This window comes from Pedobacter sp. FW305-3-2-15-E-R2A2, assembly GCF_038446955.1.
Lineage (GTDB): Bacteria > Bacteroidota > Bacteroidia > Sphingobacteriales > Sphingobacteriaceae > Pedobacter.
This window is the reverse complement of the sequence record NZ_CP151803.1, coordinates 288,358-403,700: the sequence shown is the minus strand read 5'-3', so window position 1 is coordinate 403,700 and position 115,343 is coordinate 288,358. Positions and strand designations below refer to the sequence as shown.

103 protein-coding genes, 3 tRNA genes and 2 rRNA genes (2 of these 108 only partly in view) are annotated in these 115,343 nt (G+C 41.5%); 63 read left to right on the top strand and 45 right to left on the bottom strand.

Going from position 1 to position 115,343, the window contains the following annotated elements:
- The 7 genes from AAFF35_RS01625 to AAFF35_RS01595 all read right to left on the bottom strand — a co-directional run.
- Window positions 1–1,184 (bottom strand): 23S ribosomal RNA (locus tag AAFF35_RS01625) (it extends 1,694 nt beyond the left edge of the window).
- 214 nt (window positions 1,185–1,398) lie between these two features.
- Window positions 1,399–1,475, bottom strand: a tRNA-Ala gene (locus tag AAFF35_RS01620).
- Between the two features lie 14 nt (window positions 1,476–1,489).
- Window positions 1,490–1,564: transfer RNA gene (locus tag AAFF35_RS01615), tRNA-Ile, on the bottom strand.
- A 183-nt stretch (window positions 1,565–1,747) separates the two neighbouring features.
- Window positions 1,748–3,269, bottom strand: a 16S ribosomal RNA gene (locus AAFF35_RS01610).
- The 16S and 23S rRNA genes sit together here with 2 tRNA genes alongside, the layout of an rRNA operon.
- A gap of 1,124 nt (window positions 3,270–4,393) precedes the next feature.
- Window positions 4,394–4,753, bottom strand: coding sequence for a CoA-binding protein (locus tag AAFF35_RS01605; RefSeq protein ID WP_342330585.1), 360 nt, complete (start codon window positions 4,751–4,753; stop codon window positions 4,394–4,396).
- 4 nt (window positions 4,754–4,757) lie between these two features.
- Window positions 4,758–5,219, bottom strand: a complete 462-nt coding sequence (locus AAFF35_RS01600) for a DinB family protein (RefSeq protein ID WP_342330584.1) — start codon at window positions 5,217–5,219, stop codon at window positions 4,758–4,760.
- A 38-nt stretch (window positions 5,220–5,257) separates the two neighbouring features.
- Window positions 5,258–6,799 (bottom strand): FAD-dependent protein, encoded by a 1,542-nt coding sequence (locus AAFF35_RS01595; protein ID WP_342330583.1) that lies wholly within the window; start codon window positions 6,797–6,799, stop codon window positions 5,258–5,260.
- 512 nt (window positions 6,800–7,311) lie between these two features.
- On the opposite strand from AAFF35_RS01595, the gene AAFF35_RS01590 reads away from it, so the two are divergent.
- The 6 genes from AAFF35_RS01590 (at window position 7,312) to AAFF35_RS01565 (ending at window position 11,004) form a co-directional block, all read left to right on the top strand.
- Entirely contained in the window at window positions 7,312–7,878 is a 567-nt protein-coding gene (locus tag AAFF35_RS01590; RefSeq protein ID WP_342330582.1) for a hypothetical protein, read from the top strand.
- A 284-nt stretch (window positions 7,879–8,162) separates the two neighbouring features.
- Window positions 8,163–8,744: a LemA family protein gene (locus tag AAFF35_RS01585; RefSeq protein WP_342330581.1), complete on the top strand. Its 582-nt coding sequence runs from the start codon at window positions 8,163–8,165 to the stop codon at window positions 8,742–8,744.
- 80 nt (window positions 8,745–8,824) lie between these two features.
- Entirely contained in the window at window positions 8,825–9,274 is a 450-nt protein-coding gene (locus AAFF35_RS01580; RefSeq protein WP_342330580.1) for a TPM domain-containing protein, read from the top strand.
- Complete coding sequence (locus AAFF35_RS01575) at window positions 9,271–10,047, top strand: TPM domain-containing protein (protein WP_342330579.1); 777 nt, start codon at window positions 9,271–9,273, stop codon at window positions 10,045–10,047. Before AAFF35_RS01580 ends, AAFF35_RS01575 begins: the two co-directional genes overlap by 4 nt.
- Before the next feature lie 5 nt (window positions 10,048–10,052).
- The gene (locus AAFF35_RS01570; RefSeq protein ID WP_342330578.1) at window positions 10,053–10,451 is read left to right on the top strand and encodes a hypothetical protein; all 399 of its coding nucleotides are present in this window, start codon (window positions 10,053–10,055) and stop codon (window positions 10,449–10,451) included.
- A gap of 1 nt (window position 10,452) precedes the next feature.
- On the top strand, window positions 10,453–11,004 hold the full coding sequence (locus AAFF35_RS01565) for an NUDIX hydrolase (RefSeq protein ID WP_342330577.1): 552 nt from the start codon (window positions 10,453–10,455) through the stop codon (window positions 11,002–11,004).
- A 72-nt stretch (window positions 11,005–11,076) separates the two neighbouring features.
- On the opposite strand, the gene dnaA is transcribed toward AAFF35_RS01565, so the two are convergent.
- The 3 genes from dnaA to AAFF35_RS01550 all read right to left on the bottom strand — a co-directional run bounded on the left by dnaA (window position 11,077) and on the right by AAFF35_RS01550 (window position 14,782).
- Window positions 11,077–12,507: a chromosomal replication initiator protein DnaA gene (gene dnaA, locus AAFF35_RS01560; protein ID WP_342330576.1), complete on the bottom strand. Its 1,431-nt coding sequence runs from the start codon at window positions 12,505–12,507 to the stop codon at window positions 11,077–11,079.
- 194 nt (window positions 12,508–12,701) lie between these two features.
- Window positions 12,702–14,249, bottom strand: coding sequence for a methylmalonyl-CoA mutase family protein (locus tag AAFF35_RS01555; protein ID WP_342330575.1), 1,548 nt, complete (start codon window positions 14,247–14,249; stop codon window positions 12,702–12,704).
- A gap of 2 nt (window positions 14,250–14,251) precedes the next feature.
- Entirely contained in the window at window positions 14,252–14,782 is a 531-nt protein-coding gene (locus AAFF35_RS01550; RefSeq protein ID WP_342330574.1) for a hypothetical protein, read from the bottom strand.
- A gap of 89 nt (window positions 14,783–14,871) precedes the next feature.
- Here AAFF35_RS01550 and AAFF35_RS01545 point away from each other — a divergent pair, with 89 nt between their 5' ends.
- Both AAFF35_RS01545 and AAFF35_RS01540 read left to right on the top strand, forming a co-directional pair.
- Entirely contained in the window at window positions 14,872–15,225 is a 354-nt protein-coding gene (locus AAFF35_RS01545) for an iron-sulfur cluster assembly accessory protein (protein WP_074608891.1), read from the top strand.
- Between the two features lie 118 nt (window positions 15,226–15,343).
- Complete coding sequence (locus AAFF35_RS01540) at window positions 15,344–16,576, top strand: ABC transporter permease (RefSeq protein ID WP_342330573.1); 1,233 nt, start codon at window positions 15,344–15,346, stop codon at window positions 16,574–16,576.
- A gap of 54 nt (window positions 16,577–16,630) precedes the next feature.
- Here the strand turns inward: AAFF35_RS01540 and rfbB are convergent, their stop codons facing one another.
- From rfbB to AAFF35_RS01515, 5 genes are all read right to left on the bottom strand, one after another.
- On the bottom strand, window positions 16,631–17,686 hold the full coding sequence (gene rfbB, locus AAFF35_RS01535; RefSeq protein ID WP_342330572.1) for a dTDP-glucose 4,6-dehydratase: 1,056 nt from the start codon (window positions 17,684–17,686) through the stop codon (window positions 16,631–16,633).
- A 97-nt stretch (window positions 17,687–17,783) separates the two neighbouring features.
- Window positions 17,784–18,350 carry a hypothetical protein gene (locus AAFF35_RS01530; RefSeq protein WP_342330571.1) on the bottom strand — a complete coding sequence of 189 codons (567 nt, stop codon included), beginning with the start codon at window positions 18,348–18,350 and terminating at the stop codon, window positions 17,784–17,786.
- Complete coding sequence (gene galE, locus AAFF35_RS01525) at window positions 18,351–19,373, bottom strand: UDP-glucose 4-epimerase GalE (protein WP_342330570.1); 1,023 nt, start codon at window positions 19,371–19,373, stop codon at window positions 18,351–18,353.
- A 6-nt stretch (window positions 19,374–19,379) separates the two neighbouring features.
- Window positions 19,380–20,369, bottom strand: coding sequence for a UDP-glucuronic acid decarboxylase family protein (locus tag AAFF35_RS01520; RefSeq protein ID WP_342330569.1), 990 nt, complete (start codon window positions 20,367–20,369; stop codon window positions 19,380–19,382).
- Window positions 20,369–21,679, bottom strand: coding sequence for a UDP-glucose/GDP-mannose dehydrogenase family protein (locus AAFF35_RS01515; RefSeq protein ID WP_342330568.1), 1,311 nt, complete (start codon window positions 21,677–21,679; stop codon window positions 20,369–20,371). The genes AAFF35_RS01520 and AAFF35_RS01515 overlap by 1 nt, the downstream gene beginning before the upstream one ends.
- A 63-nt stretch (window positions 21,680–21,742) precedes the next feature.
- Here AAFF35_RS01515 and AAFF35_RS01510 point away from each other — a divergent pair, with 63 nt between their 5' ends.
- A complete protein-coding gene (locus AAFF35_RS01510; RefSeq protein ID WP_342330567.1) occupies window positions 21,743–22,960 on the top strand; it encodes a glycosyltransferase N-terminal domain-containing protein in 1,218 nt (405 codons plus the stop codon).
- Here AAFF35_RS01510 and hemH read toward each other — a convergent pair.
- The 5 genes from hemH to AAFF35_RS01485 all read right to left on the bottom strand — a co-directional run bounded on the left by hemH (window position 22,957) and on the right by AAFF35_RS01485 (window position 27,101).
- Window positions 22,957–23,970: a ferrochelatase gene (hemH, locus tag AAFF35_RS01505; RefSeq protein WP_342330566.1), complete on the bottom strand. Its 1,014-nt coding sequence runs from the start codon at window positions 23,968–23,970 to the stop codon at window positions 22,957–22,959. The genes AAFF35_RS01510 and hemH overlap by 4 nt on opposite strands.
- Window positions 23,971–24,060: 90 nt before the next feature.
- Window positions 24,061–24,909 carry a 4-hydroxy-3-methylbut-2-enyl diphosphate reductase gene (locus AAFF35_RS01500; RefSeq protein WP_342330565.1) on the bottom strand — a complete coding sequence of 283 codons (849 nt, stop codon included), beginning with the start codon at window positions 24,907–24,909 and terminating at the stop codon, window positions 24,061–24,063.
- 58 nt (window positions 24,910–24,967) lie between these two features.
- Window positions 24,968–25,933, bottom strand: coding sequence for a hypothetical protein (locus AAFF35_RS01495; protein ID WP_342330564.1), 966 nt, complete (start codon window positions 25,931–25,933; stop codon window positions 24,968–24,970).
- Window positions 25,930–26,553: a 1-acyl-sn-glycerol-3-phosphate acyltransferase gene (locus AAFF35_RS01490; RefSeq protein ID WP_342330563.1), complete on the bottom strand. Its 624-nt coding sequence runs from the start codon at window positions 26,551–26,553 to the stop codon at window positions 25,930–25,932. The genes AAFF35_RS01495 and AAFF35_RS01490 overlap by 4 nt, the downstream gene beginning before the upstream one ends.
- A 38-nt stretch (window positions 26,554–26,591) precedes the next feature.
- The gene (locus AAFF35_RS01485; RefSeq protein ID WP_124585048.1) at window positions 26,592–27,101 is read right to left on the bottom strand and encodes a phosphoribosyltransferase family protein; all 510 of its coding nucleotides are present in this window, start codon (window positions 27,099–27,101) and stop codon (window positions 26,592–26,594) included.
- 137 nt (window positions 27,102–27,238) lie between these two features.
- Between AAFF35_RS01485 and AAFF35_RS01480 the strand changes: the two genes are divergently transcribed.
- Window positions 27,239–27,955: a head GIN domain-containing protein gene (locus tag AAFF35_RS01480; RefSeq protein WP_342330562.1), complete on the top strand. Its 717-nt coding sequence runs from the start codon at window positions 27,239–27,241 to the stop codon at window positions 27,953–27,955.
- Window positions 27,956–28,023: 68 nt separating this feature from the next.
- Window positions 28,024–29,685, top strand: coding sequence for a serine hydrolase domain-containing protein (locus AAFF35_RS01475; protein WP_342330561.1), 1,662 nt, complete (start codon window positions 28,024–28,026; stop codon window positions 29,683–29,685).
- A gap of 7 nt (window positions 29,686–29,692) precedes the next feature.
- Here the strand turns inward: AAFF35_RS01475 and AAFF35_RS01470 are convergent, their stop codons facing one another.
- The 3 genes from AAFF35_RS01470 to AAFF35_RS01460 all read right to left on the bottom strand — a co-directional run bounded on the left by AAFF35_RS01470 (window position 29,693) and on the right by AAFF35_RS01460 (window position 31,957).
- Window positions 29,693–30,094 (bottom strand): hypothetical protein, encoded by a 402-nt coding sequence (locus AAFF35_RS01470; protein ID WP_342330560.1) that lies wholly within the window; start codon window positions 30,092–30,094, stop codon window positions 29,693–29,695.
- Window positions 30,095–30,113: 19 nt separating this feature from the next.
- Window positions 30,114–31,595 carry a 23S rRNA (uracil(1939)-C(5))-methyltransferase RlmD gene (gene rlmD, locus AAFF35_RS01465; RefSeq protein ID WP_342330559.1) on the bottom strand — a complete coding sequence of 494 codons (1,482 nt, stop codon included), beginning with the start codon at window positions 31,593–31,595 and terminating at the stop codon, window positions 30,114–30,116.
- A 239-nt stretch (window positions 31,596–31,834) separates the two neighbouring features.
- The gene (locus tag AAFF35_RS01460; RefSeq protein ID WP_342330558.1) at window positions 31,835–31,957 is read right to left on the bottom strand and encodes a phenylalanyl-tRNA synthetase subunit alpha; all 123 of its coding nucleotides are present in this window, start codon (window positions 31,955–31,957) and stop codon (window positions 31,835–31,837) included.
- Between the two features lie 107 nt (window positions 31,958–32,064).
- Here AAFF35_RS01460 and AAFF35_RS01455 point away from each other — a divergent pair, with 107 nt between their 5' ends.
- Complete coding sequence (locus AAFF35_RS01455) at window positions 32,065–32,628, top strand: hypothetical protein (protein WP_342330557.1); 564 nt, start codon at window positions 32,065–32,067, stop codon at window positions 32,626–32,628.
- Window positions 32,629–32,631: 3 nt separating this feature from the next.
- On the opposite strand, the gene AAFF35_RS01450 is transcribed toward AAFF35_RS01455, so the two are convergent.
- From AAFF35_RS01450 to kbl, 4 genes are all read right to left on the bottom strand, one after another.
- Window positions 32,632–33,207 (bottom strand): helix-turn-helix domain-containing protein, encoded by a 576-nt coding sequence (locus AAFF35_RS01450; protein ID WP_073237758.1) that lies wholly within the window; start codon window positions 33,205–33,207, stop codon window positions 32,632–32,634.
- Window positions 33,207–33,626 (bottom strand): hypothetical protein, encoded by a 420-nt coding sequence (locus AAFF35_RS01445; protein WP_342330556.1) that lies wholly within the window; start codon window positions 33,624–33,626, stop codon window positions 33,207–33,209. Before AAFF35_RS01445 ends, AAFF35_RS01450 begins: the two co-directional genes overlap by 1 nt.
- The gene (gene pheS, locus AAFF35_RS01440) at window positions 33,626–34,663 is read right to left on the bottom strand and encodes a phenylalanine--tRNA ligase subunit alpha (RefSeq protein WP_342330555.1); all 1,038 of its coding nucleotides are present in this window, start codon (window positions 34,661–34,663) and stop codon (window positions 33,626–33,628) included. The genes AAFF35_RS01445 and pheS overlap by 1 nt, the downstream gene beginning before the upstream one ends.
- Before the next feature lie 102 nt (window positions 34,664–34,765).
- Window positions 34,766–35,953: a glycine C-acetyltransferase gene (kbl, locus tag AAFF35_RS01435; protein WP_073237767.1), complete on the bottom strand. Its 1,188-nt coding sequence runs from the start codon at window positions 35,951–35,953 to the stop codon at window positions 34,766–34,768.
- Between the two features lie 142 nt (window positions 35,954–36,095).
- Between kbl and AAFF35_RS01430 the strand changes: the two genes are divergently transcribed.
- Window positions 36,096–38,546 (top strand): DUF5686 and carboxypeptidase regulatory-like domain-containing protein, encoded by a 2,451-nt coding sequence (locus tag AAFF35_RS01430; protein ID WP_342330554.1) that lies wholly within the window; start codon window positions 36,096–36,098, stop codon window positions 38,544–38,546.
- Window positions 38,547–38,594: 48 nt separating this feature from the next.
- On the opposite strand, the gene AAFF35_RS01425 is transcribed toward AAFF35_RS01430, so the two are convergent.
- A complete protein-coding gene (locus tag AAFF35_RS01425) occupies window positions 38,595–39,329 on the bottom strand; it encodes a hypothetical protein (RefSeq protein ID WP_342330553.1) in 735 nt (244 codons plus the stop codon).
- A gap of 123 nt (window positions 39,330–39,452) precedes the next feature.
- Here AAFF35_RS01425 and AAFF35_RS01420 point away from each other — a divergent pair, with 123 nt between their 5' ends.
- On the top strand, window positions 39,453–40,139 hold the full coding sequence (locus AAFF35_RS01420) for a S24 family peptidase (protein WP_342330552.1): 687 nt from the start codon (window positions 39,453–39,455) through the stop codon (window positions 40,137–40,139).
- Here the strand turns inward: AAFF35_RS01420 and AAFF35_RS01415 are convergent.
- A complete protein-coding gene (locus AAFF35_RS01415; protein WP_342330551.1) occupies window positions 40,130–41,101 on the bottom strand; it encodes a D-glycerate dehydrogenase in 972 nt (323 codons plus the stop codon). The genes AAFF35_RS01420 and AAFF35_RS01415 overlap by 10 nt on opposite strands.
- Window positions 41,102–41,210: 109 nt before the next feature.
- Window positions 41,211–42,407, bottom strand: a complete 1,197-nt coding sequence (locus AAFF35_RS01410; RefSeq protein WP_342330550.1) for a C1 family peptidase — start codon at window positions 42,405–42,407, stop codon at window positions 41,211–41,213.
- A 160-nt stretch (window positions 42,408–42,567) separates the two neighbouring features.
- Here AAFF35_RS01410 and AAFF35_RS01405 point away from each other — a divergent pair, with 160 nt between their 5' ends.
- From AAFF35_RS01405 to AAFF35_RS01345, 13 genes are all read left to right on the top strand, one after another.
- Window positions 42,568–43,353, top strand: a complete 786-nt coding sequence (locus AAFF35_RS01405) for an SDR family oxidoreductase (protein WP_342330549.1) — start codon at window positions 42,568–42,570, stop codon at window positions 43,351–43,353.
- A gap of 74 nt (window positions 43,354–43,427) precedes the next feature.
- Complete coding sequence (locus AAFF35_RS01400; protein WP_342330548.1) at window positions 43,428–44,366, top strand: rhodanese-related sulfurtransferase; 939 nt, start codon at window positions 43,428–43,430, stop codon at window positions 44,364–44,366.
- A 15-nt stretch (window positions 44,367–44,381) separates the two neighbouring features.
- Window positions 44,382–47,282, top strand: coding sequence for a two-component regulator propeller domain-containing protein (locus tag AAFF35_RS01395; RefSeq protein WP_342330547.1), 2,901 nt, complete (start codon window positions 44,382–44,384; stop codon window positions 47,280–47,282).
- A gap of 250 nt (window positions 47,283–47,532) precedes the next feature.
- On the top strand, window positions 47,533–50,565 hold the full coding sequence (locus tag AAFF35_RS01390; protein WP_342330546.1) for a TonB-dependent receptor: 3,033 nt from the start codon (window positions 47,533–47,535) through the stop codon (window positions 50,563–50,565).
- An 11-nt stretch (window positions 50,566–50,576) separates the two neighbouring features.
- Complete coding sequence (locus tag AAFF35_RS01385; RefSeq protein ID WP_342330545.1) at window positions 50,577–52,064, top strand: RagB/SusD family nutrient uptake outer membrane protein; 1,488 nt, start codon at window positions 50,577–50,579, stop codon at window positions 52,062–52,064.
- Between the two features lie 20 nt (window positions 52,065–52,084).
- Complete coding sequence (locus AAFF35_RS01380; protein ID WP_342330544.1) at window positions 52,085–52,915, top strand: LamG domain-containing protein; 831 nt, start codon at window positions 52,085–52,087, stop codon at window positions 52,913–52,915.
- An 83-nt stretch (window positions 52,916–52,998) separates the two neighbouring features.
- On the top strand, window positions 52,999–54,672 hold the full coding sequence (locus AAFF35_RS01375; protein ID WP_342330543.1) for a glucoamylase family protein: 1,674 nt from the start codon (window positions 52,999–53,001) through the stop codon (window positions 54,670–54,672).
- Window positions 54,673–54,683: 11 nt separating this feature from the next.
- Complete coding sequence (locus AAFF35_RS01370; protein WP_342330542.1) at window positions 54,684–56,033, top strand: glucoamylase family protein; 1,350 nt, start codon at window positions 54,684–54,686, stop codon at window positions 56,031–56,033.
- A 69-nt stretch (window positions 56,034–56,102) separates the two neighbouring features.
- Window positions 56,103–56,543 carry a hypothetical protein gene (locus AAFF35_RS01365; protein WP_342330541.1) on the top strand — a complete coding sequence of 147 codons (441 nt, stop codon included), beginning with the start codon at window positions 56,103–56,105 and terminating at the stop codon, window positions 56,541–56,543.
- Between the two features lie 31 nt (window positions 56,544–56,574).
- A complete protein-coding gene (locus AAFF35_RS01360; RefSeq protein ID WP_342330540.1) occupies window positions 56,575–58,326 on the top strand; it encodes a family 43 glycosylhydrolase in 1,752 nt (583 codons plus the stop codon).
- Between the two features lie 10 nt (window positions 58,327–58,336).
- Window positions 58,337–58,993, top strand: coding sequence for a GDSL-type esterase/lipase family protein (locus tag AAFF35_RS01355; RefSeq protein WP_342330539.1), 657 nt, complete (start codon window positions 58,337–58,339; stop codon window positions 58,991–58,993).
- 25 nt (window positions 58,994–59,018) lie between these two features.
- Window positions 59,019–61,322 (top strand): beta-glucosidase BglX, encoded by a 2,304-nt coding sequence (bglX, locus tag AAFF35_RS01350; protein ID WP_342330538.1) that lies wholly within the window; start codon window positions 59,019–59,021, stop codon window positions 61,320–61,322.
- Window positions 61,323–61,411: 89 nt separating this feature from the next.
- Complete coding sequence (locus tag AAFF35_RS01345) at window positions 61,412–62,203, top strand: prolyl oligopeptidase family serine peptidase (protein ID WP_342330537.1); 792 nt, start codon at window positions 61,412–61,414, stop codon at window positions 62,201–62,203.
- Here AAFF35_RS01345 and AAFF35_RS01340 read toward each other — a convergent pair whose 3' ends face one another.
- Window positions 62,204–62,929: a YebC/PmpR family DNA-binding transcriptional regulator gene (locus AAFF35_RS01340; RefSeq protein ID WP_342330536.1), complete on the bottom strand. Its 726-nt coding sequence runs from the start codon at window positions 62,927–62,929 to the stop codon at window positions 62,204–62,206.
- A gap of 28 nt (window positions 62,930–62,957) precedes the next feature.
- Window positions 62,958–63,908: an NAD-dependent epimerase/dehydratase family protein gene (locus tag AAFF35_RS01335; RefSeq protein WP_342330535.1), complete on the bottom strand. Its 951-nt coding sequence runs from the start codon at window positions 63,906–63,908 to the stop codon at window positions 62,958–62,960.
- A gap of 258 nt (window positions 63,909–64,166) precedes the next feature.
- On the opposite strand from AAFF35_RS01335, the gene AAFF35_RS01330 reads away from it, so the two are divergent.
- From AAFF35_RS01330 to AAFF35_RS01265, 14 genes are all read left to right on the top strand, one after another.
- Window positions 64,167–64,826: a gluconate 2-dehydrogenase subunit 3 family protein gene (locus AAFF35_RS01330; RefSeq protein ID WP_342330534.1), complete on the top strand. Its 660-nt coding sequence runs from the start codon at window positions 64,167–64,169 to the stop codon at window positions 64,824–64,826.
- Between the two features lie 20 nt (window positions 64,827–64,846).
- Window positions 64,847–66,550: a GMC family oxidoreductase gene (locus AAFF35_RS01325; RefSeq protein WP_342330533.1), complete on the top strand. Its 1,704-nt coding sequence runs from the start codon at window positions 64,847–64,849 to the stop codon at window positions 66,548–66,550.
- Between the two features lie 103 nt (window positions 66,551–66,653).
- On the top strand, window positions 66,654–67,814 hold the full coding sequence (locus tag AAFF35_RS01320) for a Gfo/Idh/MocA family oxidoreductase (RefSeq protein WP_342330532.1): 1,161 nt from the start codon (window positions 66,654–66,656) through the stop codon (window positions 67,812–67,814).
- A 5-nt stretch (window positions 67,815–67,819) separates the two neighbouring features.
- A complete protein-coding gene (locus AAFF35_RS01315) occupies window positions 67,820–68,872 on the top strand; it encodes a sugar phosphate isomerase/epimerase (protein WP_342330531.1) in 1,053 nt (350 codons plus the stop codon).
- A gap of 17 nt (window positions 68,873–68,889) precedes the next feature.
- Entirely contained in the window at window positions 68,890–69,279 is a 390-nt protein-coding gene (locus AAFF35_RS01310; RefSeq protein ID WP_342330530.1) for a c-type cytochrome, read from the top strand.
- A 49-nt stretch (window positions 69,280–69,328) separates the two neighbouring features.
- The gene (locus AAFF35_RS01305) at window positions 69,329–70,774 is read left to right on the top strand and encodes a Gfo/Idh/MocA family oxidoreductase (RefSeq protein WP_342330529.1); all 1,446 of its coding nucleotides are present in this window, start codon (window positions 69,329–69,331) and stop codon (window positions 70,772–70,774) included.
- 80 nt (window positions 70,775–70,854) lie between these two features.
- Complete coding sequence (locus AAFF35_RS01300) at window positions 70,855–71,544, top strand: DUF1080 domain-containing protein (protein ID WP_342330528.1); 690 nt, start codon at window positions 70,855–70,857, stop codon at window positions 71,542–71,544.
- 32 nt (window positions 71,545–71,576) lie between these two features.
- Window positions 71,577–72,815: a nucleoside permease gene (locus tag AAFF35_RS01295; protein ID WP_342330527.1), complete on the top strand. Its 1,239-nt coding sequence runs from the start codon at window positions 71,577–71,579 to the stop codon at window positions 72,813–72,815.
- The gene (locus AAFF35_RS01290; RefSeq protein WP_074608782.1) at window positions 72,815–73,696 is read left to right on the top strand and encodes a TIM barrel protein; all 882 of its coding nucleotides are present in this window, start codon (window positions 72,815–72,817) and stop codon (window positions 73,694–73,696) included. The genes AAFF35_RS01295 and AAFF35_RS01290 overlap by 1 nt, the downstream gene beginning before the upstream one ends.
- Window positions 73,697–73,706: 10 nt before the next feature.
- The gene (locus AAFF35_RS01285) at window positions 73,707–74,579 is read left to right on the top strand and encodes a sugar phosphate isomerase/epimerase (RefSeq protein ID WP_342330526.1); all 873 of its coding nucleotides are present in this window, start codon (window positions 73,707–73,709) and stop codon (window positions 74,577–74,579) included.
- A 284-nt stretch (window positions 74,580–74,863) separates the two neighbouring features.
- Window positions 74,864–75,856 (top strand): aspartate-semialdehyde dehydrogenase, encoded by a 993-nt coding sequence (locus AAFF35_RS01280; RefSeq protein ID WP_342330525.1) that lies wholly within the window; start codon window positions 74,864–74,866, stop codon window positions 75,854–75,856.
- Between the two features lie 98 nt (window positions 75,857–75,954).
- The gene (gene dacB / locus AAFF35_RS01275) at window positions 75,955–77,376 is read left to right on the top strand and encodes a D-alanyl-D-alanine carboxypeptidase/D-alanyl-D-alanine-endopeptidase (RefSeq protein WP_342330524.1); all 1,422 of its coding nucleotides are present in this window, start codon (window positions 75,955–75,957) and stop codon (window positions 77,374–77,376) included.
- A gap of 69 nt (window positions 77,377–77,445) precedes the next feature.
- Window positions 77,446–79,410: a family 20 glycosylhydrolase gene (locus tag AAFF35_RS01270; protein ID WP_342330523.1), complete on the top strand. Its 1,965-nt coding sequence runs from the start codon at window positions 77,446–77,448 to the stop codon at window positions 79,408–79,410.
- Between the two features lie 4 nt (window positions 79,411–79,414).
- Window positions 79,415–80,215: a tRNA pseudouridine synthase A gene (locus AAFF35_RS01265; protein WP_342330522.1), complete on the top strand. Its 801-nt coding sequence runs from the start codon at window positions 79,415–79,417 to the stop codon at window positions 80,213–80,215.
- Here AAFF35_RS01265 and AAFF35_RS01260 read toward each other — a convergent pair.
- The gene (locus tag AAFF35_RS01260) at window positions 80,181–80,897 is read right to left on the bottom strand and encodes a TetR/AcrR family transcriptional regulator (RefSeq protein WP_342330521.1); all 717 of its coding nucleotides are present in this window, start codon (window positions 80,895–80,897) and stop codon (window positions 80,181–80,183) included. The genes AAFF35_RS01265 and AAFF35_RS01260 overlap by 35 nt on opposite strands.
- Window positions 80,898–81,397: 500 nt before the next feature.
- Here AAFF35_RS01260 and AAFF35_RS01255 point away from each other — a divergent pair, with 500 nt between their 5' ends.
- On the top strand, window positions 81,398–81,847 hold the full coding sequence (locus AAFF35_RS01255) for a DoxX family protein (RefSeq protein WP_342330520.1): 450 nt from the start codon (window positions 81,398–81,400) through the stop codon (window positions 81,845–81,847).
- Window positions 81,848–81,920: 73 nt separating this feature from the next.
- The gene (locus tag AAFF35_RS01250) at window positions 81,921–82,319 is read left to right on the top strand and encodes a hotdog domain-containing protein (protein WP_342330519.1); all 399 of its coding nucleotides are present in this window, start codon (window positions 81,921–81,923) and stop codon (window positions 82,317–82,319) included.
- Here the strand turns inward: AAFF35_RS01250 and AAFF35_RS01245 are convergent.
- Genes AAFF35_RS01245 through AAFF35_RS01230 form a run of 4 tightly spaced genes read right to left on the bottom strand, consistent with a single transcriptional unit; the run spans window position 82,316 to window position 85,618 of the window.
- Window positions 82,316–82,822 (bottom strand): shikimate kinase, encoded by a 507-nt coding sequence (locus AAFF35_RS01245; RefSeq protein WP_342330518.1) that lies wholly within the window; start codon window positions 82,820–82,822, stop codon window positions 82,316–82,318. The two genes, AAFF35_RS01250 and AAFF35_RS01245, sit on opposite strands and share 4 nt — an antisense overlap.
- A 4-nt stretch (window positions 82,823–82,826) precedes the next feature.
- A complete protein-coding gene (locus AAFF35_RS01240; protein WP_342330517.1) occupies window positions 82,827–83,882 on the bottom strand; it encodes an ABC transporter permease in 1,056 nt (351 codons plus the stop codon).
- A gap of 3 nt (window positions 83,883–83,885) precedes the next feature.
- A complete protein-coding gene (locus AAFF35_RS01235; protein ID WP_342330516.1) occupies window positions 83,886–85,076 on the bottom strand; it encodes a BT_3928 family protein in 1,191 nt (396 codons plus the stop codon).
- The gene (locus AAFF35_RS01230) at window positions 85,076–85,618 is read right to left on the bottom strand and encodes a DUF1599 domain-containing protein (RefSeq protein WP_342330515.1); all 543 of its coding nucleotides are present in this window, start codon (window positions 85,616–85,618) and stop codon (window positions 85,076–85,078) included. The genes AAFF35_RS01235 and AAFF35_RS01230 overlap by 1 nt, the downstream gene beginning before the upstream one ends.
- Before the next feature lie 56 nt (window positions 85,619–85,674).
- Here AAFF35_RS01230 and folP point away from each other — a divergent pair, with 56 nt between their 5' ends.
- Both folP and cdaA read left to right on the top strand, forming a co-directional pair.
- Window positions 85,675–86,532, top strand: coding sequence for a dihydropteroate synthase (gene folP, locus AAFF35_RS01225; RefSeq protein WP_342330514.1), 858 nt, complete (start codon window positions 85,675–85,677; stop codon window positions 86,530–86,532).
- Window positions 86,533–86,559: 27 nt separating this feature from the next.
- Window positions 86,560–87,351: a diadenylate cyclase CdaA gene (gene cdaA / locus AAFF35_RS01220; protein WP_073237882.1), complete on the top strand. Its 792-nt coding sequence runs from the start codon at window positions 86,560–86,562 to the stop codon at window positions 87,349–87,351.
- A 337-nt stretch (window positions 87,352–87,688) separates the two neighbouring features.
- On the opposite strand, the gene AAFF35_RS01215 is transcribed toward cdaA, so the two are convergent.
- The gene (locus tag AAFF35_RS01215; RefSeq protein ID WP_073237885.1) at window positions 87,689–88,099 is read right to left on the bottom strand and encodes a BrxA/BrxB family bacilliredoxin; all 411 of its coding nucleotides are present in this window, start codon (window positions 88,097–88,099) and stop codon (window positions 87,689–87,691) included.
- 319 nt (window positions 88,100–88,418) lie between these two features.
- Here AAFF35_RS01215 and AAFF35_RS01210 point away from each other — a divergent pair.
- Window positions 88,419–88,492 (top strand) — tRNA-Asn (locus AAFF35_RS01210).
- Between the two features lie 81 nt (window positions 88,493–88,573).
- Here AAFF35_RS01210 and AAFF35_RS01205 read toward each other — a convergent pair.
- Window positions 88,574–90,535, bottom strand: coding sequence for a TlpA disulfide reductase family protein (locus tag AAFF35_RS01205; protein WP_342330513.1), 1,962 nt, complete (start codon window positions 90,533–90,535; stop codon window positions 88,574–88,576).
- 495 nt (window positions 90,536–91,030) lie between these two features.
- Here AAFF35_RS01205 and AAFF35_RS01200 point away from each other — a divergent pair, with 495 nt between their 5' ends.
- Both AAFF35_RS01200 and AAFF35_RS01195 read left to right on the top strand, forming a co-directional pair.
- Window positions 91,031–91,801 carry a hypothetical protein gene (locus tag AAFF35_RS01200; protein WP_342330512.1) on the top strand — a complete coding sequence of 257 codons (771 nt, stop codon included), beginning with the start codon at window positions 91,031–91,033 and terminating at the stop codon, window positions 91,799–91,801.
- Window positions 91,802–91,846: 45 nt separating this feature from the next.
- Complete coding sequence (locus tag AAFF35_RS01195; RefSeq protein ID WP_342330511.1) at window positions 91,847–92,017, top strand: hypothetical protein; 171 nt, start codon at window positions 91,847–91,849, stop codon at window positions 92,015–92,017.
- 68 nt (window positions 92,018–92,085) lie between these two features.
- Here AAFF35_RS01195 and AAFF35_RS01190 read toward each other — a convergent pair whose 3' ends face one another.
- A complete protein-coding gene (locus AAFF35_RS01190; protein ID WP_342330510.1) occupies window positions 92,086–93,357 on the bottom strand; it encodes a hypothetical protein in 1,272 nt (423 codons plus the stop codon).
- 415 nt (window positions 93,358–93,772) lie between these two features.
- On the opposite strand from AAFF35_RS01190, the gene ahcY reads away from it, so the two are divergent.
- Window positions 93,773–95,089: an adenosylhomocysteinase gene (gene ahcY / locus AAFF35_RS01185; RefSeq protein WP_124585147.1), complete on the top strand. Its 1,317-nt coding sequence runs from the start codon at window positions 93,773–93,775 to the stop codon at window positions 95,087–95,089.
- Window positions 95,090–95,213: 124 nt separating this feature from the next.
- Here ahcY and AAFF35_RS01180 read toward each other — a convergent pair whose 3' ends face one another.
- Window positions 95,214–96,791: a mechanosensitive ion channel domain-containing protein gene (locus AAFF35_RS01180; protein ID WP_342330509.1), complete on the bottom strand. Its 1,578-nt coding sequence runs from the start codon at window positions 96,789–96,791 to the stop codon at window positions 95,214–95,216.
- A 64-nt stretch (window positions 96,792–96,855) separates the two neighbouring features.
- On the opposite strand from AAFF35_RS01180, the gene AAFF35_RS01175 reads away from it, so the two are divergent.
- The 5 genes from AAFF35_RS01175 (at window position 96,856) to AAFF35_RS01155 (ending at window position 102,434) form a co-directional block, all read left to right on the top strand.
- Entirely contained in the window at window positions 96,856–97,575 is a 720-nt protein-coding gene (locus AAFF35_RS01175) for a pyridoxine 5'-phosphate synthase (RefSeq protein ID WP_342330508.1), read from the top strand.
- A gap of 82 nt (window positions 97,576–97,657) precedes the next feature.
- On the top strand, window positions 97,658–98,230 hold the full coding sequence (locus AAFF35_RS01170; RefSeq protein ID WP_342330507.1) for a hypothetical protein: 573 nt from the start codon (window positions 97,658–97,660) through the stop codon (window positions 98,228–98,230).
- A 77-nt stretch (window positions 98,231–98,307) separates the two neighbouring features.
- Complete coding sequence (gene gcvP, locus AAFF35_RS01165) at window positions 98,308–101,187, top strand: aminomethyl-transferring glycine dehydrogenase (RefSeq protein ID WP_342330506.1); 2,880 nt, start codon at window positions 98,308–98,310, stop codon at window positions 101,185–101,187.
- A gap of 98 nt (window positions 101,188–101,285) precedes the next feature.
- On the top strand, window positions 101,286–101,876 hold the full coding sequence (locus tag AAFF35_RS01160) for a YceI family protein (protein ID WP_342330505.1): 591 nt from the start codon (window positions 101,286–101,288) through the stop codon (window positions 101,874–101,876).
- Window positions 101,877–102,017: 141 nt separating this feature from the next.
- Window positions 102,018–102,434 (top strand): response regulator, encoded by a 417-nt coding sequence (locus AAFF35_RS01155; protein ID WP_342330504.1) that lies wholly within the window; start codon window positions 102,018–102,020, stop codon window positions 102,432–102,434.
- Here AAFF35_RS01155 and AAFF35_RS01150 read toward each other — a convergent pair.
- Entirely contained in the window at window positions 102,421–103,185 is a 765-nt protein-coding gene (locus tag AAFF35_RS01150) for an MBL fold metallo-hydrolase (protein ID WP_342330503.1), read from the bottom strand. The genes AAFF35_RS01155 and AAFF35_RS01150 overlap by 14 nt on opposite strands.
- A gap of 61 nt (window positions 103,186–103,246) precedes the next feature.
- Between AAFF35_RS01150 and AAFF35_RS01145 the strand changes: the two genes are divergently transcribed.
- The 5 genes from AAFF35_RS01145 (at window position 103,247) to AAFF35_RS01125 (ending at window position 107,855) form a co-directional block, all read left to right on the top strand.
- A complete protein-coding gene (locus tag AAFF35_RS01145; protein ID WP_342330502.1) occupies window positions 103,247–103,387 on the top strand; it encodes a hypothetical protein in 141 nt (46 codons plus the stop codon).
- A complete protein-coding gene (gene recJ, locus AAFF35_RS01140; protein WP_342330501.1) occupies window positions 103,387–105,084 on the top strand; it encodes a single-stranded-DNA-specific exonuclease RecJ in 1,698 nt (565 codons plus the stop codon). Before AAFF35_RS01145 ends, recJ begins: the two co-directional genes overlap by 1 nt.
- Window positions 105,085–105,819: an LPS export ABC transporter ATP-binding protein gene (gene lptB, locus AAFF35_RS01135; RefSeq protein WP_342330500.1), complete on the top strand. Its 735-nt coding sequence runs from the start codon at window positions 105,085–105,087 to the stop codon at window positions 105,817–105,819. It begins immediately after the preceding gene.
- Between the two features lie 19 nt (window positions 105,820–105,838).
- On the top strand, window positions 105,839–107,350 hold the full coding sequence (locus AAFF35_RS01130; RefSeq protein ID WP_342330499.1) for a GH3 auxin-responsive promoter family protein: 1,512 nt from the start codon (window positions 105,839–105,841) through the stop codon (window positions 107,348–107,350).
- A gap of 76 nt (window positions 107,351–107,426) precedes the next feature.
- Window positions 107,427–107,855, top strand: a complete 429-nt coding sequence (locus AAFF35_RS01125) for a CBS domain-containing protein (protein ID WP_342330498.1) — start codon at window positions 107,427–107,429, stop codon at window positions 107,853–107,855.
- A 58-nt stretch (window positions 107,856–107,913) separates the two neighbouring features.
- Here the strand turns inward: AAFF35_RS01125 and AAFF35_RS01120 are convergent, their stop codons facing one another.
- From AAFF35_RS01120 to AAFF35_RS01110, 3 genes are all read right to left on the bottom strand, one after another.
- The gene (locus AAFF35_RS01120; RefSeq protein WP_342330497.1) at window positions 107,914–109,947 is read right to left on the bottom strand and encodes a M13 family metallopeptidase; all 2,034 of its coding nucleotides are present in this window, start codon (window positions 109,945–109,947) and stop codon (window positions 107,914–107,916) included.
- Window positions 109,948–110,021: 74 nt separating this feature from the next.
- Complete coding sequence (locus AAFF35_RS01115; RefSeq protein ID WP_342330496.1) at window positions 110,022–110,480, bottom strand: GyrI-like domain-containing protein; 459 nt, start codon at window positions 110,478–110,480, stop codon at window positions 110,022–110,024.
- Between the two features lie 53 nt (window positions 110,481–110,533).
- On the bottom strand, window positions 110,534–111,247 hold the full coding sequence (locus AAFF35_RS01110) for a YafY family protein (RefSeq protein ID WP_342330495.1): 714 nt from the start codon (window positions 111,245–111,247) through the stop codon (window positions 110,534–110,536).
- Between the two features lie 196 nt (window positions 111,248–111,443).
- On the opposite strand from AAFF35_RS01110, the gene AAFF35_RS01105 reads away from it, so the two are divergent.
- The 4 genes from AAFF35_RS01105 to AAFF35_RS01090 all read left to right on the top strand — a co-directional run.
- A complete protein-coding gene (locus tag AAFF35_RS01105; protein ID WP_342330494.1) occupies window positions 111,444–112,574 on the top strand; it encodes a metallophosphoesterase in 1,131 nt (376 codons plus the stop codon).
- 251 nt (window positions 112,575–112,825) lie between these two features.
- The gene (locus tag AAFF35_RS01100) at window positions 112,826–113,434 is read left to right on the top strand and encodes an RNA polymerase sigma-70 factor (protein ID WP_342330493.1); all 609 of its coding nucleotides are present in this window, start codon (window positions 112,826–112,828) and stop codon (window positions 113,432–113,434) included.
- A gap of 47 nt (window positions 113,435–113,481) precedes the next feature.
- Window positions 113,482–114,471: a FecR domain-containing protein gene (locus AAFF35_RS01095; protein ID WP_342330492.1), complete on the top strand. Its 990-nt coding sequence runs from the start codon at window positions 113,482–113,484 to the stop codon at window positions 114,469–114,471.
- 112 nt (window positions 114,472–114,583) lie between these two features.
- On the top strand, window positions 114,584–115,343 hold the 5' end (the start) of the coding sequence (locus tag AAFF35_RS01090) for a TonB-dependent receptor (RefSeq protein ID WP_342330491.1). The gene runs 1,886 nt beyond the window's last position; the window shows 760 of its 2,646 coding nt (coding positions 1–760); its start codon is at window positions 114,584–114,586; the stop codon falls past the right edge of the window.

Here is a 115,343-nt window from a genome sequence, read left to right as displayed (position 1 = left end):
TTCGGTGTATAGTTTAATGCCCGTTTATTATCCATGCCCGATCGCTCGACTAGTGAGCTGTTACGCACTCTTTAAATGAATGGCTGCTTCCAAGCCAACATCCTAGCTGTCTATGCAATCGGACCTCGTTAGTTCAACTTAACTATAACTTGGGGACCTTAGCTGATGGTCTGGGTTCTTTCCCTCTCGGCCCGTGACCTTAGCACCCCGGGCCTCACTGCAGTGTATATTATATAGCATTCGGAGTTTGTCTGGATTTGGTAGGATTTGACTCCCCCGCACCCAATCAGTAGCTCTACCTCTATATAACTTAACCACCACGCTGTTCCTAAAAACATTTCGGGGAGTACGAGCTATTTCCCAGTTTGATTAGCCTTTCACCCCTACCCACAGATCATCCGGAAACTTTTCAACGTTTATCGGTTCGGTCCTCCAGTACGTGTTACCGCACCTTCAACCTGTCCATGGGTAGATCACAAGGTTTCGCGTCTACCTCCCCTGACTATACGCCCTATTCAGACTCGCTTTCGCTTCGGCTGCGTGTCTTAAACACTTAACCTTGCCAGAGAAGAGTAACTCGTAGGCTCATTATGCAAAAGGCACGCCGTCACGCCACCTGGACGCTCCGACCGCTTGTAAGCACACAGTTTCAGGTTCTATTTCACTCCCCTGTTCGGGGTTCTTTTCACCTTTCCCTCACGGTACTGGTTCACTATCGGTCTCTCAGGAGTATTTAGCCTTACCGGATGGTGCCGGCAGATTCCCACAAGGCGTCTCCGACCTCGCGGTACTCAGGATACTACTAGGCTAATGTTACTTACGTGTACGCGGCTCTCACGCTATATTGCCAGGCTTCCCATCCTGTTCCACTTCATTTCATTAATACCATATCGTAGTCCTACAACCCCACATATGCCGTAACATAAGTGGTTTGGGCTCTTTCCCTTTCGCTCGCCACTACTTAGGAAATCATTATTATTTTCTCTTCCTCTGCTTACTTAGATGTTTCAGTTCGGCAGGTTTGCGTACATTGTACGACTAGTCTTCAACTAGCCAGGTTTCCCCATTCGGAAATCTCCGGATTAATTCATATTTGCTAATACCCGAAGCTTATCGCAGCTTATCACGTCCTTCATCGCCTCTGAGAGCCAAGGCATCCCCTGTGTGCTCTTATTTACTTTCTTCTCTCCATAGCCTTTTGCGCCTATGGAAATGCTTTTTTTGATTGTTGTTATCTCTACGGATTGAATAATTGCTTATTCCTTCCTTCAAGCTAACAACGTCTCTATTGTTGTTTGCTCTTCTTTTTTAACTTCTTCCAATATGTCAAAGAACTTTAGTTCCCCTGATCACAATCCGTAATCATATTTATCAGCCTTTTGTATTAGGCATGGGTAATGGTGGAGAATAACGGAGTCGAACCGTTGACCTCCTGCGTGCAAGGCAGGCGCTCTAGCCAGCTGAGCTAATCCCCCTTAGAATATATCTGTAGTCCCGAGCAGATTTGAACTGCTGACCCCTACATTATCAGTGTAGTGCTCTAACCAAACTGAGCTACGGGACTATTTGTTATTCGAGCAGATTGTATTTGAGTATTGATTTCTCAGTTCACAAATCCTTGTCTTACTCTGCAAATACCTTCTCTCAGTATGGAACACTATTATGATGTTTCATCCTATGGGTTTTTCTTTTTGAGATTTTTTGTCATTTATATCATTTACGTAGCGAGTAGTCTGAACTACTCCAGAAAGGAGGTATTCCAGCCGCACCTTCCGGTACGGCTACCTTGTTACGACTTAGCCCCAGTTATCGGTTTTACCCTAGGACGCTCCTTGCGGTTACATACTTTAGGTACCCCCAACTTCCATGGCTTGACGGGCGGTGTGTACAAGGCCCGGGAACGTATTCACCGCGTCATTGCTGATACGCGATTACTAGCGAATCCAACTTCAAGAGGTCGAGTTGCAGACCTCTATCCGAACTGTGAATGGCTTTTTGAGATTTGCTTGCTGTTGCCAGCTTGCTGCCCTCTGTACCATCCATTGTAGCACGTGTGTAGCCCCGGACGTAAGGGCCATGATGACTTGACGTCGTCCCCTCCTTCCTCTCTGTTTGCACAGGCAGTCTGTTTAGAGTCCCCACCTTAACGTGCTGGCAACTAAACATAGGGGTTGCGCTCGTTGCGGGACTTAACCCAACACCTCACGGCACGAGCTGACGACAGCCATGCAGCACCTAGTTTCGTGTGATTGCTCACTGACCTATCTCTAGATCATTCACTAACTTTCAAGCCCGGGTAAGGTTCCTCGCGTATCATCGAATTAAACCACATGCTCCTCCGCTTGTGCGGGCCCCCGTCAATTCCTTTGAGTTTCACCCTTGCGGGCGTACTCCCCAGGTGGAATACTTAACGCTTTCGCTTAGCCGCTAACTGTGTATCGCTAACAGCGAGTATTCATCGTTTAGGGCGTGGACTACCAGGGTATCTAATCCTGTTTGATCCCCACGCTTTCGTGCCTCAGCGTCAATAACACCATAGTAAGCTGCCTTCGCAATCGGTGTTCTGTGACATATCTATGCATTTCACCGCTACTTGTCACATTCCGCCTACCTCTAGTGTATTCAAGCTCATCAGTATCAAGGGCACTGCGATGGTTGAGCCACCGTCTTTCACCCCTGACTTAATAAGCCGCCTACGCACCCTTTAAACCCAATAAATCCGGATAACGCTTGGATCCTCCGTATTACCGCGGCTGCTGGCACGGAGTTAGCCGATCCTTATTCCTTCGGTACATTCAGCTACTTACACGTAAGTAGGTTTATTCCCGAATAAAAGCAGTTTACGACCCAGAGGGCTGTCTTCCTGCACGCGGCATGGCTGGTTCAGAGTTGCCTCCATTGACCAATATTCCTTACTGCTGCCTCCCGTAGGAGTCTGGTCCGTGTCTCAGTACCAGTGTGGGGGGTCATCCTCTCAGATCCCCTAGTCATCGTGGTCTTGGTGAGCCGTTACCTCGCCAACTAACTAATGACACGCATGCCCATCTTAATCCTATAAATATTTGATCATTGTACAATGCTGTACTGTGATTTTATGCGGTGTTAATCCGAATTTCTTCGGGCTATCCCCCTGATTAAGGTAGGTTGCATACGCGTTACGCACCCGTGCGCCACTTTCGTGAAGAGCAAGCCCTTCACTATCGTTCGACTTGCATGTATTAGGCCTGCCGCTAGCGTTCATCCTGAGCCAGGATCAAACTCTCCATTGTAAAATGTGTTGTTTGAACGCTGACCATTCTTAACTTGTTAATAATAGTCTTTATTCTTTTTTTTGTATTGTCTGTCAGATTCTGACTTGAAAAAATAGCTTTGGTTTTCATGTACTTTGAAACGGTACTATCTTACCTCGCTACGCTATAAATGACATCTCTTTAATGAACTTTTCGAATCTCCTCGCGGTTCTTCTTTTATGTTGCAATCTTTGTTTCTCTGTTTCCTCCAGGTCTTAATGTTCCTGGTGTCAGTTTCAAACTTCTGATCGTTTCAGTCTTTTTGTTTTTGTTATCAAACTCCGTTTGGTAACCCCCGTTTTTGTTGGGACTGCAAAGGTAGAAATCTTTTTGTTATTGTCAAGCTTTTTCTCAAACTTTTTTACTTTGTTTTATCTGGTTACTAAACCTGTCAAAACAACCTCTGACATCTCTCTACTGCAATCTTTCAAATCCTTCTCTCTTTTCACTTTCACTGTTTCTCTTCCTCCGAAGCGGGATGCAAAAGTAAGAAAATTTAACCGGTCTCAAAACAATTCAGCCATTATAATTGTATCGCAACCATAACTACATGATTTACAACAAGAAAAACATCAAACAGACTTAACGTAAGATACACACGAATCCACAATCAACCACAGAAAGCCAATAAAACGAAGGACAGGATATAAATTAACCTATATATACTATACAAAAAGGAACCTGTTAGGGAAAAACACTAAAAACATCCTATATATACTACCTATTCAAAAAAGGTCCTGCTAAACCAGCAAGCCCAAGAGCACTTAATCCGGGTGATCATAGGAAGTTTTTCAAAAGCACTAAAATATTATGAAAAACGAACGTCCGAACAGGCTCGAAACTACTTCGGATAAACCCCGGATAGAACAGGGATCAAACAGGGATAGAACACGGATAGAACAGGGACAAATTCCGAGTTTGATCCCTGTTCTATCCGAACTTGATTCCGCTCTGATTACTCCTTATTCCGAACCTGCCCCTACCCGGTTTCCAGGCAGACAAAATCATCCTCTAAAAGATCACAGCCACAGCTTTCCCAGCCTGTATACCAAGCCAGGAATACCCTGAAAAATAAAATGAAATCCTATCCCCGCAGTGGGGGTTTAATATTGCCCTGTAGCCAATAAAACTAAAGTGCAAGCCTCAACCGGCTCTATGCCATTGTTATTCAACAGCGTTTCCAGTTCCGGATTTTCTGTTCCCGGATTAAAGATGACCCTTCTGGGCTTTGTCTCAAGAATATAATCATAATACAAGTGCTGTATTTCCTCTCCTATATATAAGGTAATGGTATCTACATCATCATGTGGCAGTCCCGGCTTTTCTATAGCCACCCCTGCAACCTCTCCTTTCTTGATTCCTACATTTATAATATCGTGCCCTTTAGCTTTTAACATATGTGCAGCCTTATAAGCATAGCGCATTGGATTTGGGGAAGCCCCAATAATTAAGGTATTGGTCATAATTTTAAAATTTCGATAGCAAGGCGATCTGCCCTCCATGATAAGCATAATGCTGAATTAAACCGTTTAAAAGTTCAAAATGATTCAACGCGGCTGTCGGCATCCGCCCGGTAAATAATTTAGCAGACCATTGTTCTTCAGAAAATTGCGTTACTAAAATCAGTAAATTTTCATTTATCTGACTAAAATCAGCGAGAATAGCTTTCCATTGCGCTTCAGTTTTATGCAATGGGACTGGCCAATCCCCCTTTTGCGGCTCTTTAGGTAGATTTCCTGATAACCTTGAAATCACTTCTTCCGTCCAGGAACTCAGGTGCAGCACCAATTCAGCAATGGAATGCGCGCCAGGGATTGGATGTGCAAAGGCCTGCCCTGCTTTTACCGCGGCAATAACCATTGAAATGTTATTACCGTGCCAGGCATCACCAGAATAGGCCTTCCTTAATTCGTTAGCAAAATCAATCATTCTGCATTATAAACAACGCAATTTTAAATCTGTTTCTATTAAATGTATTTTAGAACAGCATTTGCACAGTTTACCCCGTCAATCGCCGCAGATACAATTCCACCCGCATATCCTGCTCCTTCCGCACAAGGGAATAAACCTGATACCTGGGGATGCTGAAAGGTCTCTTTGTCTCTTGGAATACGCACAGGCGATGAACTTCTGCTTTCCACACCGACGAGAATAGCCTCATTGGTATAATAACCCCTCATCTTTTTCCCAAACAGCGGCAATGCATTCCTTAGACTGGAAGCTACAAAATCCGGAAGGGTTTCTTTAAGCATGACACTTTTAGTTCCTGGCAAGTAAGAGTTCTTAGGCAAGTCAGCTGAAATTTTATTCTCGACAAAGTCCACCATCCTTTGTCCGGGCGCTACCAGATTTCCTCCCCCAAGCTGGAATGCAGTCTTTTCGATCTCCGCCTGAAAATGCATCATTCTTAAAGGATCATCTCCTTTTACATCGTCCAGCGTGATTTGTACAACAGTCCCCGAATTAGCAAACGGATTATTCCTTTTGGAAGGAGACCAACCATTCACTACAATCTCATTTTCATAAGTCGCACAAGGAGCAATAATCCCCCCGGGACACATACAAAAAGAAAACACGCCCCTGCTCCCTACCTGCTCCACCAAACTATAATAAGCAGGGGGCAGGAATTCACTTCTAATGTCGCAATGGTATTGTGCCGCATCAATAATTGCTTGCGGGTGTTCAATCCTTACTCCTAACGCGAAAGGTTTCGCTTCAACCAGAATATTCTTTTGATGTAATAATTCGTAAATATCTCTTGCAGAGTGGCCGGTGGCCAGAATCACCGCATCCGCTAATAGCTGATCGTGTCCGTTCACTACAACTCCCTTTATTTTCCCAAAGTCAACCAGAATATCCGTTACCTTTTGGTCGAAACGAACCTCACCACCTGCATTCAGGATCTGTTCCCTGATGGCAGTAATGATATGCGGAAGTTTATTCGTCCCAATATGGGGTCGCGCATCCACCAATATATCATCTGTGGCGCCATGCGCTACAAAGATCTGCAATACCTTATTGATATCCCCACGTTTATTAGAACGGGTATAAAGCTTACCGTCAGAATAAGTTCCTGCCCCGCCTTCACCATAGCAATAGTTGGATTCGGTATTTACGATACCTTCTTTGTTGATGGCTGCCAAATCGCGTCTCCTTTGCTTCACATCTTTACCACGCTCCAAAACAATCGGTTTCAGTCCGTTCTCAATACACTGCAATGCAGCAAATAAGCCTGCAGGTCCAGCGCCGACAATAATTACGTGTTTGTTGTTACTGACATTCGGATAATTTACCGCAAAAACTTCGGGCAATGGCTCCTCCTCAATAAAAACCCTGACCTGCAAACGATAAATCACCTTTCTGGAACGGGCGTCAATGGATCTTTTAAGGATTTTGTACCCCTTTATTTTGGAGATATCGACATGTAGAGCTGAAGAAAGACTGTTCTTGAGCTGAGCTTCCTCTCCGACATCTTCCGGAGCAAGCGTGATTTCTATTTCTTTTTGCATAAAATATGTCAGGTATTTATCCTGAACCGCAGCAAAGGTACAGAAATCTCCCAAGGATCCTAAAAGCCCGGGAACCTGAAAAACATAAATTTAAATGTGATCCGGGAGCAAAAAGTTCTCTATCATATTGGCATAAATACCTCTCATATTAGCCTGAAAATCGGCTGTTTCAAATTTTAAAAAACCAAATTTACCGAAGAAACATTTGAGGATGCTTCAAATCATCGGAGCCCGAATTGATTTCAAAAATCGGCCATCCCATTGTGTAACACCATTTTTACAAGCCATTTCCCCGGTTTACCCCTCAAAACAAGACCTCTAAATCCGACCTCATCTTTATTGAAAAAGTTTCATTTTAAGGAACGATAACCAAGCTGATTTAAAAGAACTTACCAAAACTACCGGGAGGCAAACAGGATTCATGAAACTGAATTATTGGTATATTTAAATATGTTTATTAAAAGTGCTAAATAAATAATAAGCATAGAATTAATCATCCCAAAACAAAATTTATGAAAACTTACAAAAACCAAATCTATGTAAAGGCAAAGATGCTTTTCATCGTCATGACAGCAATGTTTCTGGCAACATCATGTAAACAAAACACGGATCCTACAGGCCCTGAAACACCGGAAGCAGCCGCACAAAAGACCGCGAGCTCAAATGTGTCTGCCACAACGGAAGTATGGAACAAAGCGAATCTTACCAATTACGAATCTTATCCTGATCCAGGAAGCCCGGAATGTATAGAGTACAACGGTTGCCTTTGGGCCGGACAATTCGCCTTTGTATCCGGAGTTAAACCGGAAAGCTGGGTAAAAGCCAACAACATCATCTCTATCCACTCTAAAGATGCAGCCAAATACAAACTAAAAACACTTAGAATCAGACAAGGAAACAAGACGATTGATGCTAAAGTCTACGACAGGTGTTCTGATGACGACTGTGAAGACAACTGCTGTACAGTCAATGCCAGACAAAATGGACTTAATTTCCTTATTGATATTGAAAAATATACCATGTGGCGCTTCGGTTCCGGCGATGGTATCGTAGAATGGAGATGCCTCGATTGTAATTAGCACCAAACGAAGCATGGACAAAAAGGATTCAGACGTTGTCTGGATCCTTTTTTTGTTTGGACATCTGCTGCTCATCAGGTCCTTTGATAACTGACAAAAGGGCTGTTTATCACAAATAAGCTGCTTTTTTGTGCCTTTTTGCAAAAACCTGTCATGTTTTTATCGGTATTCGTAACAAAGGAACGGAAATTGAGTTCTAATGTGTAAATTAACACTTAGAAAAACAGAACTTAAAAACTGAAATAAGCGACGTGCGAACTTCAGTTCAATTAAAAACAGAAATTATGAAAAAAACAGTATTAGCAATAGTTGCCATCTTAGTCGTATTTGTAGCCATCAGTGGATGCGGATATAATGGTTTAGTGAAATTAGATGAAGATGTTAAAGCAAAATGGAATCAGGTGGAAACCCAATATCAAAGACGTGCAGATTTAATTCCTAATCTGGTAAATACAGTAAAAGGTGCTGCGAAATTCGAACAGTCTACTTTAACTCAGGTTACAGAAGCACGTGCTAAAGCAACACAGGTAACCATTGACCCTGATAAATTGACGCCTGAGAATATCGAAAAATATCAGGCTGCACAAGGACAGGTAAGTCAGGCATTGGGACGTTTGCTAATGGTGACTGAGAACTATCCTGAATTAAAAGCTACAGAGCAATTCAGAGATGTTTCTGCAGAACTTGCGGGAACAGAAAACAGAATTGGAGTGGCTCGTAAAGATTTCAACGAATCAGTACAGGTATACAACACTAAAGTGAGGTCTTTCCCGAATAACATCACTGCCGGTTTGTTTGGCTTTAGTCAAAAAGCAGGTTTCAAAGCTGAAGCTGGCTCAGAAAAGGCTCCAAAAGTAGAATTCTAGTAGACCATAACAACATTTAAGGGTAATGCGTGTTTAAATAACAACATGTATTACCCTTATCTTTATCAAGTAATCCTATCATGGGAATATTCACAGAACAAGAACAAGAATTAATCGCCAACGCAATTTCAGAAGCTGAAAAAGCAACTTCCGGCGAGATTAGAATTGCAGTAGACAAACACTGCGAAGGTGACGCATTTGAAAAAGCGACCTCCTATTTCTCAAAACTGGGAATGGAAAAAACAGTTAAGCATAACGGAGTGCTGATCTACCTCGCCTATATGGACCATAAGTTTGCCATCATTGGAGATAGTGGCATCAATAAAGTCGTCCCTGATGATTTCTGGGAAACAACAAAGGTGGCCATGAAAGCGCATTTTTCAGGTGGAAATCTCGTTCAGGGAATCATCGCAGGTATCGTCCTGGCTGGTGAAAAATTAGCATCATTCTTCCCTTTTCAAAGTGGCGACATCAATGAACTACCCAATGACATCATTTTTATGGACCAATATAAAGCGGCAAAGCCATGAAACAATCCATCATCGCTTTTCTCTTTATTTTAATTTCTACCATTGGATTTGCGCAGGACTTTCCTGAAAAACCCAACAAACTTGTAAATGATTATACCGGCACACTAAGCGCCAGTCAGCTTCAGCAATTAGAACAAAAACTGGTTGCTTTTGACGACTCCAGTTCTACACAGATCGCGATCGCCATCCTGAAATCAGTTGGCGATTACGACATCGGTGAATATGCACTTGAGTTGGGTAGAAAATGGGGCGTTGGAAGCAAGGGTAAAAATAATGGGGTATTGATTGTAGTTGCTTTAGGAGACAGAAAGATCTCTATTCAAACCGGATATGGTGTTGAAGGCGTTCTTCCTGATTTATACGCAAGAAGAATCATAGACAATGACATTAAACCTCATTTCAAAACCGGCGACTACTACGGAGGGCTTGAAGCAGGTACGGATGCCATCATTCGCTACACAAAAGGAGAATACAAGAATGACAAACCGAAAAATAGCGATTCCGGAGGCGGAGCTTCAGGAATATTAATTATTATCATCATTGTCGTTGTCGTCATCATTATCCTCAAAAGAGGTGGCGGCGGAGGAGGTGGTGGCCAGGTGATCGGCGGTCGCGGTGTTGCAGATGCACTTTTCTGGAGTATGCTACTTGGCGGAGGAAGAAGTTCCGGCGGGGGCAGTAGCTGGGGTGGTGGCAGCAGCAGTGGCGGCGGAGGCTTTGGTGGCTTCGGCGGCGGTAGTTTTGGTGGTGGTGGTAGTAGTGGTAGCTGGTAAATCATATGTATAGAAAAGACTTAATCACAGCAGAAATTCAAAAACTAGCTCAGGTACTGGCCCGTATTATGGGGCTAAAGCTGGAAGGAAAACTAGAGGAAGCAGAAGACTTATTCCGTGAATCTTTACTAAAAGAATTTGGAATCACAGAGGAGCAGCTATTTTCAAAACAGAATGATGGGTTTGAAGCATCACTTACAGATTTAGCATTTCCGGCAGAAAAGCTGGAAATGCTGAGTCAGTTCCTATATGCAGAATTTGATCCTTCCCAGCCTTCGGATAAAAACGAGGCTCTGGCAGAAAAACTTAACCTGATTTATCAAACGCTCGAAGTAAAACATCGCATCGTGAGCATGACCAATCTGGACCGTCAGAAAAAGGTTCAGCAATATCTTAACTCCTAACATGGAAATACTAAAATGGCAAAAACTTTCTTCCAGATACCTGGTGAAAGAACAATGGGCCACCTTACGCGTAGATACCTGTGACCTTCAAAATGGAATTGTAAAAGATGATTATTTTGTCCTGGAATATCCAAATTGGGTAAATGCAGTCGCGCTGACCGAAGACAATGAGATCATTATGGTGCGTCAATATCGCCATGCGGGAGACATCATTTCTCTTGAAATTCCAGGCGGAGTGATCGATGGTGATGAAAAACCTGAAGATGCAGTCCGAAGGGAACTATTAGAAGAAACAGGCTATTCTTTTCAAACGATAACACTTCTTGCCACGCTTTATCCCAATCCGGCAACAGCAAACAACGTCACATATACTTACCTGTTAACCGGCGGTATTAAAACACAGGAACAACATTTGGACGAACATGAAATTCTGAATGTAGAAAAATACAGCATTGCAGCAGTCAAACAACTGCTCCTGGAGAATAAAATTGACCAATCTTTACACGCTTCCGCTTTGTTCTACGGATTACTGAAGCTGGAAGCCATTCAATAAGTTTCTGTTCAAAACAAAAAGACCGGGTAAGCAATGCTTATCCGGTCTTTTTGTTTAATGATCCAAGGATTCCTAAGTCATTTTCAATTTCTTTTGAATGTCGTGAACGTAGCCTTTAAATTTTTTATCGGTATCAATCAGATCTTCCACCGTCTGGCAGGCATAGATAACGGTAGAGTGATCTCTTCCTCCAAAAAAGGCACCAATCGTTTTTAAGGATGATTTGGTATGGCTTTTTGAGAGGTACATCGAGATTTGCCGGGCCTGAACGATCTCACGTTTCCGTGTGGGTGATTTCACCATGTCTACAGGAACTTCGAAATACTCGCAAACCAGCTTTTGGATGTATTCCATTGAAATCTCTTTGGAGGTATTCTTGATGAAGTTTTTTAACATCTGTTTGGCCAGATTCAAATCTATATCTTTCTTGTTTAACGTAGATTGAGCCAATAGGGAAACCATCGCTCCTTCCAGTTCACGCACATTATTATCAATATTATGAGCTACATATTCAACCACCTCATTAGGCAGCTCAATCCCATCTGCATACATTTTCTTTCTCAGGATGGCAATTCTTGTTTCTAAATCCGGAATCTGCAGGTCTGCGGATAAACCCCATTTAAAACGGCTCAATAAGCGCTCCTCCAATCCAGCAAGGTCCTTTGGCGCTTTATCAGAAGATAAAATCACCTGTTTACCAGATTGGTGTAAATGGTTAAAAATATGGAAAAATATATCCTGAGTCTTTTCTTTACCTGCGAAATTATGAACATCATCCATGATGATCACATCCATTGCCTGATAAAAGTTAACAAAATCATTAATGGTATTATTTTTCAGGGAATCGACAAACTGCTGGCAGAATTTTTCGCAGGAAACATAGATGACCAGTTTATCAGGCATGTTTCTTTTGATCTCATTTCCAATCGCCTGTGCAAGATGCGTTTTACCTAAGCCTACGCCTCCGTAAATCATCAGCGGATTAAAGGATGTCCCACCGGGTTTAGCGGCAACAGCATAGCCCGCAGAGCGCGCAAGGCGGTTACAATCTCCTTCAATATAATTTTCAAAAGTATAGTTGGAATTCAGCTGAGGATCAACATTGAGTTTCTTTAATCCGGGAATGATGAAGGGGTTTTTAATGTCTTTATTTATGGACACCGGAATTGGCATGGACTGAAGTTTTGCCGCTGCCCCATTTCCGTTACTGGGAATATTGGTTGTATAAGGGGAACCGGTATTTGAAGACTTATCCACCACGATATTATATTCCAACCTTCCCTCATCCCCCAACTGCTTTTTTACCGTCTTTCGCAACAAACCAACATAGTGTTCTTCCAGCCATTCATAGAAAAATAAACTAGGCACCTGTATTGTTAAAACTTTGCCATCCAACTTGAGAGCGGATATTGGCTCGAACCAGGTTTTGAAACTTTGATTCGGTATATTATCCTTTATGATTTGGAGACAGTTTTTCCATACTTCGGTACAAGTTTTTTCCATTGTCATAATACAATTTGTTGGTTGATTGCGACGAGAACAACACAAAATGTGTGCTGTTTCGAGAGATCGAATATTCAAAAAATTATCAACAAAAAAAACTTAATTTTAATTTATTTGGCAAGTACTTAAACATCAGTAGCATACCATAGTTAACCTGAATTTATTATGTGGATAACTATTTTTTAACATTCTTTTTAATACTCTCCAAAAACGCTACGCATTACATCAGCAACCTCTCCAAGGCTGGCATAAGCCTCTACGGCGACCAGAATATAGGGCATCAGGTTTTCTGTCCCGGCGGCAGCAATTTTTAAATCGCTTAAAGCTTTTTCCACAGCCACATTATCCCGCTCTGATTTCAGCTTATTCAGCTTATCGGTTTGTATCGTCCGGATGGATTCATCAATGGTAAAAACATCATTGATTCCCTCCTGTTCCTGGGTAAATTTATTCACACCGACGATCACCCTTGTGCCCGCTTCGATCTCCACCTGATACTGGTAAGCAGCATCTCCAATCTCATTCTGAATATACCCGTTTTCAATCGCATTTACAGAACCACCCATCGCATCGATCTTATCAATATACACCTGCGCGGCAGCTTCAATTTCATCCGTCAGGTTTTCCACAAAATAAGATCCGGCAAGCGGATCAACCGTATCCGTTACCCCACTTTCAAAGGCGATCACCTGTTGTGTACGCAACGCTATTTTTGCCGCTGCTTCTGTAGGTAAGGACAATGCTTCATCATAACCGTTGGTATGTAAGGACTGGGTTCCCCCAAGCACAGCAGCCATCGCCTGATTACTTACACGGATCACATTGTTCAGCGGTTGTTGTGCCGTCAATGTTGATCCACCTGTCTGTGTATGAAAACGCAACATCTGCGCCTTCTCATCAGTAGCTCCTAAATCTTTAGTAATTTTCGCCCACATCCTTCTTGCTGCCCTGAATTTAGCAATCTCTTCAAAGAAATTATTATGACAATTAAAGAAGAACGACAGACGTTTTGCGAAAACATTGATGTCCAGCCCTTTTTCCAAGGCTGCATTTAAATAAGCCTTTCCATTTGCCAGCGTAAATGCCAGCTCCTGTACTGCTGTAGAACCTGCTTCCCGGATATGGTATCCGGAAATAGAAATCGTGTTCCATTTTGGAACCTCCTTACTGCAGTATTCAAAAATATCGGTGATGATCCTCATCGAGGCCTTTGGGGGATAGATATACGTTCCTCTTGCTGCATATTCCTTCAGGATATCATTTTGGATCGTACCGGAAATCTGCCTGATGTCTGCACCCTGCTTTCTGGCCAGCGCAATATACATTGCCAATAAGATGGATGCAGTCGCATTGATCGTCATCGATGTGGTGATCTTTTGAAGTTCTATGCCATCAAATAATATTTCGATGTCTTTTAAAGAATCGATCGCTACCCCAACTTTCCCGACCTCACCCTCGGACATTTCATGATCGGAGTCGTATCCGATCTGTGTTGGAAGGTCAAATGCAACCGATAAGCCCATTGTTCCCTGCTTCAGTAAATAATGGTAACGCTTATTGGATTCCTCTGCGGTAGAAAAACCCGCATACTGACGCATCGTCCATAAACGGCCTCTGTACATATCCTTTTGAATCCCCCTGGTATAGGGAAATTCACCTGGTAACTCTGTAATGGGTCTGGCACTCGTATATATTTCTTTAATTTCGATACCAGAGGTAGTCGTAAACTTTTTATCTTCCATAATTAAAATAACTGATGAATATCCTTTTTAATCAGATCAAGGGTTAATTCGTAAGGGTTATCGGCAATTCCGGCCATGTGCTGCAAAACCTTTTTACTCAGGTCTATCCCCGTAGCATGCGCCGGTAAGTCTCTTGCTGCATTGCTCACCATCGCCAAAGTATCGTCCTTTAGCTTTCGGATCACATTCCAGGTAGTGGTGCTCACATAAAGCTGCTGCGTTACATTGTGCTGATACTCTGCTCTGATTTCATTTAAGACCAAAGACTGTAAATCTTTAACGGCAATGCCCTGATGGTGCAGGCGAAGAAATAAATTCGATGGATTAATGCGTTCAATAAACACGATCAACCGCTCATGTGCCTGCAACCTTAGCGGCAACAACTGCTCCTTTCCGTCCCGGGGCTTGTCTGCAGATTTCAACCGGAAAAAGGTTTGAATATCATCTTTAATCAGGTAATAACCAACAGAAACGGTAAGTACTCCGGCGATTGTCAGTGCCGCAGTTTCGGTTAATAAAGATTCTATGTTCATTTCTTTGTTTGAATACCGTAATAATTAGCGAATAACACCGACAAAAATGTACATTTTATTTATATTTGTTCTTCCTAATTTTAAATAACATGAGTAATACAGTTGATACGGCATTTGCACCAGTTACCTTTACAGAAACTGCTGTTAAAGAACTTTTTAAGTTAAAAGACCAACAGGAAATCGCTGAAGACTTCGGCTTGCGCGTTGGCGTAGAAGGTGGAGGTTGCTCCGGAATGAGTTATGTTTTAGGTTTCGATCAGAAAAAAGAAGGAGATCAGGAATATATCATTGATGGCATTAAGGTATTTATGCACAAAGCCCATCAAATGTATTTAATGGGGATGCAGGTAGATTGGCAGGATGGCTTAAATTCGAGAGGATTTACATTTAACAATCCAAATGCAGCCAGTACCTGCGGTTGTGGAACCAGTTTCTCTGCATAGATAGTATTCGTTCCTATGAACTTTATTTAGAGTTCCTTTGTAACATTATAAGAGGTCTCGTTGTCTTAACAACGGGACTTTTTATTTTTACCCTATAAAGCATTATATTTCCTAAAGAATGACCTATACAGAGAACGTAAGAATTGCCATCCAGTCCATAAAGAGTAACAGATTACGTACGATGCTTACGGCATTGATCATTGCCATAGGTTTATCTGCTTTAGTAGGAATCTTAACCACGCTGGATGCGGTTAAAAAAAGTATGACCGAAGCTTTTTCAAGTATGGGCGCCAACTCTTTCACCATCAGAAACCGTGGGATCGGCATCCGAATAGGCGGAGGAGGAAAAAGACCTAAACCTTTTAAAACCATTCGCTATGAAGATGCAATTGCGTTTAAAGAGCGTTTAAATACCCCCGCTACCGTTGCAATCAGTGTAAGTGCCAGTTTTGGTTCCACCATCAAATACGGAACAGAAAAGACCAATCCAAACATCAACATTCAGGGAATCGATGAAAATGGCTTGAATTCTCAAGGTCTTCAGCTCGAACTGGGAAGAAATTTCAGTAAGACAGAAACCATTCAGGGCAGCAATGTCTGTATCATCGGAAGTGAGGTCAGCGAAAAATTATTTAAGAAAGAATCCCCTCTGGATAAAGTCATCAATGTGGGTAACAACCGGCTGAGGATTATTGGCTTGCTATCGTCCAAAGGTCAAAGCATGGGTTTCAGCGGAGATAGGGCCGTATACGTTCCATTATTGAAAGCTAAACTTATCAACTCCAACGCCAATCCTTCCTATACCATTACTGTAATGGTCCCGACGAATGACCTTCAGGAAACCATTATTGGAGAAGCGACAGCAGAGTTCAGAAATATCAGAAAGATCAAGATCACAGAACCCAATAATTTCGAGATCACAAAAAGTGATGCGATTGCACAGACTTTATTCGAAAATCTAAAATATGTAGTCTGGGGTGGAATTGCCATCGGGGGGATTACCCTCATCGGGGCTTCTATCGGTCTGATGAATATCATGCTCGTTTCTGTAACGGAACGTACCCGGGAAATCGGGATCAGGAAAGCGATTGGCGCAAATCCTGCAGTCATCAGAAAACAGTTTTTAATTGAGGCTGTAATTATCTGTCTGATGGGTGGTGCCTTTGGGATTTTCCTCGGCATTGCGATAGGTAACATTATTTCCCTCGCCATGGGAGGTGCTTTCATTATTCCATGGTTATGGATCTTCGGAGGTTTTGTGCTCTGTGTCCTGGTGGGCATCTTGTCCGGATATTACCCGGCGAAGAAAGCATCTAAACTGGATCCTGTTGAAGCATTGAGATATGAATAATAAAAAAGGGCTTCTTTTGTAGAAAAGAAGCCCTTTTTTATTATTTACAAAAGCTTATCTGCCTTCGTATTGATTTTCATAATAAGCCTGATAGTTTCCTGAAGTAACGTTCGAAAGCCATTCTTCATTCTCCAGATACCAATCTACCGTTTTTTCCAATCCTTCTTCAAACTGTAAGCTAGGCACCCAGTTTAATACCTTTTGCAATTTAGATGAATCAATCGCATAGCGTAAATCGTGCCCTGCCCTATCCGTCACAAAAGAGATCAGTTTTGCTGATTCACCCGCAATTCTACCCAGCTTTTGATCCATAATTTTACATAACAAATGAATCAGGTCAATATTCTTCCATTCGTTATGTCCTCCGATATTGTAGGTTTCTCCGGTCTTCGCCTGATGAAAGATCACATCTATTGCCCTTGCATGGTCTTCCACCCAAAGCCAGTCTCTTACATTTTCTCCTTTTCCATAAACCGGAACAGGTTGGTTATTCTTAATGTTATTGATGGCCAGAGGAATTAATTTCTCCGGGAAATGATGAGAACCGTAATTATTAGAACAGTTCGAGATCACCACATCCAATCCATAAGTATCATGATAAGCACGAACGAAATGATCTGAAGATGCTTTTGATGCTGAATATGGACTATGTGGATCATAGGCAGTAGATTCAGTAAACATGCCTGTTTCGCCTAAAGCACCATATACCTCATCCGTAGAGACATGATAGAATCTCTTCTGCTCATAGGCACCTTTCCAATGCTCTCTGGCAGCATTTAAAAGATTTACTGTACCAATTACATTCGTCATCACAAAGGCCGTAGGATCTGAGATCGACCTGTCCACATGTGATTCAGCAGCGAGGTGAATAACCGCATCAAAATTCTCCAGCTTAAACAATTCGCTCATCGCAACCGCATCAGTAATGTCTGCTTTAACGAAACGATAATTAGGTTTATGCTCTATATCCGTTAAATTGGCCAGATTTCCTGCATAAGTTAACTTGTCAAGATTCAGGATTTCATACTCCGGATAATTGTTCACAAAACGACGAACGACATGCGAACCAATAAATCCGGCGCCACCTGTAATCAATATTTTCTTCTTCATTGGAATAGATTTGTATTTTAATGGTTAGGAAACAATCTTCATTACCTTTTGCAGGCAAAATACTGATGATGATTTCCTAACCATAGATATCACATTATTAAATTTCCTTAGGCAAGCCTAATTCTGCCGCTACTGCAGCTGTTTTATATACATATAGCTTATTCAGCACTTCATTAAAATCCGCTTTCAGATCAAACTGAATATCTTCATGCATCTTCTCATATTTATTAAATACAGAAAGAACAGATTTAGCAAAATAGATCATGAGCTTTTCATTGAATTTATGCAACGGAGAAAATACCCCTTCGTTGAAATCAATGGGAACACGTTGAAAAAGGTGAATTCTAAGTTCGATCTCCGTATTCATGTCTTTTGTTACCTTAAAATGATGGGTAATGCTTCCATTCAGCTTTCTCATTTTTAGCAAAGCATCTTTGGAATTCATTTTCCGACCAGACAACAGTTCAGCGATTTCCAGATCAATCTGTGCTCTTAGTTTCTCCTGCCGCTCTACTAAGTCCTGTTCATTTTCCAGCAATTTAAAATGCAGGTGTTCTGTTAAGATCTTGTCTTTGGCGATCAACCTGAGCAAAAGCTTGTCCTTTTCCTTTTCAGGAAGGGATTTTATTTCCAGCTTAAGGTCTTTATGCTCGCTTAGTAACATCTAGAAAGGGTTATCTTTTAAATATTTCTCCCAGTTCCAGGCAGAAGACATCATCACATTGATATCCAGTTCAGCTTTCCATCCTAAATCCCGTGCTGATTTAGTTACATCTCCCCAAACTTTCTCAATATCGCCCTCTCTTCTGGCACCGATCGTATAACTTAATTTCTCTCCTGTTGCTTTTTCAAAGGCTTCGATCACCTGCAGTACTGTAGAACCTGTACCAGTCCCTAAATTAAAGACTTCATAATTAGATTCTGCTTTATCGCTTTCCATTCTTCTGATGGCAGCGACATGCGCTTTAGCCAAATCAACAACATGGATATAATCTCTGATCGCACTGCCGTCCGGAGTATCATAATCATTTCCATAAACCGTAATCGGACCACGTTTACCGATCGCAGATTGTGTAATAAAAGGGACCAGGTTTTGTGGAACGCCTATTGGTAACTCACCAATCAGCGCAGTATGATGTGCACCAACCGGATTAAAGTAACGCAAAGAAGTCACCCTTAGACCAGGAGTCACCGCACAGGTTTCCTGCAAAATCTCTTCTGCAATCTGTTTGGTATTTCCATAAGGAGATTCCGCTTTCTTTACCGGCGCACTTTCTGTTACCGGCAAAACATCCGGCTGACCATATACTGTACATGAAGAAGAGAAAACCAAATTCACTTTACTATCAAAACCATTGATAATATTGATCAATGAATAAAAGTTATTCCTGTAATATTTTAATGGCTGCTGTACAGATTCACCTACTGCTTTAAATGCGGCAAAATGAATCACTCCGCTAATGTCTGCATGCTTAGTCGCAAATTCTTTCACTTTCAGTTCATCACATAGATCAAGTTCTACAAATTCAGGTTTCTTTCCTGTGATGGCTTCTATCTGGTTAAGAATTTTGGGGTTAGAGTTCGAAAAATCATCAACAATCACCACTTCATATCCCGCATTGTAGAGCTCTACAACGGTATGTGATCCGATAAATCCCGTACCACCTGTTACTAGTATTTTAGACATTTTTAATTAACGATTATAGGTTGTAAAATCTTTGTGTTCTTTATTAATCAATGCATCAGCAGGTAAAGATTTAAAATATTCATAAGTAATCTTCAGCCCTTCTGCCCTGCTTACTTTAGGTTCCCAGCCAAGAATTTCTCTTGCTTTTGTAATATCCGGGCGTCTTTGCTTAGGATCATCAACAGGCAGATCCCTCAACACCAGCTTCTGACTTGTTCCGGTAAGTTTGATGATTTCTTCACCAAATTGCTTGATCGTGATTTCATCCGGGTTACCAATGTTAACAGGCATGGCATAATCACTCAACAACAATCTGTAAATCCCCTCTACCAGATCATCCACATAGCAGAATGAACGGGTTTGAGAGCCATCACCAAATACGGTCAGGTCTTCTCCACGTAATGCCTGTCCGATGAAAGCAGGCAACACACGTCCATCATTCAGACGCATTCTTGGGCCATAAGTATTGAAAATCCTAACAATTCTGGTTTCTAAACCATGGAAAGTATGGTAAGCCATGGTCATTGCTTCCTGAAAACGCTTTGCTTCATCGTATACGCCTCTCGGACCTACAGGGTTTACATTTCCCCAATATTCTTCCGGCTGAGGGTTTACATTTGGATCGCCATATACTTCAGAAGTAGACGCAATCAACATCCTCGCATTTTTACTCTTTGCCAGACCCAATAAATTATGTGTCCCCAGGGAGCCTACCTTTAAAGTTTGAATCGGGATCTTTAAATAATCAATAGGACTTGCCGGAGATGCAAAATGAAGGATATAATCCAATTCACCTGCAACATAGACAAACTTAGATACATCGTGATGGGCAAACTCAAAGTTCTCCAGTTTAAAAAGATGTTCAATATTTTTGAGATCACCTGTGATCAGGTTATCCATTGCGATAACATGGTAATCTTCTTTGATGAACCTATCGCATAGGTGTGATCCTAAGAACCCTGCGGCTCCCGTAATTAATACTCTTTTACGTCCCATTAATCTATAAGTTTACGGCCAACACTGTTATAATAATAGCCTAAGTCGATCATTTTCGACAAATCGTATAAGTTACGTCCATCAAAAATCACTTTATTACTCAGCACTTCTTCCATTTTCTCAAAATCAGGATTCCTGAAGACAGACCATTCCGTAGCAATCAATAAAGCATCTGCATGTTGCAATGCCTCATACTGATCCTCCACATAATTGATTTTATCTCCTAAAAGTCGCTTCACATTTGCCATTGCTTCCGGATCAAAAGCCGTCACCGTTGCGCCATGTTTAACCAGCTCATCGATGATATACAAGGCAGGAGCTTCACGGATATCATCCGTTTCCGGCTTAAATGCCAACCCCCATAAAGCAAAATGTTTGCCTTTCAGGTCACCTTTATAATATTTCAGCAGTTTATCTACCAATACTGTCTTTTGTTTCTCATTCACTTCCATAACCGCTTTCAGGATCTGGAAATCGTAATCATTCTCATCTGCAGATTTTGCCAATGCCTGAACATCTTTAGGGAAGCAGCTTCCGCCATACCCGATTCCAGGGAAAAGAAAGCGTTTACCAATCCTTGCATCCGATCCAATTCCTTTACGTACTGCATCTACATCTGCTCCAACAATCTCACAAAGATTGGCGATCTCGTTCATAAAAGTGATTTTTGTCGCCAGAAAGGAATTTGCTGCATATTTTGTCAGTTCTGAAGAACGTTCGTCCATAAACAAGACCGGATTTCCTTGTCTAACATACGGACCATACAATTCAGACATTAGTTTCTGAGCTCTTTCACTTCTGGTTCCGATTACGACACGGTCTGGCTTCATAAAATCTTCCACCGCTACACCTTCGCGTAAAAACTCCGGGTTAGAAACCACATCAATTTCGATGTCGGTATGTGCTTTAAAAACCGCCTGAACTTTATCTGCAGTCCCCACAGGAACCGTAGACTTATTCACAATGACTTTGTATTCAGTAACTAATTTAGAAATGTCTTTTGCTGCACCAAGAATATAAGAAAGATCTGCTGCCCCATCTCCTCCCGGAGGAGTTGGCAATGCCATAAAGATAATCTGCGCATCCTTAATTCCATGAGCCAGATCGGTGGTAAAAGTCAACCTCCCCTGTGCAATATTCCGGTGAAATAATACGTCAAGTCCTGGTTCATAGATCGGTACCTGACCTTCCTGCATTTTCTGTACTTTGGCCGCATCTATGTCTACACAGATTACTTTATTTCCTGTTTCTGCTAAACAAGTACCGGTAACCAAACCCACATATCCTGTCCCAATAACAGCTATTTTCATATATTAATTACGTTTTAATTTTAATGGAGTATCTTCGGCTAAGATAATAAATAAACACACAAAATGCTTTGGCTTTATAATATAGGAATCTCATTTTACGGATTAGTCGTTAGCGCATTTTCTATATTCAATTCCAAGGCCAAACTATTTAGTCAGGGTCGAAAAAACATTTTTGACCATATAGAAAAAACCGTTGACGGTACAAAGAAGCACATTTGGTTTCACTTTGCTTCTTTAGGAGAATTCGAACAGGGAAGACCCCTTCTGGAAAAGATAAAGGAATTACATCCCCAAAAAAGAATAGTTATTACATTTTTCTCCCCATCGGGATATGAGATCAGGAAAAACTATGCACTTGCTGCCGGCGTTTTTTACCTGCCGTTGGATACGGCCAGCAATGCCAAAAGATTCATTTCGCTGATCAATCCGGAGATGGCCATCTTTACCAAATATGAGTTTTGGTATCATTATTTCAAAACCCTGAATGACCAGCAAATCCCGCTTTACCTCATTTCAGGAATATTCCGGCCAAATCAGATTTTCTTTCGCTGGTATGGCTCATTTCATCGTCGGATCTTAGGTTTTGTAGACCATTTTTTTGTACAAAATACGGAGAGCGTTAATTTGTTAAAACAGCTTCAGCTGGAAAATGCAAGCCTGAGTGGCGACACCCGTTTTGACCGGGTAGCAGAAAATGCGTTATCCCCTAAAAAAGTCACACTTGTGGAAAACGGATGGATCAACAGCCCTGTATTCATCGCCGGATCAACATGGCCCGCAGATGAACGTTTAATCGCCGTTTTAATTCAGCAACAACCAGATTGGCAATTCATCATCGCCCCTCATGAAATTGACGAAGCCCATATCCTTGACATTGAAAAACTGATTCCGGGAGCTGTCCGCTATTCGAACTTACAGAATGGGGCAGCGAATACGGCCCAAATCTTAATTATAGACAATATCGGATTGCTTTCTTCGCTCTATCAATACGCTCAAATTTCTTACATCGGAGGAGGCTTTGGCGTAGGCATTCATAATACCTTAGAAGCAGCCGCATTTGGCATTCCAGTTATTTTTGGTCCTAAATATGATAAATTTCAGGAGGCAAAAGACCTGATCGCCCTTACTGCAGCCAGGAGCATTGAAACAGAAAGCGACCTTTCTGCAGCCTTTATCCATTTTAGAGAAAATAAAGAAGCTGGAAAGATCGCCCAAAAATATGTAAATGAAAAAACGGGATCAACCCGTCAGATTCTGGAATTTATAGAAAAGCAGTTTTAGTCTTTTACCATTGCAACCAATGCCTCGATGAATTTAGGATCATCATTCAGACTGGCAACCAGCTGGACTTCTTCTCCACCCAGTGCCCTAAACTCTTCGTGGTATTCCACACTTACTTCATATAAGGTCTCCAGACAATCCGCTACGAAAGCCGGACAGAATACCAATAGTCTCTTTTTACCCTTTTCAGCAAGCTCTTTTAAAACTTCACTGGTATAAGGTTGTACCCATGGTTCTTTTCCTAACCTGGACTGGAAACATACGGAATACTTTTCCGCTGGAATATTTAAACGTTTGGCAATCAGCCTTGCCGTATCATGGCATTGTGCAGAATAGCAAAACTTATTGACATCTGTTAAGGTAGCACAGCAATCATTTTTTTTCAGGCAATGCTGACCGCTATGGTCGCATTTTTTCAATTGCCTTTCCGGTAAGCCGTGAAAACTGAACAAAATCTGATCATAACTTTCCGGTTGATACTTTTCTGCATTTTGAGCAAAAGTATCAATCATCAATTCATTATCATGAAAGGAATTAATGAAACTTATCGGTGGAATCGTCTGCCATTTACCCACCAGCTCCATTACTTTCTGGATCACAGAGCCTGTACTGGCGGAAGCATATTGAGGGAACAATGGAATCACCTGTATACTTTCTACCATCGCCGCTTTTAGCTTATCTAAAGCGGAAGCAATAGAGGGATTTTGGTAGCGCATGGCTAACTCTACATGGTATTCGTCGCCAAGTTTCTCCTGAACCATAGCCACCTGAATCTTGCTGAAATACAACAATGGCGAGCCATTTTCATCCCATATCTCTTTATACAACTTAGAGGTCTTCGGACTGCGAAAAGGAACAATGATGCCCTTTACCAGTAATGTTCTTTTGAAAGCATTGATATCAATTACCCGCTCATCCATCAGAAACTCATCCAGATATGTCCGTACATCACTTACTTCCGGACTGTCCGGAGTTCCCAAATTCACTAGTAATACGCCCTTTTTTCCCATAATTTTAGCAAAAATAACTAATCAATTGATTATAACCCTGTATCTCTTAAGGGAAAACCAATAATTACTTTTTAATGATGTTTGATTATTTTAATAAGATTCCAGCTTAGCTTTAACCTGCTCCATCAGCCACATCGGCGTAGAGGTTGCCCCACAAATTCCAACTTTATCCTGAGCAGAGAACCAATTCAGGTCGATCTCCTCTATGTTAGAGATAAAGTAAGCGTTGGCATTGTATTTTTTGCACACATCATACAATACTTTTCCATTGGAGGATTTCTTGCCGGATACGAAGAGAATTTTATCGAAATTAACGACGAATTTCTCTAAATCACCGTATCTGTTGGAAACCTGTCTGCAAATGGTATCATTTGCTTTCACGTCATATCCCTTGCTGATCAGTTCTTCTTTGATGTGGTAAAATTTGTCGGTGCTCTTTGTGGTCTGGCTATACAGGGTAAACTTCGGAGGCAGTGCCACGTTATCCAGTTCCGCAAGGTCCTGAAAAACAATCGCTTTTCCATCGGTCTGCCCCTGCAACCCAATGACTTCAGCATGGCCATGTTTACCAAAAATCAGAATCTGTTCGTCCTCATCATGAGAATTTTTAATCCTGTTCTGCAGTTTTAGTACCACCGGACAAGAGGCATCAATTAAGATCAGTTCATTCTCTAAGGCGAGCTGATAGGTGGACGGTGCCTCTCCATGTGCACGGATCAGAACTTTCTCCTTTTTCAATTCACGCAATTGTTCATGATCGATGATTCTTAGTCCTTTCGCTGTTAAGCGCTTCACTTCCTCATCATTGTGTACAATATCGCCCAGGCAATACAAATATTCGTCTTCTTCGAGAATGTCTTCAGCCATGTCAATCGCATACACCACTCCGAAACAAAACCCTGATGCCTTATCTATAGTTACGGCTAAATCGTATTTCATAAATCAATTATATAGAAATCAATGAGGCTACAAAATTACACAAAAAGAGTTTGATATGCTACTTCTTATCACCAACACCTGAGAATACCTTATTCCAGATGTTACTGAACAACAGCAATACCAGGGCCAGCATTTGCAGCGGATGAAGCAAAATATTGGGAACAGGATGCTGGGCCGACAAAAATGAAGTCATGACCCTCGATAAAAAGATCAGACCGAAAGGCAAAACCAGTAACGCAGGTTCCAACTCAATGGCCATGACGATGGGGCCGGCGACGACAAGAATTAAATAGAGCACTGCGACTAAGACATTGTTGTTAAAGTTGAGCATCAGGCGCCCGGAGAAAGGAAGAAAATCAGGCTTTAATTGTCTTTCTCCTAAATAAATCAACCTATTACCTAGTAAAACATCTGCTTTCAGTCCCTCCTGCTTTACCATTTTACAAATTTCTACCGCCCTGGATGCATTTCTTTTAACCCTTTCGTTCCATTTAAACTGGCGATATGCTGTGGCATCGAAAAACAGGCAGGATTCACTCGCCGTTGCAAACACAGGGTGATTGATCAAGCGGACCAGCCTTAATGGAAACAAATTTAGCAAGACAAAGTCAGTTAAAGGATAAACGCAGTTTGCTAAAAGTCCTGTGTTTTTTTGGGTTGGGATTACACTGAGTAAAGCGAGATTAAACACTTTAACCCGATAAATCAGGCTATGAATAAAACCCTTCTTCAGCAGGGTATTGGCCTCTAAAAATAACAAATAATCGCCGGTTACTTCCTCTGCAGAAAAAGGGACTGCTCCGGATTGAATAATGATTTGCAAATGTTTATAATCCTGTGCAGCGATAGATGCCAATAATTCATCCGCTTCAGACTTTTCTTTTTCGACCCTAATGATCAGGGAAACCCGATCTGTAAACTTTCTTCCATAATTCCCCATTTTCGGGTTAGACAGGAAATTAAATAGGGTGACTGAAAAACGTAATACTAAGAAAACGAGGACGGTATAAATGAAAATGATCATGCCACCTCTTTACTTTGTTTACTGACGGCATTGTTATAATGTTTGTTGTATTCTCTTTTCAACAACTGCAGGCTCATATATTCCTCCGCTTCCCAACTTAAGAGGTGACTTTCGGCTTTTGGCTTTCTTTTATCAAAGTAATCGATGAGTGTTGCGGAGAATACGATCTGGAATTTCTTTTTGGAAGCATTGATCAGCTGCATTACCCCTCTTTCAAATGAAATGCTATTGATATAACTCGTATAAAGCTTTCCCTGAGGAAACAACAGCACCAGGTTTTGTGGCTGATCCAATAGTTGTCCGGCATAGATCAATGTTTCTACCACATCTTTGCCTTTGGTATCCGCAGCGAAAGCACCCAGATATTTCAGAAACCATTGCTTCCGGTAGTCTTCATCTGTCACGAGTACATGGAATTCTTTTTTAAATACCAATTTATTCAGCTGGAACATCAAAAAACCATCCCACCAGCTAAAATGGTTAGACAAGAGTAATATGGCTTCATCTTCTTTAAGCTGAAGCCTGTTATAAGTATAGCTGGAAAAGTCCTTCTTTATGATATAAGCGATATACCAGGAAAAGAATTGAAAAATTATTGGGCTTTTACGGGACCGGTACATCCCTCTAAAATGAGAAAAATAAGCTTTAAATGCAAAAACTAACTTAAATAAACCCGGTCTTCTTCTCCCTCTACATCAATAACCACGTCCACATGTTCTTTTAAAACTGTCGACATTTGCAGTCCTACGAAATCTGTAGCAATGGGAAATATTTTATGACTCCTGTCTACCAACACTACTGTTCTGATTTTTTTATGTGGCGTATTCAGAAAAACACCCAGGCCATACGCCAGTGTTTTTCCACTATTCAACACATCATCCACTAAAATAATCACTTTATTTTTCCAGTGACTTTCGTCTAAGTCGGTATTGGCAACGAGCTTCGTACTTACGCGGTCAAGGTCAACCTTCAACATGGTGATCTTAAGATCAGAAATCTTAGACAATACCTTTTTTAAACGTAATGCTATCTTATAGCCCCTATCCCATATTCCGGCCAATACAATTTCCTTCTCATCCAGGTTATCTTCCAATACCTGGTAAGCGATCCTGTTAATCTTTTGTTGTATCTGCTTCTTATCAAGAATAAGCAATTGAGATTCTGCCATTTGTTATTTCATTGTTTATACTACAAAAAGAACGATTTTAAGGGTCATATTCAAATATTTGAAAAATATTTTCTAAATGATGCAACGTTTCATGCCTCGCAGCGTCTAATCCATATAAACCTTAACAAACCCACAACATGAAAAGTACGATCATATTTAAGTCTGCCCTACCTGTACTTCTTGCATTTTCACTAAATACCCTGACTGCAACAGCACAACAGAGCAAAAATATAGCACTTACCCATTTCAATGAGGTAAGCGTAGCCAGTGGAATAGACCTTTACCTTACGCAAAGCAATTCAGAAAACATCAGGATCAGCGGAAATGAAAACCTGATTAAAAATATAGAAGTAGAAAAAAGCGGATCTTCCCTGAATATCAGATACAAAAAGAGCATCAACCGGCAGCACACTTCTAAAGGTGAGACTTTAAAAGTCTATGTAAACTACAAGACTTTACAGGCCATTACCGCCAGTGGAGGTAGTGATGTCTATGGACAAAATGCATTAAAAACAACTTCACTTAAAATTCAGGCCTCAGGAGGTTCTGATATCAAAATGGAGATTGCTGCAAAAGATCTGGAACTAAACGTTAGTGGCGGCTCTGATGCCAACCTTAAAGGAACAGTAACCAATATGAACATCCAGTCGAGTGGAGGCTCAGATGTGGACGCCCTCAATCTGGTATCTGAATATGCTAAAGTGGCTGCAAGTGGCGGTTCTGATGCCAATGTGCATGTTACAAAAGGATTAGAAGCCAATGCCAGTGGCGGAAGTGACATCAATTACAAAGGAGATCCAGCTGTAAATAAGACATCATCCTCGAAAAGCGGAGACGTAACGAGAATAAAATAATTTAGACCATTAGTTTTTAGTTTATCCCTACACAGGAATTCCTGGTAGGGATTTTTTTGCTTCTTTATATGAGAATCCCCTTATTTTCCGCGCTGATCAGTTTTATTTTCTTAGCCAGCAATGTCCACAGTCAATCCATTTCAAAAGAACGTCTGGATAGTGTGCTCTCCAGCTTCTCTAATCCGGAAGAGCCTGGTTTTGCCATCAGTATTGTCCATAAAGGAAAAACCGTATATGCAAATGGATTTGGCCTTGCCGATGTCAAGACAGGTCGGAAGAATACCATCCATACCCCATTCAATATTGCTTCTGCTTCGAAACAATTTACCGCAGCCTGTATCTATTTACTGGAACAACAAGGGAAACTAAAAACCACAGACCGGCTTTCAAAATACATTAAAGGACTTCCCGCCTATGCGGACACGATTACGATAGCACACCTGATTCACCATCAGAGCGGACTTAGGGACTATGGTACTTTATCATGGCTCAGGGACATGAGAATAAACAATAAGGATACGGATAAAGACGCCTACAACATGCTCGCAAATCAGCAGTCATTAAATTTCAAACCCGGTGAAATGCATAGCTATACCAATTCCGGTTATTATTTTCTTTCTAGAATTGTAAAGCTGGTGAGTGGACAGGATCTGTCAAAATTTGCTAACCATCAAATTTTCAGACCCCTTGGGATGAAAAACACCGGATTTTCCAGAACCCATCAGGTCCGGGGAAAAGCCAATGCTTATATGAGCAGCAAGAAGGATTATATGGAATGCAATGCGACCTCTCCGATTATCGGTCAGTCAAATATCTATAGCTCCGTTGACGATTGGGACAAATGGTTTAACGAAATGAAGACACACCAACTCCTTGGGGATAAAGTGTGGAAAAAAATGACTACACCAGGAATCAACAACGACGGAACAGCTTTAACTTACGCAGGCGGCCTGGAAACCAAACCATTTCAGGAAAAACAAATGATTAGTCATGCGGGAGATTTGCCAGGTTACCATAGCTTTGTGGGCTATTTTACAGCCGATGACCTAGGCATCGTCATATTGACCAATAATGATGATTATTCCTGTCAGGACATTCTTCAATCTGCTCAGGACGCCATCTATGCAAAGAATAATACCAGCGGCCTTGTTAAAAAAAGCCCGCAGAAAACAGATGAAAGCACTAAAACAATTGACGACATCACAAAGTACACTGGAACCTACCAGATTGATGCACACCCTGAACGCAAATTCGAACTTGTTAATAACAACGGTGCATTATTTGTAATTCAGAGGTGGAATGAAACGAGGTATCCGATTTTACCCCTTAAAGATTCTTTGTTCTACCTTGAAGGTGTAGATATCACCTTTGGATTTAAAGATCAGCAACATCAACAGTTTTCTAAAATGGGAATTACCCAAGACGGAAAACTTACCTGGACAACCAGGATAAACGATTCCGGAATTAGCGACCAGGAGCTGAATGAAGCTTCGGGTGGCTATTATAGCAAGGAAATCAACGGGCACTATATCCTGAAGAAAAACGGAACACATCTTGATCTTTTAATCGGCTCCGTCCATTTAAAACTAGTATCCCTTGGCAAGGAAGGACAATTCTATGTCTTGGGACCGGGATTTACACTTAGCCTCAGAAAAAACAAAAGCCATCAGATTGATGGCTTTACATTAGATCATGTCCGGATAAAAGGTCTGCTCTTCACAAAAGAATAGCACAGCGCTATTTTTTATACGGATAATAAATAAAGTTGGCTCCTTCAGGAACGATCACAAAGACACACATAAAATCTTCGGGCTTTTTGTAGCTTTTCAGAAATAGCGCTTTCTTTTCAGGATTAATGATTCCTTTTTCTACAAACTCATCCATTGTAGAGGCCTGGATAGTCCATTCAGTATTCAATTCTTTTCTGTCCAGAATAATTTCTCCTATGCTCACTGTATGTTGGTGGGCAACGAAAATAGGATGTGTCGAAATGCCTTCCGACATAATTGCAATAGAGACTTCCTTAACAGAGTCTGAATACAATTCAAGATCTTTTTCTAAACTCACCAGTGGACTTTGTTTTTTAGGCTCTTCTTTCGAACCCTCCGGCTGCTGAGGCAATAACTCTTCAATATCCATTCTAATATATCTTATTTGCTTAAAGAACTTCCGGAGAAGTACTTCCTGTAAATTTTAACAAAACTACGTTTTCAACATGTTGGGTATGCGGAAACATATCCACAGGCTTAATGCGAACGACTTCATATTTCTCTTTTAACAAAGCGAGATCTCTTGCCTGTGTAGCTGCATTACAGCTTACATAAACAATCTTCTCTGCCTCCATCTCCAGTAACCGCGCCACAACATCTGCGTGCATTCCTGCCCTTGGCGGATCCGTAATTACGACATCAGGCTTGCCATGTTCTGTAATAAACTGAGTAGTCAGAATATCTTTCATGTCACCTGCATAGAAAACAGTATTGTCAATGCCATTCAATGCAGAATTGAATTTAGCATCTTCAATTGCTGTCGGTACATATTCCACGCCAATCACCTGTTTTACACTGGAAGCAACAAAGTTGGCAATCGTTCCAGCGCCTGTATATAAATCATAAACCAGTTCATCTCCGGAGAAACCCGCAAATTCTTTGGTGATCTTATACAATTCATGTGCCTGCATAGAATTTGTTTGGTAGAATGATTTTGCACCAATCTTAAACTTCAACCCATTCATTTCCTCAAAGATGTGATCTCTTCCGGCATAGGTAATGACCTCCTGATCGAAAATAGTATCATTTTTCTTTTGGTTCATGATGTATAAAAGCGAAGTAATCTCCGGGAAATTAATTTTCAAGTGCTCCATCAGGCCATCTGCCTGCTCCTGCTCCACATAAGCAAAAACCACCACCACCATCACTTCTCCCGTGGAAGAAGTCCTGATGATCAGATTTCTCAAACTTCCTTCATGGTTGCGAAGGTCATAAAAGCTCATCCCATTTTCCAGTGCATAACTTCTCACCGTATTTCTCAAAGTGTTGGAAGGCTCAGCCTGCAAATAACAATGCTCGATATCCAGGATCTTATCAAAACGCAAAGGAACGTGAAAGCCCAGGGCATTCATTTCCAACTCCACTTTTTCTGCTCCCGCATCCACTTCTCCGTTTTCAGATAGAGACTCTGCCACTGGCATGTCCTGTTTGTTCAACCAGCGTTTGTTAGAAAAAGTATATTCCAGTTTATTACGGTAATATTTATTCTCGGCAGAACCTAAAATAGGTTCCATAGTAGAAGTGTCAATTTTAGCCAGTCGCTGCAGTGCAGCTTCCACATTTTTATGCTTAAATGTCAATTGCGCATCATAACTCATGTGTTGCCATTTACAGCCACCACAGGTTCCGAAATGCTGACAAAAAGGATCTGTTCTCAGTTCTGATTTTTCGTGTAATGATTCAATTACAGCCTCAGCAAAATTTTTCTTTTTCTTTACTACACGAACATCAACGACGTCGCCCGGTACAGCTTTATCCACAAATACCACCAATTCATCTGCTTTACCTACCCCTTTGCCTTCTTCAGCAATATCAATAATTCTTAGATTGGGAATAATGGTTACCGTTCCGGATTTTCTATTTCTACTCATTATGCCGCAAATTTAAGATTTTTTCATTAGAATATATTTGTTTTTTATCGGCCATAAAGCCTGCTTAAGGAGGCTTCATTCCGGTCATTTCTTCTACATCATTTTCCTTCTTCGGAAGTTTCAGCGCCTTTCGAATAAAGCAGATTAATAAACGGTAAGGGGAAATTGGAATTTCAAGACATAGGGATTTCCTGTCGGCATTTTAACGCCTTTTAAACAAGAAATCAGGATATCAGAAGCTACTTACCAAAAACATTCAGGATAAAACCAAAAATGCCTTCAACAAGGTTAAAGCTCATATCAAACTTCTCATCAACTAAAACAGAAATCTCTAAAACTTCTTTACTCATTGTCTTATTCATTGATAATGACGCCAATATAGACATTTTTATACCAAATACCAAAACGGTATATATTAAGTTTATGTCAAATTATCTTAAACAGATTTATAATTATGTACCTTCAAGACATGAAGAAACTGTATTTTTTTCTGCTTTTTAGCATGAGTACGATGGGTTATGCACAGGAAAAAAGTGCAGCAAGGCAATTTTGGGAAAACCTGAAGAACCATTGCGGAAAATCTTATGAAGGAAACATTTCTGCCGGTGCAGGGAACGACGACTTCAGCAATAAAAAATTGACGATGCATGTTCGCTCCTGCGCAGACAGTACCATTAAAATTCCATTCTTTGTAGGGGAAAACAAATCCAGAACCTGGATACTGACCTTTGCCAACGACCGGATCAGTCTTAAACATGACCACCGCCATGAAGATGGTTCAGGAGATAAAGTGACACAATACGGAGGCACAAGTACAAATGCAGGCTTGCCGGAAATCCAGTTTTTCCCGGCAGATCAGCAAACGGCCAGCCTGCTGCCGAATGCAGCAACCAACGTATGGTGGATCACATTAGATAAAGATGTTTTTTCCTATAACCTGAGAAGAATTGGCTCCGACCGTCTGTTTACGGTGAAGTTCGACTTATCAAAAACAATAGATACCCCTTCCGCTCCCTGGGGATGGAAGGACTAATGACTATAAAGCGGCTTTAACAAGAAAAGGCAAAAGCTCCTTCTGGAAACTTACAAAGTTCTTCCGGACATCGGAATCGCTAACAGAAGTAAAGGCGAAAGAGAATACAATGCTCTTACTGGCTTTCAGCAAGAAGGCCAGTCCTTCTTTTCGGGAAGGGTTATTTTTAAAATGATCAAGCTCCAGATAAGCGGAAAGCAACAGTGATTCCAGCTGATCAGAAAGGTGTTTCAGAAACTCCTGAGAATTGGCATTCTCCCTTACGAAATCCCAGCCTATAAATTCATTACAAACGGTATAAGTTAACCTGCAGGTCTTCATAACCAATGCCTTCAGGTGTTCTTCTTCGTTTGCAAACTGCGCTTTATTTTTAAGGATCTCATGTAGATTCAAATCCAGATAGTCCATTAAAATGGCATCCAGAACCTGTTCCTTACTTTCGAAATACTTATATATGGTGGCTTTGGCTATACGCGCTTTCTTCGCAATCTCGTTTACACTTGTTTTGTGATACCCGTATTTCCTGAATAACTCTTTAGCTGCTCTAATTATACTTTCTTTAATTTTCTCTGGTTCCATCAATTAGATACATTTATTTCGCCACTACCAATACCGGATAAAGATACCTGATATGACTTTAAAGCACGTACTGCCGGCGCCTTTTGAGGGCTGCCATCAGTAAGTAAAAATTTAGCTCCTGAACATGGATCAGTGGCGGTAATTCCACTTTCATCTACCGTTACTTTGCAGCGCTGTTCAGGATTGACAGAACTACAGCGGTCAAACGCAACATAATTATTTACTGCAAGCTTAATGATCATGATCCCCGCAACTCCAATGTTATCAACGATATAAACACCATTTTTCGCCTCGACACTAAAAGCAGCGGCTGTCATATGGTATCTGACCTGAACATTAGGAATATAACTCCCATCGTCTTTACCACAACCGGCAAAGAGCAATAATAAGACAAATGCTGCGGTTATTCTTTTGATCATTATATCAATGAAGTTTTATATTGTTTCAGGAATCTGGCGTCATTCTCGGAGAATAACCTTAAATCCTTAATTTCAAACTTAAGGTTGGCAATTCTTTCAATTCCCATTCCGAATGCAAAACCACTATATTTTTTCGAATCAATACCACAATTCTCCAATACATTAGGGTCTACCATTCCACAGCCAAGGATTTCTACCCATCCACTGTATTTACACATCTGGCAACCTGCTCCTTTACAAATGGTACAGGAGATGTCCATCTCTGCCGAAGGTTCTGTAAAAGGGAAATAAGAAGGACGGAAACGAACTTTAGTTCCTTCGCCATACAACTCCTGTACAAAATAAAATAAAGTCTGTTTCAGATCTGCAAAAGAAACATTTTCATCCACATAAAGGCCTTCGACCTGATGGAAGAAACAATGTGCTCTTGCTGATATCGCTTCGTTGCGGTATACACGACCCGGCATAATTGCCCTGAATGGCGGTTTTCCGGCTTCCATCATTCTCACCTGAACGGAGGAAGTATGGGTCCGCAAGGCGATGTCTCCCTTTTCTCCACCTTTTTTAATGAAGAAGGTATCCTGCATATCGCGCGCCGGATGTTCCTCAGGAAAATTTAGTGCAGAGAAGTTATGCCAGTCATCTTCGATCTCCGGGCCTTCAGCCACGATAAAGCCTAACTTATTAAAAATTTCTACGATCTCTCTTCTTACCAATGCCAAAGGATGGCGTGCGCCAATCTCAAAGCCTTCACCTGGCAAAGTCAGGTCTAAACCTGCATCTTTGGAAGTATCAGCCACTTCAGTCTGGTCTTTAAGCGTTTGGTATTTTGCTTCAGCCAACTGCTTAAATTCATTTAAAACCTTACCCAGGGTTCTTTTTTCCTCAGGTGAGACAGCTTTAAACTCATCAAAAATATCTTTGATTATCCCTTTCGTACCAAGGAATTTAATACGGAATTGTTCTAACTCATCTGCATTATCAGTAGAAAACGCATTTATTTCGGCGGTATATTGTGTTATCTTATCTTGTAACATGAGGCCAAATATACAGCTATTTATACAATATTTTTATAATCGCTGAGTCCAAAAATCAACTTGAACTGATCTCCAACAGGTAAATGGACTCAGCGTTATATTTTAAATCACGCCAAGCGCTTTACCTACTTTGGTAAATGCAGCGATCGCTTTATCTAAATGATGTTGTTCATGGGCTGCAGACAACTGTACGCGAATCCTCGCCTTACCTTGTCCAACTACCGGATAATAGAAACCAATTACATAAATTCCTTCTTCCAGCATTTGTGCCGCAAATTCCTGTGCCAGTTTTGCATCATATAGCATTACCGGAACAATCGGATGAACCCCTTCTTTAATGTCAAAACCTGCTTCAGTCATTTTCTTACGGAAATAAACGGTATTACTTTCCAGTTTATCTCTTAAATCAGTGGTCTCACTTAGCATATCCAATACCGCAACAGAAGCACCCGCAATTGCAGGAGCCAAAGTATTAGAGAATAAATAAGGACGTGACCTTTGACGTAACATGTCTATAATTTCCTTTTTACCTGCAGTGAAACCTCCGGACGCACCGCCCAATGCTTTACCCAAAGTGCCGGTAATGATGTCTACCCTGTCCATTACATTAAAATGTTCATGAGTTCCACGGCCTGTCTTACCGATAAATCCGGTACAATGCGACTCGTCAATCATTACCAATGCTTCATATTTATCCGCAAGATCACAGATCTGATCAAGTGGAGCAACAACACCATCCATAGAGAAAGCACCATCAGTAACAATAATGCGATGTCTGGCATCTTTTGCAGCGATCAATTGCTGCTCCAGATCTGCCATGTCTGCATTTTTATACCGGAAACGTTTGGCCTTACACAAACGTACTCCATCTATGATTGAAGCATGGTTCAGTTCATCTGAAATGATGGCATCCTGATCGTTAAATAAAGGCTCAAAAACACCTCCGTTTGCATCAAAAGCTGCAGCATATAAAATGGTATCTTCTGTACCTAAAAATTGGGACAACTTTGCTTCCAGTTCTTTATGCACATCCTGAGTACCACAGATAAAGCGTACGGATGACATGCCATAGCCATATTTATCAATTGCTTTTTTAGCAGCTTCAGTTACACGTGGATCAGAAGATAACCCTAAATAATTATTCGCACAGAAGTTGATCACTTCCTGTCCGGTACTTACCTTGATGTCTGCACCCTGAGGCGTAACAATCACACGTTCACGTTTAAATAAACCGTCTTTTTCTATTTGCTCCAGTTCTTGTTGCAGAACAGGTTGTAATGTTTTATACATACTTTTATTTGCTTGTTGCAACCAAAGTTATAAAAATATCGTCTTCCAGGAACAACCTTATTAAATCATCATCCACAAACTTTAACAAGATTATTGTGTTAATCTAACATTAACATAGCGATATTTAGGCTTTAATACATATATGAAGAGAATCCATCTAACGTTTTTATTAATATTTGGCAGCATCAGTACCTTATTTGCACAGGAATTCAAACTCAAAGGCAGTATTAAAGACACAGAGGGTCAAGCGGTTCCTTTTGTTTCGGTATACATTAAGAATACCACTAAAGGCACCTCGGCAAACGTTGATGGGATTTACACACTGGCATTGGACAAAGGTACTTTCACCATCGTCTATAAGGCCATTGGTTATAAAGCGATAGAAAAGGACATCAGTATTGCTGACAATACGGATGAAAATGTCGTATTGACTGCAGAATCCTACACCCTTTCCGGAGTCACTATCGATGGCAATGCCAAAGATCCAGCCTATGAAATCGTGCGGCAGGCCATAAAACGAAGAAAGCAACATTTAACAGAGGTGAAATCCTATACCGCAGATGTTTATATTAAAGGGGTACAAAAGCTCGTTGGCGCCCCGAAGAAATTCTTTGGAAGAGATGTACAGAAGACCCTTGACCTGGACACCAACAGAAGAGGGATTCTTTATTTATCGGAGTCTACCTCTACTTTTGCCTTCGAGCGTCCAGGTAAAATCCATGAAGAAATGGTTTCTTCTAAAATATCCGGAAGGAATAATGCATTTAGCTTTAACAAAGCTTCCGATCTGACCGTTAATTTCTACGAAAACATACTTTTAGAGAACAGCATGAGTGCGCGTGGATTTGTATCCCCTATTTCTGATAACGCATTCTTATATTATCGCTATAAGCTTTTAGGATTCAGCAATGAAAATGGCGAAACCATCAATAAGATTCAGCTTATTCCAAAAAGAGAACATGACCCGGTATTCAGAGGAATTATCTATATCAAAGAAGACAGCTGGCATTTGGTGAATGCCAACGTCTACCTGACTCAAAACTCCGGAATCAATTTAATAGATACCTTAAAGATCTCTCAGCAATTCCTTAAGGTGGAAGATACCTATATGCCTTCCAATATGAACTTCCAGTTCAACGGAAATGTTTTTGGCTTTAAGTTTGAAGGTTACTATGCGGGAGTTTACAGCAATTACAACATCCATCCTAACTTCCCCAAGAACTATTTTAATGGAGAGATTTTAAAAATAACCAAGGCAGTCAACAAAAAAGATTCTCTTTTCTGGCTAAACAACAGGCCAATTCCATTGACTCCGGAAGAGAGCCGTGACTATGTCAGAAAAGATAGTATCGCTGCTTTAAAAACTTCAAAGCCTTATCTCGATTCCCTGGAAAGGGCAAACAATAAATTTGGAATCGTTAAAATATTGCTGACCAGCTATACCATCAATAACCGCTACGAAAGGAAACGCCTGAGGTTCGACCCTATTCTGCCTGCTTTATTCTACAATACAGTAGAAGGATTTGGAGCAAAATATGGCGTAACCTATACTAAAGACCTGGAATATGGTGCTTTTTATAGCATCCGTCCGGAAGTAAGATACGGGCTATCCAATAAACTGCTCACTGGATCACTAAGCGGAAATTACTACTATGACCCTGTAAAACGCGCCAGCATTAGTGCAAGCATTGGATCCGGAATCTATGACCTGAATAACCATGGTAGTATGAGTTTGCTGGCGAACTCTATCAACTCCCTTCTTTTCGAAACCAATTTCTCCAAATTCTATAAAAAGGAATTTGCAAATATTGGAACGAGCAGAGAACTGACGAATGGATTGCAGGCCACCATCTCCGCTGAATTTACAAGGAATACCAATCTGGTAAATACCACCACTTATAAAATCAAGGATTTAAAAGGAGAAACTTTTAAATCCAATAATCCTTTTAGCCCTGAAGTAGAAAAACCTTTGTTTCCTACTTACGAAGCCTTTATTCTAAACGCAGCGCTTACCTATACCATCGGACAAAGTTACATTACCCGTCCCGACCGTAAGATTTATCAGGAGTCAAAATATCCAACGATCAGACTCTCTTATAAGAAAGGCATTAAAGGTATCCTGAGCAGTGATGTAGATTACGATTTGATTTCTGCCGAGGTTTATCAAAACAGGATTAGTTCTGGTCTATGGGGCTATTCCTCTTTCGTTATCGGTGCAGGAAAGTTCCTGAATAACACACAGGTTTACTATCCGGAGTTTAAACACTTCAGAGGAAACAATTCTTTATTTGGCTTACCGGAATTGAGAAAATTCCTATTTCTTGACTTTTACCTACATAGTACGGACAGAGAGTACTTTGAAGCACATTTTGAACATAATTTCTCCGGATTGCTGACCAATAAAGTACCCTTGCTCCGCAAGTTAAAACTGGAAGAACTGGTTGGTGTCAATTACCTTAGCCAACCTTTGAAAAGAAATTATACGGAGTTTTATTTTGGCTTACAACGCCTGATTTTCAGGGCAGCTTACGGTTTTGCTTATGATGGTAACAAAAGAGTAAATCATGGTTTCAGGCTTTCTTATGGCTTTTAAAAAAAAGCATTCACCCGTGGCGAAAACACACGGATGAATGTTTTATACTCAATTCTCAAGACTTAGCATCCGATGGTAAAGGCCCATCATGAGTTCAGGCGGAAAATAATTGTAGTCTTTGTTGATGACATCCGTATCCAGAGGCAGGACCTTCCAGCCTGCATCGCTCTTAATTTTAACCTCATGGATCACATGCATGCATTCCAATAGTTTTTCCAGCAATTCATACATAGCAAAAGAGAGATGACCGTTATCACATTCCTCAGACATCGGTGTAGAGCGCAGACTATAAAACAAGATCATATCCAGCTCATCCTGCCATACCGAAAGGCTTTGATATTGAAAGATATCATTAAACACAAACTTGACATTATTGATCTCCTGATCTTCCAGTACGCGACAGTTTTTCATAACGCCATCTGATAACCGTTTCCGTACTTCTATAAAAGAGGTCTCTCTCCACATTCCCCTGCTTTGATAAAACGGATCTCCTTCCCGGATGAACAGGTCTATATAATCATCATTTAACAGGATCCAGGCCATTTCAATGAGACGCGTAGTATACTGATGTACACACATCAGCCTGGACCGGTCATACACCTTTTCCTGCCCATAAGCGGAATTGCTAAAAGAAAGGCTAAATAACAACCGAAGTTCCTGTCTGAACAACTCCAGATCAGTTGCATCAAAAAATTCTTCCACCACCAATAATGGATTTTTAACTTCTGCCTCTTCCAAATACCTGAAACCGGGATTTTCCAATCCCTCATACCGTCTTCTCATAATACATAATTTTAATTAATGATATAATAATTATAGTTTAAAATATTATATTAGCTAAATAATTAATGCAAGCTTACGTATAATTAATCAAAAGACAAATTAATTAAGACAATAAATAAAGCTATGAGAAAAAACATTTATTTAGAGACCGAGAAAGCCGGCACAAGGTTGAGGGAAGTCAGATTAACAAAACAGATGACCCTATCCCAGTTTTACACCCCTATTACTAAACATATAGGGAACTGTTCTTCCATTGAAAGCGGGAGAAGAAGAATTGGGAAAAGGCTTTCAAAAGAAATTCTGGAATACCATAGGATCAATCCAAGATACCTCAACACCGGTATGGGAGAAATGTTTCTAAGGTCTGAGGATCCTGCTGAGCAACTGCCTCAGCTGGAAGAAGGTGTTCCATTTTTTAATGTAAATCTCACGGAGATGACCTTTGGGGGACTTCAGGTCTTTCAGGATCCTCCGGAATACTATGTAAATTACCGGCCTTTTAACGACTGTGATGCTTACCTTCCTATCTATGGAGACAGTATGTCTCCTAAATTTACCAGTGGAGAGATTATCATTGTAAAAGAAATCAGGAACCGGGATATCATCCAATGGGGTGAGGCTTACCTGGTGGTCACCGATGAACAGGCAAACAACATCACCACCGTGAAATTGTTATTTGAACATCCCAACCCGGAAAAGATCGTCTTACGTTCCCTAAATCCAGAATTTAAGGGGGATACTGTTATACAAAGAGGAGGCATTAAGCGGATATTTCTTGTCAAGGGGAAAGTAACCCGCAATCACTTGTAAACCTCGGGATTGACTACAAATGGGATTCGTTCTCCTTTGAGGCCGGCGATGATATTCCTGGCGGCGAGAACAGACATTGCCGAGCGGGTCTCTTCTGTAGCGGAGCCAATATGGGGAAGAACGGATACGTTAGGCATATTTAAAAGAGGATGATCTGGATGCATAGGCTCAGGGTTGGTCACATCCAGCCCTGCTCCCCAGATCTTCTTTTCTACCAATGCCCTTAACAAATCCGGTTCATTATGAATTGCTCCCCTGGCTGTATTGATAAAAATCGAACGGGGTTTCATTTTATTAAAAACAGACCAGTCAAACTTTCCTGCCGTCTCCGGCGTTAAGGCTGTATGTACCGTAAGGACATCACTTTGCTCCAGCAGTTCATCAAAGGAAACCCAGCTGGCATTTAATTCTTTTTCGGCAGCTTCATTTCTGTTCCTGTTGTGATAAATCACTTGCATTCCAAATGCTCCGATACAACATTTCGCCATTTCCAGTCCGATTTTCCCCAAGCCAAAAACACCCAATGTTTTACCCCTTAATTCTATACCAAGGTTAGCTGTCGGATCAAAAAACCCCCATTCTCCTTTTGTAATACTTTTATGCATATGAAAGGCTTTCCGGGAAGTGGCAAGCATCAGCAAAAAAGCAGTGTCAGCAGTTGCCCCACTCAATACACCAGGCGTATTTCCTATCGGAATCTTAACTGCAGTAGCCGCTTCAACATCTACATTATCGTAACCTACAGAATGCAAAGCAATTACTTTTAAATGTTTGGAAGCTTGAAGAAAATCTTTGTCCAGCCAGGTACTTACGCTCAGTAAAGCATCACAATCTCTGGTATGGGCAATCAGCTCTTCCCTGCTAAGTGATCTTTTTTCTTTCCACTCTTCCACTTCAATACCCGCATCAATCATCAATTTCCGTCCTTCTTCCGGAATAACTCTGGTTACAAATACTTTCATAAATTCTCTTTTGTATAAAAATCAACAACCTTTCCAGGCAAATGTTCTCAAAATAAAGAAGGCGGCTCCAAAAATTTGGAGCCGCCTTCTTTATTTACAAGGTAACTAATTAAAGACTAAGCTTTTTACGAATGTCAGATGGAAGACCTTTTTTGTTTAACAGGAATGCTGTGGTTTTATATTTCACAAAATTCTTGGTTACATAGAGGTATCCTTTATAATCGTTGGTTGCACCCCATGAGTTTTTAACGATATAATATTCTTTACCATTCTGATCTTTTGCAATACCGGTGATCTGCATTCCATGGTCATCTGTAGTCTGGTAATTGTCGAATGCTTCCTGACGCAATTCAGTAGTAATTTCTTTTTCAGGCTTAGGTCCGTTGAACATAGTTGATTTTTCTTCTTTGGACATACTTTCAAAGTCTTTTTCAGGAACAAAAGCAATACCATTTTTCCAGCTGAAACCTTTTTCACTCACATCGGTAGCCCAGGCAACTGTAAATCCTTTTTTCAAAGCATTGTCAATTACTTTAGTAATGTCGTCCATCTGTACATTATATACCTGATCATAAGACCAGTTATCCGGAACCATTAATACTGTTTTTGTATAATAAGGAGCCGTGTTGAAAGAAGAAAGCTCCACATAGTCTGCCGGATTAATCCCTACGACCTCTTTAGCAAAAGTTTTTGGGGTGTAGTTTTTACCTTCAAACGTAAAGTTTTCAGGAACTGCACCAAGGCATGAATCTATCGTAGCGATATATTTCTTTTTCCAGTTTGGATCAAGCTTACCGTTAGGTGCTTTAACCGCTTCTTCAAGAATTGCTTTAGTCAGCTTATTCATGTCATCAGACTTATTTGCTGCAGTTCCGTAATCTCTGCCGTTATAAACTTCCTGAGGCAATGCACCATATAAAGCAAACATATTGATTACATCATGACATGCACCACCGTCGCCAAGCGTTAAGGCACCATGCATACGTACATAGTTAATTCCTTTTTCAATATAAGCATTACGGGCAGTAAAAATATCTGCAAGGTCAACCGGCTTTTTACCTGCACGGATCATTTCAGATTCAAGGAAAGAGTTCGTGCTATAACTCCAGCAGGTTCCCGATGATTTTTGATTTTTAACAGAAGTTGCCTCTGCATTGATCACAGGAGTAAAAACAAAACTATTTTTACTATCCGTACTTTGGTTGTTTTTTAGTGAATTAACAAGATCATCTTGTGCAAATCCGCTACCGGCACTAAGTAGAAGGCCTGCAGCCAACAATACCGGTTTAATAGAAATTTTAGTCATTTTATATGTTTAAATTTAATCCGCCTCACAAATCAGGGTCTGATTTATAATGACGGAGGCAAACTTAACAATATTCCTTTCAGTCAACAACAGCCTAAAAAGAATGTTACGGAAGGTGTTTGCGAAAAATTTCCATAATTTTATTCTTAAATCAGGAGACATGGATATCTCATTAAAAGGAAAATACGCATTAATTTGTGGCAGTACACAGGGCATCGGCCTGGCTACAGCAAAAGTTTTAGCCAGTCTCGGTGCGAATTGCATACTGATGGCCAGAAACGAAGAAGCCCTAAAAGCGGCGCTTCAGCAACTCGCCAACGATCAGGGTCAGCAGCATGGTTATCAGGTCGCTGATTTCTCTGAAAAGCAACAAATAGAAAACGCGATTCATCAAATCACGGTAAACCATAACATCGCTATACTGATCAACAACAGCGGTGGCCCTAAATCCGGCCCGATTGCCGTGGCCCTTTCACATGATTTCGAAGCGGCATTCCAGCAACATCTTATTGGCAATCATATTCTTGCTACAGCAGTTCTTCCAGGAATGAAAGCATTGGGATATGGCAGGATCATCAATATTATCTCGACCTCCGTCAAAACGCCATTGCCAAATCTGGGGGTTTCTAATACCATCAGGGCTGCGGTTGCTTCATGGGCGAAGACCTTATCCAATGAGGTCGGCAAATTCAACATTACAGTAAACAATGTCTTACCAGGACTAACGGAAACGGCAAGATTAACCAGTTTAATTGAACAAACAGCAAAGATTCAGCAATTAGAGATCGTTGATTTGGAAAAAACCATGATCAACACCATACCAATGGCAAGATTTGGAAAAGCAGAAGAAATCGCTAACATCGTCGCTTTCCTTGCTTCACCAGCGGCATCGTATGTAACCGGGACCAGTATCAGAGTAGACGGCGGACGCACCCCTTCCATTTAGATTTTTCCTATATCATTTATCTTTCTTAACTTTGTACCGCATTAAACGCTGTATGCAACAGTATCAATGAATATATGAAAAAATTCCAGACCCTACTTTACTATTGCTATAGTTACATAGCAGAGGCAGAACAATTTGCTGCCGATCACCTTACATTTTGTAAATCACTAGGCCTTGTTGGGCGCATTATTGTGGCCAATGAAGGATTAAACGGAACCGTTTCCGGAACTAAAGAAGCTTGTGAAGCCTATATGGCTGCCATTAAGGCCGATGAACGTTTCGCTAAAACTGATTTCAAAATTGACGAGGTAGATGAACCTTCCTTTATCAAAATGCACTGCCGTCATAAAGCGGAAATTGTGCATTCAGGACTAAGAGATACGAGTATTATAGATCCCAACGAACGTACAGGTAAACACCTGGAACCCGCAGATTTTCAAAAGATGATCGATGATGAGGATGTTGTCATTCTTGATGTTCGTTCCAATTATGAGCATAATCTCGGTAAATTCAAAAACGCGGTGACGTTGGATATTGAAAATTTCAGGGATTTCCCGGATAAAATCAATGAACTGGCTCAGTATAAAGACAAAAAAGTACTTACCTATTGTACCGGTGGCATCAAATGCGAAAAAGCATCAGCTTTATTGCTGCACCACGGTTTCAATGATGTATATCAGCTTCATGGAGGAATTATCAAATATGGTAAAGAAGCCGGCGGAGAGGATTTTGAAGGTAAGTGTTATGTCTTTGACAACCGCATTGCAGTTGATGTCAACTCGGTAAATCCCAGTATCGTTTCCAAATGTTTTAACTGCGGAACAGTTACACCAAAAATGATCAATTGTGCCAATCCGGAATGTAATGAGCACATCACACAATGTGATGCCTGCGGAGAAGAACTACAAGGCTGCTGCTCTGTCGCCTGTACAACCAACCCTCGTAAACGCAGTTATGACGGAACCGGATATTATGTAAAAGTACCTCAACCTGTAAACGTTGCTTCTAAATAACTATCTTAGGCGTTAATGAAGATCGGCTGCCTGAAATACTTTTCACTCCATATCCTGCTTGCGTTTATTTCATTCTCCGCTATAGCAGAAAACATTAAAAGTATCGGGGTTCCGTATGTGCAAAATTATCCCAAGTCAGTATACCTTTCCGGAAATCAAAACTGGTCAATTACCAAGGATAAGCAGGGCATTATGTATTTCGGAAATGCACAGGGCCTGCTTACCTATGATGGCAAATACTGGCAGCAATACAAAATGCCCAACAGGCAGATTGTTCGTTCTGTCCTTGCAGCCCCTTCAGGAATCATTTATAGCGGTGGATTTGGGGAGCTCGGTTATTGGTCCAATAAAAACAGGAAGCTAAGCTATACCTCTTTAACCAAACTTGTTCCCAGGAGCAATGCAGTAAAAGATGAGATCTGGAAAATATGCGCGGATGGGAAAAGGGTGATTTTTCAATCTTTTAACACCATCTATATTTACGAGAACAACAAGATAAAGGTCGTCAAAGCGGCACATCCTTTTTTGTTTCTTCACCAGGTAGGAAAGCGCTTATTTGTAGAAGTTTTAAGCCAGGGACTTTTTGAACTTATTGGCGATCAACTCATTCCATTAAAAGGAAGTACGCCTGCAAACTCCACTGACGTAATGTCCATTTTACCTTACAAAAACGGAAGCCTGTTAATCGGAACCAGTAAGGATGGTCTTTTCACCTACGATGGAAATAGCTTTACGCCCTTAAATACACCTGCCAATGCTTTTCTGAAGGTATATCAGTTAAATAACGGAGTCAAGATCTTAAACAAATACTATGCTTACGGGACGATATTAAACGGTCTGATCATCATTGATGAGCAGGGAAATATCGTTCAGCGCATCAATAAATCCAGTGGATTACAGAACAACACGGTGCTTAGTCTTTATGCCGATAATGACCAAAACCTCTGGGCAGGACTCGACAATGGCATAGACAGGGTAGAGCTCAATTCCCCATTATACTTCTATTTTGATAAAACCGGACAATTCGGAACGGTATATTCCAGTCTGATTTACAACAATACCATTTACCTGGGCACCAATCAGGGCTTATTCTACAGCCCATGGACATCGGGACAGGATCTCTTCAGCTCTTTTGATTTCAAATTGATCCCCGGCTCTCAGGGACAGGTTTGGGACCTTACAATTATTGATGGACAGTTAATCTGCGGCCACAATAACGGCACTTTTAATGTGATGGGGAATAAACTGGAAAAGATATCCAATACCAATGGTGGCTGGACCATCAAAAAGTTGGACGATGGACAGGACTGTCTCATCCAGGGAACTTATAATGGTTTGTTGATTTATAAGAAGGACGCTAAAGGCATCTGGCGATTTCACCATAAAATTGCCGGTTTCGATGAACCTTCCAGGTATGTGGAGAGAGATGCAAAAGGAGATATATGGGTAAGTCATGCTTATAAAGGTCTTTACAAACTGACCCTAAGTCCTGATCTTTCCAGGGTGACTGCCTCCTGGCCATACAATGAGAAAAATGGTCTTCCTGATGATTACAACATCAATATCTTCAAAATTGCAAACAAACTTGTCTTCTCCTCTGATCAGGGATTTTTCATCTATGATGAAATCAGTAACCGTTTTAAAAACTACGAAGAACTCAATAAAGGACTAAAGGGATTTTCTACGTCCAACAAAATCATTAGCGCCGGACTGAACAGATATTGGTTCATTAACCGTGGAAAAATGGGCCTTGTCCACTTTACCCAACCGGGGAAACTCAATATCGATTCCAATAGGTTCAGCATTCTTGATGGAAGAATGGTTCAGTATTATGAGAACATCAGTAAGATCAGCAACGACATTTACCTGATCAGTGTAGATGATGGCTTTGTCATTTATAACGGAACTGATGGCCAGACGGGGAACAAAGAGGCGGCTTTACCTTCGGTGCTGATCCGCAGGATAGAAGACATCACCGACACTTATCATACCCTAAGCGAAATTGGAAGTAACGGATCTGAGATGGAGATCCCTTTTAGCAGGAACAACATCAGAATTTCTTACTCCCTTCCTTATTACCGACAGGCAAAAGTGAAGTTCCAATATTACCTGGAAGGCTATTCCAAACAATGGTCCGACTGGAGTACCGCTTCACAAAAGGATTTTACCAACCTCAGCAGAGGAAGTTATGTATTTAAGGTAAGGGCCAAGATCAATGATGAGCTGGTGAGTAAAGAAACCATGTTTGAATTTAGCATCCTACCTCCTTTTTATGCGACAAACTGGGCCATCGCTTTCTACATCCTATGTACTATTGTATTACTTATTTCCACTAAACGCCTTTACGAGAAAAAGCTAAAGAAAGACCAGCAGGCCATTTCCAAAAAACTGCAGGCAGAAAAAGAAGCCTACCTTAAAAAGGAAGCTGAAGCAACGGAAAGACAAATCATCAAACTGCAGACCGAAAAGTTACAAGTGGAACTGGCAGGTAAAAATAGAGAACTGGCAAATTCCGCGATGAGTCTTGTTTATAAAAACGAATTATTGCAGAAATTGAGTCAGGAAATTCTGAAGTTAAAAGACGGCAACGGGAAACCCCTGGCAGAAGATCAATTGCGAAAAATACAAAAGGTTATTGACGAAGGAATGAACGATGAGCGCGACTGGAATTTATTCGAAAGCAGCTTCAACGAAGCACATGAAAGTTTCTTCAAAAAGCTAAAGGCAAATCATCCGGACCTAGTACCAAATGACCTGAAACTATGTGCCTACCTGCACATGAATATGAGCAGTAAAGAAATGGCGTCATTACTTAACATTTCCCTTCGAGGTGTGGAAATCAGACGCTACAGACTTCGCAAAAAGCTCGAAATTCCACATGACAAGAACCTTGTAGAGTTCTTAATGGAACTTTAGGACTACATCATTACCACACATCAGCAGATTTCACCCCCACATTTCTGCATTTCAGTAAAACCCTGCACAACCATATATAATTTTGCCTAATCAGGCAAAGAACTGCATTTTTAGCCCAAAAACTGATTTGGACAAGGCGTTTAAAACACTACACATCAACCGCTGATGTATAAATGTATAGGCCTTTTTTTTGTAATAGCGGTTATAGTCCCAGAGATTTAACAAACAATTAAACAAAACTTAAACGAGCATGAAAAGAATCTTTACAAAATTTTCTGTTTTAACATTTCTCTGTTTTCTTTTTAATTACACGGCCTTTGCACAGAACATTACTGTGAAAGGAACTGTAACCGACGGCGGTGATAAGACCACCATTCCGGCAGTAAGTGTACAGGTAAAAGGGACAACAACAGGAGCACAAACAGACGTCAATGGGAACTATTCCATCAGCGCCCCCGCAAACGCGACACTGGTATTTACCTATATAGGTTATACGACACAAGAAGTGCCCGTCAACAATAGAACAACAGTCAATATCGTACTAACCTCATCTGCTCAGCAATTGGACCAGGTAGTTGTAGTAGGTTACGGTACGCAAAGAAAAATCGATGTGACCGGATCTGTAGCCACAGTTAAAGGTGATGAAATTTCGAAGCAGGCTTCTGTAAACCCGGTAAGTGCATTACAAGGTAAGGTTGCTGGTATCGCAATCTCCAACAGTGGCGCACCAGGCACGGCTCCTCAGATCACTATACGTGGTACAGGAACAGTATACGGTGGAGTTGGTGTTTTATATGTAGTGGATGGAGTCTGGTTTGATGACATTAACTTCTTAAACCCTGCTGACATCGAGAGCATGAGTATCTTAAAAGATGCATCCAGTTTATCTATTTATGGGATCAGAGCTGCTAATGGCGTGGTGCTGGTAACTACCAATAAAGGAAAAAAAGGTGATGCAATAATTAACTATACCGGAACTGTGGGTTATCAAAGCGTAACAAACAAGCTCAAAATGGCCAATGCTACCGAGTACGCAACATTGATTAATGAGTTGACTGCTTCCTCAGGAAATCCTCCATTATTTAAAGACCCTGCAGGTTTTGGTGTGGGAACAGATTGGTATGGCCAGCTCCTCAGAAATGCAATGGTCACTAATCACCAGTTGTCTGTTAGTGGTGGTGGTGAAAAAAGCACTTATAACTTATCCCTGGGATATTTAAATCAGGATGGTATTGTTGAAAAGAATAATTATACACGTTACACTGCCAGATTATCGAATGATTTTCAAGTATTAAAGCCTTTAAGGGTTGGTTATAGCGTTTCAGGAACTTCCAGCAAAACCAGAGACATCAATACTGGTATCTTCCGTCAGCTTTACGCCGCCGGTCCTGTAGTTCCTGTTTATTATGCAGACGGCACTTACGGCGATCCAAATGACTTTAGTTTGGGTGGAGGAAACAACTTCAATCCCCAAGTTACTTCCGACTTTTACAACGGTGTAACTAAAGACTATAAATTAGTTGGAAATGTATATGCAGAACTCAACATCTTTAAAGATCTGACCTTCAAGACCAGCATTGGCGGAGATTTTGGTCAGAATGAGGTAAGAATTTATGATCCGGTTTATAAAGCAACACAAGGACAACAAAGTGACAACAGCAAGTTGGGGATTGACAGAACTGAAATCAGGAACTGGATCATTGAAAACACCTTAACTTATAAAAAGCTTTTTGGCGATCATAACCTAACTGTTTTAGCTGGTCAGACCGCACAAAGATCAAAACGATATGTAATTAAGGCCAGCGCAATGAATGTTCCCTTTTCAAGTGAGGGCGACCTATACCTCAGTTTGGGTGACGCGGCTAACCGTACCATTTACGATGAGGGTGCAATAAATACAGCGGTATCATATTTCGGAAGGATCAATTACGCTTACAAAGACCGATACCTATTGAATGCTTCTCTGCGTGCAGATGGTGCTTCTCAGTTTTTTGGTGGCGGAAACCTTTGGGGTAAATTCCCTTCCATTGGAGCAGGATGGGTGGTGACCAAAGAAGAGTTTATGAAAGATCAAAAAGTATTCAATAGCCTTAAATTGCGTGGTAGTTGGGGTAAAGTAGGAAACGCAGGTGTTCCTATCAACCCAACGAATCTGACAATTGGTCAAAAAGGAGGATATGTAGCTTATTTTAACGGCATTGCTTACACCGGAAAAAACATTGACACCATGGTGCCGGCTTTCCTTAACTGGGAGCGTAGTTCAGGTGTAGATCTTGGTTTCGAAGCCAGCTTCCTGGATAGCAGATTGAGCATAGAGGCAGACTATTACAACAAAACAACTCAAAAAGCAATATTTGAAATACCTGTATTTTCAAATATTGGTTTAACAACTGCTACTCAAATTGGCAATCAAGCCGATTTCGAGAATAAAGGATATGAATTCATGGCCAGCTGGAGAGATAAAACTGAAGGAGGTTTAACCTATTCCATCAGTGGAAATTTTAGCTATAATAAAAACATAGTGAAGTCAACTGTTACCGGTAAAAACCCGATCTATTCTGGTGGTGGTGGACTGGCAAATGGTTCAAGAGCGACCAGAACACTTTTAGGCAGACCTATTGGCGAATTCTATGGTTATCAGGTGGACGGCATTTTCCAGAATACTGCAGAGATTGCCGGTTCAGCTCAAACTTCTGCCAAACCTGGGGATTTCAAATATGTGGATCAGAATGGTGATGGTGTAATCAATGGTAACGACCGCGTATCTATCGGTAATCCTAACCCTAAATTTAACTATGGCTTAAACACGAGCTTTGCCTATAAGAACTTTGATCTTGCTATAGATATCCAGGGGGTTGCAGGAGTCGATGTATACAACGCAAACCAGGGTATCAGATTTGGTAATGAGAATTTCTCTAAAGACTTCTATGACAACAGGTGGCATGGCGAAGGTACTTCAAATACTTATCCTTCTGTAAACATCGGTTCTACTAATAACTCTGCTCCGAATTCATATTATGTTGAAAGTGGTGCTTATATCAGGCTAAGAAATGCACAATTGGGATATACCCTTCCGCAATCTTTATTAGGTAAGTGGAAAATGCAGAAAATAAGGGTGTTTGCAAATGCACAAAATCCGGTCAACCTATTTGGCTATAAAGGATTTAGCCCTGAAATAAGCAAACAGGTGACCGATAAGTACTCTCCAACAAGCGCAGGTATAGATGCGAATGTCTATCCATTATATGCTACTTATAGTTTCGGTGTAAACGTTACTTTTTAACAACTAAAGAAATGAATATATATAAAAATATAAACCTGCGTAAGGCATGTACTGTAATCATTACAGGCAGCATTTTATTCAGTACTTCATGCAAGAAAAGCTTCTTACATGTAGATCCGCAAGGCCAACAACCAGCGGAAACCTTTTGGAAAACCCAGGATGATGCAACCGCTGCTGTGAGCTCCATATATGGCAATTTACGGAGTTGGTCAAACACTGCATTTCCCGCACTGGCGGTAGAAAGCATAGGCTCGGACGAAGCTGAAAAAGGAAGTACAGCAAATGATGCCAGTTACCTGAACAATTTTGATGATTTCACAGCTACTGCTACAGACGGACAAATCCTGGGATTCTGGGAAGGCCAGTATCAAAATATCAATCTGTGTAATCAGGTTTTAGATAACGTTCCAGGTATTACTATGGACGAAAACCTGAAAAGCCGCTATTTGGCTGAAGCAAAATTTGTCAGAGCCTATTCTTATTTCAGATTGGTAAGGGCATTTGGAGATGTCCCGCTCAGGTTAAAAGTGCCTAAAGAAGTTTCAGAGTTTAATATCCCACGCACGCCAAAAGCAGAGGTTTGGGCAGCTATAGAAAATGACCTTAAAGATGCTGAAGCCATATTACCTGCAACTTATCCTGCTGCTGATCTGGGCCGCATTACTAAAGGGGCAGCGCTATCATTACATGCAAAAGTAGCCATGTATCAGAAGAAATGGGACCAGGTTCTTTCTTTAACAAATACGGTAATGGGATTAGGATATAGCCTGCTCCCAAATTACGAGACCCTTTACCGGGTAAGTAATGAAAACGGTTCAGAATCTGTATTTGAAATTAATTGCGTTTATAATCCAAGCATTAAAGACGCCAGTAACAGCCAGTACGCGCAGGTTCAGGGAGTGAGAACCCAAACCGGATACTGGGGCTTTAATGTGCCCACTCCAGCGCTGGAAAGTGCTTATGAAACCGGAGATCCACGCAGAACTGCGACTATTCTTTATGTAGGAACAACTACAACTGAAGGGGACGCAATTACGGCTAATCCTGGTGACCCGACAAAATACAATCACAAAGCATATGTTCCCTTTTCTTCTCCATGGGACAATGGAAATCCAAGAGGAAGCCAGCAAAATGTAAGGGTGTTACGCTATGCAGATGTATTACTCATGAATGCAGAAGCTGCGAATGAATTGGGCAATTCAGGTCAGGCGATCTCTTCTTTAGAGCTTGTAAGGGCAAGAGCAAGACAAGGTAATAATGCAATCCTGCCAAAAGTAACCACCACTGATCAGGGGGCTCTACGTACCGCCATCTATCATGAAAGACAAGTAGAACTTGCGATGGAATCTGACCGCTATTTTGATGTGATCCGTCAGGGCAGAGCGACAGCAGTATTTGGTCCTAAAGGCTGGAAAGCAAATAAAAATGAGGTATGGCCAATCCCACAAAATGAAATAGATATTAGTGTGGGCGTACTTAGTCAAAACACAGGTTATTAATCCCAATTAAACCTTACAACATGAAAACAAACTTATCATATATTGTGTCGGCCTTAGCGCTTTCTTTTGCGGTTTCCTCCTGCACAAAAAAATTCGAACCTTCCAGTTATGCCCCCGCATTAAATATTGGCGGTTATTCCAGCTCCAAGCAGGTAGCCTCCGCTAATTTAATTGCACAGTGGTCTTTTGATGATAGTACCATCGACAGTGTTTCCAAAACGGCAGGTACACCTACGGGTACTTCCTTCTCTGCTGGTGTAAAAGGAAAAGCGTTACAGGTAGCAGCAAATGGCTATGTCGTTTCAAATACCCCCACTGATGTACAAAACTTGAAAAGCTTTACCACGATGCTATGGTTTAAGTCGGACCTCAACACCGTAGCAACGGGACTTATTGACATTGCGAACTCCGCTGCAGGATGGGGAAATCTTACCATCTTTCTTGAAAATGGTGGCGATGCAACAAAAGGTTTGATTAAATTCCATATCAACAGCAATAGCAAGGAAGCCTGGTCTGAGGTTTATACGGTACCGAGTCCATGGAAAAAATGGAATCACCTGGCCCTGAGTTACAATCAGGCCACTTCAGATTTTACGCTTTATTTAAATGGAAGTAAAATCGGTAACGCACTCAATGTTCCTAACTACGGACCAATTACCTTCCAAAACGCCGCCAAGATGGTGTTCGGAACCCTTCAGTTCCAAACCACACCTAGTCTGTCAACAACTGCAGGCAAGGAGTCATGGGCAGGATCTTTAATAGGGCAGTTAGACGAGGTGAAAATCTTTAACAAAGCACTTACTGTAGATGAAATCAGTTCTATTACTAAATTAGAAGGAAGAGGAAAATAATTCCTTCTACAGTAAAATACCACTGTCTTAAAGCGTTGCCAGATTATTCAGGCAACGCTTTAAAAAATCAACTCCCTTTTGACATGACTCTACGACATTATCTCTATTCCTGTGCCTTACTGCTTTTGTTATCTTGTTCTAAGAAGGATACCCCTATTCCCGTTGAGCCCATAAAGCCGCCAACAGGTTCATTTACCTTTACAGCGTTAAAAGTAAATGAGCTTTTTAGTGGCTTCAGCTATTTCGGATTAAATACCAGTCCGGTATTTAAGGTTTCCTTCTCCGGTCCTGTTGATAAAACTTCGGTAGCAAGTGCCATTCTGATTAAAGATAAAGATGGAAATACTGTCAAAACAGAAATCACTTATGAGAACAATGATCAGAATCTGATCATCAAGCCGGTCAGCCCCTTAAAACCGGTCAGCAAATATTTCCTGGATGTACAAACGAATTTAAAAGCGGGAACAGGGGCGAATTTAAATAGTTCCATCACCGTAAATTTCATCACCCAGGTTGATCCCTCAGATAAATTCCCTTTGATCAGCGACGACGAACTCCTGACCCTGGTTCAAAAACAAACCTTCAAATATTTCTGGGATTTTGCACATCCAAACAGCGGGCTTTCCAGAGAAAGAAATACGTCTGGTAACCTGGTTACTTCAGGAGGATCCGGCTTTGGCATTATGGCGCTAATTACAGGTGTCCACAGGAACTTCATCAGCCGTAGCGAAGGACTTGGCAGAATGCAAAAAATCGTCGCTTTTCTAAAAGATAAAGCACAACGTTTTCATGGCGCTTATCCACATTGGCTGGATGGAAATACAGGCGCAGTGATACCATTCAGTCCAAAAGACAATGGAGCAGATCTGGTAGAAACTTCATTCCTAATGCAAGGCATGCTTAGTGCCAGACAATTTTTCAATAACCCTGACCCTATAGAAACTGCATTAAGAAAAGACATTAGCACCATCTACAATGAAGTAGAATGGGATTGGTTCAGAAAGGACAATTCCAATACCCTCTACTGGCATTGGAGTCCAACCTTGGGTTGGGATATGAATATGCCCATCAAAGGGTGGAATGAAGCCTTGATTACCTATGTTCTGGCCGCTTCCTCTACCACACATGGCATCCCAAAAAATGTTTATGACAACGGATGGGCAAATAACGGAAGTATGAAAAATGGAGGTAACTTTTATAATGTACAATTACCACTGGGACCGGTTAATGGCGGGCCCTTATTCTTTTCACACTATTCCTTCCTTGGAATCAATCCTATAGGCCTTAAAGATGCTTATGCAGATTATGAAGCCCAAACAAAGGCGCATAGTCTGATCCATTACAATTACGCCAAAGCAAACCCGAAGAACTTCTATGGTTACGGAGAAAGCTGCTGGGGGCTGACTGCAAGTGACGACATCAACGGATATCTGGCTCATGAACCTAACAACGACAATGGTGTCATCTCACCTACCGCTGCCCTTTCCTCCTTTCCTTATACTCCGGTAGAATCCATGCAGGCTTTAAAATATTTTTATTACAAACTTGGCGATAAAATCTGGTCAGGCTACGGCTTCACAGATGCGTTTTCCTTACATGATGCCTGGTTCGCAAGCTCTACATTGGCCATTGATCAGGGCCCAATCATCATTATGATTGAAAACCACCGCAGCAAATTGTTATGGAACTTATTTATGAGCGCTCCTGAAGTAAAAGCAGGAATGGAAAAACTCGGCTTTACCAGCCCCAATTTATAAAACGATTTAAAATGAAAAGAAACTTACGCTATATCTGCTTAATGCTCCTCGTTATTTGCTCATTTAACGAGGTCAATGCACAAAAGAAAAATCCTGAAGGCATCAAGCCAGAACTAAAAATACAAAAAAATTTAACCGACAACCAGTTATTGGATCTCGTACAAAAACAAACCTTCCGTTATTTCTGGGACTTTGCACATCCGGTAAGTGGAATGGCGCGTGAGCGTAGCAATGTTGCCTTTGAATACGGAAATGAAGTAGTCACTACCGGAGGAACCGGTTTTGGCATCATGGCTACGATCGTCGCTTCAGAACGTAAGTTTATTACCCGGGAACAAGCCGCTGCCAGAACGAAAAAGATCGTAGACTTCCTTTGGAAAGCCGATATGTTTCATGGCGCATTCCCGCATTGGCTAAATGGCGAAACCGGAAAAACCATCCGCTTCAGCCCTAAAGACGATGGTGCTGATATCGTAGAAACCTCTTTTCTCTTCCAGGGATTGTTAACGGCGCGTCAATATTACACTGCAGACAATGCTACGGAAAGAGACATCAGAAATAAAATATTATGGATGTGGGAAGGCATAGAATGGAATTGGTTCACCCAAAATCAGAATGTACTTTACTGGCATTGGAGCCCAAACAACGGCTGGAGCATGAACCACCAGATCAGGGGATATAACGAATGCCTGATGACCTATGTCCTTGCAGCCTCTGCACCGAAATATGCCATTGATAAAAAAGTTTATGACGAAGGATGGGCAATGAGCAATACCTTCTTCAATGGCAAGAAATTCAATGACATTACTCTTCCCTTAGGCTTTGATGGCGGCGGCCCATTATTCTTCTCACATTATTCTTACCTCGGGCTAGATCCAAGAGGGTTAAAAGACAAATACGCAGACTATTGGGAACAAAATAAAAACCATACCCTTATCAATAGAGCTTACTGCATTGAAAATCCTAAAAACTACAAAGGATACAGCGCAAAAAGCTGGGGCTTAACGGCGAGCGATAGCTGGCAGGGTTATGCGGCTCATTCTCCCACGGAAGATCTGGGTGTCATCACTCCTACCGCAGCTTTATCTGCATTTCCTTATACACCGGAATACTCCATGCAGGCATTAAGACATTTTTACGAAGACATGGGTGATCAGCTCTGGACAGAATATGGATTTGCAGACGCTTTTAGTGAACAGCATAAATGGGTGGCCAAATCTCACCTTGCCATTGATCAGGGACCTATTATTGTCATGATTGAAAACTACCGGACCGGCTTATTGTGGAAACTGTTCATGAGCAGTCCGGATGTACAAAAAGGGTTAACAAAACTGGGCTTTAGCACGCCCGCAATTAAGTAATTTATAGAATCGGGGGATTCAATTTATAAATGTTTAGCCATATCATATCTATTAAACTCTAAATCTAAAATGATGAAAAGAACCCTCACTGCTTTAACAGCACTATTATTAACAGTTGTACTTTTAAGTCCATCAAACAACTCTTTTGCAAAAAGCAATAAAAACACCCCTTTAAAAACAACTATAAATTCAGAGAAAAAGGTTAATAAAACACAGGCACAAATTCCATTGATGGCTACGAACAGTACAATCGACGGTGTTTATGTTCAATTATGGAACACAACCTCCGGAGGTTATGTTTCCTATTATCTTCCGCCAAATACCAACAACGCAATCGTACTGGGGTATCTGCCGGCAAACAATGACATCTATAATGTCAGCTTATCATCTACCGGAGGAGCGCACGACATGTGGATCTATTGGGAGCACAAAACCAAGGTCACCGGATTGGTGGCCAACGGAATGGCCCTTGCATGTCCAAGCTGTGCGCAAATAAAAATCTTTAACTAAATGGTACTGGCTAAACATTTAACTCAATATAATGTCTAATAGAAAACACTTAACGATTTTCATGTTTTGCTTCCTGCAAAGCATCATGGCATTTGCACAGCAAAAACAAACCACCTATTGTAATCCGGTTAACCTGGACTACGGTTACACCCCTATCCCAAACTTTGCCACTCAGGGAAAACACAGAGCCACGGCTGATCCCGTAATTGTCAACTATAAAGGAGACTATTATTTGTTTTCCACCAACCAATGGGGCTATTGGTGGAGTCCGGACCTGAACAACTGGACCTTTGTTTCCAAATCATTTTTAAGACCGGAACATAAAGTATACGATGACCTGTGTGCCCCTTCTGTTTGGATACAGGGTGATACCATGCTTGTTTTCGGTTCTACCTATTCCAGGAACTTTCCCATCTGGATGAGTACCAATCCTAAGGGTAACGACTGGAAAGAAGCGGTTCATGAATTTGAAATTGGCGGATGGGACCCTGCACATTTTGTGGATGAGGACGGAAAATTATACATGTATAATGGCAGCAGCAATGTCTATCCACTCTATGGTGTAGAACTCAATAGAAAAACATTCCAGCCCATAGGAACAAGAAAAGAACTGTTACTCCTGAACCCAGACCGCTTTGGCTGGCAACGCTTCGGAGAAAATCTGGACAATACTTTCCTCGACCCTTTTATGGAAGGTGCCTGGATGACCAAACACAATGGCAAATATTACCTCCAATATGGTGCACCTGCGACAGAATTCAGCGGTTATGCCGATGGTGTAGCCATTGGAAAAACACCACTCGGACCATTCGAACATCAGTCGCTCCCTTTCTCTTATAAACCCGGAGGCTTTGCCCGCGGCGCCGGACATGGAGCCACTTTCCAGGACAACTGGAAAAATTACTGGCATGTTTCAACGATGGTATTGGGTGTTAAAAACAATTTTGAAAGACGTATCGGCATCTGGCCGGCAGGCTTCGATAAAGACGACGTGATGTACATGGATGCCGCTTTTGGAGATTACCCTCATTACCTTCCCAATAAAGCCACAGATCATTTAAAAAGCGGCTTCACGGGATGGATGTTACTCAACTATAACAAGCCGGTAAGTGTATCCTCTACGCTGGGGAATTACAATGCCAATAATGCGGTCGACGAAAACATCAGAACCTATTGGAGTGCCGCTTCTGATCAAAAAGGAGAATGGATCCAGTCTGACCTCGGCACCCTTTCCACCGTAAATGCGGTACAGATTAATTATGCGGATCAGAATGCTGCCTTTTTAGGGAAACAACAAGGCACACACCATCAATATAAACTCTGGTATTCTGTGGATGGACGCAGCTGGAAAATGCTCGCTGATAAAAGCAACAATAAAAAAGATGTGCCACACGATTATGTGGAACTGGAAAAACCCGTCAAAGCCAGGTTCATCAAACTCGAAAATATTCACATGCCGACCGGAAAATTTGCCATCAGCGGATTGAGGGTTTTCGGAAACAGCAACCTTCCCAAACCGGAAATGGTCAAAGATTTCATCGTCCTGAGAACGGAAAAAGATAAACGTAGCGCCTGGATCAAATGGCAAATGTCAAACGATGCCTATGCCTACAACATCTACCTTGGAACAGAACCGGATAAATTATACAACTGCATTATGGTTCACAATGCAAACGAATATTGGTTTAAAGGAATGGATAAAGAAAAAACTTATTATTTCAGTATTGAGGCCATTAATGAAAGTGGCCTTTCCGAAAGAACAAAAGTGCAGACGATTAATTAAACAAAAAAGAATGAAGCGATTTTATTATTTCCTGGTTTTATTAAGCATTAGTTGCGGAACAGCAATAGCGCAGGAAAAACCAGCCTTCTGGAAGGAGATCCAGGATTTTAAACACAAAGACAGCATTTCCATGCCCCCAAAAAACGGGGTTCTGTTTGTAGGTAGTTCTTCATTTGAGAAATGGAAAGAGCTGGAAACCGTCTTTAAAGATTATCAGGCCATCAACAGAGGTTTTGGTGGTTCTACCCTCGCCCAGGCCAACTATTATGTGGCCGATCTGGTCTATCCTTATCAACCGCGTCAGGTAGTAATTTATAGCGGTGAGAATGACATCGCCATGGATGGTGTCAGTGCACTGGAAACTTTAAACAGGTTTGCCCGTTTCTTTACCAGCGTCAGAAATAAATTCCCGGATGTTCCGGTCTTATATCTTTCCATAAAAAACAGCCCCTCCAGAACTAAGTTTTCTGCCACCAACACACATACCAATGCGCTGATCAAAGAATACCTGAGTCATTATAAAAACGCACAGTTTCTGGATGTAAACAGCAAAATGTTAAAAAATAATGCACTTCGTCCGGAGCTTTTTCTGGAAGATATGCTCCACATGAACCCGGAGGGATATGCCATCTGGATCAAAGCCATTACCCCTTACCTGATTAAATAACGAACACACATAAAAACAACATATAATGAGAAAAGCGACTTACTTATTTTTTCTGGCCGCACTTTTTAGTCTGAGCTCCGGCTTTGCACAACAAAAGAAAGCGGTAGCAGCGGCCGATCAAAAGATGAATGCCTTTATTAAAAACCTCCTGTCAAAAATGACACTGGAGGAAAAAATCGGACAACTCAACCTGCTGACTGGCGGAGAAGCGACCACTGGTTCTGTAGTAAGTACAGGTGTAGAGAGCAAAATTAAAAACGGACAGGTAGGAGGAATTTTCTCTTTGACTACCCCTGCCAGAATCCGTAAAGCACAGGAAATTGCCGTAAATCAGACCCGTTTAAAAATTCCAATCATCTTTGGTCAGGATGTGATTCATGGTTATAAAACTACTTTCCCTATTCCACTGGCCTTGTCTTGCAGCTGGGATATGGCACTCATCGAGAAAACAGCGAGGATTGCTGCTGTTGAAGCTACTGCTGATGGTCTAAACTGGACCTTCTCCCCTATGGTAGACATTTCCAGAGATCCGCGCTGGGGCAGAATTTCTGAAGGATCAGGAGAAGATACTTACCTGGGTTCAGAAATTGCAAAAGCAATGGTTAAAGGATATCAGGGCGATGACTTGTCTAAATACAATACCATGATGGCTTGTGTAAAACACTTCGCTTTATATGGCGCTGCCGAGTCGGGAAGAGATTACAACACCACAGACATGAGTCTGCACAGGATGTACAATGAATATTTACCCCCATATAAAGCAGCAGTCGATGCAGGTGCAGGAAGCGTAATGACCTCTTTTAACGACATCAACGGGGTTCCTGCTACCGCCAATAAATGGTTAATGACCGACTTATTGCGCAAGCAATGGGGATTTGACGGTTTTGTCGTAACCGACTATACCGCCGTAAATGAGTTAATCGATCATGGACTAGGCGACTTACAAGCCGTTTCTGCTCTTTCCATCAATGCAGGAGTAGAAATGGACATGGTAGGTGAAGGATTTTTAACCACCCTGAAAAAATCAGTTCAGGAAGGAAAAGTTAAGGAACAACAAATCACCAATGCCTGCAGACTGGTACTGGAAGCAAAATACAAACTGGGTTTATTTGATGATCCATTCCGTTATTGCAGTGAAGAACGTGCAAAAAATGAAATCCTGACTCCGGAGCACCTAAAGGTAGCCCGCGAAACTGCGACTCAAAGTTTTGTTTTGTTAAAAAATCAGGGGCAAATCTTACCGCTTAAGAAAACAGGTACAGTGGCCCTGATTGGTCCACTGGCAAATACCGGAAGCAATATGCCGGGAACCTGGAGTGTAAACAGTGATTTAAAAAACACCATTTCTCTTTTGGAAGGACTAAAAGCCAATGCAGGTGCTGACCTTAAAATCTTACACAGCATGGGTGCCAATTTATTGACCGATCCTGAATATCAGAAAAGAGCAACCATGTTTGGCCGTGACATTCCAAGAGATAGCCGTACTGAAGAGGAGATGATCAATGAAGCAGTAGCTACTGCTAAAAAGTCTGACGTTGTTGTTGCCGCCCTTGGCGAAAGTTCTGAAATGAGCGGAGAAAGCTCCAGTCGGACCAACCTTGACATCCCTGAGCCTCAAAAAAGATTATTGCAGGCCCTGTTAAAAACTGGAAAACCAGTGGTACTGGTACTGTTCACCGGAAGACCATTGACCCTGAAATGGGAAGATGAAAATGTTCCTGCCATCTTAAACGTCTGGTTTGGTGGTACAGAGGCAGCGAATGCCATTTCAGATGTCCTGTTTGGAAAAGTAAACCCATCCGGTAAACTAACGGCTACTTTCCCACAAAATGTAGGTCAGATTCCACTTTATTACAGCCAGAAAAGCACTGGCCGTCCTTTAGAAGAAGGAAAATGGTTCTCGAAATTCCGTTCCAATTACCTGGATGTGAGCAATGAGCCTTTGTATCCTTTCGGATATGGCCTGAGCTACACTACTTTCGACTACAGCAATCTTAAACTGAGCAAAACTAAGTTCAAAGCTGGCGAAACCATTACCGCCACCATCACCGTTAAAAATACAGGTGCAGTAGAAGGTAAAGAGGTGGTTCAAATGTACATCAGAGATCTGGTGGGCAGCATTACCCGCCCGGTTAAGGAATTAAAAGGTTTTCAAAAGATCAATTTAAAAGCCGGAGAAAGCAAAGACATTAGTTTCAAAATTTCTGTAGAGGACCTGAAGTTCTACAATGCAGATTTGAAATTTGTTGCCGAACCTGGTGATTTTAAAATATTCATAGGAACGAACTCCAGAGATAACTCGGAAGCACCCTTCCAGCTGACACTTTAGTTCTTTCTACTCATTATAAACCCTGACCGCAGAAATGCCGTCAGGGTTTATTTTTTTTAAATGATTCTTAAATTGTTTAATTTTGGAAGATGAACCGCCCTACAATAATTATTTCGATGTTACTGCTGATCTGTGGCATGGGTACTAAAGCCCAGGATTTTAAAAAATTTGATAAAGGAAGCTTTATTAAAGGAAAAGACAGCATTTACTACCGCATCCTGTTTCCTCAGAATTTTGATGCTGCGAAAAAATATCCGATCCTTTTCTTTTTGCATGGAAGCGGGGAAAGAGGCAATGACAATCAGAAGCAATTGACACACGGTGGAAAACTGTTCCTTAAAGACGATATCCGTAAACAGTTCCCTGCCATTATCGTTTTTCCACAATGTGCGGAGAACAGCTTTTGGGCAAATGTTGAATTCGGGACAGATCCACAAGGCAAACGCTCCTTTAATTTTCAAAAAAGAGGAAAACCAACCAAGGCCATGCATGCATTGCTAGGCATGATTGACAACTTTCTGGACAAACCTTTTGTAGACCATAAGCAGGTATACATTGGCGGTTTATCCATGGGAGCCATGGGTACCTACGAATTATTGAGGCGAAAAAAGAAACTTTTTGCAGCAGCCTTTGCCATCTGTGGAGGCGATAACGTGGCAAACGTTCAGAAGTATAAAGAGGTTCCCCTTTGGATCTTTCATGGGGAGAAAGATGATGTGGTACCGGTAGTTCATTCCACCATCATTGCGGATCAGCTTAAGGTTTTGGGGAAAGTACCGAAGCTTACTTTGTATCCGAATGCCAACCACAACAGTTGGGACACTGCATTTGCAGATCCCAAACTATTGCCCTGGTTATTTTCTAATCAGAACCAGCGTTAACTAGTCCGCCATATTGTGATAAACGGCCTGAACGTCATCGTCCTCTTCCAGTTTATCAATTAATTTAAATACATCTACTGCCTGCTCTTCTGTAATAGGAGTGGTAGACTGAGAGATGCGTTCTAATTTTGCACTTTTCATTTCCAGGCCTGTATCTTCTAAAGCCTTCTGCATTTTCCCGAAGTCTTCAAAAGCAGTCTGTACAACTGCAATGTCGTTTCCTTCTTCATCTGCTTCCAGGTACAATTCTTCTAAACCGGCATCAATCAATTCAAATTCCAGTTCTTCCAGGTCTTTCTCTCCAGGTAAGAAACGGAAGATAGACTTGCGGCTGAAAATAAAATCCAGAGATCCTGTTTTACCTAAAGTACCACCTGTCTTATTGAAGTAACTGCGCACATTCGCCACAGTTCTATTGGTATTATCTGTAGCTGTTTCGATCAGAATGGCTACACCATGCTGTGCATAACCTTCGTACACAAACTCTTCGTAACCATTTTCATCCTTATTCGATGCCCTTTTAATGGCAGCATCGACCCTATCCTTCGGCATATTTACTGCCTTCGCATTCTGGATCGCCGTACGTAAGCGGGAGTTGGTATCCGGTGAAGGGCCACCATCTTTAACGGCCATTACAATCTCTTTACCTATCCTGGTAAATTGAACGGCCATTTTAGCCCAACGCTTAAATTTCCGCTCTTTTCTAAATTCAAATGCTCTTCCCATTGTATATTTTATTTAAGGATCTCCCTTATTAATGATTACTCTGTAAGTTTTTCAACATATCTACCGTCATTTTCGACAAGTCAAACTCTGGTTTCCATCCCCAGTCTTTCTGAGCAAAGCTATCGTCGATAGAACGTGGCCAGCTGTTCGCGATTTCCTGACGCGGATCATTGTCTTTGTAAGTTAAGGTAAAATCCGGAATATGTTTTCTGATTTCTGCCGCTAAAACCTCGGGCGTAAAACTTACCCCACCAAAATTATAGCTGGAACGGATAGATATTTTACTCGACTCTGCATCCATTAACTGGATCGTACCACGGATGGCATCGTCCATATACATCATTGGCAATTCCGTTTCCGCATTTAAGAACGAAGCATAACTTCCTTTAGTTAATGCATCATGGAAAATATGAATCGCGTAATCTGTTGTTCCTCCACCCGGAGCAGCTTTCCAACTGATCAATCCAGGATAACGGATGCTGCGGACATCCAGGCCAAATTTCTGGTTATAATATTCACACCAGCGTTCGCCAGCAAGTTTACTGATTCCATACACGGTATTCGGATCCATTACGCAATACTGAGGCGTTGCATCTTTAGGCGAGTTCGGCCCAAATACTGCAATTGAACTTGGCCAGTATACCTTAGCCGTTTTGTAAGTGATGGCCAGGTCTAAAATATTAAGCAAACCATTCATGTTCAGGTCCCAGGCCAGTTTAGGATTCTGTTCTCCTGTAGCCGATAACAATGCCGCAAGTAAATAGACCTGTGTAGGTTTATATTTCTGAAAAATGTTGTTCAGAATGTCTTTTTCAAGCACATTCACAAACTCGAATGGTCCTGAGTTCTTGATGTCATAATCAGGTCTGCGAATGTCGCAGGCCACTACATTACTCTCACCATAGCTCTTACGTAAGGCGGTTACAAGTTCAGTGCCGATCTGACCGTTAGAGCCCAATACTAATATTTTCTCAATCATGAATTATTTGGATTTTGACAAAGTTAAAAAAACGTAACAAACCTATATAAAATGTTTATGATTTATCATGCATCTCCCTGATATTCCTTACCTCTCCCATTCTATCCTCCGAAAGAATAGCGTAGAAAATTGATTAAGTAACAAAAACATTATATATTTATAAATACTGTGTATTTATAACACTAACTGTTAATTTTTGCTTATTATTACAAAACAAAACACACTTATAACCACATATAAACACCTAAACCGCCTAATATGGACAGAAGAGAAGCAGTGAAGAGTGTCGCCTTTTTAATGGGGGCAGCATTATCCGCAACTACGATCGGAGTATTTTTAGAGAGTTGCAATTCACCATCCACATCAACTGCCGGTAGTTTATTTTCCGCAGATCAGGAAAAACTAATTACCGAAGTAGCTGACATCATTATCCCAAACACAAGCACACCTGGGGCTAAAGAAGCTGGAGTAGGACCATTTATCGCCATGATGGTCAAAGATTGCTACCCTTCAGATGCTCAAAAAGCATTCACCAAGGGTCTTGAAGATCTGGAAAAACAATCAAAAGACACCTTTAAAAAATCATTCCTTGAGATTTCTGTAGCACAGCGTCAGGAACTTTTAAACAAAGTTCGTGAGGCGACCATTGCAGCAAGCAAAGTGGAAAAAGATGCTTTAGAGAAACAAAAAGAAAACGTAATTGTGAAAAAGTCTGAAAAAGAAGCTCCAGGAAATGCAATGACCCCTAAGGACAAGCCAAAAACCGCCCCTCAGTTCTTTGCAATCATCAGGGATTTAACCTTACTGGGTTATTTCACTTCAGAGATCGGTGCTACCAAGGCCATGGCCTATGTAGAAATCCCCGGCCGTTACGACGGCTGTGTGGACTTAAAACCGGGTCAAAAAGTTTGGGCATAAATCTTTTATAAAATTAGACAATGAGCAATTTAAATACAAAGGCGACGGCGCAGAATACTTATGATGCGATCGTTGTAGGATCAGGAATCAGTGGCGGCTGGGCTGCAAAAGAATTGACAGAAAAAGGTTTAAAAGTTTTACTTCTGGAAAGAGGAAGAAACGTTGAACACATAAAAGACTATACCACGGCGATGAAAAAGCCTTGGGAATTTGAACACCGCGGAAGGTTAACGGAAGCGCAAAAAGAGACCCATCCGGTTCAGATCAGAGATTATCCTTATCAGGAATACAATGAAAGCTTCTGGGTAAATGACCACGACTGTCCTTATACAGAAGTGAAACGTTTTGACTGGTACCGTGGTTTCCATGTAGGTGGTAAATCATTGATGTGGGGCCGTCAGAGTTACCGCTTGAGTGACCTGAATTTCGAAGACAATGCAAAAGACGGACACGGTGTAGACTGGCCGATCAGGTATAAAGACATTGCCCCATGGTACGATTATGTAGAGAAATTTGCAGGAATCAGCGGACAGGCAGAAAACTATCCTCACTTCCCCGACGGACAATTCCTTCCTCCAATGGAAATGAACTGTGTGGAAAAAGATGTGAAGAAAAGAATTGAAGACAAATGGAAAAAATCCAGAATCATGACCATCGGCCGTACGGCAAATTTAACGGTGGAACATGGCGGAAGGGGTAAATGCCAATACCGGAACCTGTGTAGCAGGGGCTGTCCTTTTGGCGCTTATTTCAGTACCCAGTCTTCTACCCTTCCGGCAGCAGTGGCGACAGGTAATTTAACCCTTCGTCCTTTCTCCCTGGTAAATACCATCATCTACGATAAAGAAACACAAAAAGCAAAAGGAGTAGTCGTGATCGATTCTGAAACTAAGGAAACGATTGAGTATTATGCAAAAATTGTATTCGTTAACGGATCAACTTTAGGCTCTACTTTCTTATTGCTAAACTCTACTTCAGACATCTTCCCTAATGGATTAGGTAATGGAAGCGGCGAATTGGGCCATAACCTGATGGACCACCATTTCCGTTGTGGTGCTTCGGGAAGAGCAGAAGGTTTTGATGATAAATACACCTTCGGAAGAAGGGCAAACGGGATCTATATTCCGAGATACAGAAACATTGGCAACGACAAACGTGATTATGTAAGGGGCTTTGGATACCAGGGCGGTGCAAGTCGCGGAAACTGGCATGGAGAAGTTGCTGAGCTTGCTTTTGGCGGTGATTTCAAAGACCAGATGACCGTTCCGGGTGCCTGGAATATGGGATTAGGTGGTTTCGGAGAATCTCTTCCATACCATGAAAACCGTGTTTACATTGATAAAAATAAAAAAGACAAATGGGGACAACCTGTTCTGGCAATTGATTGTGAATTCAAAGATAACGAGCAAAAAATGCGCGTAGACATGATGAACGATGCTGCCGAAATGCTGGAAGCCGCAGGAATCAAGGATGTACATACTTATGATAATGGCTCTACTCCGGGAATGGCCATCCATGAAATGGGTACCGCCCGTATGGGACATGATCCTAAAACCTCTGTGTTGAATAAATTTAACCAGATGCACGAAGTGAAAAATGTATTCGTAACCGACGGTTCATGTATGCCTTCTGCAGCTTGTCAGAATCCATCATTAACCTATATGGCACTGACCGCAAGGGCATGTGATTTTGCAGTTAATGAACTTAAAAAAGGAAACCTTTAAAATTAAACCTGCATGCTTGTAGAACTGGCATGCAGGTTTTATATTTAGACCCTGCTAAGTCGGTTTAGATATCATTAAAAACAACAAATAATAAATTATTCTGATGAACAACAGAAAGATGAGAATGGGCATGATCGGTGGAGGTAAAGACGCATTTATCGGCGCCGTTCACCGCATTGCAGCAAATATGGATGGTCAGGTTGAGTTTTGCTGTGGCGCTTTAAGTGTAAACCCTGAAATAGGCAGACAATCCGGAAAAGAACTTTTCCTGGATGACGACAGAATCTATGAGAACTATCAGGAGCTGATCGAAAAAGAAAGTCAGCTGCCGGCAGATAAACGCATAGACTTCGTCACTATCGTGACCCCCAATTTCGCTCATTTTGCGCCTGCAATGATGGCGCTTGAGCACGGCTTTAATGTCGTAATCGAGAAACCTATTGCCTTATCCCTGGAGGAAGCAAAACAACTGCAACAAAAAGTTGAAGAAACAGGACTGGTGCTTTGCCTTACCCATACCTATTCCGGTTATCCGATGGTGAAACAAGCCCGGGAAATGGTGAAAGAAGGAAAATTCGGTGCCATTAGAAAAATAATGGTCGAATATCCACAGGGATGGCTGAGTACGCTGACTGAAAAAGAAGGCAACTCTGGCGCTGCATGGCGCACAGACCCAAAGAAAAGTGGCAAAAGCGGTTGTATGGGAGATATCGGTACACATGCTGCACAACTGGCAGAATACATCTCCGGATTAAAGATTACTAAGCTTTGTGCAGATTTAAATATCGTGGTTCCCGGTCGCGGATTAGATGACGATGGTAACGTATTGTTGAAGTTCGACAATGGTGCCAACGGTGTTCTGATTGCTTCGCAGATTGCTGCAGGAGAAGAAAATGCGCTAAAAATTAAAATTTACGGAGAAAAAGGAGGCCTGGAATGGCACCAGATGGAACCGAATACCTTAATCGTAAAATGGTTGGATCAGCCGGCACAGATTTACCGCGCCGGACAACCTTACCTGTCTGACATTGCCAAACACAATACCCGTGTTCCTGGAGGACATCCGGAAGGTTACCTGGAAGCTTTTGCAAATATTTACAGAAACTTTGCGTTAACACTAGGAGCGATCCAAAAAGGGGAAGTACCAACAGCTGCGATGCTCGACTTCCCTAAAGTAGAAGATGGCGTAAGAGGTATGGCATTTATTGAAAACGTGGTGGCTTCCTCAGCCTCTGATCAAAAGTGGTTTGATTTTAATATATAAACATCATGACAACAATTAAAGGACCCGGAGTTTTTCTTGCCCAGTTTATTGGAGATGAAGCCCCTTTCAATTCCCTGGATGCCATTTGTGAATGGGCGGCAGGATTAGGTTTTAAAGGCATTCAGATGCCGACACTTGATTCCCGTTTTATCGACCTTCAAAAGGCGGCAGAGAGTAAAACCTATGCAGATGAGTTAAAAGGTAAGGTACAGGCACATGGATTAGAGATTACAGAACTCTCTACCCACCTACAGGGACAACTGGTGGCTGTAAACCCGGCTTATGACCTTGCATTTGATGCTTTTGCTCCTGATCAATATAAAAACAACCCTGCTGAACGGACCAAATGGGCAGTTCAGCAATTAAAATATGCGGCGAAAGCTTCCCAAAACCTGGGATTGAACGCCCATGCTACTTTTAGTGGTTCCCTGCTTTGGCACATGTTCCACCCCTGGCCACAGCGCCCGGAAGGCTTGGTAGACGCTGCCTTTACCGAACTTGCCAAAAGATGGACCCCGATTTTAAATGAATTCGACAACTGCGGTGTGGATGTATGTTATGAGATCCACCCTGGAGAAGATCTTTTCGATGGCATCACTTACGAGATGTTCCTGGAAAAAGTGAACAACCATCCCCGTGCCTGTTTGCTATACGATCCATCGCATTTTGTATTACAGCAACTGGATTACATTCAGTATATCGATTTCTACCATGAACGCATCAAAGCTTTCCATGTGAAAGATTCTGAGTTCAACCCTACAGGAAAACAAGGAACTTTTGGTGGATACCAGGGCTGGGCAAACCGTGCAGGAAGATACCGCTCGCCAGGTGATGGTCAGGTGGATTTTAAAACCATTTTCAGTAAATTGGCCCAATACGATTATCAGGGATGGGCAGTAATGGAATGGGAATGCCCGATTAAAGATGCTCAGGTAGGTGCAAAAGAAGGCGCTGAACTGATCAGTAAACACATCATTAAGGTAACGGACAGGGCTTTCGACGACTTTGCCGCTTCCGGTGGAAATGATGATTTCAACAATAAAATTTTAGGTCTATAATATTAATACAACACAAAATGAAACACACACTATTTATCCTGGCCTGCTTTGTTCTTGCTTTAGCTTCTTGCGGAAGCCCGGAATCAAATGCAACAAACACCGCCTCAACAACTGAAAGTACACCTGCTGCAAGCACCGCCTCCACAGAGAAACACCCTGGAGAAAGACTGATCGCTACGGCAGATTGTATCGGATGCCACAATAAAGTAACAAAAGTAATTGGCCCAACCTACGAAGAGATTGCAGCTAAATACAGCTTGAATGATGAAACCATTGAATTATTGGCAGGAAAGATCATTGCTGGTGGTAAAGGTGTATGGGGAGAAGTTCCAATGACGCCACATGCCAGCCTTTCTAAGGATGATGCCAAAGAAATGGTAAGATATATTCTATCATTAAAAAAATAACCCTGAACCACAGAACCAACCTATAAACCACAGAACCAACCTGTAAACCATGGAAGAAACCAACAAGAACCAGGACACGACGTCGAGACGGAGTTTCCTTAAGACTGCTGCTGTTGCAGCGACTGCATTTATGATTGTTCCCCGTCATGTTTTAGGCGGAAGAGGATTTACCGCACCGAGTGACCGCCTGATTATTGCTGGGATTGGCGCCGGAGGTAAAGGACAGTCGGACATTGCTAATTTTTATAAAAGCGGTAAAGCCGAAATCGGTTTCCTTTGTGATGTACATGACTCCAGGGCTGCTGCCAGTGTAAAGGCATTCCCGAAAGCAAAATATTACAGAGATTACCGTGAGCTGTTCGACAAAGAATCCAAGAACTTCGATGCAGTGTCGGTTTCTACTCCGGATCATAGCCATGCTATACAGGCTTTAGCGGCCATGCAACTGGGGAAACACGTATACGTTCAGAAACCATTAACCCACGACATTTATGAAGCCCGTGCATTAACCGCAGCAGCTTCAAAATATAAAGTAGTGACGCAAATGGGAAACCAGGGTGCATCTAATGATGGGCCAAGGCAGATGAAGGAATGGTATGATGCAGGTTTAATTGGTGATGTACACACGGTATATGCCTGGACAGACAGACCGGTATGGCCTCAGGGCATACCATGGTCGGCCAACAAAGCGCAAGTGCCAAGTGACCTGGATTGGAATTTATGGTTGGGAACTGCTCCTTATAAAGATTACGTGGAAAAACTGGTTCCATTCAACTGGAGAGGTTGGTGGGATTATGGAACAGGCGCATTGGGCGATATGGGATGCCACTTGTTAGAGGCACCATTCAGCATGCTGAACCTGAAATACGCTTCAGAAGTTCAGGCCAGCGTTGGTTCTGTATATGTGGATGAATTCAAAAGGGGCTATTTCCCTGACAGTTGTCCGCCATCAAGCCACGTAACCTTAAAATTCCCTAAAACGAATAAAACCAAGGGTGATGTGGTTGTTCACTGGATGGACGGCGGTATTCAGCCGGAAAGACCGGAAGAACTGGAAGCAAACGAAGTGTTTGGTGATGGTGGAAACGGAACTTTATTTATTGGTACCAAAGGTAAAATGATGGCCAGTACGTATAGTGCAGATCCAAGGTTGTTGCCATTGAGCAAAAATAAAGACATCAGGGTTCCTGAAAGCCTGGCAAGGGTTAAAGGTGGCGCAGACGGACACTATGCACAATGGGTAGAAGCTTGTATTGCCGGATATGGCAAGAAAGAACTGAGTTCTCCTTTTGAAATTGCAGGTCCTTTAACGGAAGCCTTATTGATGGCCAATCTGGCGATCAGAGCAACTGATATCCAATTGAAAAATGATAAAGGCAGGGCAAGTTTCCCTGGCAGAAACATCAAATTACTTTGGGATAATGACAAAATGAGAGTCACCAATTTTGATGCGGTAAACCAATATGTACAACGTGAATACCGTAAAGGATGGTAATCCTCAGTTCAGCTAAAAAACAAGATGATGAAGCCGACACTAAAGGCTTCATCTGACAATTAAAACCAAAAAATAAATAGATGAAACAATATATTTTCTCAGCCATGTTCTTAACTGCGGTCATCGGATCTGCAACAGCACAATCTGGCAAAAAAGGATTTACAAAACTGTTCGACGGTAAATCTACCACAGGATGGCATACGTATGGCCAGACTACAGCAGGCAGTAAATGGCAGGTAGAAGATGGTACGCTTCATTTTGTTCCTAAATCAGGAAGAGAAGGTGGCGGAGACCTGGTAACCGATAAGGAATACAGTAATTTCCACCTTAAAATCGACTGGAAAGTAGCTCCAAAAGCAAACAGCGGAATTATTTTCTATGTCAATGAAGACAAGGCTAAATACTCCAATACCTATAGTACTGGTTTAGAGATGCAGGTATTGGACAATGATGGCCATCCGGACGGAAAGATTACCAAACACCGTTCAGGAGACCTTTATGACCTGATTAAAAGCAGTTCAGAGCCGGTAAAACCTGTCGGAGAATGGAACACAGCTGAGATCATCAGCAAAAACGGCAAACTGGAACTTAAATTAAATGGCGTTAAAATCGTGAGTACCACCCTTTGGGATGATCAGTTTAAAGCCCTGGTTGCAGGAAGCAAGTTTAAAGGATGGGAAGGTTTTGCTACTTTCAAATCAGGAAAGATTGCCCTTCAGGATCATGGTAATGAGGTTTGGTACCGCAATATTATGATTAAAGAACTATAATTGATAAAAAAACGAGATATAACTAACCAAAAATGAACCTAAACAACCGCATCAAATTGTCAGCCATGATGTTCCTGGAATTCTTTATCTGGGGCGCATGGTTTGTTACACTGGGCACCTTCCTGGGGAATAACCTCAGTGCAACAGGAGGCCAGAGTGCATCAGTGTTCTCTACCCAATCCTGGGGAGCGATCATTGCCCCTTTTATCATTGGACTGATTGCTGACCGCTATTTTAATGCGGAGAAGATTCTTGGAATCCTGCACCTGGTAGGTGCCGTGCTGATGTATCAGATGTATAATGCCACAGACATCAATGTATTTTATCCTTATGTCCTGGGCTATATGATTCTGTTTATGCCTACCCTGGCACTGGTCAACTCGGTTTCCTTCAATCAGATGAAAGATCCGGAAAAAGAATTCTCTACCATCAGGGTATGGGGAACAATCGGATGGATTGCCGCAGGTTTATTGATCAGTTTCTATTTCCATTGGGATACCGCCGAAGCTGCAAAAGCCGGAATGTTGAAAAACACGTTTCTAATGGCTGGTATTGCCTCTCTGACATTGGGTTTATTCAGTTTTACCCTACCAAAAACACCTCCAAAAGTATCATCTGGAGAAAAGGTAAAAGTATCAGAGATTTTAGGCCTTGACGCCTTAAAGCTGTTAAAGGATAAAAACTTTGCCATCTTCTTTATCTCTTCGATCCTGATCTGTATTCCATTGGCTTTCTATTATCAGAATGCCCACCCTTTCCTTTCCAATGTTGGTCTGGAAAATCCTACCGGAAAAATGACGATCGGACAGATTTCCGAAGTGCTCTTCCTGTTACTTTTACCGGTATTCTTTACCAAATTTGGCTTTAAGAAAACCATTTTAGTAGGAATGCTGGCCTGGGGAATCCGTTATGCACTGTTTGCTTATGGAAATGCAAGTGACCTGAGCTTCATGCTGATTCTCGGAATTGCCCTTCATGGTATTTGCTATGACTTCTTCTTTGTATCAGGACAGATCTATACCAACTCTGCTGCCGGAGATAAATACAAAAGCTCTGCACAAGGCTTAATTACCCTGGCTACCTACGGTGTAGGAATGCTGGTAGGTTTTGAGGTTGCAGGATGGATCACCGATACCTACAAACTTGCCGATGGTTCGTTCGATTGGAAAATGGTATGGATCATCCCTTCAGGAATCGCATTTGTTGTCTTTTTATTGTTTGCACTCTTCTTTACCGATAAAAAGAAAGTGGAAGCCCAACTGAACCACTAATGAGCGAAGAACTAAGCAGGAGAACTGCATTGAAAAGCATCGTTGCCGGAACTGCCGCATTGGGCGTATCTGCAGCCTTACCTTCCTTTGCACTGGAACCCTATAAATCAACGGCATTGAAAGGAAATGTAAACCACTCTGTTTGCCGATGGTGTTTCGGTGGCATGGAATTAGAGGCGCTCTGTATAGAAGCAAAAAAAATAGGATTGAAAGCAATTGACCTGGTAGGTCCTGCAGACTGGCACATCCTGAAGAAACATGGTTTGTATTCTTCGATGTGTAACGGCGCGGAAATCAACCTTGTTGACGGCTGGAATGACCCTAAATTTCACGCTACCCTGATTAAAAATTATTCAGAAATGATTCCTAAGGTTGCGGAAGCCGGATATACACAGCTGATCTGTTTTAGCGGAAACCGTCGCGGTAAAGATGACGAAACCGGATGGAACAACTGTGTGGAAGGATTAAAACAAGTGATCGGCATTGCCGAGAAGCACAATGTGGTATTGGTGATGGAGTTGTTAAACAGCAAAGTTGACCATAAAGATTATCAGTGTGATACCACTGCATGGGGTGCTGAACTGGCCAAAAGGCTAGGTTCAGAGAACTTTAAACTGTTGTACGACATTTACCACATGCAAATTGACGAAGGCAATGTGATCGCCAACATTAATAAATACCACCAATACATTTCACACTACCATACTGCCGGAGTACCCGGAAGAAACGAAATAGACGATACTCAGGAGTTATTTTATCCGGCAATTATTAAAGCCATTCTTGCGACAGGCTTTAAGGGTTACCTCGCACAGGAATTTATTCCGCGATACAAGGATAAGCTCAAATCACTGAGAGATGCAGTAAATATTTGTGACGTATAAATTAAAAGCTATGAATTCAAGAAGAACATTTATAAAAAATGTAGGGATTGCCGCAGCAGGAGCTATTGTATTGCCTTCATTTGCCTGTACACCTGCAAAAGCAAAACCAGTTGGTCTTCAATTGTACACCTTACGTGATGTGATTGGGAAAGACGTTACAGGAGTAATCGAGAAAGTAGCCAAAGCGGGCTATAAAGAAGTGGAAACCTATGGCTATTCTGCTAAAGGTGGCTACTGGGGACTGGATCCTAAAGCCTTCAAAAGCCTTCTGGATGCAAACGGATTAAAAGCACCTAGTGGACATTTTGGTTTAGATGCTTTCATTAAAGATGGCAATCAGGACGATTTAAAGATCAATATCGAAGGTGCAAAAGGAATCGGTATGTCTTACCTGACCGTACCATGGTTAGGCGAAGACCTGAGATCCAGCCTTGATGATTATAAAAAAGTAGCAGCCCGCTTAAACGAAGCTGCTGAAATATGTAAAAAATCTGGCTTAACGCTTGCTTACCACAATCATGATTTCGAATTCAAAAAATATGATGGTGGAACCGGATATGAAATCATGCTTCAGGAAACGGATAAAGACAACGTCAAGTTTGAAATGGACTTATATTGGGTAGTGAGGTCAGGAAATGATCCTGTTGCTTTATTCAACAAATATCCGGGACGTTTCCCTATGTGGCACGTGAAGGATATGGATAAGGCAAAACCTTCCATCAATACCGAAGTAGGTAGCGGAAGCATCGACTTTAAGTCGATTTTTAAGCACGCCAAGCAGGCAGGGCTGAAACATGCGATCGTAGAGCAGGAAAACTTCTCCATGGATCCATTTGTAAGCATTAAGAAAAGCTTCGACCATGTAAATCACGATTTGATTTAAGAATAAGATCTTAAAGTATCAAGGGAAGTGGTTGACAAAGCCACTTCCCTTTTTTTATGTCGGGAAATTCGCATTTCAGCCTCCATCCTACCTAAAAAAGAAAGATCAGCTGTCAAAAACAAATCAAAATGCAAGTTTTAAGTTCTTGGGGAGCAAAAAGCGTAAAAAAATCACCATATTTGAAAAATCTGAGACCTACTCAGACCACTGAAAATAAAGAACTTATTATAAAAACTGAATACTATATAAATTAAATAAAAACGATTAAAAAAACCATTTAAAAAATGAAAATTGCAGTTGTAGGCGCCACCGGTCTGGTAGGTACCGTAATGTTAAAAGTGTTAGAAGAGCGTAACTTCCCGTTAACCGAGTTAATTCCGGTTGCATCCGAAAAAAGTGTTGGTAAGGAAATCACTTTTAAGGGTAAGAAGTACGCGATTGTAAGCATGGATACTGCAATTTCAATGAGACCTGATATTGCATTATTCTCTGCCGGTGGAAGCACCTCTTTAGAACATGCACCACGTTTCGCTGAGGCAGGTACTACCGTGATTGACAATTCATCTGCATGGCGCATGGATCCTTCAAAGAAACTTGTTGTTCCTGAAGTAAATGCCCATGAATTATCTATTGATGATAAGATCATTGCAAACCCAAACTGTTCGACCATACAAATGGTAGTGGCTTTAAAACCATTACATGATAAATATAAGATCAAACGTGTTGTTGTTTCTACCTATCAGTCGGTAACCGGTACCGGAGTAAAGGCTGTAGAGCAAATGATGAACGAGCGTAAAGGCATCATGGATGGACCAATGGCTTATGCTTACCCGATCGACTTAAATGTAATTCCTCAGATTGATGTTTTCGTAGAAAACGGATACACAAAAGAGGAAATGAAAATGATCAATGAGACCCGCAAAATCATGAGTGACGACAGTATCCGCTTAACGGCAACTACGGTCCGCATTCCGGTAATGGGTGGTCACTCAGAATCTGTAAACATTGAATTTGAAAATGAATTTGATGTAGCTGAAGTAAGAGAATTATTAGAGAAAACAGAAGGAATCATTGTCGTAGACGACATTGCCAACCTGAAGTATCCAATGCCAAAAGATGCCCATGAAAAAGATGAGGTATTTGTTGGAAGGATCAGACGTGATGAGTCTATGCCAAATTCACTGAACATGTGGATCGTTGCAGATAACCTGCGTAAAGGTGCAGCAACCAATGCGGTTCAGATTGCTGAATTCTTAGTAAAAAAAGGATTGGTTTAATCTTTAAATAAAATCACAAAGTGATGTATGGAAAGCTGGTCAAGGCAATCTGTACATCACTTTTTTCGTTAATGTCCCTATTAAACAAAGCTGTTTTGATGAGTACTGCAAAAAAACTATCCCTGTTATTCTTTCTGTTGATCCAGCAATATGTAGCTGCACAAAGTCAAAGTCCGGCACAAAAGCTGGAACAGGCTTATAATACCTTAATTGCAGATCCACAGGCAAAGTATGGCATCGTAGCCCTATGTGTGCTCGATGCAAACACCGGGAAAACCATTTTCGGGAGGAATGAAAATCTCGGACTTGCTACTGCATCAACGTTAAAGACCATTACTTCTGCTACAGCATTCAGCTTACTCGGTAAAGATTTTCAATACCAGACCACACTGGCCTATAGTGGAAATATTACTGCGGATGGGACTTTAAAAGGCGATCTGCTGATCATCGGTGGTGGCGATCCCACCCTCGGCTCCTGGAGATACGAAAGCAGTAAAGAAGCCCGCGTGCTTGACCAATGGCTGAAAGCCATTCAAACCGCAGGGATTAAAAAAATAGAAGGCAGAATCATCGGTGATGATAGCATTTGGGGCAGTCAAAGTACACCCGACGGCTGGATTTGGCAGGACATAGGGAATTATTACGGTGCAGGCCCTTCAGCCCTTAGCTGGCGCGAAAATCAGTTTGACATCCATCTTAAAGCCAGCAGATCGGCAGAAAATGAGGTCTCTGTCCTGAAAGTTGTTCCTGAAATGCCCTACCTGAAAATCGTAAATGAACTGAAAGCTGGTTCTGAAGGAACCGGAGATAATGTTTACGCTTACCTTCCGCCTTACAGCAATACTGCTTATCTGCGTGGCACCTGGGCGCTGGGTATTTCTAAATCAGGTGTTTCTGCAGCTCTTCCTGACCCTGCATTTGATGCGGCTTTCCGTTTACAGGATACCCTGAAAAGAATCGGTATCAACACCCAATCAGGGGTAACTACAGCAAGACTATTGGCGGTTGACCAACAGGCTTTACCCGTTGTTAGTCAGAAGTTGCTCACGATCTCCTCTCCTTCTTTAAGCGAGATGGTCTATTGGTTTAACAAAAAGAGCATCAATCTTTACGGAGAGCACCTGCTCAGGACCATTGCCTGGAAATCCGGGAAACAGCCTACGACAAAAAACGGCGCACAGGCCGAGGTCAACTTCTGGGTAGGCAAAGGGTTGGACAAAGGCGCATTGAACATTATGGATGGCAGTGGCCTCTCTCCTGCAACCAGAGTAACCGCAACAGCGATGGCCAGTATCCTCTTTCAATCACAAAAAGAAGAATGGTTTCCAGACTATTATAAATCGCTTCCGGAAAACAACGGCATGAAGCTAAAAAGCGGCAGCATCAATGATGTTTCTGCCTATGCAGGATATTATACCGATAAATCCGGCAACAAATACATCATTGTCATTAACATCAATAATTATTCAGGATCAGGCATCAGCAGAAAGCTGTTCAAGGTCCTGGATGCGCTTAAATAAAATTATTTGTCTTTTTATTGATAAATTGCGCCCGTTTATAAAATTCGAAATACACTGTTAGCCAGTTCTATGAAAAGATTCTTCCTGTTTTTATCCTGCTGCCTGATGAGCACCTATACTTTTGCGCAGGCAATCGCTCCTGAATCCGGTAACATCGCCGAGGCAGCTGCCGGAACTAATATTCCTTCTGAAATCGCCATCATCCCTGAACCCGTTTCTGTAGTTAAAAATGAAGGTCACTTCGTTTTACCGGCCAATGTCACGATCCAGTCGGCCGGAAACCCGGAACTGAAACAGGTGATCGCATTTTTACAAGAAAGGCTTTCCATTCCTACAGGCAGTTACGTTTCAGTAGTCAATCCTACTGCTGGTGTTACGCCAACGATCAAACTTGTATTAAACGATAAGGCCAATCCTGTTTTAGGAAATGAGGGGTATCAGCTTTCTGTAAGCAACAATCATATTGTCATCAAAGCAAACAAAGCAGCAGGTCTATATTATGGGGCACAAAGTCTGATTCAGTTATTTCCGAAAGAGATAGAAAGCAAAGAAGCCGTAGAAGATATAGACTGGAAAAGTCCTTGTGTAGACATCACAGATTACCCCCGCGTAGGCTGGAGAGGTTTAATGTTTGATGTTGCCCGTCATTTCTTTACAAAAGAAGAGGTGAAACAATACATTAATGCCATGGTTCGCTATAAATACAACGTTCTTCATTTGCACCTAACGGATGATGAAGGCTGGAGAATAGAAATCAAAGGTTTCCCCAAGCTAACTGAAGTTGGTGCATGGAGTGTCAAAAAAACCGGAGAATTTGGCAATTTCAGTGTACCCGGACCGGATGAGCCACGTAACTACGGTGGTTTTTATACGCAGGAAGACATCAAAGAGCTCGTACAATATGCACAGGAAAGGTTTGTCAACATCCTGCCGGAAATTGATGTTCCGGGACATAGCCTCGCCGCTATTGCGTCTTATCCGGAACTGTCCTGTACACCAGGCGCAGAAAACTACCGCGTTCGTTCCGGAGAAAGAATTATGGATTGGTCCAGAGGAGCGCCTCCAACAGCGTTGGTAGACAATACCCTTTGTCCGGCCAATGAAAAAGTATACAGCTTTTTAGACAGCGTAATTACACAGGTTGCTGCACTTTTCCCTTTCGAATACCTGCACATGGGTGGCGATGAAGCCCCTTTCAACTTCTGGGAGAAAAGTGATGCCATTAAGGCCCTGATGCAAAAGGAAGGTTTAAAAAACATGCACCAAGTTCAGGGATATTTTGAGAAACGTGTGCAGGGCATCGTAGAATCAAAAGGCAAAAAATTCATGGGCTGGGATGAAATTCTGGATGGCAACATGTCGCCGAGTGCTGCGGTGATGAGCTGGAGGGGAATGAAATACGGTACCGAAGCGGCGTTAAAGAAACATGATGTCGTGATGAGCCCTACCACCTATGCATACTTAGATTATATGCAGGCCGATGTCATCACTGAGCCCAAAGTCTACGCTTCATTGCGGTTGAGTAAATCTTATGAGTTCGACCCTATTCCAGCCGGTGTAGATCCGAAATACATCAAAGGTGGACAAGCGAATTTATGGACAGAGCAGGTGTACAACATCAGACAGGCAGAATATATGACCTGGCCAAGGGGGATGGCGATTGCAGAATCGGTATGGTCGCCGAGAGAAAAGAAAAACTGGAATAATTTCTTTGGGAGAGTAGAGCAGCATTTCAAAAGACTCGACATCGCAGAAACCAAATATGCACCTAGTGTATATGATCCGATATTTAAAGTCAGCAGATCTGCAGACCGTCAGCTGTTGGTTGAATTGAGTACAGAAGTAGCGGGACTGGACATTTATTACAGTTTTGACAACTCCTTCCCGGATCGTTTCTATCCTAAATATACCGAGAAGCTAAGCGTACCAAAAGATGCCGGAATGTTAAGAGTGATCACTTACAAGGGAAAAGAACCTGTAGGAAGAATGCTGAACATGCCGGTTGATGAGTTAAACAAGAGAGCAAGAAAATAGGACATTGAGGTATTTCGTACATATTGGCTATCATGGCCTTCATTTTAATGGATGGCAAAAACAACCCGGGATTCTGAATGTTCAGGGCGTATTGGAACAGGCTTTAACCCAGGTGCTGAAAACTCCGGTCTTTATCAATGGATGCGGCAGAACAGATGCACAGGTTCATGCCAGCCAGTTCTTCTTTCATATGGACATTGAACAGCCCTGGGACTTCGATCTTGTTTTCAGGCTAAATAAGCTCTTACCCGGAAGTATTGCCATTTTTGACATCATTCCTATGACTGGCATGCAACATGCCCGCTTTGACGCTGTACAGCGCTGCTACGACTATTTTATCCACACCTATAAAAGTCCCTTCTTAAACGGATTGAGTGCTTTTTACCTGTTGAAAGACCTGCACATTGATAAAATGCAACAGGCTGCGGCTTTATTGCCACAATACAAAGACTACCGGCCTTTTTGTACCAGTCCGGATAAATACGAACATACAATCTGTAATGTAATGTCAGCTGGCCTGACCGTAGACCGTTCCGGAGACCGCCTGCGGTTCCAGATCTCTTCGAACCGCTTTCTGAGCAAAATGATCCGCATCATCATGGGCCAATTGCTGAAAATAGGAAAAGGAGAGTTAAGTGTGGATCAATTTGAGCATTACCTGATCAGTAAAGAAACACCCCTACTGATCACACCTGCCCATCCGCAGGGATTATATTTATCTAAAGTGACCTATCCTTACCTGAACCTCCCGCCAAGAACAGAATTCTCTGCTATTTTGCAGAATCAGGTCGATCAGTTCGGTTAGGTTTGATTTTAGTTTTTGCGGCATGAAAGGCCCATTCTATGATTTGCCGTAAAGACTTTTGAATTTCAGCCCTGCCTTCTTCCGTATTGATATCCAGGCCACAAATCGTGCTTTCGTTTTTCTTTGCATGAAGGACGACATAATAAATCCCGCACACCAATAAAGCGGAAACTCCACGCATACTCACTGCGGAGTTCTTAAAGTAAGGGTCTGATAAAGCCAGAAGTGCATTTCCATATTCTTCACGGACCTTGGAAACACTGTCCATCAACTCCGTGCTTTCAGAAATTTCCCATAAGATGATCTTCTGCATCTCATCCTCATTCCAGAAGAATTCGAATTGCTTCTCCAGGATGGAAACGTAGTTGTCGATGATGCTGTTTTTTTTGTCTTTAAGATCTATTTGACTCAGAATCTTATTGTTAAATGACAGCCAGTAATCCTTTTCAATCACATACGTTTCAATCAGACGTTCTACATTGTCAAAATACCGGTAGATCAATTTCTTGTTCACCTTTGCTTCTTTTGCTATCGCATTTACACCCAGCCCGGTATATCCCTGAGTTCTGATGATCGATCCTACGGCATCAATAAGTCTACGTTCCGTTAGCAGACGGTTTTTTACAGGTTTTTCAATTACTTTTTCAGCCATATCAACAGGGGGGATTCTTGAAAAGTCCATTTTGTTATCTTGAAGCGGCGTTAATCAGCGCCAATTCAAAGAAATCGACGTTTTTTGAGGGAATTTAGGAATAAAAATTATTTTTCAAGGGAAATAACGCGACGATCGAGAGATTATTTTTCAGGAGCCTCTCCTCTGGTCTGATCTTCGCCACATTAAAACTCAGGAAGATAAAGATACGAACCTCATGGCATTTAATCACAGACGCCATGAGGAGGGATTATTCAATATAGGGGGGGAGTATTGAATCTTATTTAAGATGCGTTTTGTTGAATGCATGGCCACAAACGCATAAATGCCATGAGTTTTTCAATGGTACAGGTCTGAGAGCGGGAATTTTTGCGATATATAGATAAATCAGATGATCTGACTAATAATTTCTCCATAAATATAGAAAAAGAAACATAATACTGCAATAGTAAGAACTCACCGTATAAACTATTGATTATCTCATTTTTTCTCGGTAACTTCAATAAGCATTTTTAAAAAGGAGGTTTATCATGACTGTTATTCAGAGAATTGAGCACTGGGGTGATGTACATCATGCCAAATGGCTTGACGTAATCCGCATTGTTTTAGGCATACTTATTTTCTTTAAAGGTATCGCTATCGTAAGCAATACCGCCGTTCTTCAGGACCTGTTACTGCAAAACAATGTATTTGGTTTTTCAGGAATGATGGCCAGTGTGGCCATACATATTGTAGGTTTTGTACATCTGGTAGGAGGAATACTGATCACACTCGGTCTTTTAACCAGGTTTGCGGTAGTCATACAGATCCCGATCCTTTTATGCGCGGTATTTTTTGTCAACTTATCCAGAGGATTTTCGATGCTGAATTCAGAATTATGGTTATCCATAATCGTACTCTTGTTATTGGTATTGTTCTGGGTAATCGGATCAGGTCCTTTTTCTGTGGATCATCAGATGAAGCGGAAACCGAGACGATAAAACCGATTCCTTTATTACGCCCCTGTGAGATTCTATAGGTGCTAAAAGCTTATTTTTGAGCAAAATCAGTACTATGAATTTTCACACCAGAAAATGGGTAAAACCAGAAGACTTAAATCCTAACGGGAGCTTATTTGGCGGGAGCCTGCTTCGTTGGATCGATGAAGAAGCGGCGATTTATGCCATCGTTCAATTGGGCAATCCAAGGGTCGTAACGAAATACATCTCAGAAATTAACTTTGTCAGCTCTGCAAAACAGGGAGACATTATTGAAATGGGGATTACCGCAACGGATTTTGGCAACACTTCCTTAACCATGCGCTGTGAGGTGAGAAATAAAATCACCAGAAAAAGCATCCTGACCATCGATAAAATGGTATTTGTGAATGTTGACGAAGATGGCAATCCTGTTGCTCATGGCAAAACCCACATCAAATTTATTGAGGAACAGTTCGAGAAAGAAAACAATTAAACGTCAGACAAGAGCAATGCCCTGAGGTCGTCCGGTGTAAGGCTGATTCCATTCACTTTTAAGCTTGCCTGAAGGTAAAAGGGATTACGTTCTTCCAGCTTGTGTTCAATAAAATGAATCATTTCCTCTGGATTCATATCCTTTAACAATGGGCGTTTATCTTTTCCATTTTCCAGACGTCTGGCCAAAGCAGTGGCAGACATTTCTATGTAAACTGAAGTTCCATTGTTATTGATCCATTCCATATTATCGAAATAACAGGGTGCACCGCCACCTGTTGCCACGACACAATTGGAAGGATAATTGAATTCCTGCAAGGTTTTACGCTCAAATGCCCTGAATGCAGCCTCGCCATTGGCGGCAAAATAAGCGCCGATAGACATGCCGATTTGTTTTTCGATCTGCTGATCGAGGTCAATAAAATCATATCCCAGTTTAGTGGCCAGCTTTCTTCCCAAAGTGCTTTTACCACAACCCATAAATCCAATCAGAAATATCTTCATTCTTTTAAGCGAGTTTTACCCTTGGATCAACAAAGGCATATAATACGTCTACCAATATATTGATCAGCACAAATATAAATGCAATAAAAAGAATTGAGCCCATTACTACCGGAAAATCTGACATTTCCAAAGCAGTCACTGTGGTTCTTCCCAAGCCATTGTAACCAAAAATATATTCTACAAAGAAAGATCCCGCCAGCAGGGAGGCAAACCAGCCTGAAATAGCCGTAATCACAGGGTTTAAGGCATTTTTTAGGGCATGCTTATAAATGATTGCATTTCTTCCCAGACCTTTCGCCCTGGCCGTGCGGATATAATCCTGCGCCAATACATCCAGCATTGCACTTCTCGTGAGCTGAACGATAATCGCCAATGGCCTTAAACCTAGGGTCAACATCGGCAACCATAAGTTCTTCCAGGTCATGATTTCCCCTTTAAAAGGATCATAACTGTATAAGCTGCCCGACATATTTAATCCGGTATAATCACTCCATACGAAGCCAAATAACCAGGCGATAATGATGCCTGCAAAAAAAGAAGGAGCAGAAATCCCCAAAATGGCGAAAGAATTTGCCGTTTTATCAATCCAGGTATCTTTATGGACCGCAGAAAGCACCCCTAGAAAGACGCCGATGATGGTGGCAAAGATCATTGCCGTTAAGGCCAGAATAAAGGTATTGGGGACCGTTTCCCTTAGAATAGAGGTCACTTCCCTCTTGGTCTGATAAGACCTGCGCAGATAAGGCCATTTGAGGGCAATTACTTCTTCCCCGACTCCAACCAGCCTGAGGTAATGGTATTTCTCCAGGCTCTCTTTATTGTCAGGATGAATGCTCAAAGGAGAAAGGTCATTCAGGTATAAGAAAAACTGAACCGGCCTGGATTTATCCAGGCCAAATTCTTTGCGTACCGCTTCCAGAGATTGCACATCAGAACGTTGGCCCATGGTCATTCTCGCCGGATCTCCCGGTAATACATTAAACAGTACAAACACCACACTTACCACCCCGGCCATGACCGCTAATCCGTATAAAAACTTCTTGATGGCGTACTGCAACATGGGTTATTTACTGAAATATTTTTCGGAAAGCTCCTCAAAAGAAGGCATGGCATTATACGCCCATTTATTGATAACCACCCCGTTCTTTAGCAACAGGACACCGGGATTAGCCCTGACCATACTCTTTAAAGGCACCGCATCTGCATAAAAGAGTTCCGTAAACAACTTCATCTTTTTACTAAACACAGCTGCATCCTGCGCAGAATTTGAAGTCAGCAATACCGTTCTGATGTTGAATTGTTCTGCTGCATTTAAAGACATCGCATTTAAGGCAGACATGCCCTCTTCATCTGTATCTTTCAGATTGTAAGCAACAATAATCAGGTTGTAATAAGGATTTTCTATCAGTTCCTTTGTATAGTCCGTACCTGAACCATCACTGATATTTAAATCTTTGATCTTAGGTTCATATCCTTTTTTAATCAGTTTTTTCTCTGGTGTTCCTACAATTTCCCAGTTGTCATCTTTCCAGATTTCTGTTTTCAGGTACTCCTTATCGCTCATCACCTTTTTCTCTTTGGTTTTCTTGTTCGTCAGGTTGTACATGATCTGAAACTCATCTGGCTGTGCTCCCGGAGGAATACGCATCAGTTCGGGGATATTTGCACCCACTTTATAAGGGAGAAAGTCCAGAATGGGCAGCCTGCGATAAGTATAGAGGCTAAATAAAGTCGACAATACCAACACCCCTGCCAACACCCCTTTTTGTATGCCTGGTTTATCGGTAATTGGTTTAATCAAACTATGATGAAGGAAAAGATATACAATCAGTACCAGCAGCACCAGGTCCTTGGAGAAGGATTCCCATGGCGTTAAAGGAATGGCATCACCGAAACATCCGCAGGAAGTCACGATTTTGAAAAATGCAGAGACAAAAGTTAGAAAAGTGAAAAATATAATTGTCCCCAACAGGCCCCAGGTTACTTTTTTACTCCAGAAACCAAAAAGCAGTAAAGCACCCAATACGATTTCAAGCACACAAAGCAGGATCGCAATTCCGGTAGCCATCTCGCTTAAGAAAAAGCTTCCTCCTGCATCTGAGCCTATAAACTTTAAAAAGATGTTATGGAATTCATCGAAATATTCCTGTAGTTTATAGCCAAAACCCAGGGGGTCATTGGCTTTAATGAGTCCTGAAAATATAAACAGTACTCCAACAAATATCCGGGCAAAATTCAGGGCAATTTTCTTCATTATTTCAATTTCAGTTTAATCAATGCAAAAACAGCATAATTGAGCATATCCTGATAATTGGCATCAATGCCTTCAGAGGCCAGTGTTTTACCAAAATTATCTTCAATTTGTTTGACCCTGAGGATTTTCATCAGGATCAGATCCGTTAATGAGCTCGTGCGCATGTCTCTCCATGCTTCTCCATAATCATGATTCTTGGCCATCATCAGTTCTTTGGTCAGGTTCACCTTTTCATCAAAAAGGGCTTCCACCTGGTCAACTTCCATTTCATAAGGATCATCGCTTTTCAATTCCAGCTGCAGCATCCCGATGACGCAATAGTTGATAATGCCAATATATTCGGAGCTGATGTCCTCTCCTACTTTCGAGACTTTCTTTTCTTCCAGCGTGCGGATGCGTTGCGCCTTAATGAAAATCTGATCTGTAATAGAGGATGACCGGAGGATTCTCCAGGCGGTTCCATAGTCCTTTGTTTTCTTTAAAAAAAGCGATTTACAAATCGCGATTACTGAATCGAATTCTTGAGCTGTGTTTGTTGCCAAAACAATTAAAATATTTAGTTTAAAGCTATTTAAATACCGTATTTTTGTATTATACGATGGCTAAAGATACATTTTTAAACCGAAAGACCACACTAAACCTAAAAGGTAAGCTGGCAGATTTAGGTCGGCCGGCCGTGATGGCAATCCTGAACCTTACCCCGGATTCATTTTATAACAACAGCAGGGTTGGCACTGCCGATGATGCCTTAAAGCGAACGGAAACTTTTCTAAATGAGGGTGCTAAGTATATCGATATCGGGGCCTATTCTTCCCGTCCCGGCGCGGCCGAGGTCAGTACGGATGAAGAGCTAAACCGTATTGTGCCCATTGTAGAATTGCTCAGCAAGGAATTCCCTGAAGCCTGGCTTTCCATAGATACCTTTCGCGCAAAGGTGGCTAAAGAAAGTATTGAAGCGGGGGCTCACCTGATCAATGACATTGCAGGAGGAGGAATGGATGAAGCCATGTTCCAGACCATTGCAGATTTACAAGTTCCTTACATTCTGATGCACATGAGGGGAACCCCTCAGACGATGCAGCAACAAACGGGTTATACCAACATTGGCTTAGACCTGGTAGATTATTTCTCTTCAAGGGTTGCTGAGCTTCATAAATTAGGCGCCAAAGACGTCATCCTCGACCCTGGATTTGGCTTTGCAAAGACAACCGATGAAAATTATCAGTTGTTACACCAAATGGAAGATCTCGATGTTTTCGAATTGCCCGTATTGGTTGGTTTCTCTAGAAAATCAATGATTTATAAATTTTTAGGCGGCGGCCCGGCAGAAGCACTCAATGGCACTTCGGTGTTAAATACCATCGCATTAATGAAAGGAGCAGATATATTAAGGGTTCATGACGTTAAGGCAGCGGCAGAATGTATCGCTTTGGTGGAAAAGACCAGGTCACATTAATCTCAAAAAATACCTAACTTGGCGATAATGAAAGGATTTGATTTCGATTTTCTAAAAGTATCATTAACAGATGTAGCAGACATCATTTTTGTTGCCCTGCTCATTTACTATATCTATAACCTGATCAAGAATACCCTTGCTGTAAATCTATTGCTGGGTATGCTGATCATCCTGATTATCTGGTTTGCAGTAGACCAGTTGAATATGCGTTTGTTGTCTACCATTATCAATAAATTCATGAGTGTGGGGATCATTGCCCTCATTGTGATTTTCCAGCCGGAGATCCGGCGTTTTTTACTGATGATTGGGAAAAACACCTTTCTCCAGCAGAATAAAGCCTGGTGGGGTTACCTCTTCGGAAGTAAGAACATTGAGCGGGATAACCTTGTTCGGATCAAGCCAATTATTGATGCTTGTAAAAGCATGAAGAAGTCACGCACCGGGGCCCTGATTGTATTTGTCAAGTTTTATGACGACCAGCTTTTTGCGAATAGCTGTGAGATCATCGATTCTAAAATATCTAAAAGATTACTGGAAAGCATTTTTCAAAAATATAGCCCGCTTCATGATGGTGCCGTAGTGATTGCGGAGAATAAAATCAAAAGTGCAAGTTGTATCCTTCCATTAACAGACAACGATAAACTCCCTCCTCAGTTTGGCTTGCGCCACAGGGCAGGTATCGGGGTTTCTGAAACTACCGACGCAGTTGCAGTGATCATCTCTGAAGAAACCGGAGAAATTGCTTATGCCAAACAGGGTCGTGTACGCATGAACGTTTCCTTTGGAGAACTGGAGAAATTGCTCAATAAAGATTTCTAACATTTCCTTTTAATTAATTCTGTATTCATTTTTGGATGAGGCTGGGATCGGTCCTGACCTCCGCTGATATGGCTTCGTACTGAGTCCACAGTAAGTCCACAGTGAGTCCACGGTGAGTCCACGTTTTTACGGAAAAAAGGTGGACTCACTTTGTACTGACTATGGAGTAAGCGTGGAGTCAATACAGACTTGCCCCGGCGGCATCCCAAGAGGAAATTACCTTAAATATTTACTCAGAAGAAAATTGAAATATAGCGCGCAAAGACCAGGAAGGTCTTTATAAAAAAGGGTCTGATTAATTATTTAACCAGACCCTTTTTAAGATATTTTTGTATGATTAGCAGTATTGCTCAAAAGCGCCGATTAAGCTATCAGCAATCATTTGTGCAGGTCTGCCTTCAATTTGATGACGTTCAATCATGTGAACTAACTTACCATCTTTAAACAAAGCCATAGATGGCGAAGATGGAGGAAAAGGCAACATGTAACCTCTTGCTCTGTCCACAGCTTCTTTTTCCATACCTGCAAATACGGTTACCAGTTTATCAGGATGTTTTTCATTTGCTGCTGCTAACCTTGCTGCAGGGCGTGCATTTGCTGCCGCACAACCACAAACAGAGTTTACTACTACAAATACAGTCCCTTCGCCAGTGATGGCACTATCCACATCAGCTGCAGATTTCAACTCCTCAAAACCTACTTTAGTAAGTTCTGCACGCATAGGTTCTACTAAATATTCAGGATACATATTTTCTATTTTTAATTCTTTAATCCATACAAATGTACAGTACAAGTCTTTAGCATCAAAGAAATAGATGAGATGCGGATTCGATTTTACCTTTAAATTACTTAGAGTTTGATGATTTCATCAGGTAGGCGGAGCGCTTTACCTTCATTAAAACTGCTTTTTTTGATATTTAATCCACACAGGTATAAGCGCTTAAAAAAAAGTTTCAAAAAAACTGGTCGGAGCTCTTTTAAAATTGAAACAGAATCTCTAATATTGCACTCCGAAAAAAGAGGATCTTTTTTTGTTTACAAAACCAGATTTCTTCAAATCGAAGGATTCCCGAGTAGCTCAGCTGGTTAGAGCATCTGACTGTTAATCAGAGGGTCACTGGTTCGAGCCCAGTCTCGGGAGCAAATAGCAAAAAGCCTTTCAGTAAAACTGAAAGGCTTTTTTGTTTTTAAGAAACCGTTCCAAGCTGCGTCCAGATTATACTTACTTTCCAACTCTAGCTTTTGCGAGATCAATCATGATATCCAGCTCTTTTACTGTCGCTTCAGGCGTACCATCAAAGCCAGCAATTTTAAATCGGATATTTCCATTAGCATCTATAATAAATTTAGTAGGAATTCCGGTGACTTTATATTTGTTAACAACCTCAAATTGTTCTGGATCTTCAGTTTTTTTGTTGTCGAGCAAAACATTAAACGTATATTTTGGATTGGCTAACATCCAGTCTTTGACTACTTCTTCTCTGTTTTCCTCCTTTTGAAAGGTGTTGATGAATAGGAAAACCACATTTGGATCATTCTTATATTTTTCTACAGCCATTTGCATCCCGGGGAAGGACTGGATACAAGGGCCGCACCAGGTTGCCCAATAATCAATAATGACTGTTTTACCTTTTAGTGCGGCTAAGTCTACCGCTTCACCCTTCAAGTTCTTTAAGGTAAATGTTGGCGCCGGAATATTGATCATTTTTTTCACAAAATCTGCATTTCGCGTACTGTCTGCTTTCTTTTCCAGATCTCCATAACGGGACGCGAAGTTTACATTTTCTGCATATAGAGATTTTAGTATTTTTTCCAGCTTTTCATTTGTTTGTCCCGCTCTTACCATCCGCTCGGCATAAGCTTTAGCCTCGTTGTTTTTACCATTCTTTACCAATAACTCAACATAACTCATATTCGTTGCCAAACTCGAGAAGTCATCTTTAGTGACCACGTCTTCCATTAAAGCCAAAGCTTCGGCATCTTTCCCCATCACATCCAACACCCCTGCATATACAGCTCCATACATGATATAATTGCTAGTTAAATAGTTCAAATACTCTGCCCTGGAATTATAGAATGCCGGTTCTTCCTCTTGTTTCGCCTTTTCCACAAGCTCCAGAGATGTTTTAGAAATTTTGGCGTAGAATGGCAAATTGCTCTTTATTGTTTCTTTATTCCTACAAAATGAAGAGTACAAAGCAGCACGCATCAGCTTAGATTCGATTTTGTCAATATAAAACTCAACCTTCTGATAATTGTTCACCATAAGAAATGCTATTCCCATACCAGAAAAAACCGGGGCGACTTTCGCGGCGTCAGCGTCTTTATTAATATCCAGATTAAATTCTGTCAATACCTCATTCAGTCTTTTCTCTTTATCATCAGCCTTTTTGAGGGCCCTTATCTCAGCCAGACTTGAACTTAATGCATAGCGTCCTCTTGGGTACTTAGTTTTAATTAACTGATAAACTGAATCTGTCGCTTTTTTATTTTTAATGATGGCATATAGTTCCGCAGTTTTGGTTAAGGTGTTTTCTGAAGGGCTGAGCTTGTTGTAAAGTGTGATAGTTTCAAGAATTTGTTTTTCTCCTTTAACTTTATCTAAACTAAAGGAGAAAAACAGATACTTGTTGAAGTACGTTTCTTTTAGCTCTGGATCTGCATCGAATGCCTGTTTATAAAACATCAAAGCCTTCGGCAAATCTGTTTTGATCTTTGCAAAAGCTCTCTCAGAACCGGTAGATATATATCCTTCTAAAAATATGCTCATCGGAGTTGCTCTGCCATTCTTGTAAAATTTGGTGTAATAGCCAGACGGATGATCATCCTTGACATCACCTGCACTAAACATCAGTACTGCCAGGTTGGTAGAATCTTTTGGCGTAAATTCCCCCTCATAAACAGCTCCTACCTTTGTGAGTTTAACAGGAATGTTAGACTGAAAACCAGGGCTTGAAAGGGCTTTAACGTTGCAAGCTAAATTAGGGAGTTGATATAAACTGCCTCCTTTAGGGTCGTAAACAAATTTTAAAGGTTTCCCTTGCTCCGGCTTAGGAGGCAGAAATGTAACCGTTTGGGCAAATGATGAAACAGATATCGCCATTGGTAGTAGCAGTACTAAACAAAGTTTTTTCATTGTATTTAGGTTTACATCTAATATAACTAAATATTTAGTTTGTTTCATATAAATTGTTCTTGAAAGATCTAAAATGTGTTGTAAACTTTAGTGTCTATGGCATTGGCGCGATTGTTCCTGGCAAAGGTGCAATTGTCGTACAGGGCATGAGCAATAAAAATGCGCCGAACAAAGGGCTTCAAATGACCTTTGCTGATGTATCACCGCAAGAAAGGTATCCTTGAACATACAGGATGTGTTGATACTCGCTTTAGAAGCAGGCCGAATATGGGGGTGATAAACGCTGTGGTGACAGAAAAGCGCGGGGAATTAACCTCATTTTCAATCAACAGGGCGAAACAATGAATGCGGTTAAGGGCCTGAGGGCGAAGTTCGAAGAATGGAAGAGAACCGCTGTCAAACAGCCAACACTTAGGTCGGCGTTAAAAAATTGAAAAGTATATCCTTAAAGCAATAAAAAACTATATTTATACCTCAGATAGTGCTACGATCATTTGTGGCAGCTATAAATGATACTCATTAACTGATTTAGAATAATTTAATATGAAAAAGTACCTTTTATTACTCATTTTAGTGCTCCCCTTTTCAGGCTTTGCCCAGAATACGATTAATAACTATAAATATGTTCTAGTACCTGAAAAGTTCAACTTTCTTAAGCAGAATGATCAATATAGATTGAACACACTGACCAAATTGCTCTTAGAAGAAAAAGGATTCACTGTATATTTTGACAACGCGGAGCTACCCGCTGAAATTGCCAATAATAAATGTACTGCACTGACTACCGATATATTAGAAAAGAATGGAATGTTCACCACCAACCTCAGCCTTTTGCTAAAGGATTGTCAAGGGAATATTGTTTTTAAAAGCAAAGAAGGAAAAAGCAGAGAGAAAGAGTTTAAAACATCTTATAATCTTGCATTAAGAGATGCATTTACTTCTTTGACAGAGACTGAGTATGCCTACAACGGATCAACAAATGCTCCGGCTCAGCAAAAGGCAGTGGTTGCCACAACAGTCGCCCCTGCTGTAAAACAAGCCGCAGAATCTATCCCCGTTGCAAAAGAAGCGCTGGCAGTAGCCACAACCCAAGCCGCAGGAACGCTATATGCCCAACCAACTGCGAACGGATTTCAACTGATAGATACCACACCAAAAAAAGTTCTAACTCTGCTTAAAACCTCAGTACAGGACTATTTTATTGCAGAGAACGGTATTTCTAACGGCATCGTACTTAAAAAGAATGGAGATTGGTTTTTTGAATACTATAGCAATGGACAGCTTAATTCTGAAAAATTACTCATAAAATTTTAGGTTCAGGTCCCTTAGTTTGCTTTCCATTGGTGATGCGTCCAGTTCATGATAGACAAAACACGTTTTATATCCCCAATGTCCTTCATCATCACCCGCGTTGCCGGATACAACTGCTTTAAGGACCTTAATATCTCTGAACACATGAAAGAATGGATTAACGGATATGACCTGCTGGTGGTATTTTCGGAGAGTACCGGAAGCAGGTTCATAGAATAGTGTCTTTCGTTTAATACGAAAACCTGCTTTGCATAAAAAAGCCTTTCAAAATGAAAGGCTTTTTTATTTTACTGTATTGGGCAACTATTACATCCGCGTATGGTTTGATAACTGGTCGCCCGGGGAGATGAGCCAAAGGGACCATGCGCCGTAACTGAAATGGAAACATCTCTATCATAAGTGTTTTCTGAAATCTGATCAAATATTATTACAACAGTCCTATCACCCTGACCGCTTAAAATTTGCCCGCCAGGGCCTACCTCCCAAGTAAAACTGGTCGCATTAGGTACATTACTGACACTATAATTATATGGGCTACCTCCATACATCGGGCCATACGTTTGAACATGAGGGAGGACCATCTCCGTATTTTCGATAACCTTAGACAATATATTGCAACCATTTAAACTCGCTACAATAGTTCCTCCCTTTAAACTACTTGCCTTAATCAGTACATTAGGCCCCACAGCATTGCCAATGATCTGTAAATCACCTGTAACCGCCCAATTGAAATTAGAATTAATCGGAAAACCGTTATATTCTACTTTGTATAGAGACTCCTGATTCGTGTTTAACATCTCCGGACCGATAATATCCAGCCCCTTCGTTTCCAAAATTGTAAGATCCCCAGTCCAAACTGCTCCTGCGGAATTACCTGAGTTAGGCAATGCACTAAAACGTAAATAGTCAAAACATTTATCTGGGGTAAAAGTGAAGGAATGAACCATATTTCCATTGTCGTTAGGCAATTGATGCACAATCCCATTATTTGTAAAATTATTCAAATTCACGGGGCTGGATGTTGTGCAACCTGTATTACTTTCTGTGATATCATTTGACAATTGCGCCTGAAGAATTGGCTTTCTCTTAGGAGACTGAACTTTATCCCCTTCAACCTCATAAGCATCATATTTAACATTTACTGAAATGGTATATATTGCTCCATGCTTAAATGGATACTTCACAGCGTATCCACTCCCCGCTAAGGTATTTGTAGCATTTCTTACATACATAGCTACAAATTTATTATTCATATTATGATACGGCTGTATAATCGCAGCACTTCCGTGAGTACGCAAAAGCTGTACCTCAGAAACATCATTTCGATCAAAACAGCCAGTTGCTAATGAACTTAAATCGACGCTAACTGATTTTCCGGCACCCAAATGTGCAATTCCAGATGAAGACTGTTTAGTGGAAGCCTTAATCTGCAAAATCGCTTCGCTTAACGATATAGAATTTCCGTCTTTTTTGACTAAAGCAGATTTCTCCTCTAAAGAAGCTTCCTTTGAACATGAAAACAGCAACAACAACGCTACAAAAGATAAATATTTATTCATAATTTTAATTTAATTTTAAATAAAGATATGAATATTCGAAATATTAACAATATTTGACACAAAAACATTAAATTAAAAACAATAACAATCAAAATACTAAACATAAATAACTCTTTCTCGGCAAATCAAAGAATAACAACAGATTAAAACAAAACCGACAGAAACAACGGTAGCTAAGGCATTTTGCTTATAATTCTCAGGAGTAGCATAAACACTTCACAAAAACGACAAAACCATGTAAATGTCATGTTAACAATCTGACACTTCATCACAGATAACGTTTTTGAATTTGGTCAAACTATTGTGTAATTTTGCAAAAGAGAAATTTGAGTTTGAAAAAAGCCGTGCAAGTCGCCCGGCACGAATAGAAAAAGCTCATTAATCGTTACAATTCAACAACTTAAAAAACAAAAATATGTCATCAGTAGAGACAACTTACGTTCCTTATAAAGTTAAGGACATTTCACTGGCAGAATGGGGTCGTAAAGAGATTGGATTAGCAGAGGCAGAGATGCCGGGTCTAATGTCATTGCGCGAAGAATTCGGTCCTTCAAAACCATTAAAAGGTGCGCGCATCGCAGGATGTTTGCACATGACTATCCAGACTGCAGTTTTAATTGAAACTTTAGTTGAACTGGGTGCTGAAGTTACCTGGTCATCATGTAATATCTTTTCTACACAGGATCACGCTGCTGCGGCTATTGCTGCTGCAGGTATTCAGGTTTATGCCTGGAAAGGTCTGAATGAAGTAGATTTCGACTGGTGTATTGAGCAAACTTTACATTTTGGTCCTGAGCGTCAGCCATTAAATATGATCTTAGATGACGGTGGTGATTTAACCAACATGGTGTTCGATAAATATCCTGAGCTGATTGCTGCAATTAAAGGATTATCTGAAGAAACGACTACAGGTGTTCACCGTCTGTATGAGCGCATGAAAAATGGCACTTTACATTTACCTGCGATCAATGTTAACGATTCAGTTACCAAATCTAAATTCGACAATAAATACGGTTGCCGTGAGTCATTGGTTGATGCGATCCGTCGTGCAACTGATGTAATGATGGCTGGTAAAGTTGCCGTTGTTGCTGGTTACGGTGATGTGGGTAAAGGTTCTGCGGAATCATTAAGCTCACAAGGTGTACGTGTAATTGTATCTGAAATTGACCCGATCTGTGCATTACAGGCAGCAATGGAAGGATATGAAGTGAAAAAATTCGCTACAGCAGTTAAAGAAGCTGACATCGTAGTAACCACTACCGGTAACTGTGATATCGTTCGTGCAGAACACTTCAAACTGATGAAAGATAAAACTATCGTTTGTAACATTGGTCACTTCGATAATGAAATCGATGTTGCCTGGTTAAACTCAAACTATGGTGATACTAAAATTGAGATCAAACCTCAGGTTGATAAATATACCATTGATGGTAAAGACATCATCCTATTGGCTGAAGGTCGTTTGGTAAACTTAGGTTGCGCTACTGGTCACCCAAGTTTTGTAATGTCGAACTCTTTCACCAACCAAACTTTAGCGCAGTTAGAGCTTTGGACAAATACAGATAAATATGAGAACAAAGTTTATGTTCTTCCTAAATATCTTGATGAAAAAGTTGCCCGTTTACACTTAGCAAAAATCGGTGTGGAACTGGATGTTTTAGATCAACATCAAGCAGATTATATTGGTGTACCTGTGGAAGGTCCATTCAAACCTGAAGCTTACAGATACTAGAAATATCTTTTAAATAGAAAGGGCTGCTGTGTAAAACAGCAGCCCTTTTTTATGAAGCAACATTCCGCTAGAATGTCGTACTTAATGCTAAAGCTACTGTGAACAATGTTTCCTCCAATGGCACTTACAATTGTGCACCTTGTCCTGGTAGCGTACTCGCATTTCCATCTCTGATGGCCTGGTAATGCGGCGACATGATCTCCACTCCTGCTGCATCAAAAGCTTCGTGAATATTCTTATGAAGCTCTGAATAAATCAAAGCCATAATCTCTGGTTTATTAACATAAGCATTGACCTGATAGGATACATACCAATCGTCCAGACTGGTTTGCAATACAAATGGTTGCTTTTCCTTAACTACCCCCTCTGTTGCGAGTGCCGCATTGATCAGCAGACCGTGAATCGTTGTCCAGGGAATATCATAACCCAGTGTCAGGGTAGAATGGATGATCAGCCCCTCATTTCCACATAAACTTGTATAATTGACGGTATTTCCATTTAAAATTGCACTGTTTGGAATCGTAATGATTTCATTTTTTATCGTTTTTAAGCGGGTCACGAGTAAAGATTTTTCGAGCACTGCTCCGGTAATATCCCCTATTTTAACCACGTCTCCGAGTTTAAAAGGCCGCATATAGGTAATCACCATTCCTGCAACCCCATTACTGATGGCAGAAGAAGAACCAAAAGAAATGAGCAGTCCTAAAAATACAGAGACTCCTTTGAAAATTTCAGAATTAGAGCCTGGAATAAATGGCCAGATCACCACCAGCATAAAAGCATTCAAAACAATCTTTACAATATTATAGGTAGGCTTTGCCCAGTCTGGATAAAAACCATTCACCTTGAGTTTCTCCGTCTCGATCTCATCGGCCAGAAACTTAATTCCCTTTTTAATATAATGAAAGACAAAAACGATCACCACAATGGTAATCAGATTGGGAATGAAATTGATCATTGCACTGAAGATGTTTTTCAGTGGATTCAGTACAAAGCTGATCAGGCTATCTCCCCATGGCTTTGTCCACGGAAAAAGACGGAACACCAATGGAAGTGTAATGTAGATCAGTAAAAAGATCAGCAGAAATTTAAGCAGATTCAATGACCTGCCAATGAGCAACAATTCACTCCTTTTATTGATCAGCTCGTAATCCTTGATTTTAATGTTTCCGATTCTTTTCTGCAGTTTCACACTGATCCAGGCACGGAAACGGTTCGAGTATTTATTTAAATAGAAGATAGAAGCCCCGAGCGTCAATAAGATCAGGAGTCCTAAACCTGCACGCTTCAACAATTCGGAAACATCAGTCTCGCTTTTATATTCCTTTACATTTTTTACAATGATCTGCTGGTATGTTTTTGCAAGCACACGCTGATCCATACGCACCGAATCTGCATCAGCCTTAGACAAACTAATCAGAATATCCCCCTTGTAGACCAGGTCAGTAACCACAGAATCGTCTTCAATCTTAACAGAATCAGCGACAAAAAGAAGGTCCTCCGCCAATTTCTCCACCTTTTCTGAAGTGCGTTCTGCGCGTTCTGAAGCAGATAAAGAACCCAATCTGTTTTTAATGTGAAACAGCGTATCCTGATGTACAACAACGGGATATCCTTTCAGATCAACTTTAGCTTCCTGGGCATACAACACACTTTGTAAACTCAACAGGCATAGAAATGTAAAAAGGGACTTTTTGGACATTGGTGTAAGAAATTATCGTGATAGCTGACAACAAAATAAGGAAATAATCCACTATTTTTACCTCATGGCAAAATTATCTGTAAACATTAATAAAATCGCGACATTAAGAAACAGTCGTGGGGGTAACAATCCGGATTTGGTAAAGGTAGCGTTAGATTGTGAACGCTTTGGCGCAGAGGGCATCACCGTACATCCGCGACCAGATGAAAGACATATTCGTTATCAGGATGTGTTTGACCTGAAAGCCGTAATCGCTACAGAATTTAATATTGAAGGCAATTGCCGGGAACAGAAATTTGTAGACCTCGTACTCGCCAACAAACCAGCGCAAGTAACCTTAGTACCGGATGCCGAAGGACAAATCACTTCCAATCACGGCTGGGATACCATCAAAAATCAGGCATACCTTAAAGAGATGACCAGCTTATTCCAATCTGCCGGAATCAGGGTTTCCATATTTGTAGACCCGGTAGTCGAAATGATCGACGCAGCTGCGGAAAGTGGAACAGACCGGATCGAACTGTATACCGAAGACTACGCACGTCATTTCCAGACCGATAAAGAACAAGCCATCCTTCCTTATGTTGCAGCAGCAAAAAGAGCCAACGAACTCGGCCTTGGAATCAACGCAGGTCATGATCTGGACCTGCAGAACCTGAGCTATTTTGCCGCCAATATCCCTGGACTACTGGAGGTAAGCATCGGCCATGCCTTAATCAGTGATGCACTATACCTTGGATTAGAGAATACCGTTCAGATGTATTTAAGACAACTAAAAGATTAAATCCCCCTCCTATGAAACCATCATGATCTTACAATCACATAAGGAGCTCATGATCGCTTCATAACCATAAAAAACATACACTATGAAAAACTTAACCTTATTAACGATCTCTGCTGTATTTCTTTTCTTTATCACCGGTTGTAAAGGTGGTGCCGATAACCTGGACGAAGGTACCGCAACAGATGTCATTACCGCACACCTGAAAGCAAATCCTGAATTCGAAAGTGTCCGGATCAATGTTGGAGAAATGAAATTCCGGAGTAAAAATGATAAGGTTGAGCTGGAGAAATACAAGGGCCTGCAAGGAAAAGGCCTGGTTGAAATGACCTTACAGGATCAGAAAAAAAAGTTCTTATCGAAAGACAGTGTGTATGTATATCAGATTTCATTAACGGATAAATCAAAACCTTATGTCCTGAAACAGGATGCTTCAAAAGCAACACTCCGGGTGTTGGACTATGTTTTGGATCCCGAAAAACCCATCACGCTGATTAAAGGTGATTCCAGAGTAGCAAGAGTCACCGTATCCTTAAAAAAGGAACAGAATGACTTCGCTATCTTCCTGAAAGACAATAGAACAGCAAGCAATTTCATCACGAAAACCTATAAATTAAAGTTCAAAAAAGAAGAAGGCTGGGTACTGGTTGGGGATTAGTTTGATCAAAGTCTTTTACGCTTAGAGCTAAGGGGATTTTTTATTACCTTTGCGGAACTTTTTATATCATAGATTTCATGAGCTTAAATATTCATTACAAAGAAGACTTTAAAGATCGTCACATTGCCCCTAACACTGCCGATGTCGATGCCATGTTGCACACACTGGGACTAGGTTCTGTTGACGAATTAATAGAACAAACCGTTCCTCAAACGATCCGGTTGAAACAGCCATTAAACCTGCCACAGGCGAAATCTGAAAAGGATTACCTGAGCAGCTTAAAACAAACGGCTTCTTTAAACAAGGTTTTCAAATCTTATATCGGTCAGGGATATTATGACACCACCACTCCAGGCGTAATCTTACGTAACGTAATGGAAAACCCGGGATGGTATACGCAATACACGCCTTATCAGGCAGAGATTGCTCAGGGACGTTTACAGGCATTGTTAAACTTCCAGACCCTGGTAATCGACCTTACCGGTATGGAAATTGCAAATGCTTCCCTATTGGACGAAGGTACTGCTGCGGCTGAAGCGATGTTCATGCAGTTCAGCTTACGCAAAAATCAGGGCGCAAAGAAATTCTTTGTATCTGAATTGCTTTTCCCTCAAACTATTGACATTCTAAAAACCCGTGCCAATCCTTTTGGTATCGAGTTAGTAATAGGTGATCACCAAACCACCATCCTTAATGAGGAGTTCTTTGGCGCGATCATCCAATATCCAGCCGGCAACGGTGAAGTATTTGACTATACTGATTTTGCACAAAACGCACATACACTAAATGTAAAAGTTACTGTTGTTGCAGACCTTTTGAGCTTAACCTTATTGACTCCTCCGGGAGAATGGGGAGCTGACATTGTAGTAGGTACTACACAACGCTTCGGTGTACCAATGGGCTTTGGTGGTCCTCATGCGGCTTATTTCGCGACTAAAGATGAGTACAAACGTTCCATTCCAGGACGTATCATCGGTGTAACGATTGACAGCAATAACAATTATGCTTTACGTATGGCCCTTCAAACCAGGGAACAACATATCCGTAGAGATAAAGCAACTTCAAACATCTGTACTGCACAGGCATTACTGGCAATTATGGCTGGTTTCTATGCGGTTTACCATGGTCCTAAAGGATTAAAACTAATCGCTGAGCGTACTCATGGATTGGCCGTAACCTTAGCTGAATCTTTAGAAAAAGCAGGTTATACTCAATTGAATAAAGTTTACTTTGATACCATTCAGTTAGATCTTGGTAACCTTGTAGACTCGATCCACAGAGAATGTATCGACAATGAAATCAACCTGAACTACAAAGGAAGTGTAGTGACCATCGCTTTAGATGAAACTACTGCCATTGAAGATGTTCAGTTGTTGGTGAAAATCTTTGCTAAAGTGAAAGGTATCGCTGCTGATGCAGTAGAACTGGCCGATGAAAATGTAACAACGGTTATTCCTGCAGCACTTCAACGTACTTCTGCTTACTTAGGCCATCCGGTATTTAATGCACACCATTCAGAACATGAAATGTTGCGTTACATTAAATCATTGGAAGCAAAAGATCTTTCTCTTTGTCATTCGATGATTGCCTTAGGTTCATGTACGATGAAACTAAACGCAACGACAGAAATGATCCCTGTGACCTGGCCGGAATTCGGAAGAATCCATCCATTTGCACCTGCTGATCAGGTTGCAGGTTACTATACTGTATTTAATGAGCTTGACAAATGGTTGAGTGAAATCACTGGATTTGCAGCAATGAGTTTACAGCCAAATGCTGGTGCTCAGGGTGAATATGCAGGTTTAATGGTGATCAGAGCTTACCATCAGGATCGTGGTGATCATCACCGTAACATTGCTTTAATTCCTTCTTCCGCACACGGAACCAATCCTGCATCGGCAGCAATGGCAGGAATGAAAATCATCATCGTAAAATCTCTTGAAAACGGAAATATTGATGTTGATGATTTAAAAGCTAAAGCAGAAGAGAACAAAGAAAATCTTTCCTGCTTAATGGTGACTTATCCATCTACACACGGGGTATTCGAAGAAAGCATTATCGACATCTGTAACATCATCCATGAAAATGGCGGACAAGTATATATGGATGGTGCCAATATGAATGCTCAGGTAGGATTAACCAGCCCGGGTAATATCGGTGCTGACGTTTGTCACCTTAACTTACACAAAACATTCTGTATCCCTCACGGTGGTGGTGGTCCTGGTATGGGTCCGATCGGTGTGGCAAAACACCTGGTTCCTTACCTACCAGCTCACGCAGTAGTAGACATCAGCAAAGAAAAATCTATTCATGCGGTTTCTTCGGCTCCATGGGGTTCAGCATCGATCTTAGTGATCTCTCATGCTTATATCGCAATGATGGGTGGCGAAGGTTTAACCAGCGCAACCAAACATGCAATTCTTAACGCCAATTATATGAAAGCGCGTTTAGAGCAACATTATCCGGTATTATATTCAGGTGCTAACGGACGTTGCGCACACGAAATGATCCTGGATTGCAGAGCTTTCAAAAACTTCGGAATCGAAGTGGTAGATATCGCAAAACGTTTAATGGATTATGGTTTCCACGCACCTACAGTATCTTTCCCGGTAGCAGGCACGCTAATGGTAGAGCCTACAGAAAGTGAGCCTAAACATGAGTTAGACAGATTCTGTGATGCTTTAATTGCCATCAGAAAAGAAGTAGCGGGAGTTGAAAACGGTGATTTAGACAAAACAGATAACCCATTGAAAAATGCACCACACACGGCTACAGTTGTGACAGGTGATGAATGGAACCATAACTATAGCAGACAGACTGCGGCATTCCCTCTTCCTTATGTTGCGGCCTACAAATTCTGGCCTTCAGTAGGTAGAGTTAATGATTCATTCGGCGACAGGTCACTGGTTTGTGCTTGTCCTCCGATTGAAAGCTATATGGAAGAAGAAACCGTTTAAAATACTGGAATCAGTTAAACCTTTTAATATATTTATCATCTGAATATATTAAAAGGTCTAAACTGACCGAAGCATAGAAAAACCACAAACCATTAAACATGAAATTAAAATTAACTTCCCTGGCCTTACTGATTGTAGTAATTGCCTCATCGGCTTTCATAGCCCCGGTATTTAAAGCAGATACTTACAAAGTTGATGCATCAAAATCATCCATCACATGGGTAGGCAAAAAACTAACAGGTAGTCACAATGGTACTATCGACCTTCAGTCGGGTTCATTGTCCTTCAATGGAAAAAAATTAGCAGGCGGTAATTTCGTGATTGACATGACCACTATTAAGGATGCTGACAAAAGCGCAAATTTAGAAAAGCACTTAAAAGCAGACGATTTTTTTGGAACGGATAAATTTGCTTCCTCAACATTCACGATTAAAAAAGTTGCCGGAAATGGAAACACCGTAAATGTAACCGGAGATCTGACCATCAAAGGAATTACAAATTCGATCACTTTCCCTGCTACCTTAGCATGGAACGCAGATGGCTCTGTGACTGCCTCAGCAGATAAAGTAAGCGTTGACAGAACCAAATTCGGGATTAAATACAAATCTAAAAGTATCTTCCCTGAGATCGGTGATAAGATGATAAATGACGAATTTGAACTGGCTATTAAACTGGTAGCTAAAAAATAGTTCGTTTAATTTTATTTAAAAAAAGGCCATTATTGTATAGTGGCCTTTTTTTTGTAACATAATAGATATCACTTCCGCCATTTACACATATTTTATAACTTTATAGTTACACAAGAATTTTACCGTTACGCTTTGACCTCTATGATGACCTCAAAAATTAAGCTACTTGTAATTGATGATGACGACATCAATATTTTCATCATAAAAAAAATAGTAGAAAAAACGGGGTACAATGTAGAAATGATCTCCAAAACAAATGGTCAAATGGCCATCGACTATCTTACGGGGGTACTCAGTTCTGCTGAAACCCTGCCACAGCTGATCCTCATTGACATTAACATGCCGGTTTTAAATGGATGGGAGTTTCTGGAAGCCTACGAAAAACTAGGTGTACCCCAAAAAGTAGACATGTATATGCTCTCTTCTTCGGTATACGAGAATGACATTGAAAAAGCAAAAACCTATACTATGGTTAAAGGATTTATTTCCAAACCGCTATCCATAGAAAGGTTAACCGAACTGCTGAAATTAGTCGAACAGCAGACTAATGGATTTTAAACTGCCCCTCGTTAAAAGTAACAAAACCTGTGGCCCTTGACTTACCGTGATAAAACAGGCAGTTCCAGTGTTCTGCTGCTGCCTTCTGACCGAACTCTTCACGAAGCTCCATTGCTTTTCTGCCATCAAAATCATACTTGGCGATAAACTTTCTCAGTAACTCCTCAGGTTCCGGCAATACATCACCTCCAAAAAATACTTTATCCGTTCCATCGTCCAGCAGGAAAACCTGGTGAAAAGGACAATGTGCTCCAGTAAGCTCATAACTAATTTCCGGCGTCAATTGCCCGGAACCTTCAATGAAATTCAACTGCGCATTCCGCTGTAAGAAATCGAAGATCTCTGTTTTATAGGAAGAAGAAGTATTGGTAAAGGCATTTTCCCACTCTCCACGCTGAATCACATAAACGGCGTCAGGGAAGCTCAGTTCGACCTTATCCCCAACCTGATGAATCATTCCTCCGGAATGGTCAAAATGTAAATGAGACATCAGCACCATGGTCACCTCTTCCGGTTTAAATCCCGCTTTTTTAATGTTTTCGTGCAAAATCAACTGCCCTTTTTCATTGCTATAGCCCAAACCGGTATCAAACAAGATCAGGTCATTCTCCAGTTTCACCAGGAAAGGTTGAACATGAATAAACAAGGATGCAGGACGGTCTTTTGGGTGATCCGTTTCCGGATTAAAAGGAAGGAATTTTTTAGTCGCATCTACGGAATAAGATCCTTCATATAAAGTGAAAACTTGCAATGGCGTAGTTATTAGTAAGAAGAAATAATTTAATGATATATTTACGATTCGTTGCAAAGATATGGAACCTCTGGGAACTTATGGCTTAAAAACACAAGCAAGAGGTTCATCGGAGCGTCATAACCGCACAAGAGCGCTTGTGCATTCGGGAACGCAGCGAAGAATAACCAATTATCCGACAAAAAAAGACAATAAACACTAATGGAAAAAAGATGGGTGCAAGCTGTACAGGGAAATAAAGAAACGACAGATTTGCTTGCACAGCAACTAAATATAGACCACAGTTTAGCACAGATATTAGTACAAAGGGACATCTCTACTTTTGAAGAAGCAAAAGATTTTTTCAGGCCACAAATGGCACAATTACATGACCCCTTTCTGATGAAGGACATGGATAAAGCCATCGCAAGAATTGACCTGGCCCTCCGTAAACAGGAAAAGATCCTGGTGTATGGAGATTATGATGTGGATGGAACCACCTCAGTAGCCCTAACCTATAGCTTCTTCAGCCAGTTCACTGAAAATATTGAATATTATATTCCAGACCGGCATAAGGAAGGATATGGGATCTCGACCCAGGGAATTGACTATGCCCATAAAAATGGACAAAGCCTCATCATTGCCCTGGATTGCGGGATCAAGTCAGTGGATAAGGTAGCCTATGCAAATACGCTGGGTATAGATTTCATCATCTGTGATCACCACCTTCCGGGAGATGAGCTGCCCGCAGCAGCAGCATTACTGGACCCCAAGCGAAATGATTGCCCCTACCCTTTTAAAGAACTGGCAGGTTGCGGAATCGGATTTAAACTCGCCCAGGCCTATTGCATCACGCATGGACTTCCGGCAGAAAGATACCAGCAATACCTGGACCTTGTGATGGTCAGTATTGCCGCAGATATTGTTCCCGTAGAAGATGAAAACAGAATATTAGCCTACCACGGACTGATCAAGTTAAACCAGAATCCATGCATGGGCCTGAAGGCATTGATGGACATTTCCGGAAGGAACAAGGATTATACTCTGACCGATGTGGTTTTTGTACTGGCACCAAGGATCAATGCGGCTGGCCGGATGGACCATGCCAATGAAGCCGTAAAAATGTTATTGTGCGCGGAAGACAGCATTGCATTGTCGCAAAGCGAATTCATCAATCAGCAAAATACAGAGCGTAAAACCTCCGATCAGAACATTACCGCAGAAGCACTGGCTTTGATCGCAGATTGCGACATCCTGATCAATAAAAAAACGACAGTAGTGTATCATGAAAGCTGGAACAAAGGGGTGATTGGAATCGTTGCTTCCCGTCTGACCGAAAAATATTACCGCCCAACGATTGTGCTGACAAAATCCAATGGCTTGCTCACCGGTTCGGCACGTTCCGTAGCTGGCTTTGATCTTTATGAAGCACTATTGGGCTGTGAAGACTTACTCGTACAGTTTGGCGGACATAAATTCGCAGCCGGACTGACCATGATGCCGGAAAATATCGATGCCTTTTCAGAGCGGTTTGAAGAAATTGTTGCTTCCAGTATTACCGACGACTTGTTATGTCCTGAAATAAAGATAGATACAGAGATTCAATTTTCGCAGATTGATGGCAAATTTCAACGCATCATCTCACAAATGGCGCCGTTTGGACCACATAATCCGGCACCTATTTTTGTAACACATGGGGTAAGTCTGGTGGCAAAGCCTTATGTTGTGGCGACAAAACATTTAAAATTAAATGTAAAACAACAAAATTCAGCTATTTTTGAAAGCATTGGATTTGGCTTGGCAGAGTTTGAAACGCTCTTACAACCAAACCAACCTTTTTCTATTTGTTATACAATAGAAGAAAATATCTGGAAAGAACAGAGACGTTTGCAATTGAATATTAAAGGGATTAAGATATAAATGATATTAAGAGCTGAAAATCTAATCAAAAAATACAAGCAGAGAACCGTCGTAAATGACGTTTCATTTTCTGTGAGCCAAGGAGAAATTGTGGGTTTACTTGGACCTAACGGAGCGGGAAAAACGACTTCATTTTATATGATTGTCGGCTTGATCAAACCTAATGAAGGCACTATTTTTTTAGATGATGAGGATATCACAGCTGATGCCATGTATAAAAGGGCACAGAAAGGAATTGGTTACCTGGCACAGGAAGCCTCTGTATTCCGCAAACTATCCGTTGAAGATAACATCATGGCCATCCTGGAGATGACCAACATGAGCCGGGAAGAGCGCCATGAGAAACTGGAAGAACTGATCAACGAATTCAGCTTGCATAAAGTGCGCAAAAACCGTGGAGACCTGCTTTCAGGAGGAGAACGCCGGAGAACAGAGATCGCAAGAGCCCTCGCGGCAAGCCCGAATTTCATCTTACTGGATGAGCCTTTTGCAGGGGTCGATCCCATTGCAGTAGAAGAGATCCAAACGATTGTAGCTAAACTAAAACAAAAAAACATAGGGATCTTAATTACCGACCATAACGTACAGGAAACACTTTCCATCACGGACAGGGCATACCTGCTGTTTGAAGGTAAAATATTAGAGTCAGGCACCCCTGAAGTACTTGCTGCCAATGAAATGGTAAGAAGAGTATATCTTGGATCAAACTTCGTGCTCCGTACTAAAAAATTATAACCCTTATTCACCGTAACAGATGGCAATTGTAAATTCGATTTTTACCTGGTATATGAAAAAGCGTGTCCATCAGATCGAGCTTTTCATGAAATACCCGCATGATGTACAGGAAGAATGGTTTCAGAAACTGATTTCCAGCGCAGCGGATACAGAATGGGGGACGAAATATGAATACCGCTCCATTCTTTCTCCCAAACAGTTTAAGGAAAGAGTACCGATACAGAACTATGACACCTTAAAACCATATATAGAACGAATGCTTAAAGGGGAACAAAACATCCTTTGGCCTTCAGAAATTAAATGGTTCGCGAAATCGTCAGGTACAACCAGCGACAGAAGTAAATTTATTCCGGTATCAGAAGAATCTTTGCAGGAATGTCATTTTAAAGGGGGTAAAGACCTTTTATCGATCTTCTGCAACAACCGTCCCGATAATCAGATCCTGACAGGAAAAGGATTGGTCCTTGGCGGAAGCCATCAGATCAACCAGCTGAATGAAGACTCATTTTATGGTGACCTTTCTGCTGTCCTGATCAAAAATCTGCCCATGTGGGCGGAATATTACCGCACGCCAAACATTTCCATCGCCTTAATGGACAACTATGAGGAGAAAATGGAAAAGATGGCGGAGGCAACGATCAAAGAAAATGTAACCAATATTGCAGGAGTTCCTACCTGGACGATTGTCCTGGCAAAAAAGGTCCTGGAAATCACCGGAAAAAAGAACCTGCTGGAAGTATGGCCTAACCTGGAGCTCTACATTCATGGTGCCGTGAATTTCAAACCCTACCGGGAGCAGTTTAAAGAATTGATTCCTTGTAATGAAATGTATTACCTGGAAACTTACAATGCTTCTGAAGGCTTCTTTGGCATTCAGGACGAGGGGGATTCAGATGAGCTCCTGCTCATGCTGGATTATGGCATTTACTATGAATTCCTGCCCATCGAGCAATTAGAAGAGGAAAATCCGGAGACTTTAGCTCTGGATCAGGTTCAGTTAAATAAAAATTACGCGATCATTATTTCTACAAACGGAGGTTTATGGCGCTATATGATTGGCGATACGATCCAGTTTACCAGTCTTTCTCCTTACCGCATTAAAATTACCGGCAGAACCAAACATTTCATCAATGCATTCGGGGAAGAGGTGATCATCGACAATGCAGAGCAAGCCATTTGCAAGGCATGTACTGAAACCGGAGCCGTTTTCAAGGATTACACCGCCTGTCCTATTTATTTTAAAGGAGAGGAAGTGGGAGGCCATGAATGGATCATTGAATTCGATCAGCAACCCAATGATTTTGAAAAGTTTGTAGACGTTCTGGATCAGACACTGCGTGAAGTAAATTCTGATTATGATGCCAAGCGCTTTAAAGACATGGCCCTGCGCAGACCAAAGGTCCACAATGCACCTTACAATACCTTTTACAACTGGTTAAAGTCTAAGGGTAAGTTAGGTGGGCAGCATAAAGTGCCGAGGTTAGCCAACGAACGCACCTATGTGGAAGAAATATTGCCAATGATGAAGTAAAAGATTTTTTCGGCAGGTCCCCATTGTAAATTAGCTTTTATTTCAGTAAATTTAATTAGCTAATTATTAATGTGTTATGAAAACCGTAAAACAACTACTCAGCACTAAATCAGCGGATATTTTTTCTGTTCCTGCGGACACATCCGTTCTGAATGCCCTAAGGGTAATGATGGAAAAGAACATCAGTGCCCTGCTTATTCTGGAAGAACGTCAGTTATTAGGAATCTTTACGGAAAGGGATTATGCGCGAAAGATCATTCTTCAGGGAAAAGCTTCCGCAGATACCCTGCTCAGTGAAGTTATGACTGCCGACCCTATTACGGTGTCACCGGGAGATAGCCTTGACCATTGTATGCAAACGATGACCGATAAACACATCAGACATTTACCGGTGATTCAGGAAAATCAGTTGATTGGAATGGTATCCATCGGCGATGTGGTCAAGTTCATTATGGAAGATCAAAAACAAACCATCTCTCAGTTAGAGAGTTATATCAGCAGCTAAAATGAAAAAGCCGGCCCTTATCACGGAGCCGGCTTTTTCATTTTAAATCTGGATGATGTTACCAGATTTTAACTCTTTTCTCTGGTGCCAGATATAAAGAATCTGTCGTTTTCACTTTGAAAGCGGTATAGAATTCAGGAATGTTTCTCACTACGCCGTTCACCCTGAACTGTGCAGGAGAATGAGGGTCTGTCCCAACCTGATTTCTCAATGCTTCTGCATTGGATTTATTTGACCATACCTGTCCCCAGCCGATAAACACACGTTGCTCACCGGTAAAACCATCCATCACTGGTGCTGCTTTACCATTCAGACTCGCTTTGTAGGCTTTTAAGGCAATGCTCAATCCACCAAGGTCACCGATGTTCTCGCCAAGTGTAAATTCGCCATTTACATTCAGGTCTGGAAACACTTTAAATGCACTGTATTGCGCGACTAAAGCATTTGTTCTTTTCTTAAATTCTGAATTGTCTTTTGCAGTCCACCAGTTGCGCATTACGCCATCACCATCAAAGGTGCTACCCTGATCGTCAAAACCATGACCAACCTCATGACCAATTACCGCCCCTATTCCTCCATAATTTACCGCATCTTCTGCATTCATATCAAAGAAAGGAGGTTGTAAAATCGCTGCAGGGAACACAATCTCATTCATTGTCGGATTGTAATACGCATTCACCGTCTGAGGTGTCATTCCCCACTCTGTACGGTCAACAGGTTTACCCAACTTATTCAATGTACGGTTATACTCAAACTCCGCAGCACGTTTCTCATTTCCATAAAGGTCATGTTTAACCACTTTTAAAGCAGAATAATCTCTCCATTTATCAGGATATCCGATTTTAGGGGTGAACTTACTGATTTTCTCCAATGCTTGCTTTTTCGTCTCCGGGCTCATCCAGTCCAGTTCTTTAATACTTGATTCGTAAGCTTTCAACAGGTTATCTACCAGTTTAAGCATGCGTTCTTTTGCTGCAGGTGGAAAATGTTTCTCCACATATAGCTTACCAACCATCTCACCCAAACTGCCGTTCACCACGTCTACTGCCCTGCGCCATTGAGGTTTTTGTTCTTTCACACCATAAAGGGTTTTAGAATAAAAATCAAAGTTCTCCTGATCTACAGCGGTATTCAGTGCTCCTGAGGCTCCGGTTAAAGCGCTCCATTTCAGGTAGGTTTTCCAGGTATCCAAAGGTGTATTTTTCAGAATTCCATTCAACTCCTTGGTGTAAGCAACCTGAGTTACGACCAAACTATCCTGGTTTTTAACGCCTGCTTCAGAAAGCAAGGTCGTCCAGTCAAAATCCGGCATCAGTTTACCCAGGTCTTTGATGGCATATTTATTATATAAGCCAGCCATATTCCTGGTTTCTTCTTTCTTCATGTGCCTGGAAGCAATCAGTGTTTCCAGTGCCATGATCTGAGCAGCTTTCGCTTTCGCATCGGCTATGCCACCAAGGGTCAGCATGCGCTCAATATGAACCTGATATTTGGCACGGATCTCTTTAGATTTGGCATCTGTCAATGAATAATATTCACGTTCAGGAAGCCCTAATCCACCTTGCCAGGTATACAGCATATATTTCTTAGGATCTTTAAAATCTTCAATCACCCCCACATTAAAAGGAATGATATTTCCGATCTTATTGGCGTAAGCAAAGTAAGCAGAAAGGTCTTTTGCCGAAGCAATCGCATCAATCTTTTTAAATTCTGCAGCCATTGGCGCCAATCCGATAGAATCACGCACCTTCATGTTCATATAAGATTCATAGAAATCGCCGATCTTCTGTTCATCAGAACCTTCGGTAGCGCTGCCTTTAGCCGCATTCTCGATAATTGCCTTGACATCTTCCTGAGCCTTATCGTTAACGATAGCACCTACGCCATAGGAAGCTTTATCTGAAGGGATCTTCGTGTTTTTCATCCAGGTACCATTCACGTACTCCGTAAAATTATTTCCCGGAGAGGCTGTAGTATCCATATTTTTAAGGATGATTCCCGAGTGCAGCTCTTGATTTGTACCAGAGTTACTGCAAGCAGCGAGAAATAACATGGAACCTGCTACCATAGGAATTCCAATCGATTTTTTCATTTTTATCATAAAAAATATTTAGGTATGATTCAAATTTAACAAAAGATATGGAATGGAACCAAATGACGGTCAATTTACCGCGTTGCGATAAAAATGTCTACCGCTGCATCCTCTGGATTTTGCGCAGCAGCCCCATAAACCTCAAAATCGGCAGTATAGGCGCGGGAAATTCCTGAATTCCAGATGTCTACCCAGGCATTGTACACCAGGCCCTGTAATAAATTCCCTTTCAGGGGATGTTTTTCATAAGCGCCGCCTTCAATCGCCAACCCACGCATTCCTTCAGGGATATGTTCCAGATTTTCTACCGCATATCCGAGGATCGTGGTGTAAGGCCGAGTATAATCTCCCTCATAATCAGTATAGATGCTGTATACTTCATCACCTGTTTTATTGCTGAGTTTTGCTCCGATATTTTCCGATCTGAACCGATTCCAAAGTGCGGGAATATCAATTGCAGCCTGTCCGTTTTCATTGCTTGTTCTTACAGAAATTCCAATCACGAAGAATGGCTTAAGTGTTTCTTTTTCCATTTTGTTTTTTTCTATTGATTTAGGAAGCAAAATTAAAGCCGCTGCTGACAGCCCTATGTCAGGGGTCTGGATTTTGCCAAACAATAAGCAAAATATTCAGGAAGGGTCATTTTATGGGGTTCAAAATGTGCTTCCATAATCTCCAGCTTTTCAATTCTATCCAGCCGAAAAGCCCTGTATTCCTGTCGCAATCTGCAGAAAGCAATCAGTATCCAGTTTTCCTGAGTGCTATAAATGGCAAAAGGCTCTATTGTTCTTTGGGTACGCGCCGCCTGTTCCGCATGGTAATCAATTTTCAGTAAGTTGAAATTCGTCAATGCCAGCTGAATCGCCGACATATTATTGCTGGTACTGTTGTTCTCCGGATTATTTCTAATGGCAATCCGCTTAGACAGCAGATCCGCTTTATCTTTTGTTTTGTGCAGTAATATCGCCTTGATTTTAGTAATGGCATCACTATATTCCCGTACAAAGGAAGCATCCTTGTTCCTGAGCACCAGTTGTTCTGCGGTAATCAGCGCATTCGCCTGACTTTCCGTAAAGCTTACCGGAGGAAGCCGGTAGCCTTCCACCAATGAATAGCCTTTACCTTCTTCGGTAAACACGGGAATTCCTGCTTCCTCCAGCGCCCGGATGTCCCGGTAAATGGTCCGGATGCTCACCTGAAACTTCTTCGCAAGGTCTGTTGCATTCGTGAGCCGCTTGCTTTGAAGCTGTGTCAGTATGGCCGTTAGCCGGGATAATCTCGGAGTTTCAGTACCGTCCATTACATTTTTTCTCCAAAGATACATGCTATATCTGAATTCTGGAATCCCGGTTATCGCCCTCATTTTAACCAGACAAAAGCAGGCTCAACACCTCCGGTCATGTTAGGATTATTTTAAACTTCTGTTAAATATTTGACACTTAATCATACGTTAATATGGATCCCTTAACTTCATGACAAACCATAAATCTACGACTATGATCAGCACGAAAATTCTTTATAAAGCGGTTTTTAAAACAGGTCAGATTGATGACAGTCATACTTTTCAGCCACTGCCATTGCCATCAGGAAGTTATCCATTCCGCCTGAAACTGGAAGAGGAATTTGCTTCGGAAAAACCTCAGGCCATGGTATTCCATATGGTGGGTGATACCGGTGGTTTTAAACAACCAGAACTACAGAAGCAAGTCGCCGGACAGATGGCGCAACAATATTTAAATGCCATATGCCCGGAAGAACGTCCTTCCTTTCTATATCACCTGGGAGACATTGTGTACCATTACGGAGAAGCAGATCAGTATGAATCGCAATTCCTGCAACCTTATGAAACCTACCCGGGTCCGATATACGCTATTGCCGGAAACCATGATACCGATGTAAACCCAAATTGCAGGGAACATTACGAAAGCCTGGAAGCTTTTTATGCTGCATTCTGCAATACCTGCCCGGCCACCATCCATTTCGGAACGGGGTTAAAGCGAAAAAGCCAGGTTCAGCCAAATGTATACTGGACGATGCAAGCCCCTTTGGCAACGATCATTGGTCTTCATACCAATGTGCCTAAATACGGTTGCATTCAAAAAGAACAAAGAAGCTGGTTCATCAAAGAGCTTAAAGAAGCAGCGAAATACAGCGCGGATAAAGCAATTATCGTTTGCATGCACCATGCCCCCTATTCTGCAGATGTAAACCACGGCTCGAGTCAGCCTATGATCGAATTTCTGGAATCTGCTTTTGAAGAAGCAGGTGTTAAACCAGACATCATCTTCAGTGGCCACGTACATAATTATCAACGGTTCAGCAAACATTATAGTGATGGTAAAACAGTGCCCTTTATCGTAGCTGGTGCCGGAGGCTTCGACGAGCTTCATGGCCTGGCAGATCCTTATGAGCCCAGCTATTATGCAGAAAGCGAATTGTTTGACCAGGTAGAACTGGAGAATTACTGCGATAACAGGCATGGCTTCCTGAAAGTGGCCATTGAAAAAACGCCCTTCAGCTTTGCCATCAAAGGAGAATATTATACCCTTCCCGGAAAAGACAGGAAAAACAGTGATCAGGACGCTACCTTGTTCGACAGTTTTACCGTTGACCTTACCGGGAGATAACACTCCAATAAAAATCCTCCTTTAACAAAGCCTTTCAAGTCAACTTGGAAGGCTTTGTTGGTTTATTTATCTTATCTCCTTAGAAACGAAGACGAATAACAACTCTATTTCTCTAACCAAACCATGATCGTCTTTATGTAACAATTAGTTTCAAGGCTTGTCAAACAGAAGGCCTTTATAAGCTGAATGTCCGAATCCTAAGTTATACCTCCTTTTCTTGAAAAATTTATTTAACATTGGCGATTATAACAATGCAGGTACATCAAACGGAACAGCTCGAAGATAAGGACCTACTGATTAAACTCAGAGAAGGTGATGAGCTTGCGTTCGTAAAAATATACAATCAGTACCGCAAAAAAGTACATACTTATGCCTATCAGCTCAGCAAATCAACTGATACGGCTGAAGAAATTGTTCAGGAGGTGTTTATTCGGATCTGGCAGAAAAGGATTCAGATCAATACAGACCTTTCCTTTAATGCTTATATCAAAAAGATCACGATCAACCATGTCTTAAACCACCTCAAGAAGGTAGCCCGCGACAAATCCTTGCAAGAAGAAGTCTTTCAACAGGTGGAGATCAGTGCCAACCGTACCGAAGATCAGCTCCTGGAAAAGGAACTCAGAAAAATCTACCTGGATGCGATCGCACTGCTTCCGGCACAGAAGAAACTGATCTATCAGATGAGCCGTACAGAAGAGCTCAGCCATGAGGAAATTGCATCAAAACTGGAGATCTCTAAGAATACGGTAAAAAATCATATGGTAGAGGCCAGCAAATTCGTCCGCGAATATGTGCGTAAGAATGGCGGCATTATCGGATTCATCATCGTTTCCTCAAATTATTTTCATTCCAACTAGTCCCTCTCTTCCTTACAATTGTATTGTAGATAGGAAAGGGTCAAACCATGGAAGAAAAAGAAGAACTAAAACGGCTATATCAATTGTATTTGACAAATCAGTGTACAGCAGAAGAGCTGCAACGCTTTTTTGTGCTGATAGACAATAACGAGGATGATGAAACCATTCTTGAACTGATGTCTGCGAGTTGGGATCAAACCCAGCGTGTTCCCGAAACAGGTCTTATTCCTGATTTCCTGCCTAAAGAAGCAAAAGAGATTCAACTTTCCCCAACCCGCAGGATTCGCTACGGCTTTCGGCCTGTTGCCGCAGCCGCAGCAATCCTGCTCATATGTACAGGGCTTTTCTTTTTCAGATCAACCGTTTGGGATGCCATCAGTCCGGCTCATCAGCTGCAAAGCTTCAGCGCCCAGGCACAACGGAAGCAACTGGAGCTTTCGGACGGCACCAAGGTATGGCTTAGCCCCAACAGCACCTTGAAATACCCGGAAAAATTTGTAGGGAACAGTCGGATGATCGCTCTGGAAGGAGAAGCATTTTTTGAAGTAGCGCAGGATGCCAACCATCCTTTCATTATCCAAAGCGGACAGGTAAGTACCAGGGTATTGGGAACAAGCTTTAACATTTCTGCCTATTCGCAAACTCCGGATATCAGCGTAACACTCGTTACCGGAAAGGTTGCTGTTGCCCTGCAAAAGGAAAATGGCATAACGGAGGAAACCATTGTTGCCAATCAGCAGGTTACCATTAACAAGGCGGAAGGAAAAATCAGCAAAGCTAATTTTCCAAATGCAAGCGATTACTTAAACAGACGTTTAGGCCATTTTGATTATAAAGGAACGGCATTGGCAGAAGTTGTAAAAGACCTCGAACTCCAATATCAGATTAAGATTCAGTTAAGCCCTGACTTGAACAAAAGCCTGTTTTACGGAAACCTGGACATGACAAAATCCAGCACACAGACACTAAATAAATTATGCACAGTAATGGAAGCCAATTGGAAAAAAGACGGAGGACAGTATGTAATCCTAAAATAAATGTCCGGGTTCTACAGCTAGAATCCCGGACAAGTATCTAAATCAATTTAATAAATGCCCGAGCCTTGAGAACTATAGGGCAGCAAAAAAATCAATATTTAAACATAAAGTTATGAAAAAATACGAACCTAAAAGGTTCCTGGCGTTTATCGCCATCTTGTTACTCATTTTAGTATTTGTCCAGGCCAGGTCTTATGCCCAGGCACCTCTGGAGAAAAAAATCAGTATTAGTCTTAAAGACGAGCCCTTAAAAACAGCATTGGATAAGATCAGCACGGCCAGTGGTATCAAATTCACCTTTAATGAACAAGTTGCCAACAGTAAAGTCAGGATTAATGTTCAGGCCCAAAACAAGAGCCTGAATGAGATCTTAACTATTGCCCTTTCCAATCAACCTTTTAAATTTTCCGAGTTAGACAACGAAATTTATATCCGGTATGATGCTGAAAAAGTAAAAAAGTCTACGGCCGACCCGGCGGCGAATCCGGCAACAAGCCAAGAAAAGCACACAATAGGTGGTACAATATCTTCTTCTAAAACAGGAGAGACACTGATTGCTGCAACCATCAGACTAAGTGGAACGAAACTGGCCACGATGAGTAATGAATATGGTTTTTATTCTCTTTCAGTTCCGAATGGAAAATACATCATGGAGGTCAGTGCAATAGGGTCCAAAACCCTTAGAAAACCTATAGAACTGAATAAGTCAATGACCTTGAACATCGCTTTAGATGATGATGCAAATGAGCTGGAGACGGTAACGATTAGCGCCACAACAGCAAAAAGAAACCTGGACAACCCACAGATGGGCATGGAGCGCTTAAATATCGCCGAAACAAAAAATATCCCCGTTGTGCTTGGCGAACGGGATG

Excerpts from the sequence above, each read along its gene's own strand:
- AAFF35_RS01460 (WP_342330558.1), bottom strand. The coding sequence starts at position 31,957 with ATGAATAAGACAATGAGTAAAGAAGTTTTAGAGATTTCTGTTTTAGTT.
- AAFF35_RS01300 (WP_342330528.1), top strand. The coding sequence starts at position 70,855 with ATGAAACAATATATTTTCTCAGCCATGTTCTTAACTGCGGTCATCGGA.
- AAFF35_RS01425 (WP_342330553.1), bottom strand. The coding sequence starts at position 39,329 with ATGAGAAGACGGTATGAGGGATTGGAAAATCCCGGTTTCAGGTATTTG.
- AAFF35_RS01170 (WP_342330507.1), top strand. The coding sequence starts at position 97,658 with ATGAAAAACTTAACCTTATTAACGATCTCTGCTGTATTTCTTTTCTTT.
- AAFF35_RS01180 (WP_342330509.1), bottom strand. The coding sequence starts at position 96,791 with ATGTCCAAAAAGTCCCTTTTTACATTTCTATGCCTGTTGAGTTTACAA.
- AAFF35_RS01175 (WP_342330508.1), top strand. The coding sequence starts at position 96,856 with ATGGCAAAATTATCTGTAAACATTAATAAAATCGCGACATTAAGAAAC.
- AAFF35_RS01520 (WP_342330569.1), bottom strand. The coding sequence starts at position 20,369 with ATGGGACGTAAAAGAGTATTAATTACGGGAGCCGCAGGGTTCTTAGGA.
- AAFF35_RS01370 (WP_342330542.1), top strand. The coding sequence starts at position 54,684 with ATGAAAAGAAACTTACGCTATATCTGCTTAATGCTCCTCGTTATTTGC.
- AAFF35_RS01580 (WP_342330580.1), top strand. The coding sequence starts at position 8,825 with ATGGGAATATTCACAGAACAAGAACAAGAATTAATCGCCAACGCAATT.
- AAFF35_RS01550 (WP_342330574.1), bottom strand. The coding sequence starts at position 14,782 with ATGAACATAGAATCTTTATTAACCGAAACTGCGGCACTGACAATCGCC.
- AAFF35_RS01515 (WP_342330568.1), bottom strand. The coding sequence starts at position 21,679 with ATGAAAATAGCTGTTATTGGGACAGGATATGTGGGTTTGGTTACCGGT.
- AAFF35_RS01430 (WP_342330554.1), top strand. The coding sequence starts at position 36,096 with ATGAAGAGAATCCATCTAACGTTTTTATTAATATTTGGCAGCATCAGT.
- AAFF35_RS01415 (WP_342330551.1), bottom strand. The coding sequence starts at position 41,101 with ATGAAAGTATTTGTAACCAGAGTTATTCCGGAAGAAGGACGGAAATTG.
- AAFF35_RS01100 (WP_342330493.1), top strand. The coding sequence starts at position 112,826 with ATGCAGGTACATCAAACGGAACAGCTCGAAGATAAGGACCTACTGATT.
- AAFF35_RS01295 (WP_342330527.1), top strand. The coding sequence starts at position 71,577 with ATGAACCTAAACAACCGCATCAAATTGTCAGCCATGATGTTCCTGGAA.
- AAFF35_RS01540 (WP_342330573.1), top strand. The coding sequence starts at position 15,344 with ATGACCTATACAGAGAACGTAAGAATTGCCATCCAGTCCATAAAGAGT.
- AAFF35_RS01360 (WP_342330540.1), top strand. The coding sequence starts at position 56,575 with ATGTCTAATAGAAAACACTTAACGATTTTCATGTTTTGCTTCCTGCAA.
- AAFF35_RS01145 (WP_342330502.1), top strand. The coding sequence starts at position 103,247 with ATGGAACCTCTGGGAACTTATGGCTTAAAAACACAAGCAAGAGGTTCA.
- bglX (WP_342330538.1), top strand. The coding sequence starts at position 59,019 with ATGAGAAAAGCGACTTACTTATTTTTTCTGGCCGCACTTTTTAGTCTG.
- AAFF35_RS01290 (WP_074608782.1), top strand. The coding sequence starts at position 72,815 with ATGAGCGAAGAACTAAGCAGGAGAACTGCATTGAAAAGCATCGTTGCC.
- AAFF35_RS01500 (WP_342330565.1), bottom strand. The coding sequence starts at position 24,909 with ATGAAATACGATTTAGCCGTAACTATAGATAAGGCATCAGGGTTTTGT.
- dnaA (WP_342330576.1), bottom strand. The coding sequence starts at position 12,507 with ATGGAAAAAACTTGTACCGAAGTATGGAAAAACTGTCTCCAAATCATA.
- AAFF35_RS01115 (WP_342330496.1), bottom strand. The coding sequence starts at position 110,480 with ATGGAAAAAGAAACACTTAAGCCATTCTTCGTGATTGGAATTTCTGTA.
- AAFF35_RS01285 (WP_342330526.1), top strand. The coding sequence starts at position 73,707 with ATGAATTCAAGAAGAACATTTATAAAAAATGTAGGGATTGCCGCAGCA.
- lptB (WP_342330500.1), top strand. The coding sequence starts at position 105,085 with ATGATATTAAGAGCTGAAAATCTAATCAAAAAATACAAGCAGAGAACC.
- AAFF35_RS01270 (WP_342330523.1), top strand. The coding sequence starts at position 77,446 with ATGAAAAGATTCTTCCTGTTTTTATCCTGCTGCCTGATGAGCACCTAT.
- AAFF35_RS01215 (WP_073237885.1), bottom strand. The coding sequence starts at position 88,099 with ATGTATCCTGAATATTTAGTAGAACCTATGCGTGCAGAACTTACTAAA.
- AAFF35_RS01105 (WP_342330494.1), top strand. The coding sequence starts at position 111,444 with ATGATCAGCACGAAAATTCTTTATAAAGCGGTTTTTAAAACAGGTCAG.
- hemH (WP_342330566.1), bottom strand. The coding sequence starts at position 23,970 with ATGGGAAAAAAGGGCGTATTACTAGTGAATTTGGGAACTCCGGACAGT.
- AAFF35_RS01600 (WP_342330584.1), bottom strand. The coding sequence starts at position 5,219 with ATGATTGATTTTGCTAACGAATTAAGGAAGGCCTATTCTGGTGATGCC.
- AAFF35_RS01565 (WP_342330577.1), top strand. The coding sequence starts at position 10,453 with ATGGAAATACTAAAATGGCAAAAACTTTCTTCCAGATACCTGGTGAAA.
- ahcY (WP_124585147.1), top strand. The coding sequence starts at position 93,773 with ATGTCATCAGTAGAGACAACTTACGTTCCTTATAAAGTTAAGGACATT.
- AAFF35_RS01260 (WP_342330521.1), bottom strand. The coding sequence starts at position 80,897 with ATGGACTTTTCAAGAATCCCCCCTGTTGATATGGCTGAAAAAGTAATT.
- rlmD (WP_342330559.1), bottom strand. The coding sequence starts at position 31,595 with ATGAGTAGAAATAGAAAATCCGGAACGGTAACCATTATTCCCAATCTA.
- AAFF35_RS01555 (WP_342330575.1), bottom strand. The coding sequence starts at position 14,249 with ATGGAAGATAAAAAGTTTACGACTACCTCTGGTATCGAAATTAAAGAA.
- AAFF35_RS01340 (WP_342330536.1), bottom strand. The coding sequence starts at position 62,929 with ATGGGAAGAGCATTTGAATTTAGAAAAGAGCGGAAATTTAAGCGTTGG.
- AAFF35_RS01200 (WP_342330512.1), top strand. The coding sequence starts at position 91,031 with ATGAAAAAGTACCTTTTATTACTCATTTTAGTGCTCCCCTTTTCAGGC.
- AAFF35_RS01330 (WP_342330534.1), top strand. The coding sequence starts at position 64,167 with ATGGACAGAAGAGAAGCAGTGAAGAGTGTCGCCTTTTTAATGGGGGCA.
- AAFF35_RS01385 (WP_342330545.1), top strand. The coding sequence starts at position 50,577 with ATGAATATATATAAAAATATAAACCTGCGTAAGGCATGTACTGTAATC.
- pheS (WP_342330555.1), bottom strand. The coding sequence starts at position 34,663 with ATGTTACAAGATAAGATAACACAATATACCGCCGAAATAAATGCGTTT.
- AAFF35_RS01155 (WP_342330504.1), top strand. The coding sequence starts at position 102,018 with ATGATGACCTCAAAAATTAAGCTACTTGTAATTGATGATGACGACATC.
- AAFF35_RS01545 (WP_074608891.1), top strand. The coding sequence starts at position 14,872 with ATGAGTAATACAGTTGATACGGCATTTGCACCAGTTACCTTTACAGAA.
- AAFF35_RS01490 (WP_342330563.1), bottom strand. The coding sequence starts at position 26,553 with ATGTACCGGTCCCGTAAAAGCCCAATAATTTTTCAATTCTTTTCCTGG.
- AAFF35_RS01160 (WP_342330505.1), top strand. The coding sequence starts at position 101,286 with ATGAAATTAAAATTAACTTCCCTGGCCTTACTGATTGTAGTAATTGCC.
- AAFF35_RS01395 (WP_342330547.1), top strand. The coding sequence starts at position 44,382 with ATGAAGATCGGCTGCCTGAAATACTTTTCACTCCATATCCTGCTTGCG.
- AAFF35_RS01335 (WP_342330535.1), bottom strand. The coding sequence starts at position 63,908 with ATGATTGAGAAAATATTAGTATTGGGCTCTAACGGTCAGATCGGCACT.
- AAFF35_RS01390 (WP_342330546.1), top strand. The coding sequence starts at position 47,533 with ATGAAAAGAATCTTTACAAAATTTTCTGTTTTAACATTTCTCTGTTTT.
- AAFF35_RS01400 (WP_342330548.1), top strand. The coding sequence starts at position 43,428 with ATGAAAAAATTCCAGACCCTACTTTACTATTGCTATAGTTACATAGCA.
- AAFF35_RS01455 (WP_342330557.1), top strand. The coding sequence starts at position 32,065 with ATGAAGAAACTGTATTTTTTTCTGCTTTTTAGCATGAGTACGATGGGT.
- AAFF35_RS01280 (WP_342330525.1), top strand. The coding sequence starts at position 74,864 with ATGAAAATTGCAGTTGTAGGCGCCACCGGTCTGGTAGGTACCGTAATG.
- AAFF35_RS01095 (WP_342330492.1), top strand. The coding sequence starts at position 113,482 with ATGGAAGAAAAAGAAGAACTAAAACGGCTATATCAATTGTATTTGACA.
- rfbB (WP_342330572.1), bottom strand. The coding sequence starts at position 17,686 with ATGAAGAAGAAAATATTGATTACAGGTGGCGCCGGATTTATTGGTTCG.
- AAFF35_RS01510 (WP_342330567.1), top strand. The coding sequence starts at position 21,743 with ATGCTTTGGCTTTATAATATAGGAATCTCATTTTACGGATTAGTCGTT.
- AAFF35_RS01480 (WP_342330562.1), top strand. The coding sequence starts at position 27,239 with ATGAAAAGTACGATCATATTTAAGTCTGCCCTACCTGTACTTCTTGCA.
- AAFF35_RS01325 (WP_342330533.1), top strand. The coding sequence starts at position 64,847 with ATGAGCAATTTAAATACAAAGGCGACGGCGCAGAATACTTATGATGCG.
- AAFF35_RS01420 (WP_342330552.1), top strand. The coding sequence starts at position 39,453 with ATGAGAAAAAACATTTATTTAGAGACCGAGAAAGCCGGCACAAGGTTG.
- AAFF35_RS01310 (WP_342330530.1), top strand. The coding sequence starts at position 68,890 with ATGAAACACACACTATTTATCCTGGCCTGCTTTGTTCTTGCTTTAGCT.
- AAFF35_RS01245 (WP_342330518.1), bottom strand. The coding sequence starts at position 82,822 with ATGAAGATATTTCTGATTGGATTTATGGGTTGTGGTAAAAGCACTTTG.
- AAFF35_RS01495 (WP_342330564.1), bottom strand. The coding sequence starts at position 25,933 with ATGATCATTTTCATTTATACCGTCCTCGTTTTCTTAGTATTACGTTTT.
- gcvP (WP_342330506.1), top strand. The coding sequence starts at position 98,308 with ATGAGCTTAAATATTCATTACAAAGAAGACTTTAAAGATCGTCACATT.
- AAFF35_RS01315 (WP_342330531.1), top strand. The coding sequence starts at position 67,820 with ATGACAACAATTAAAGGACCCGGAGTTTTTCTTGCCCAGTTTATTGGA.
- recJ (WP_342330501.1), top strand. The coding sequence starts at position 103,387 with ATGGAAAAAAGATGGGTGCAAGCTGTACAGGGAAATAAAGAAACGACA.
- AAFF35_RS01205 (WP_342330513.1), bottom strand. The coding sequence starts at position 90,535 with ATGAAACAAACTAAATATTTAGTTATATTAGATGTAAACCTAAATACA.
- AAFF35_RS01450 (WP_073237758.1), bottom strand. The coding sequence starts at position 33,207 with ATGGAACCAGAGAAAATTAAAGAAAGTATAATTAGAGCAGCTAAAGAG.
- folP (WP_342330514.1), top strand. The coding sequence starts at position 85,675 with ATGGCTAAAGATACATTTTTAAACCGAAAGACCACACTAAACCTAAAA.
- cdaA (WP_073237882.1), top strand. The coding sequence starts at position 86,560 with ATGAAAGGATTTGATTTCGATTTTCTAAAAGTATCATTAACAGATGTA.
- AAFF35_RS01405 (WP_342330549.1), top strand. The coding sequence starts at position 42,568 with ATGGATATCTCATTAAAAGGAAAATACGCATTAATTTGTGGCAGTACA.
- AAFF35_RS01355 (WP_342330539.1), top strand. The coding sequence starts at position 58,337 with ATGAAGCGATTTTATTATTTCCTGGTTTTATTAAGCATTAGTTGCGGA.
- AAFF35_RS01365 (WP_342330541.1), top strand. The coding sequence starts at position 56,103 with ATGATGAAAAGAACCCTCACTGCTTTAACAGCACTATTATTAACAGTT.
- AAFF35_RS01605 (WP_342330585.1), bottom strand. The coding sequence starts at position 4,753 with ATGACCAATACCTTAATTATTGGGGCTTCCCCAAATCCAATGCGCTAT.
- AAFF35_RS01255 (WP_342330520.1), top strand. The coding sequence starts at position 81,398 with ATGACTGTTATTCAGAGAATTGAGCACTGGGGTGATGTACATCATGCC.
- AAFF35_RS01570 (WP_342330578.1), top strand. The coding sequence starts at position 10,053 with ATGTATAGAAAAGACTTAATCACAGCAGAAATTCAAAAACTAGCTCAG.
- AAFF35_RS01110 (WP_342330495.1), bottom strand. The coding sequence starts at position 111,247 with ATGGACGGTACTGAAACTCCGAGATTATCCCGGCTAACGGCCATACTG.
- AAFF35_RS01320 (WP_342330532.1), top strand. The coding sequence starts at position 66,654 with ATGAACAACAGAAAGATGAGAATGGGCATGATCGGTGGAGGTAAAGAC.
- dacB (WP_342330524.1), top strand. The coding sequence starts at position 75,955 with ATGAGTACTGCAAAAAAACTATCCCTGTTATTCTTTCTGTTGATCCAG.
- AAFF35_RS01305 (WP_342330529.1), top strand. The coding sequence starts at position 69,329 with ATGGAAGAAACCAACAAGAACCAGGACACGACGTCGAGACGGAGTTTC.
- AAFF35_RS01410 (WP_342330550.1), bottom strand. The coding sequence starts at position 42,407 with ATGACTAAAATTTCTATTAAACCGGTATTGTTGGCTGCAGGCCTTCTA.
- AAFF35_RS01595 (WP_342330583.1), bottom strand. The coding sequence starts at position 6,799 with ATGCAAAAAGAAATAGAAATCACGCTTGCTCCGGAAGATGTCGGAGAG.
- AAFF35_RS01585 (WP_342330581.1), top strand. The coding sequence starts at position 8,163 with ATGAAAAAAACAGTATTAGCAATAGTTGCCATCTTAGTCGTATTTGTA.
- AAFF35_RS01130 (WP_342330499.1), top strand. The coding sequence starts at position 105,839 with ATGGCAATTGTAAATTCGATTTTTACCTGGTATATGAAAAAGCGTGTC.
- AAFF35_RS01470 (WP_342330560.1), bottom strand. The coding sequence starts at position 30,094 with ATGGATATTGAAGAGTTATTGCCTCAGCAGCCGGAGGGTTCGAAAGAA.
- AAFF35_RS01190 (WP_342330510.1), bottom strand. The coding sequence starts at position 93,357 with ATGAATAAATATTTATCTTTTGTAGCGTTGTTGTTGCTGTTTTCATGT.
- galE (WP_342330570.1), bottom strand. The coding sequence starts at position 19,373 with ATGTCTAAAATACTAGTAACAGGTGGTACGGGATTTATCGGATCACAT.
- AAFF35_RS01125 (WP_342330498.1), top strand. The coding sequence starts at position 107,427 with ATGAAAACCGTAAAACAACTACTCAGCACTAAATCAGCGGATATTTTT.
- AAFF35_RS01240 (WP_342330517.1), bottom strand. The coding sequence starts at position 83,882 with ATGTTGCAGTACGCCATCAAGAAGTTTTTATACGGATTAGCGGTCATG.
- AAFF35_RS01375 (WP_342330543.1), top strand. The coding sequence starts at position 52,999 with ATGACTCTACGACATTATCTCTATTCCTGTGCCTTACTGCTTTTGTTA.
- AAFF35_RS01475 (WP_342330561.1), top strand. The coding sequence starts at position 28,024 with ATGAGAATCCCCTTATTTTCCGCGCTGATCAGTTTTATTTTCTTAGCC.
- AAFF35_RS01445 (WP_342330556.1), bottom strand. The coding sequence starts at position 33,626 with ATGATCAAAAGAATAACCGCAGCATTTGTCTTATTATTGCTCTTTGCC.
- AAFF35_RS01235 (WP_342330516.1), bottom strand. The coding sequence starts at position 85,076 with ATGAAGAAAATTGCCCTGAATTTTGCCCGGATATTTGTTGGAGTACTG.
- AAFF35_RS01575 (WP_342330579.1), top strand. The coding sequence starts at position 9,271 with ATGAAACAATCCATCATCGCTTTTCTCTTTATTTTAATTTCTACCATT.
- AAFF35_RS01485 (WP_124585048.1), bottom strand. The coding sequence starts at position 27,101 with ATGGCAGAATCTCAATTGCTTATTCTTGATAAGAAGCAGATACAACAA.
- kbl (WP_073237767.1), bottom strand. The coding sequence starts at position 35,953 with ATGTATAAAACATTACAACCTGTTCTGCAACAAGAACTGGAGCAAATA.
- AAFF35_RS01120 (WP_342330497.1), bottom strand. The coding sequence starts at position 109,947 with ATGAAAAAATCGATTGGAATTCCTATGGTAGCAGGTTCCATGTTATTT.
- AAFF35_RS01345 (WP_342330537.1), top strand. The coding sequence starts at position 61,412 with ATGAACCGCCCTACAATAATTATTTCGATGTTACTGCTGATCTGTGGC.
- AAFF35_RS01530 (WP_342330571.1), bottom strand. The coding sequence starts at position 18,350 with ATGTTACTAAGCGAGCATAAAGACCTTAAGCTGGAAATAAAATCCCTT.
- AAFF35_RS01195 (WP_342330511.1), top strand. The coding sequence starts at position 91,847 with ATGATAGACAAAACACGTTTTATATCCCCAATGTCCTTCATCATCACC.
- AAFF35_RS01590 (WP_342330582.1), top strand. The coding sequence starts at position 7,312 with ATGAAAACTTACAAAAACCAAATCTATGTAAAGGCAAAGATGCTTTTC.
- AAFF35_RS01380 (WP_342330544.1), top strand. The coding sequence starts at position 52,085 with ATGAAAACAAACTTATCATATATTGTGTCGGCCTTAGCGCTTTCTTTT.
- AAFF35_RS01250 (WP_342330519.1), top strand. The coding sequence starts at position 81,921 with ATGAATTTTCACACCAGAAAATGGGTAAAACCAGAAGACTTAAATCCT.